The sequence below is a fragment of the Methylomonas sp. DH-1 genome, assembly GCF_046097555.1.
Lineage (GTDB): Bacteria > Pseudomonadota > Gammaproteobacteria > Methylococcales > Methylomonadaceae > Methylomonas > Methylomonas koyamae.
Genome location: NZ_CP143089.1, coordinates 1,880,919 through 1,996,261 on the forward strand (window position 1 = coordinate 1,880,919; position 115,343 = coordinate 1,996,261).

94 protein-coding genes, 1 tRNA gene and 1 pseudogene (2 of these 96 cut by a window edge) are annotated in these 115,343 nt (G+C 57.5%); 73 read left to right on the forward strand and 23 right to left on the reverse strand.

What is annotated here, in order from left to right:
* The 6 genes from VXJ35_RS08935 to VXJ35_RS08960 form a co-directional block, all read right to left on the reverse strand.
* A protein-coding gene (locus tag VXJ35_RS08935; RefSeq protein WP_064021323.1) for an efflux transporter outer membrane subunit crosses the window boundary here: on the reverse strand, positions 1-1,002 show its 5' portion. 480 nt of this gene lie to the left of the window's left edge; the window shows 1,002 of its 1,482 coding nt (coding positions 1-1,002); it begins with the start codon at positions 1,000-1,002; its stop codon lies beyond the left edge, outside the window.
* A gap of 11 nt (positions 1,003-1,013) precedes the next feature.
* Positions 1,014-4,136, reverse strand: a complete 3,123-nt coding sequence (locus VXJ35_RS08940) for an efflux RND transporter permease subunit (protein WP_064021324.1) — start codon at positions 4,134-4,136, stop codon at positions 1,014-1,016.
* The gene (locus VXJ35_RS08945) at positions 4,133-7,264 is read right to left on the reverse strand and encodes an MdtB/MuxB family multidrug efflux RND transporter permease subunit (RefSeq protein WP_064021325.1); all 3,132 of its coding nucleotides are present in this window, start codon (positions 7,262-7,264) and stop codon (positions 4,133-4,135) included. The genes VXJ35_RS08940 and VXJ35_RS08945 overlap by 4 nt, the downstream gene beginning before the upstream one ends.
* A 3-nt stretch (positions 7,265-7,267) precedes the next feature.
* Positions 7,268-8,533, reverse strand: a complete 1,266-nt coding sequence (locus tag VXJ35_RS08950) for an MdtA/MuxA family multidrug efflux RND transporter periplasmic adaptor subunit (protein ID WP_064021326.1) — start codon at positions 8,531-8,533, stop codon at positions 7,268-7,270.
* The gene (locus tag VXJ35_RS08955) at positions 8,530-9,189 is read right to left on the reverse strand and encodes a CerR family C-terminal domain-containing protein (RefSeq protein WP_064021327.1); all 660 of its coding nucleotides are present in this window, start codon (positions 9,187-9,189) and stop codon (positions 8,530-8,532) included. Before VXJ35_RS08955 ends, VXJ35_RS08950 begins: the two co-directional genes overlap by 4 nt.
* A 388-nt stretch (positions 9,190-9,577) precedes the next feature.
* On the reverse strand, positions 9,578-10,438 hold the full coding sequence (locus VXJ35_RS08960) for a PilZ domain-containing protein (protein WP_064021328.1): 861 nt from the start codon (positions 10,436-10,438) through the stop codon (positions 9,578-9,580).
* Between the two features lie 207 nt (positions 10,439-10,645).
* Between VXJ35_RS08960 and VXJ35_RS08965 the strand changes: the two genes are divergently transcribed.
* The 5 genes from VXJ35_RS08965 to VXJ35_RS08985 all read left to right on the forward strand — a co-directional run bounded on the left by VXJ35_RS08965 (position 10,646) and on the right by VXJ35_RS08985 (position 17,858).
* The gene (locus VXJ35_RS08965; RefSeq protein WP_064023443.1) at positions 10,646-11,863 is read left to right on the forward strand and encodes an MFS transporter; all 1,218 of its coding nucleotides are present in this window, start codon (positions 10,646-10,648) and stop codon (positions 11,861-11,863) included.
* A gap of 40 nt (positions 11,864-11,903) precedes the next feature.
* The gene (gene greB / locus VXJ35_RS08970; RefSeq protein WP_054759113.1) at positions 11,904-12,377 is read left to right on the forward strand and encodes a transcription elongation factor GreB; all 474 of its coding nucleotides are present in this window, start codon (positions 11,904-11,906) and stop codon (positions 12,375-12,377) included.
* Between the two features lie 58 nt (positions 12,378-12,435).
* Complete coding sequence (locus tag VXJ35_RS08975; protein ID WP_054759111.1) at positions 12,436-12,912, forward strand: peptidylprolyl isomerase; 477 nt, start codon at positions 12,436-12,438, stop codon at positions 12,910-12,912.
* A 351-nt stretch (positions 12,913-13,263) separates the two neighbouring features.
* The gene (locus VXJ35_RS08980; RefSeq protein WP_064021329.1) at positions 13,264-14,268 is read left to right on the forward strand and encodes an ABC transporter substrate-binding protein; all 1,005 of its coding nucleotides are present in this window, start codon (positions 13,264-13,266) and stop codon (positions 14,266-14,268) included.
* Positions 14,265-17,858, forward strand: a complete 3,594-nt coding sequence (locus VXJ35_RS08985; protein WP_157198127.1) for a bifunctional diguanylate cyclase/phosphodiesterase — start codon at positions 14,265-14,267, stop codon at positions 17,856-17,858. The genes VXJ35_RS08980 and VXJ35_RS08985 overlap by 4 nt, the downstream gene beginning before the upstream one ends.
* A 41-nt stretch (positions 17,859-17,899) precedes the next feature.
* Here VXJ35_RS08985 and mepA (VXJ35_RS08990) read toward each other — a convergent pair whose 3' ends face one another.
* On the reverse strand, positions 17,900-18,778 hold the full coding sequence (mepA, locus tag VXJ35_RS08990; RefSeq protein ID WP_082881079.1) for a penicillin-insensitive murein endopeptidase: 879 nt from the start codon (positions 18,776-18,778) through the stop codon (positions 17,900-17,902).
* Between the two features lie 216 nt (positions 18,779-18,994).
* Positions 18,995-20,617: a SulP family inorganic anion transporter gene (locus VXJ35_RS08995; protein ID WP_064021330.1), complete on the reverse strand. Its 1,623-nt coding sequence runs from the start codon at positions 20,615-20,617 to the stop codon at positions 18,995-18,997.
* 299 nt (positions 20,618-20,916) lie between these two features.
* Between VXJ35_RS08995 and pgaB (VXJ35_RS09000) the strand changes: the two genes are divergently transcribed.
* The 16 genes from pgaB (VXJ35_RS09000) to VXJ35_RS09075 all read left to right on the forward strand — a co-directional run bounded on the left by pgaB (VXJ35_RS09000) (position 20,917) and on the right by VXJ35_RS09075 (position 41,509).
* The gene (pgaB, locus tag VXJ35_RS09000) at positions 20,917-22,839 is read left to right on the forward strand and encodes a poly-beta-1,6-N-acetyl-D-glucosamine N-deacetylase PgaB (RefSeq protein WP_064021331.1); all 1,923 of its coding nucleotides are present in this window, start codon (positions 20,917-20,919) and stop codon (positions 22,837-22,839) included.
* A gap of 7 nt (positions 22,840-22,846) precedes the next feature.
* Positions 22,847-24,193, forward strand: a complete 1,347-nt coding sequence (gene pgaC / locus VXJ35_RS09005; RefSeq protein ID WP_082880862.1) for a poly-beta-1,6-N-acetyl-D-glucosamine synthase — start codon at positions 22,847-22,849, stop codon at positions 24,191-24,193.
* Positions 24,190-24,627, forward strand: a complete 438-nt coding sequence (gene pgaD / locus VXJ35_RS09010; RefSeq protein ID WP_064021332.1) for a poly-beta-1,6-N-acetyl-D-glucosamine biosynthesis protein PgaD — start codon at positions 24,190-24,192, stop codon at positions 24,625-24,627. The genes pgaC (VXJ35_RS09005) and pgaD (VXJ35_RS09010) overlap by 4 nt, the downstream gene beginning before the upstream one ends.
* A 78-nt stretch (positions 24,628-24,705) precedes the next feature.
* On the forward strand, positions 24,706-25,230 hold the full coding sequence (locus VXJ35_RS09015) for a glycine cleavage system protein R (protein WP_054759098.1): 525 nt from the start codon (positions 24,706-24,708) through the stop codon (positions 25,228-25,230).
* Between the two features lie 4 nt (positions 25,231-25,234).
* Positions 25,235-25,702 carry a peroxiredoxin gene (locus tag VXJ35_RS09020; RefSeq protein WP_064021333.1) on the forward strand — a complete coding sequence of 156 codons (468 nt, stop codon included), beginning with the start codon at positions 25,235-25,237 and terminating at the stop codon, positions 25,700-25,702.
* 208 nt (positions 25,703-25,910) lie between these two features.
* Positions 25,911-26,150 carry an OadG family protein gene (locus tag VXJ35_RS09025; RefSeq protein WP_054759093.1) on the forward strand — a complete coding sequence of 80 codons (240 nt, stop codon included), beginning with the start codon at positions 25,911-25,913 and terminating at the stop codon, positions 26,148-26,150.
* Between the two features lie 55 nt (positions 26,151-26,205).
* A complete protein-coding gene (gene oadA, locus VXJ35_RS09030; RefSeq protein WP_064021334.1) occupies positions 26,206-28,002 on the forward strand; it encodes a sodium-extruding oxaloacetate decarboxylase subunit alpha in 1,797 nt (598 codons plus the stop codon).
* Between the two features lie 115 nt (positions 28,003-28,117).
* A complete protein-coding gene (locus VXJ35_RS09035; protein WP_064021335.1) occupies positions 28,118-29,245 on the forward strand; it encodes a sodium ion-translocating decarboxylase subunit beta in 1,128 nt (375 codons plus the stop codon).
* A gap of 14 nt (positions 29,246-29,259) precedes the next feature.
* Positions 29,260-30,501, forward strand: coding sequence for a glycosyltransferase (locus VXJ35_RS09040; RefSeq protein WP_064021336.1), 1,242 nt, complete (start codon positions 29,260-29,262; stop codon positions 30,499-30,501).
* Entirely contained in the window at positions 30,498-31,433 is a 936-nt protein-coding gene (locus tag VXJ35_RS09045) for a glycosyltransferase family 2 protein (RefSeq protein WP_064021337.1), read from the forward strand. Before VXJ35_RS09040 ends, VXJ35_RS09045 begins: the two co-directional genes overlap by 4 nt.
* 356 nt (positions 31,434-31,789) lie before the next feature.
* Complete coding sequence (locus tag VXJ35_RS09050; RefSeq protein ID WP_064021287.1) at positions 31,790-32,743, forward strand: CoA ester lyase; 954 nt, start codon at positions 31,790-31,792, stop codon at positions 32,741-32,743.
* A 67-nt stretch (positions 32,744-32,810) separates the two neighbouring features.
* The gene (locus tag VXJ35_RS09055) at positions 32,811-33,920 is read left to right on the forward strand and encodes a ParA family protein (protein WP_197496012.1); all 1,110 of its coding nucleotides are present in this window, start codon (positions 32,811-32,813) and stop codon (positions 33,918-33,920) included.
* A 33-nt stretch (positions 33,921-33,953) separates the two neighbouring features.
* Entirely contained in the window at positions 33,954-35,135 is a 1,182-nt protein-coding gene (locus VXJ35_RS09060) for a malate--CoA ligase subunit beta (RefSeq protein WP_064021289.1), read from the forward strand.
* Positions 35,136-35,144: 9 nt separating this feature from the next.
* A complete protein-coding gene (gene sucD / locus VXJ35_RS09065) occupies positions 35,145-36,032 on the forward strand; it encodes a succinate--CoA ligase subunit alpha (RefSeq protein ID WP_064021290.1) in 888 nt (295 codons plus the stop codon).
* A gap of 126 nt (positions 36,033-36,158) precedes the next feature.
* Positions 36,159-40,376 (forward strand): DEAD/DEAH box helicase, encoded by a 4,218-nt coding sequence (locus tag VXJ35_RS09070; RefSeq protein WP_064021291.1) that lies wholly within the window; start codon positions 36,159-36,161, stop codon positions 40,374-40,376.
* A 101-nt stretch (positions 40,377-40,477) separates the two neighbouring features.
* The gene (locus tag VXJ35_RS09075; protein ID WP_064020809.1) at positions 40,478-41,509 is read left to right on the forward strand and encodes an IS5 family transposase; all 1,032 of its coding nucleotides are present in this window, start codon (positions 40,478-40,480) and stop codon (positions 41,507-41,509) included.
* 122 nt (positions 41,510-41,631) lie between these two features.
* Here VXJ35_RS09075 and VXJ35_RS09080 read toward each other — a convergent pair whose 3' ends face one another.
* Positions 41,632-41,949, reverse strand: coding sequence for a hypothetical protein (locus VXJ35_RS09080; RefSeq protein ID WP_064021292.1), 318 nt, complete (start codon positions 41,947-41,949; stop codon positions 41,632-41,634).
* 407 nt (positions 41,950-42,356) lie between these two features.
* On the opposite strand from VXJ35_RS09080, the gene VXJ35_RS09085 reads away from it, so the two are divergent.
* The 14 genes from VXJ35_RS09085 (at position 42,357) to VXJ35_RS09150 (ending at position 52,784) form a co-directional block, all read left to right on the forward strand.
* On the forward strand, positions 42,357-44,507 hold the full coding sequence (locus tag VXJ35_RS09085; RefSeq protein WP_064021293.1) for an adenosylcobalamin-dependent ribonucleoside-diphosphate reductase: 2,151 nt from the start codon (positions 42,357-42,359) through the stop codon (positions 44,505-44,507).
* A gap of 20 nt (positions 44,508-44,527) precedes the next feature.
* Positions 44,528-44,797 (forward strand): DUF4160 domain-containing protein, encoded by a 270-nt coding sequence (locus tag VXJ35_RS09090; RefSeq protein ID WP_064021294.1) that lies wholly within the window; start codon positions 44,528-44,530, stop codon positions 44,795-44,797.
* Between the two features lie 3 nt (positions 44,798-44,800).
* Positions 44,801-45,049 (forward strand): DUF2442 domain-containing protein, encoded by a 249-nt coding sequence (locus VXJ35_RS09095; RefSeq protein ID WP_064021295.1) that lies wholly within the window; start codon positions 44,801-44,803, stop codon positions 45,047-45,049.
* A gap of 62 nt (positions 45,050-45,111) precedes the next feature.
* Positions 45,112-45,795, forward strand: coding sequence for an NrdJb (locus VXJ35_RS09100; protein ID WP_054763175.1), 684 nt, complete (start codon positions 45,112-45,114; stop codon positions 45,793-45,795).
* A gap of 103 nt (positions 45,796-45,898) precedes the next feature.
* Positions 45,899-46,147, forward strand: a complete 249-nt coding sequence (locus VXJ35_RS09105) for a hypothetical protein (RefSeq protein ID WP_157198123.1) — start codon at positions 45,899-45,901, stop codon at positions 46,145-46,147.
* Complete coding sequence (locus tag VXJ35_RS09110) at positions 46,140-46,640, forward strand: hypothetical protein (protein WP_157198124.1); 501 nt, start codon at positions 46,140-46,142, stop codon at positions 46,638-46,640. Before VXJ35_RS09105 ends, VXJ35_RS09110 begins: the two co-directional genes overlap by 8 nt.
* A gap of 634 nt (positions 46,641-47,274) precedes the next feature.
* Positions 47,275-47,514 (forward strand): type II toxin-antitoxin system MqsA family antitoxin, encoded by a 240-nt coding sequence (locus VXJ35_RS09115; RefSeq protein WP_408953933.1) that lies wholly within the window; start codon positions 47,275-47,277, stop codon positions 47,512-47,514.
* Positions 47,515-48,018: 504 nt separating this feature from the next.
* Positions 48,019-48,144, forward strand: a complete 126-nt coding sequence (locus tag VXJ35_RS09120) for a YgiT-type zinc finger protein (protein ID WP_408953944.1) — start codon at positions 48,019-48,021, stop codon at positions 48,142-48,144.
* Positions 48,145-48,427: 283 nt separating this feature from the next.
* Positions 48,428-49,525, forward strand: coding sequence for an IS5 family transposase (locus VXJ35_RS09125; protein WP_064020044.1), 1,098 nt, complete (start codon positions 48,428-48,430; stop codon positions 49,523-49,525).
* Between the two features lie 74 nt (positions 49,526-49,599).
* The gene (locus VXJ35_RS09130) at positions 49,600-49,845 is read left to right on the forward strand and encodes a hypothetical protein (protein WP_157198125.1); all 246 of its coding nucleotides are present in this window, start codon (positions 49,600-49,602) and stop codon (positions 49,843-49,845) included.
* A gap of 35 nt (positions 49,846-49,880) precedes the next feature.
* Positions 49,881-50,006 carry a YgiT-type zinc finger protein gene (locus VXJ35_RS09135; RefSeq protein WP_408953944.1) on the forward strand — a complete coding sequence of 42 codons (126 nt, stop codon included), beginning with the start codon at positions 49,881-49,883 and terminating at the stop codon, positions 50,004-50,006.
* Positions 50,007-50,587: 581 nt separating this feature from the next.
* Positions 50,588-50,968, forward strand: a complete 381-nt coding sequence (locus VXJ35_RS09140) for a DUF2283 domain-containing protein (protein WP_064021297.1) — start codon at positions 50,588-50,590, stop codon at positions 50,966-50,968.
* Positions 50,969-51,199: 231 nt separating this feature from the next.
* Positions 51,200-51,706 (forward strand): DUF4410 domain-containing protein, encoded by a 507-nt coding sequence (locus VXJ35_RS09145; RefSeq protein ID WP_197496018.1) that lies wholly within the window; start codon positions 51,200-51,202, stop codon positions 51,704-51,706.
* 622 nt (positions 51,707-52,328) lie between these two features.
* On the forward strand, positions 52,329-52,784 hold the full coding sequence (locus VXJ35_RS09150; protein ID WP_064021299.1) for a YaiI/YqxD family protein: 456 nt from the start codon (positions 52,329-52,331) through the stop codon (positions 52,782-52,784).
* Here VXJ35_RS09150 and VXJ35_RS09155 read toward each other — a convergent pair.
* Positions 52,781-52,999, reverse strand: coding sequence for a hypothetical protein (locus tag VXJ35_RS09155; protein ID WP_064021300.1), 219 nt, complete (start codon positions 52,997-52,999; stop codon positions 52,781-52,783). The genes VXJ35_RS09150 and VXJ35_RS09155 overlap by 4 nt on opposite strands.
* Positions 52,996-54,363, reverse strand: a complete 1,368-nt coding sequence (locus tag VXJ35_RS09160; protein WP_064021301.1) for a type VI secretion system contractile sheath domain-containing protein — start codon at positions 54,361-54,363, stop codon at positions 52,996-52,998. Before VXJ35_RS09160 ends, VXJ35_RS09155 begins: the two co-directional genes overlap by 4 nt.
* Positions 54,364-54,517: 154 nt before the next feature.
* On the opposite strand from VXJ35_RS09160, the gene putA reads away from it, so the two are divergent.
* The 11 genes from putA to VXJ35_RS09215 all read left to right on the forward strand — a co-directional run bounded on the left by putA (position 54,518) and on the right by VXJ35_RS09215 (position 69,267).
* A complete protein-coding gene (gene putA / locus VXJ35_RS09165; protein WP_064021302.1) occupies positions 54,518-57,622 on the forward strand; it encodes a bifunctional proline dehydrogenase/L-glutamate gamma-semialdehyde dehydrogenase PutA in 3,105 nt (1,034 codons plus the stop codon).
* A 214-nt stretch (positions 57,623-57,836) separates the two neighbouring features.
* On the forward strand, positions 57,837-58,505 hold the full coding sequence (locus VXJ35_RS09170) for a biliverdin-producing heme oxygenase (protein ID WP_197496019.1): 669 nt from the start codon (positions 57,837-57,839) through the stop codon (positions 58,503-58,505).
* Positions 58,498-61,764: an EAL domain-containing protein gene (locus tag VXJ35_RS09175; protein WP_064021304.1), complete on the forward strand. Its 3,267-nt coding sequence runs from the start codon at positions 58,498-58,500 to the stop codon at positions 61,762-61,764. The genes VXJ35_RS09170 and VXJ35_RS09175 overlap by 8 nt, the downstream gene beginning before the upstream one ends.
* 202 nt (positions 61,765-61,966) lie before the next feature.
* Complete coding sequence (locus tag VXJ35_RS09180) at positions 61,967-63,052, forward strand: hypothetical protein (RefSeq protein ID WP_197496021.1); 1,086 nt, start codon at positions 61,967-61,969, stop codon at positions 63,050-63,052.
* Between the two features lies 1 nt (position 63,053).
* Positions 63,054-64,184, forward strand: a complete 1,131-nt coding sequence (locus VXJ35_RS09185) for a glutathionylspermidine synthase family protein (protein WP_064021306.1) — start codon at positions 63,054-63,056, stop codon at positions 64,182-64,184.
* A 3-nt stretch (positions 64,185-64,187) separates the two neighbouring features.
* Positions 64,188-64,604: a DUF350 domain-containing protein gene (locus VXJ35_RS09190; protein WP_064021307.1), complete on the forward strand. Its 417-nt coding sequence runs from the start codon at positions 64,188-64,190 to the stop codon at positions 64,602-64,604.
* Between the two features lie 14 nt (positions 64,605-64,618).
* The gene (gene creB, locus VXJ35_RS09195) at positions 64,619-65,299 is read left to right on the forward strand and encodes a two-component system response regulator CreB (protein WP_269454723.1); all 681 of its coding nucleotides are present in this window, start codon (positions 64,619-64,621) and stop codon (positions 65,297-65,299) included.
* The gene (gene creC / locus VXJ35_RS09200; protein ID WP_064021308.1) at positions 65,296-66,741 is read left to right on the forward strand and encodes a two-component system sensor histidine kinase CreC; all 1,446 of its coding nucleotides are present in this window, start codon (positions 65,296-65,298) and stop codon (positions 66,739-66,741) included. Before creB ends, creC begins: the two co-directional genes overlap by 4 nt.
* A gap of 256 nt (positions 66,742-66,997) precedes the next feature.
* Positions 66,998-68,320, forward strand: a complete 1,323-nt coding sequence (locus tag VXJ35_RS09205; RefSeq protein ID WP_064021309.1) for an autotransporter outer membrane beta-barrel domain-containing protein — start codon at positions 66,998-67,000, stop codon at positions 68,318-68,320.
* A 66-nt stretch (positions 68,321-68,386) separates the two neighbouring features.
* Complete coding sequence (locus tag VXJ35_RS09210; protein ID WP_064021310.1) at positions 68,387-68,743, forward strand: hypothetical protein; 357 nt, start codon at positions 68,387-68,389, stop codon at positions 68,741-68,743.
* Between the two features lie 332 nt (positions 68,744-69,075).
* Positions 69,076-69,267 (forward strand): hypothetical protein, encoded by a 192-nt coding sequence (locus tag VXJ35_RS09215; protein ID WP_064021311.1) that lies wholly within the window; start codon positions 69,076-69,078, stop codon positions 69,265-69,267.
* A gap of 85 nt (positions 69,268-69,352) precedes the next feature.
* Here the strand turns inward: VXJ35_RS09215 and VXJ35_RS09220 are convergent.
* Positions 69,353-69,679, reverse strand: a pseudogene (locus tag VXJ35_RS09220) (DUF6538 domain-containing protein); the annotation flags it as partial.
* Positions 69,680-69,805: 126 nt separating this feature from the next.
* Positions 69,806-69,896, reverse strand: a tRNA-Ser gene (locus VXJ35_RS09225).
* A gap of 76 nt (positions 69,897-69,972) precedes the next feature.
* Here VXJ35_RS09225 and VXJ35_RS09230 point away from each other — a divergent pair.
* The 5 genes from VXJ35_RS09230 to fae all read left to right on the forward strand — a co-directional run bounded on the left by VXJ35_RS09230 (position 69,973) and on the right by fae (position 74,502).
* Positions 69,973-71,073, forward strand: coding sequence for an ATP-grasp domain-containing protein (locus tag VXJ35_RS09230; protein WP_082880859.1), 1,101 nt, complete (start codon positions 69,973-69,975; stop codon positions 71,071-71,073).
* Between the two features lie 4 nt (positions 71,074-71,077).
* Entirely contained in the window at positions 71,078-72,061 is a 984-nt protein-coding gene (mch, locus tag VXJ35_RS09235) for a methenyltetrahydromethanopterin cyclohydrolase (RefSeq protein WP_064021313.1), read from the forward strand.
* A gap of 82 nt (positions 72,062-72,143) precedes the next feature.
* A complete protein-coding gene (locus VXJ35_RS09240; RefSeq protein ID WP_064021314.1) occupies positions 72,144-73,040 on the forward strand; it encodes a RimK family alpha-L-glutamate ligase in 897 nt (298 codons plus the stop codon).
* Complete coding sequence (locus tag VXJ35_RS09245; RefSeq protein WP_064021315.1) at positions 73,034-73,903, forward strand: triphosphoribosyl-dephospho-CoA synthase; 870 nt, start codon at positions 73,034-73,036, stop codon at positions 73,901-73,903. The genes VXJ35_RS09240 and VXJ35_RS09245 overlap by 7 nt, the downstream gene beginning before the upstream one ends.
* A gap of 83 nt (positions 73,904-73,986) precedes the next feature.
* Positions 73,987-74,502 carry a formaldehyde-activating enzyme gene (gene fae / locus VXJ35_RS09250; protein WP_054759134.1) on the forward strand — a complete coding sequence of 172 codons (516 nt, stop codon included), beginning with the start codon at positions 73,987-73,989 and terminating at the stop codon, positions 74,500-74,502.
* A gap of 56 nt (positions 74,503-74,558) precedes the next feature.
* Here fae and VXJ35_RS09255 read toward each other — a convergent pair whose 3' ends face one another.
* Positions 74,559-75,239, reverse strand: a complete 681-nt coding sequence (locus VXJ35_RS09255; protein WP_064021316.1) for a HisA/HisF-related TIM barrel protein — start codon at positions 75,237-75,239, stop codon at positions 74,559-74,561.
* Between the two features lie 11 nt (positions 75,240-75,250).
* On the opposite strand from VXJ35_RS09255, the gene VXJ35_RS09260 reads away from it, so the two are divergent.
* From VXJ35_RS09260 to VXJ35_RS09280, 5 genes are all read left to right on the forward strand, one after another.
* Entirely contained in the window at positions 75,251-76,243 is a 993-nt protein-coding gene (locus VXJ35_RS09260) for an ATP-grasp domain-containing protein (RefSeq protein ID WP_082880860.1), read from the forward strand.
* Positions 76,240-77,298, forward strand: coding sequence for a hydantoinase/oxoprolinase family protein (locus VXJ35_RS09265; RefSeq protein ID WP_064021317.1), 1,059 nt, complete (start codon positions 76,240-76,242; stop codon positions 77,296-77,298). Before VXJ35_RS09260 ends, VXJ35_RS09265 begins: the two co-directional genes overlap by 4 nt.
* A 76-nt stretch (positions 77,299-77,374) precedes the next feature.
* Positions 77,375-78,748, forward strand: a complete 1,374-nt coding sequence (gene pabB / locus VXJ35_RS09270; protein WP_064023442.1) for an aminodeoxychorismate synthase component I — start codon at positions 77,375-77,377, stop codon at positions 78,746-78,748.
* On the forward strand, positions 78,745-79,311 hold the full coding sequence (locus VXJ35_RS09275; protein WP_064021318.1) for a uridylate kinase: 567 nt from the start codon (positions 78,745-78,747) through the stop codon (positions 79,309-79,311). Before pabB ends, VXJ35_RS09275 begins: the two co-directional genes overlap by 4 nt.
* Positions 79,304-79,969, forward strand: coding sequence for a DUF2959 domain-containing protein (locus VXJ35_RS09280; RefSeq protein ID WP_064021319.1), 666 nt, complete (start codon positions 79,304-79,306; stop codon positions 79,967-79,969). Before VXJ35_RS09275 ends, VXJ35_RS09280 begins: the two co-directional genes overlap by 8 nt.
* Here the strand turns inward: VXJ35_RS09280 and VXJ35_RS09285 are convergent, their stop codons facing one another.
* Positions 79,970-80,404 carry a DUF6694 family lipoprotein gene (locus tag VXJ35_RS09285; RefSeq protein WP_064021320.1) on the reverse strand — a complete coding sequence of 145 codons (435 nt, stop codon included), beginning with the start codon at positions 80,402-80,404 and terminating at the stop codon, positions 79,970-79,972. It lies immediately after the preceding gene.
* A 116-nt stretch (positions 80,405-80,520) separates the two neighbouring features.
* Here VXJ35_RS09285 and VXJ35_RS09290 point away from each other — a divergent pair, with 116 nt between their 5' ends.
* Entirely contained in the window at positions 80,521-82,263 is a 1,743-nt protein-coding gene (locus VXJ35_RS09290; protein ID WP_064021321.1) for a GTPase domain-containing protein, read from the forward strand.
* Positions 82,244-83,830: a GTPase domain-containing protein gene (locus VXJ35_RS09295; protein ID WP_064021322.1), complete on the forward strand. Its 1,587-nt coding sequence runs from the start codon at positions 82,244-82,246 to the stop codon at positions 83,828-83,830. The genes VXJ35_RS09290 and VXJ35_RS09295 overlap by 20 nt, the downstream gene beginning before the upstream one ends.
* Before the next feature lie 58 nt (positions 83,831-83,888).
* On the opposite strand, the gene VXJ35_RS09300 is transcribed toward VXJ35_RS09295, so the two are convergent.
* From VXJ35_RS09300 to VXJ35_RS09325, 6 genes are all read right to left on the reverse strand, one after another.
* Positions 83,889-85,370, reverse strand: coding sequence for an efflux transporter outer membrane subunit (locus tag VXJ35_RS09300; protein WP_064021323.1), 1,482 nt, complete (start codon positions 85,368-85,370; stop codon positions 83,889-83,891).
* Between the two features lie 11 nt (positions 85,371-85,381).
* Positions 85,382-88,504, reverse strand: a complete 3,123-nt coding sequence (locus VXJ35_RS09305) for an efflux RND transporter permease subunit (protein ID WP_064021324.1) — start codon at positions 88,502-88,504, stop codon at positions 85,382-85,384.
* Positions 88,501-91,632 carry an MdtB/MuxB family multidrug efflux RND transporter permease subunit gene (locus tag VXJ35_RS09310; RefSeq protein ID WP_064021325.1) on the reverse strand — a complete coding sequence of 1,044 codons (3,132 nt, stop codon included), beginning with the start codon at positions 91,630-91,632 and terminating at the stop codon, positions 88,501-88,503. Before VXJ35_RS09310 ends, VXJ35_RS09305 begins: the two co-directional genes overlap by 4 nt.
* A gap of 3 nt (positions 91,633-91,635) precedes the next feature.
* Positions 91,636-92,901 (reverse strand): MdtA/MuxA family multidrug efflux RND transporter periplasmic adaptor subunit, encoded by a 1,266-nt coding sequence (locus tag VXJ35_RS09315; protein ID WP_064021326.1) that lies wholly within the window; start codon positions 92,899-92,901, stop codon positions 91,636-91,638.
* Positions 92,898-93,557: a CerR family C-terminal domain-containing protein gene (locus tag VXJ35_RS09320; RefSeq protein WP_064021327.1), complete on the reverse strand. Its 660-nt coding sequence runs from the start codon at positions 93,555-93,557 to the stop codon at positions 92,898-92,900. The genes VXJ35_RS09315 and VXJ35_RS09320 overlap by 4 nt, the downstream gene beginning before the upstream one ends.
* A gap of 388 nt (positions 93,558-93,945) precedes the next feature.
* Positions 93,946-94,806, reverse strand: a complete 861-nt coding sequence (locus VXJ35_RS09325) for a PilZ domain-containing protein (protein ID WP_064021328.1) — start codon at positions 94,804-94,806, stop codon at positions 93,946-93,948.
* Positions 94,807-95,013: 207 nt separating this feature from the next.
* On the opposite strand from VXJ35_RS09325, the gene VXJ35_RS09330 reads away from it, so the two are divergent.
* The 5 genes from VXJ35_RS09330 (at position 95,014) to VXJ35_RS09350 (ending at position 102,226) form a co-directional block, all read left to right on the forward strand.
* Complete coding sequence (locus VXJ35_RS09330; protein ID WP_064023443.1) at positions 95,014-96,231, forward strand: MFS transporter; 1,218 nt, start codon at positions 95,014-95,016, stop codon at positions 96,229-96,231.
* A gap of 40 nt (positions 96,232-96,271) precedes the next feature.
* On the forward strand, positions 96,272-96,745 hold the full coding sequence (gene greB / locus VXJ35_RS09335) for a transcription elongation factor GreB (RefSeq protein ID WP_054759113.1): 474 nt from the start codon (positions 96,272-96,274) through the stop codon (positions 96,743-96,745).
* 58 nt (positions 96,746-96,803) lie between these two features.
* A complete protein-coding gene (locus VXJ35_RS09340) occupies positions 96,804-97,280 on the forward strand; it encodes a peptidylprolyl isomerase (RefSeq protein ID WP_054759111.1) in 477 nt (158 codons plus the stop codon).
* A 351-nt stretch (positions 97,281-97,631) separates the two neighbouring features.
* Entirely contained in the window at positions 97,632-98,636 is a 1,005-nt protein-coding gene (locus VXJ35_RS09345; protein WP_064021329.1) for an ABC transporter substrate-binding protein, read from the forward strand.
* Positions 98,633-102,226, forward strand: a complete 3,594-nt coding sequence (locus VXJ35_RS09350; protein ID WP_157198127.1) for a bifunctional diguanylate cyclase/phosphodiesterase — start codon at positions 98,633-98,635, stop codon at positions 102,224-102,226. The genes VXJ35_RS09345 and VXJ35_RS09350 overlap by 4 nt, the downstream gene beginning before the upstream one ends.
* A 41-nt stretch (positions 102,227-102,267) precedes the next feature.
* On the opposite strand, the gene mepA (VXJ35_RS09355) is transcribed toward VXJ35_RS09350, so the two are convergent.
* A complete protein-coding gene (gene mepA / locus VXJ35_RS09355; protein WP_082881079.1) occupies positions 102,268-103,146 on the reverse strand; it encodes a penicillin-insensitive murein endopeptidase in 879 nt (292 codons plus the stop codon).
* Between the two features lie 216 nt (positions 103,147-103,362).
* Entirely contained in the window at positions 103,363-104,985 is a 1,623-nt protein-coding gene (locus tag VXJ35_RS09360) for a SulP family inorganic anion transporter (RefSeq protein WP_064021330.1), read from the reverse strand.
* 299 nt (positions 104,986-105,284) lie between these two features.
* Between VXJ35_RS09360 and pgaB (VXJ35_RS09365) the strand changes: the two genes are divergently transcribed.
* The 10 genes from pgaB (VXJ35_RS09365) to VXJ35_RS09410 form a co-directional block, all read left to right on the forward strand.
* Complete coding sequence (gene pgaB / locus VXJ35_RS09365) at positions 105,285-107,207, forward strand: poly-beta-1,6-N-acetyl-D-glucosamine N-deacetylase PgaB (protein ID WP_064021331.1); 1,923 nt, start codon at positions 105,285-105,287, stop codon at positions 107,205-107,207.
* Between the two features lie 7 nt (positions 107,208-107,214).
* Positions 107,215-108,561, forward strand: coding sequence for a poly-beta-1,6-N-acetyl-D-glucosamine synthase (pgaC, locus tag VXJ35_RS09370; protein WP_082880862.1), 1,347 nt, complete (start codon positions 107,215-107,217; stop codon positions 108,559-108,561).
* Positions 108,558-108,995 carry a poly-beta-1,6-N-acetyl-D-glucosamine biosynthesis protein PgaD gene (gene pgaD, locus VXJ35_RS09375; RefSeq protein WP_064021332.1) on the forward strand — a complete coding sequence of 146 codons (438 nt, stop codon included), beginning with the start codon at positions 108,558-108,560 and terminating at the stop codon, positions 108,993-108,995. The genes pgaC (VXJ35_RS09370) and pgaD (VXJ35_RS09375) overlap by 4 nt, the downstream gene beginning before the upstream one ends.
* Positions 108,996-109,073: 78 nt before the next feature.
* A complete protein-coding gene (locus VXJ35_RS09380; RefSeq protein ID WP_054759098.1) occupies positions 109,074-109,598 on the forward strand; it encodes a glycine cleavage system protein R in 525 nt (174 codons plus the stop codon).
* 4 nt (positions 109,599-109,602) lie between these two features.
* Entirely contained in the window at positions 109,603-110,070 is a 468-nt protein-coding gene (locus VXJ35_RS09385) for a peroxiredoxin (RefSeq protein WP_064021333.1), read from the forward strand.
* Between the two features lie 208 nt (positions 110,071-110,278).
* Entirely contained in the window at positions 110,279-110,518 is a 240-nt protein-coding gene (locus VXJ35_RS09390) for an OadG family protein (protein WP_054759093.1), read from the forward strand.
* Between the two features lie 55 nt (positions 110,519-110,573).
* Complete coding sequence (gene oadA, locus VXJ35_RS09395; RefSeq protein ID WP_064021334.1) at positions 110,574-112,370, forward strand: sodium-extruding oxaloacetate decarboxylase subunit alpha; 1,797 nt, start codon at positions 110,574-110,576, stop codon at positions 112,368-112,370.
* A gap of 115 nt (positions 112,371-112,485) precedes the next feature.
* Positions 112,486-113,613, forward strand: a complete 1,128-nt coding sequence (locus VXJ35_RS09400; RefSeq protein ID WP_064021335.1) for a sodium ion-translocating decarboxylase subunit beta — start codon at positions 112,486-112,488, stop codon at positions 113,611-113,613.
* 14 nt (positions 113,614-113,627) lie between these two features.
* Entirely contained in the window at positions 113,628-114,869 is a 1,242-nt protein-coding gene (locus VXJ35_RS09405; protein WP_064021336.1) for a glycosyltransferase, read from the forward strand.
* Positions 114,866-115,343, forward strand: the 5' portion of a protein-coding gene (locus VXJ35_RS09410) for a glycosyltransferase family 2 protein (protein WP_064021337.1). Its footprint extends 458 nt past the window's final position; only the first 478 of its 936 coding nucleotides appear in the window; the start codon lies at positions 114,866-114,868; its stop codon lies beyond the right edge, outside the window. Before VXJ35_RS09405 ends, VXJ35_RS09410 begins: the two co-directional genes overlap by 4 nt.

Sequence of the window (115,343 nt, forward strand, 5' to 3'; positions counted from 1 at the left end):
CATGGTAAACAGGTTGCCGGGGTCGCCGGACTGGAAGCCGTTGGTGCCGCCCAGGTTCAGGGTCGGATAATACGCAGCCTTGGCGACGCCGATCTGGGCGTTGGCGGCGGCGATTTGGCGTTCCGCCGCGGCGATGTCCGGGCGGCGCTCCAGCAATTCCGACGGCAGATTGACCGGAATACCGGGAGGTTGGCTGTTTAGCGGCGCCGGCGCCAATGCCAGTTCCGCCGGGGATTTGCCGATTAGGACTGCAATCGCGTGCTCGAGTTTGGCGCGTTGCACGCCCAAATCGATGGCTTGGGCGCGGACGGTTTCGAGTTGGGTTTCGGCTTGGACGACGTCGGCTTTGGCGGCGACGCCGACCGCGTAGCGGTTTTTGGTGATTTCCAGGGTCTTGGCAAACGCGGCGATGGTTTCCTCGAGCAAAGCCTTCTGCGCATCCAGCGTGCGTAATTGGAAATAGTTGTCCGCCAGCGCGGCCTGGCTGGAAAGAATCAAGCCGTGCAATGTCGCGGCGCTGGCTTGGGCGCTGTCGGTATTGGCTTCCAGTTGCCGCCGGACCTGGCCCCATAAATCCGGCTCCCAAGCGATACCGACCGCCTGGCCGAACAGGTTGCGCACCCCGGCGACGGCAACGTTTTGGCCGGTGGCGGCTTTGAAGCGGTTGAAGGTACCGGTCAAGGTTGCCACCGGCAGCAGCGACGATTGCGCCGATTGCACCAGATGCTGCGCCTGGCGGTATTGCGCCTCGGCTTGCATGACGGACTGGTTGGCGCCGGCGACTTGCTCGGCCAGACTGTTCAGCAACGGGTCGCCGTATATTTCCCACCATTTGCCGGGCAATCCGCTATCGCGCGGTTGAGCTTGTTTCCAGCCTTTGATTTCCTTGAATTCGTCGGATAGCGCTGCTTGCGGGCGGACATAATCGGGACCGACCGTGCAGGCGGCCAAAGGTAAGGTCAGCAAGCAGGCGAGCGTGGCGGAGTTTTTTGTTGAGCGCATGAAGATCAGTGTTAAACGGAGTGGGTCGCCGGGCGGGCGTTAAGGTTGTTAAAACGGCTATGCAGCCACAGTCGGAATCGGTCCAGATACAGATAAACCACCGGTGTCGTGTACAGAGTTAGCAATTGGCTGAATATCAGCCCGCCGATGATCGCGATGCCAAGCGGCTGGCGTAATTCGGCGCCGTAACCGCTGCCGAAGGCCAACGGCAGCGCGCCGAACAAGGCGGCCAACGTCGTCATCAGAATCGGCCGGAACCTGAGCAGGCAGGCCTCGAAAATCGCAGCGCGCGAATCCAGGCCGTGCTCGCGTTCGGCGTGCAAGGCAAAGTCGATCATCATGATCGCATTTTTCTTGACGATGCCGATCAACAGAATCACGCCGATCAGCGCGATGATGCTGAATTCCTTTTCGCAGGCCATCAAAGCCAGCAGCGCGCCGACGCCGGCGGAGGGCAAGGTGGACAGGATTGTCAGCGGATGCACCAGGCTTTCGTAAAGCACGCCGAGCACGATGTAAATACTGATCAAGGCCGCCAAAATCAGCCAAGGTTGGTTGCGCAGCGCTTCCTGAAACGCCTTGCCCGAGCCTTGAAAGCCGCCGGTTATCGTGGCCGGCAGGCCGATCTCGCGCAAAGCCTGCTCGATCGCGACGCTGGCGGTCGACATCGATACGCCGGGTTTCAGGTTGAACGACAACTCGCCGACCGCGAATTGGCCTTGGTGGCGCACCGTTAACGGTGTATTGGTCGGGGCAAAACTGGCCAGCGCCGACAGCGGCACTTGCTTGGGCTGGCTCGATTCGGCGGCTCCGGGTTGGCCGGGAGCGCTGATGTAAAGCTGTTTTAAAGTATCGGTAGACTGCCAATATTGCGGTGCCACTTCCATGATGACCCGGTATTGGTTTAGCGGATTGTAGATCACCGATACCTGGCGCTGGCCGAAGGCATTGTTCAGGCTGGTATCGATCAAACCCTGGCTGACACCATAGCGGGCTGCCAGATCGCGGTTTACGGTAAGACCGATCTGTTCGCCTTTGTCTTGCTGGCTGGAGTTGACATCGCTCAATTCCGGCAATTTGGCGAACGCGGCCTGGACTTTGGGGGTCCATTGCCGGAGCAGTTCCAGATCGTCGGACTGTAAGGTGTAATCGATCAGGCCGAACGACATCCGGCCGCCGATACGCAGTTCCTGGGCCGGGAACATGTGCAGATTGGCGCCCGGTATCCGGCCGGCCGCCTTGCGCAGCCTGTCCATCACAATCTCGATGCCGTCGCGCTGTTCGTGCGGTTTCAAGGTAATGAAGATCCGGGCGCTGTTCGCGCTTTGCGAGCTGCCGGCGAAACCGGCCACGTTGGCGACGGCCGGGTCTTTCAGCAGAATGTCCACGATTTGTCCGAACTGCTTCTGCAGGGTCTGGAACGAGGTGTTCTGGTCGGTCTGAATCTCGCCCAGCAGGCGGCCGCCGTCCTGGGTCGGAAAAAAACCCTTGTCGATCGCGCCATACAGATAAACGTTCAAGCCTATGGTCGCCAGCAGCAACAACAGCATGATCCGGCCGTGGCGCAGGGCCCAAGTCAAGCTGGTCAGATAAAGCCGTTGCAGCCAGTCCAAGGCCGAGCCAATCGCATGGTAGGTCCGGCCGTGCCGTTTTTCGTCCTTGCTCAGCCAGCGCGCGCACAACATCGGCGTCGTCGTCAACGACACCAGTAAAGACACCAGCACCGCGGCCGACAAGGTCACGCCGAATTCGCGAAACAGCCGGCCCGGTACGCCGCCCATCAGCAGAATCGGCAGGAATACCGCGACCAGCGACAGGCTCATCGACAATACGGTAAAACCGACTTCCTTGGCTGCCAACAAAGCGGCGCGGAACGGTGCCACACCCGCCTCGATATGGCGGTTAGTGTTCTCGACCACGACAATGGCGTCGTCGACGACGAAGCCGGTAGCAATGGTCAAGGCCATCAGCGTCAGGTTGTTGAGGCTGAATCCGCATAGATACATTACGGCACAGGAACCGAGCAGCGAAGCCGGCACCGCGACGACCGGCACCAGCGCCGAGCGCGGATTGCGCAAAAACACCAGTACCACCAGGATTACCAACACCACTGCGACGAACAGGCTGTGTTCGACTTCTGCGATAGACGCCCGAATCGACAGCGAGCGGTCGACCACCACCGACAATTCGATGTTGCTCGGCAATGCCGCCCGCAGTTGCGGCATCACGGCCAGGACCTGGTCTACGGTCTGGATCACGTTGGCCAGCGGTTGTTTGCGGATAATCAGCAATACCGACGGTTTGCCGTTATGCAGGCCGGTGTTGCGCAAATCCTCGACCGAATCGACCGCTTCGCCCAGGTCGGCGATCCGCACCGGCGCGCCGTTGCGGTAGGCCACGATCAACGGCAGATATTCCGCGGCCTTGCGGGCCTGGTCGTTGGCCTGGATTTGCCAGCGGGTAGCGGCGCTTTCCAACACGCCTTTCGGCCGGGTGACGTTGGTCTGGGTGATGGTATTGCGCACGTCTTCCAAACCGATGCCGTAATGGCTCAGCGCATTCGGGTTCAATTCGACCCGCACCGCCGGCAAGGCCGCGCCGCCGATTTGCACCTGGCCGATGCCGGGAATTTGCGAAATTTTTTGCAGCAATATCGTCGACGCCGCGTCGTACATCTGGCCGCGGCTGAAGCTGTCCGAAGTCAATGCCAGAATCAGGATCGGCGAATCCGATGGATTGTCGCGCCGATAACTGGGCCGGTTCGGCATGTTGCTGGGCAGCATGCCGGCGGCGGCGTTGATCGCGGCTTGCACGTCGCGGCAGGCGCCGTCGATGTCGCGGCTCAAGTCGAACTGCAAGGTAATCTGGGTCGAGCCTTGCGAGCTGTTGGAAGTCATTTCGGTGACGCCGGCGATCCGGCCCAATGCCCGCTCCAACGGCGTGGCGACGGTCGCGGCCATGGTTTCGGCATTGGCGCCTGGTAATTGCGCCTGCACCGATACGGTCGGAAAGTCCACTTGCGGTAGCGACGATACCGGTAAATTCAGGAACGCCAACATGCCGCACAGCGAGATTGCCACGGTCAGCAGCGTGGTCGCGACCGGACGGCGGATGAACAGGGCCGACAAATTCATCGCGATTCGCCGCCGGTTTCGGTTGCGCCGTCGCCGACAACGCCGCATGCGGTTTTGACCCGCCGCGCCAGATTATCCATTGCTAAATAAATCACCGGCGTGGTGTATAGCGTCAACAACTGGCTCAACAACAAGCCGCCGACCATCGTGATGCCCAGTGGATGGCGCAATTCCGAGCCGACGCCGTTGCCCAGCATCAACGGCAGGGCGCCGAGCAAAGCGGCCAGCGTCGTCATCAGAATCGGCCGAAACCGCAGCAAGCAGGCCTGAAAAATCGCCTGTTCCGGCGGCAGGCCTTGTTGGCGCTCGGCCTCCAATGCAAAGTCTATCATCATGATCGCGTTCTTCTTGACGATGCCGATCAGCAAAATGATGCCGATGATGCCGATGATGCCCAAATCGCCGCCGGATAGCTGTAATGCCAGCAACGCGCCGACGCCGGCCGAGGGCAGGGTAGACAAGATCGTCAGCGGGTGGATGTAACTTTCGTACAACACGCCGAGCACAATATAGACCGTGACGATGGCTGCCAGAATCAGCCACAGCGTATGTCCGAGCGAGGCGTTGAAGGCCTGCGCGGCGCCCTGGTAGGCACTGCGGATAGCCAGCGGCAATTCGACATCTTGTTTGGCGGCTTCGACCGCCGCGACCGCGTCGCCCAGAGCATAACCGGGAGCCAGATTGAACGATACGGTTGTGACCGGATACTGGTCGAGATGGTTGATCGCCAACGTGGTCGGCCGCTCGGACAGCTCGGCGATGGCCGACAGCGGCACCTGGCTACCGTTGGTCGACGGTATCCGCAATCCCTGCAAGTCTTGCGGCCCGGTTTGCTCGGCCGGATCGACTTCCAGCACCACCCGGTATTGGTTGGCTTGGGTGAAAATGGTCGAGACCAGGCGTTGGCCGTAAGCGCTGTACAAGGCGTTATCGATGGCGGCGGTACTGACGCCGAGCCGGCTGGCCGTGGCCCGGTCGATATTGACGAACACCTGTCGGCCCTGGTCCAGTACGTCGCTGGTCACCTCGGCGAACTCCGGCCGCTGCCGGAGCCGGTCGGCCAATTTGCCGGTCCAGCGGTTCAGTTCGTCCAGATCGGCACCTTCCAACGTGAATTGGTATTGGGTGCGGCTGACCCGGTTTTCCAGCGTCAAATCCTGCACCGGTTGCAGATACAAGGCAATGCCGGGCTGGCCGGCCAGGCGTTCGCGCAGCGCGGCGATGACTTTGTCCGCCGGCGGCCGTTGGCCGTGCGGTTTCAGGTTAATCAAAAACCGGCCGCTGTTCGGCGTCGGATTAATGCCGTCGACGCCGATGAACGACGACAGGCTCGCTACCGCCGGATCGGCCAGGATCGATGCGGCCAATTGTTGTTGCCGTTCGGCCAGGGCCTGAAACGATACCGTTTGCGGCGCTTCGGAAAAGCCCTGAATCAGCCCGGTATCCTGGCTTGGGAAAAATCCCTTCGGAATCCAGACATACATCGCCACGGTCAGCGCGACGGTGGCGAAGAACACCAACAAGGTCGCGGTTTGCCGGCGCATGACCCATTCCAGCGTGATGCCGTAGCCCCGAATCAAGCGGTCGAACCAACCGGTGCCGGCCTCGGTTTCGCTGTGGCCGCTGCGCAATAATTTGGCGCACATCATCGGCGTCAAGGTCAGCGACACGAGCGCCGAAATCAAAATCGCCACCGCCAACGTGATCGCAAATTCGCGAAACAGCCGGCCGACCACGTCCGACATGAACAGCAGCGGAATCAGCACGGCAACCAGCGAGAAGGTCAGCGAAATAATGGTAAAGCCGATCTGTTCCGAGCCTTTCAGCGCGGCTTTCAACGGCGGTTCGCCGCGTTCGATGTAGCGCGAGATGTTTTCGATGACGACGATGGCGTCGTCGACCACAAAGCCGGTCGCAATCGTCAAAGCCATCAACGTCAGGTTGTTGATGCTGAAGTCGGCCAGGTACATCGCGGCAAAGGTGCCGACCAAAGACAACGGCACTGCGACGCCGGGAATGATCGTGGCGGGGACGTTGCGTAAAAACAGGAAGATCACCATCACCACCAGCGCCACAGCCAGCAACAATTCGAACTGTACGTCGCGTACCGAGGCGCGGATGGTCACGGTGCGGTCGGTCAACGCCGAGACTTCGACGCCGCTCGGCAGCCCGGCCTGTAATTTCGGCAGCAGTTCTTTGATGCGGTCGACGACTTCGATCACGTTGGCGCCGGGCTGGCGCTGGATGTTGACGACCACGGCGGCATTGTCGTTGGCCCAGGCCGCCAGCCGCACGTTTTCGGCGCCGTCTATGACATTGGCGACGTCGGCCAGCTTGACCGGCGCGCCGTTTTTATAAGTGACGACCAACTCGCGGTATTCGGCCGCCGAGCGCAATTGGTCGTTGCTGTCTATCGTCGCGGCGCGGGCCGGGCCGTTGATCGAGCCTTTGGGCTGGGCGACGTTGGCGGCGGCGATTGCGGCGCGCACGTCTTCCAGGCTGATGCCGTAAGCGGCCAGGGCTTTGTGGTTGGCTTGAATCCGCACTGCCGGACGTTGGCCGCCGCTGATGCTGACCATGCCGACGCCGGGCAATTGGGCGATTTTCTGGGCGATGCGGGTATCGACCAGATCTTCTACTTTGAACAAGGGCAGCGCTTTGGAGCTGACCGCCAGCGTCATGATCGGCGTGTCGGCCGGATTGACCTTGCTGTAGATCGGCGCTTGCGGCAGGTCGCTGGGCAGGAAATTGGTCGCGGCGTTGATCGCGGCCTGCACGGTTTGTTCGGCGACGTCCAGGTCCAGATTCAGGTTGAACTGCAGCGTAATCACCGATGCGCCGCCGGAGCTGGTCGAGGTCATTTGGGTCAGCCCCGGCATTTGCCCGAACTGGCGCTCCAACGGTGCGGTGACGATGGCGGTCATTACTTCAGGACTGGCGCCGGGGTAGAGCGTGGTGACCTGTATCGTCGGATAATCGACCTGTGGCAGCGCAGACACCGGTAGCAGCCGGTAGGCCAGCACGCCGACCAGCAACAAGGCCACCATCAACAACGAGGTGGCGACCGGCCGCAGGATGAATAATTTGGACGGATTAAAGCCGGCCTTGCCGGGATCGGTGAAACTCATGGTTTATCCGCGCCGCCGGCGTTTGCCCGCTTCGCTATCGGGTGGATTGGCATTCGGCTGGGCGGCGACCGTCTGGCCGTCCCGCTCGGCAACGTCGACTTTAGCGCCGTCCTTGACCCGGTCGCTGCCGTTGACGATCAAGGCTTCGCCGGCGGCCAGCGCGTTCGGCACGGCGATTTTTTCGTCGTTGCCCGGGCCGGGTTCGATGCGGCGCAGATGGGCTACGTTTTCGCCGTCTACCAAATAGACGAAAGGGCCTTGGCCATCGTGCTGCAACGCCGCCGCCGGGATTTGGGTGACGCCGCGTAAGGTTTCCAGGTGCATTCTGACATTGACGAACTGGTTGGCGAACAGGGTTTGTTCGCGGTTATCGAACTCGGCTTTCAGTTTGATGGTGCCGGTGGCCGGATCGATCTGGTTGTCCAGCGCGATCAGTTTGCCGGCGGCCAATTTGGTCTTGCCGCTACGGTCGTAGGCTTCGATACCGATGTCCTGGCCTTGTCGATAACGTTTGGCCACTTCCGGCAGTTGGTCTTCCGGCAATGTGAAGACGACGCTGATCGGCTGCAATTGGGTAATGACGACCAGACCATTGGCGTCGCCGGCGCGGACGATATTGCCTTGGTCAACCTGGCGCAAACCGACCCGGCCGGAAATCGGTGCGGTCAATTTGGCGTAATTCAGTTGCAATTTGGCGTTGTCGACCAGCGCTTGGTCCATCTCGACGCTGCCGCGGTATTGTTTGACTACCGACTCCTGCGTCACGGTCTGTTGAGCCGCTATCGAGTCCTGTTCTAGCAGAGTTTGGTAACGGCTCTGGTCGAGCTCGGCGTTTTTCAATAGGGCTTGGTCGCGTTGCAATTGGCCTTGGACCTGTTGTAACTGCACCTGGAACGGCCGAGGGTCGATTTCGGCCAGCAGGTCGCCGGCTTTGACCAACTGGCCTTCGCTGAAGTGGACTTTTACCAGTTCGCCGTCCACCCGCGGTTTGACGGTGACGGTTTTCAGCGCGGTTACGGTACCGAGCGCGTTCAGATACACCGGAAAGTCGCCGCTACGTGCCGTTTCGACCGCGACCACCGCCGGAGCGTCGTCTTCCTGAAAAAAACGCCGGCCTTTGCCGCCTTTCTCGGCTTTTTGCTCCGGCGCGGCTTCGCCGTTATGGAAATAAATGCCGGCACCGGCCAGGCTAAGAAGCAATGGAGTTACCAGCCAAAACCAGGTTCGGCTTTTGCCGGACACCGGCGGAGTTGTCGGTTGATTCGTCATACGGAGATGCGTTTAGGTAAATTTTGCGAACGGATGGCGCTAATTCCGGCCAGCGAGAAATCGATGACATGGGCGGCAAAGGCGTCGATATCGCTCAAATCGCTGGGATAAGCGCGTTGCGGCCGGGCCTGCTGCATTTGTTTCAAGCGCAGCAATTGAAAGCATTGGCCCATGATACTGGCATGGCAATATTGCAGTTGTTGTTCGCTGGCGTTCTGACCCAGGCATTCGCGCAATAAAGCGAACATTTGCAAACGTTGCGGGTTGATTTCCTTTTCCAGGATGTCGGCTAGCAGTCGGGTAGGTTGTGCCATTTCCTTGTGAACGATGGCGAACGAATAAGACTGGGCGTCGGCCATGCGGCGGATCATCGACTCGATCCTGCCGGCTAGGCGCCGCTCCGCCGAGGCCAGGCGCGAGACGCCGCCGTCGGCCGGATAACGCGCCAATTCGTCGTTGAAAGCATGGCGCCAGGCTTCCAGATAGAGATTGCGCTTGTCGCCGAAGTGGTAATTTACCGCAGCGATATTGGCTTGCGCCTGTTCGCAGATTTCGGCAATCGTCGCTTCCTGGTAGCCTTTCTCGGCAAAGATGCGGCCAGCCGCAGTCAATAGCCGGGTGCGGGTGCGGGCTGATTTGGTTTTAAGATCGGTCATGCGCGGGGTTGTTCGTCCTTTAACAAACTGGGCAATTAAAATTGCCGATTGAAATTGGAATATTAACTTAGCATTTACCGTGCCACCGGTTGAAAGTCGTTGGTTCAAGCCGTTCGTTGCTATTAATCGGATCGGACTGTTTGAAAATCAGCAGCCGCTGCACATCGGCTGTTGCCTGCCATGCAAGCAAATATTCTGACTGAAGTGCGGCCGGAGCGTTCCGGCCGGAAGTGTAAAAACGGGTAAAACCGGGGTAGGGCCCGCTGCGATGTCGTTAAGTTAAGGCACAGAGCGGTTTGTTCAAATCCTGGAGGAGCAGGCCATGCTTGCGACCGAAGGCGTTTGATCGCAGGCGTGGCCCGCAGGCGGGGGGGATTGCCGACGCAATTTAGAACGCCAAATAAAGGTAAGCGCTCAAAGCGCCGGCGCCGATGCCGACGATTTTCAATTTGTCCAGGCCGCTTTGCTGGTCCCAGAAATACAGGCAACTGGATTTTTTGCGGGAGGCGAACAACCGCAAAGCCTGGTAGCGGCGTTTGGCGGCGGCCGGTACTTTACGGCCTATCAAGTACAACGCCACGGCACCGATACAGACGATGGTATAAAACACGATGACCTGGGTCTCGTGGGTGTCGGTGTGGAACAGATGTTCGACCACGTGATCCAGCCCCATCTCCAGATACTCGAACAACAGATGGGCCAGATGCAGCGCGATTGCCCACAGATGGTGCAGCAGTCCGAGCAGCAGCGACCAGGCCAGATCGGGCATGGCCAGCGCAGCCAAAATGGTAACGGCGGCCAGCGCGGTAATCGCCATGTTTTGCCGCCGGCGGCGTTCGACGTGGCGGTGTAGCAATGCGGCGTCGGATTCGCTCAAGTTGACGAAACGGACGCCGACGCTATGCGGGTAACGGCCGTCTTCATACGGATTGCTGGGTTTGCAATACACCACCTGGCCGCAGGTACTGACCGTGGTCATGCTCGACAACAATAATATTCTGAGTTGCAGGTAATCCCCGCTTTGCAGGCGTTCCTTGCTGGTGAACGACATGCCGTTGACGCTGATATTGGCCTGCAGCGTATCGTTTTCGATGCTGTTCGATGCCGGCAGCTCCGGGCCGGATAGCCGGCCGTTTGCCGTCGAGAATTCGCCGTAAGGCAGTACTTGGTAGAAAAGGTTGATTTGCTCGTAGATGCGCAGCGCCAGCCTGCGGTTGTTGTTCTTATTAGCAGTTGCGGTCAAGCTCATCGATGCCCTCGTTGATCTAGCGGATTAGGTTTGATAATAGCCAAAGCCGGCGATTTCTCAATCTGTCTGCCGGCAGCCCACCAGTGTACCGTAAGCCGCGTGGGCCTCTCTTTGGCGCGTTGCCGGCCGGCCTGCGGCAGCCCGAAACGCGGTAAACTTATCGGTACGCGGCAACCGCCGCATTGCGACCCTTTGCTTCGAAACTACATGCACCTGCCTGCTTATTTCAATTCCGCTTTTATCAAATTACTCGGTTTCCGCTTATTGATTGTGCTGGCCTACCAGATGATGGCTATCGTCGTGGGCTGGCATATCTACGAATTGACCCACGATGCGCTGGCCTTGGGCTTGATCGGTCTGGCCGAAGCGCTTCCGTATTTTTGCTGCGCGCTGTTCGCCGGCTATGCGGTCGACCACTATTCCCGGCGCTGGTTTGGGCTGGGCGCCTGCCTGCTGGTGGCCTTGAACGGGCTGATGCTGGTTGCCGTGGCGGAGAATTGGATCGTCAGCCGGCCGCTGGTCTGGATTTATGCCGCGGTCGGGTTGACCGGCATCGCCAGGGCTTTTATCGGCCCCAGCTACAGCGCGTTGTTCGCGTTGGTGCTGCCGCGCGAACATTACGCCCGCGCCGCCGGCATCGGTAGTTCCGCGTTTCAATTCGGCCTGGTGGCGGGGCCGGCCATCGGCGGTTTGATCGTGGCCTGGGCCGGCAAGGCGGCGGCTTACCAAACGGCGACCGGCTTGTGTCTGGTAGCCACGCTGGCGCTGTTGTCGTTGCGGGTCGAAGAGCCGGCGCCGGCGCAGAGCGCGCCGATATTCACCAGCATCGGCGAAGGCTTGCGCTTTGTGCTCGGCAATCAGATCGTACTCGGTGCGCAATCGCTGGATATGTTTGCGGTACTGTTCGGCGGGGCCGTGGCGATGCTGCCGGCCTTTATCCATGAAATTTACCACTACGGCCCGGAAGGTTTGGGTATCCTGCGCGCGGCGCCGGCAGTCGGTGCGGTGGCGATGGGCTTGTTCCTGGCCCGATGTCCGATCGACGCCCACGCCGGCCGCTGGCTACTGGCGGCCGTGGCCGGTTTCGGTTTGTGCATGATCGGCTTTGCCCTGGCGCCCGGCTTTTGGCTGGGCGGAGCCTTGCTGCTGTTGTCCGGCTTGTGCGACGGCGTGTCGGTGGTGATGCGCACGACGATTTTGCAGTTGGCGACGCCGGATGCGATGCGCGGCCGGGTGTCGGCCATCAACGGCATTTTCATCGGTTCGTCCAACGAAATCGGCGCCTTCGAATCCGGCGTCGCGGCCCGCTTGTTGGGTTTGGTGCCGTCGGTGGTATTCGGCGGTGCGATGACCTTGCTGGTCGTAGCCGGCACCGCAAAACTGGCGCCGCAATTGCGCCGTTTGCAATTGCACCAATTGCATTGACTCCAATTTTGCGACTTCCCGAAACGAGGCGGGCAAAACTATGGCAACACCTTTGATTACCCGGCAGGGTTACGAAAAATTACAACAGGAACTGGATCATCTGTGGCGGGTGGAGCGGCCGGAGGTGACCAAACTGGTGACCTGGGCTGCCAGCCTGGGCGACCGCAGCGAAAATGCCGACTACCAATATAACAAGAAGCGTTTGCGCGAGATCGACCGCCGGGTGCGCTACCTGCAAAAGCGCTTGGATACGTTGAAAGTGGTCGACTACCATCCGGACCAGGAGGGCAGGGTGTTTTTCGGCGCCTGGGTCGAGATCGAAAACGACGACGGCGAAAAGAAGCGGTTTCGCATTGCCGGCTACGACGAGATTTTCGACCGCAAGGATTATATTTCGGTCGATTCGCCGATGGCGCGGGCCTTGTTAAAAAAACAAGTGGACGACGATGCCGTGGTCAAAACCGAAGCCGGCACGTTCACCTGGTACATCAACGCGATCGAGTACCAGAAATAGCGCAATACGCGGTAAAAGGCTTTATCATGTCGGCTTTTCTAACCAGTAAAGACGCCTTATGCAAATCACAGACAAAACCGCCGTTTCCATCCATTACACCTTGACCAACGGCAGCGGCGAGCAGTTGGACAGTTCCAGAGGCGAAGCTCCGCTGGTTTACCTGCACGGCGCCGGCAATATCATCGCCGGTTTGGAAGCGGCGCTGACCGGCAAACAGGCCGGCGACAAATTCAATGTGACGATTCCCGCCGACCAGGCCTACGGCGAAGTCTCCGAAGACATGATCCAGGTTGTCTCCCGGAAAATGTTCGACGGCATGGATCTCGAGGTCGGCATGCAATTTCATGCCGATGTCAGCCACGGTCCCGGCATCATTACCATCACCGAAATCGACGGCGACGACATCACGGTCGACGGCAACCATCCTTTAGCCGGCGAAGCGTTGACTTTCGACGTCGAAGTGGTCGAGGTCCGCCCGGCCAGCGCCGACGAAATCTCCCACGGCCACATCCACGGCGCCGGTTGCCACCATTGATGGTGCGGCAACGCCGGCCTGCCCAGGCCGGCCGCCTGTCCGGGGCCGCCCGATTTGAAATCCTGCCGGTCGCCGCTAATCTTGTACCGTAACGGCCCATGGTTGCTTCAATGGCCAATGCGGCGCGCTGCGGGCTTTCCGTTAGCGTAGCTGCCCGGAGGCCGAAGCTAGTCGGTTAAGGCCTTGTATAGCACTGGCTATCGGGCATGCCGCAGCGGACCTAAGGTCGGCCGGCCGTAGTTCCAACGCCTCACTGGGAGCGGCTTATCTTAACGCCATAGCCCAGAGGTCTGCCCAACCTAAACCGGCCGGATGTTTTGCCTTTCGGAATGAATACTCGGATGTTGTTTAATGCCTACCGCTAAACGCTCACTGCCGGCAAAGCTAAGACCGTTACTGACGCTGGCCGGCTTAATCGCACTGTTTTACCTCACTGCTTTTTCCTGGGTTGCGACCGCTCCGCAACCGCTATTGCGGGTCGCCACCAACGTCTGGCCCGGTTACGAAACCTTGTACCTGGCCCGGAGTTTGGGCTTGTTCGGCTCGGCGCCGATACGCCTGGTGGAAATGACCTCAGCCAGCCAGGTTTCCCATGCTTTGCAGAATGGCGCCGTCGAAGCGGCCGCGTTAACGCTGGACGAAGCCATTGCCGCGATGCAGCAAGACGGTGTCGATTTGCGCGTGGTGCTGGTGCTGGATAGCTCCGAGGGTGCAGACACATTGCTGGCGCGGGACGGGATCGATACCGTGGCCGGTTTGCGCGGGAAGCGGATCGGGGTGGAAAACACCGCGACCGGAGCGGTGTTGCTCGATGCGGCCTTGCAAAGCGCCGGATTGGACATCGGCCAGGTCAGCATTGCACCGATGACGGTGAACGACCATTTGGCGGCCTGGCAACAAGGCGGTATCGATGCCGTGGTCACCTTCGAACCGTTTCGCAGCCGGATATTGGCGGCCGGTGCCCGCGAATTGTTCAGCAGCCGGCAAATCCCCGGCCGCATTTTAGACGTGCTGGTGGTGCGCGCCGACGTGCTGGCGGCGCATAGAGAAGCGCTGCGGAGTCTGGTCGCTGCGCATTTTGCCGCGCTCGCTTATTTTTCGGCCAACCCAAGCGATGCGGCGCAACGCATGGCGCCGCGGTTGGGCGTTGCCGCGGATCGGGTGTTGCCGTTATTCGAAGGCTTGAAATTGCCGGACCGCAGCGCCAACCGGGAGTGGCTGGCCGGCGCCGCGCCGGAGTTGACCCGGGTCGCCGCCGAGCTGGCGCAATTGATGTTGCAGCATCGCTTGATCGTGAATCCGGTCGCTACTGCTAATATCGTCGCCGCCGAATTCGTCGCGGAGCCGCAACGGTGAAGCCTATCGTTACGCTTCGTTTGAGTAGGGCGTTGCCGGCCTTGGTGATCGGCAGTTTCGGCCTGTTGTTGCTGTTTTCGCTGTTTTACCAGCATAACCGGATGTTGCTCGGCATCGAAACCGAGGCGATGGAGGATGTGCGCCGCTTGTTGGCGGACACCGAGTTGCATATCGAAACCCTGTACCGGCACGGCCAACAGGAACTGATCGCCGAACAAATCGCCGAGCTGGCGGTAGACAGCCATATCGACAGTGCCGCGTTGCTGGATGCCAGCGGTAAAGTGCTGCGGGCGACCCGTTTCGAATGGATCGGACGCAACTATGCCGAACTTTCCACCGAACCCGGCCCGGCGGAATTCGAGCGGCTCCGCGGCGAGCGCCGGGCCGCGGTCCATTTTTCCGCAGACAGACAGCGTTTGACGGCTTACCAAGCGGTGGCGATGGCCACCGATCCCGGCAGGCTGCGGCCGAACCAAATCGGCTTGCTGGTGCTGAATTACGATTTGTCGCGCAGCAAGGCGGCAAGCTGGAATTTGCTGGTGCGCTCGATGTATCCGATCTGGGGTATCGGCATTTTATTGCTGGTTGCGATGGCCTCGGCGATTTCGCTATGGATGGAGCGGCCGTTGCGGCATCTGGTCGATGTGGTGGGGCGCTTCGCCGGCGGCGATTACCGGGTACGCTCGCGGCTAGCCGGCAACAGCGAGTTGGCCATTCTAGGCGACGCTTTGAATAGGATGGCGGCCGAATTGGCCGCTACCATCGCCGAGCTGGCGGAAAGCAAGGAGAATCTGGCGGTCACGCTGTTTTCGATCGGCGATGGGGTGATCGCCACCGATGCCCAAGGCCGGGTCAATTTCATGAACGACGTGGCCCAAACATTGACCGGCTGGCACTTGGCGGACGCCGCGGGCCTGCCGTTGGAGCGGGTGTTTCACATTATCAATGCCTACAGCCGCCAGCCGACCGAAGCGCCGGTCGCCAAAGTGCTGGCGACCGGCTGCATCATGGGCCTGGCCAACCATACCGTTCTGGTCGCGAAAGGCGGCGCCGAATACCAAATCGCCGATTCGGCGGCGCCGATTCGGCGCCAGAACGGCGAAATATGCGGCGTCGTGCTGGTGTTTCGCGATGTGACCGAGGAATACGCGCTGCGCGAATCGCTGCAACAGGAGCAGGCTCTGCTGCGCAGCTTGATCGATGCGGTGCCGGACCTGATTTTCTTCAAAGACCGCGACAGCGTCTATCTCGACTGCAACAAGGCGTTCGCGCGCTACGCCGGCAAAGCCGAAGCGGAACTGCTCGGCAAGACCGATTTCGATTGTTTCGACAACGAGACCGCCGCCGGTTTTCGCCAGCACGATATACAAATCTTGCAAACCGGCCGCTCCATCGGCCACGAAGAATGGATCACTTACCCGGACGGCGAACGGGTGTTGTTGGACACGGTGAAAACGCCGTTTTTCGGGGCGGACGGCCAAGCTTCGGGGGTGGTCGGTATCAGCCGGGACGTTACCGAACGCAAACGCTTCGAGCAGCGTTTGGCCGACAGCGAGGCGCGCTACCGGGCCTTGAGCGAGTTGTTGCCGCAAATGGTCTGGACGGCGACGGCCGATGGCGCGCTGGATTACACCAACGACTGGGTCATCGAGTATTTTGGTTGCGGCGCCGAACAACTGGCCGGCGCCGGATGGCAGAAATACGTGCATCCCGAGGATTTGCCGGCGGTATCGGCATGTTGGCGGCAAGCCGTGGAATCGGCCAGTGTCTACGAAGCGGAATTGCGTTTGCGCCACCATAGCGGCCGGTATTTCTACCATCTGGCCCGCGCCGTGCCGCACCGCGACAGCCAAGGCGCAATCGCGAAGTGGTACGGTTGCAGCACCGACATTTCCGAGCGCAAGAAAGCCGAGGAGCGGCTGGAGCTATCGGCCAGGGTATTTCAGGAAGCGCACGAAGCCATCATGATTACCGGCGTCGACGGCAACATCGTCGATGTCAATCCGGCTTTTTCTACGATGACCGGTTATTCCCGGGCAGAGGCCGTCGGCCAAAATCCGCGTATGTTGGGTTCCGGCCGCCATCCCCCGGAATTTTTCGCCGAGATGTGGCAAAGCGTGCGCGAACAGGGGTATTGGCGCGGCGAAATCTGGAACCGGAAAAAGAACGGCGAACTCCACGCCGGTCTGTTGAGTATTTCGACGCTACCGGGCAGTAACGGCGACATCCGCCATTACATCGGCCTGTTTTCCGATATCACCGAGAAAAAATTATCCGAAGAACAGATTTGGCGGCAGGCCAATTTCGATGCGTTGACCGGGTTACCGAACCGGCGCATGTTTCTCGACCGTCTGGCGCGGGAGATTAGAAAAGCGCATCGCAACGGCAGCGTGCTGGCGCTGTTGTTTCTGGATTTGGATCGGTTCAAGGAAATCAACGATATTCTGGGGCATATCCAAGGCGACAGCCTGCTGCAGATTGCCGCCGAGCGTCTGGCCGGTTGCGTGCGCGACACCGATACCGTCTCCCGCCTGGGCGGCGACGAATTCACCATTATCCTGCCCGATTTGGAAAACGGCGAAAGTGCGGAACGCGTCGCCCAGAACATTTTGCGCAAAATGGCCGAACCTTTTCCGCTGAACGGCGAATTGAACTACGTCACCGCCAGCATCGGCATCACGCTGTATCCCAACGATTCCCTGGATCAGGAGCAATTGATCAAAAACGCCGACCAAGCCATGTACGCCGCCAAGGAAAGAGGGCGAAACGGCTACAGCTTTTTCACGGCGTCTATGCAGCAAACCGCGCAATTCCGGCTGGCTATGGTGACCGATTTGCGCAGTGCGCTGGCCAATTGCCAGCTCGAGGTGTATTACCAGCCGATTGTCGAATTGCCGGACGGCGCGATCAGTAAAGCCGAAGCCTTGCTGCGTTGGCGGCACCCGCAACGTGGCATGGTCAGCCCGGCCCAGTTCATCCCGCTGGCGGAAGAAAGCGGCTTGATCCACGAGATCGGCGACTGGGTGTTCCGCCAAGCGGCGCAGCAGGCCAAATTGTTGCGCGAACGTTACCGGGCCGATTTTCAGATCAGCGTGAATAAATCGCCGGTGCAATTCCGGCCGCGTTCCGACGCCGATTTCGGCTGGCTCAATTACTTGAAGAGTTTGGAGTTGGACGGCGCAGCCGTGGTGGTCGAGATTACCGAAGGCCTGCTGCTGGATGCGCAAACACTGACCAAAGCCCGCTTGCTGGATTTTCGCGACGCCGGCGTGCAAGTGGCGATCGACGATTTCGGCACCGGTTATTCGTCGCTGTCCTACATCAAAAAATTCGATATCGATTACATCAAAATCGACCGCAGCTTTATCAATAACTTAAGTCCGCAATCCCAGGACGAGGCTTTGTGCGAAGCGATCATCGTCATGGCGCACAAGTTAGGCTTGAAAGTGGTGGCCGAAGGCGTGGAGACCGCACAGCAACGCGACTGGCTGATCGCGGCCGGTTGCGATTACGCGCAGGGATACCTGTTCAACGAACCGATGGCCGGGCCGCAATTGCTGGAACTGCTGGCCGGTTCTCGCCCGGCTTAGCGGAAAGGATCCCGGATGCCCCGATCTGGCCGGTGGCAGGCTCATGGCTGCCGCAGCAAGCGTTCGCATTGTACCGGTAACGGTGGCGCCGGTTGCGGCGCGCTTTTGGCGGGTGCCTTGGCTTCGTCGGAAAACCACCAGGCCAGGCTGGCGTCGCAACCGTCTCCGGCCGGCAGCGGTTCTTGCGCTTGGCACAGGCCGTTATGCGGCGGACATTTCAAGCGGACGTGGAAATGGTCGTCGTGCTTCCACCACGGCCGGATTTTGCGCAGCCAATCGGACGCGCCGGCCGATTTGCGGTTGCACAGCTCCTGTTTGATGCTGGGGTTGACGAATATCCGGTCCACTTCCGGCTGCCGGGCCGCGGCTTCCAATATTCTGGCGTGCGCTGCGGTCCATTGCCGGCGATCGACCGCATCGGCGCGGCTGTCGACCACGGAGGGTGCATTCCAGGTTTCCCGTTCCGCCTCGCTCAAGATGCGGGTTTCGGCCGGCTGCAGCAGCAAAAACCAGATGTCGACGTCCAGGCCGGTTTGATGGCTGCGGTGTCCGCTCGGTGTCGGGCCGCCGCGGGGTTGGCCGAGATCGCCGACCAGTAAGGAACCGAGGCGTTCCCGCTCGGCCGCCAGACCAAGCTGCTGGATGAAGCCGATCAACGCCGGGTGGCCGTAATAGCGTTTGCGCGACAGGCGCATGACCTGGTAACCGGGGCCTTGCAGCGGCAGCGTCGCCGCGCCGGCAATGCAGCCGCCGTTATAGGTACCGATGCTTTGCCCGCCGTCGGCATCGGTGCTGGGGCCGGAAACCGCCGCCCATGCGGCAGCGGCTGATCCGGCTTGGGCAGGGTAAATCGGGAAGAGCAGGCCAAGGCAAAACAACACGCGGCCAAAGCGGAAGCGGAGCAAAATTGGACGTTTCATGGGCGGTATCAATACGTGGGGAATATCGTTTTCGGCGCGGTGCGGCAGCAAAGCCCCGCTGAGGCGTTTCGTTACATGATAAATCGGCCGAGATCGCCTTTGCACGGCAGCGATGGTCCGATTGTGGTCGGGATTGCCGCGCTTCGCCAGGCGACAGGCCGCTCTGGCTCGGACGACAACATCAGGTAACGTAACGTGCAGCATTTTCTGCTCGGTTCAGGCACGTTTCCGGGCCGCCAAGGCGTGCTCGCCCAGGGCTTGCAGATTTTCCAAACCGCGGATTTCGCAACGCCCGCCGCGGGCAGTGTAATCGGTGCGGTAACTATCGATGAATTCCATCACGGTGTGGTCGATCAGTTCGGCGCCGCTTAAATCGAAGATCACGGTTTTTCCGTCGCCGAGTGTCGCCAATTGGCTTTTTAAGGCCAGAAAATTGGAAAACAATGCGGAGCCGTCGACCTTGACCGTCCATTGGTCGGCGCTGTCCGCCCGCAGATGGTAAGACAGGCTGAGCATTTGGGCCAGCGGTACGCCCCGGCCCAAATGCAGCAGTATTTTTGCGCCGATCCCGATCAGCACGCCGGACAGCAGATTGCCGGCCAGGATCGCGACGATCGTGATCAGGAACAAGGCCAATTGCTCCTTGCCCAGATCCATGCTTTTGGCGAACACCTTGGGCGAGGCCAAGCGGTAACCGGTGTAGACCAACAGCGCCGCCAGCGATGCCAACGGTATCGCCGCGATCCAATGCGGGAACAGCACGACGAATAGCAACAAAAAGCCGCCGTGAAAGAAATTGGCCCAACTGCTGCGGGCGCCGGCATCGATATTGGCCGAGCTTCTGACGATTTCGGCAATCATCGGCAAGCCGCCCAGCATGCCGGACACCGCGTTGCCGACGCCTATCGCCGTCAGCTCCCGGTTCAGGTCGGAATAGCGCCGGGCCGGGTCGAGTTTGTCGACCGCCGCCGCGCTGAGCAGGCTTTCCAGGCTGCCGATCAGGCAAATGGCGATAACGCTCTCCCAGAACGGCCAACTCGCCAGTTTGCCGAAATCGGGCAATTGCAGGCTGTCGGCCAGGCCGGCCGGAATCGCGACCAGAAAATTGGCTGCGAAATCGAGTCCGGACGGCAACACGAAAGCGTATTCCAGGTGCGGACGGTCAAGTCCGAACAGTTTGCCCATCAGTACGCCGATGCCGATCACGACGATGGGAGCCGGAATGCGGCGCAACAGCGGATGCCGCAGATAAGGCCAGGCCAGCAACGTAACGATGCCGGCCAGGCCGATCAATCCGGTCGTCGGTACGAAATAGGTTAAGGTCTGCGGTAATTGCGCTATCGCCGCCGGCAAGCCGTTGCCGTGTAGCTGCAACCCGGCGATCACCGGCAATTGCTTGACGATGATGATGATGCCGATTGCGGCGAGCATGCCGTGCGCTACCGAGGCCGGAAAGAAACCGGCCAGACGGCCGGCTTTGAAATAGCCCAATACAATTTGCAGCAGGCCGGCGACGACAATCGCAGCCAGCGTATAACGGTAACCGGCCCAGGCGTCGCCGTCGCCCAAGGCTTGCACCGCATTGAATATCACGACGATCAAGCCGGCCGCCGGCCCGGTTACGGTGAGTTGGGAGCCGTTGATGCGCGACACCAGCAGGCCGCCGACGATTGCGGAAATGATGCCCGACATCGGCGGAAAACCGGAGGCCGTGGCGATGCCGAGGCACAACGGCAGCGCAATCAGAAACACGGAGAAACCGGCATAAAGGTCGCCGAGCCGTTTTTCGCCACTGGAGCCGTGTCCGGAAAGATTTGCTGGGTTAGTTCGGTTTGGCATGAGTGCTCCGGAATAGAGGGTTGCGAGCCAGCCCCGCTGCGATACGGTCCGGCGGTTGCAACCGGTCGCACCTGCGCTGGGCGGATAGTGGCGGCATGATAACCGGTTTTCGCCGAAACCAAGCCGGCTTAGCCAATCCGATTTGCCGAGTACGGCCGCTGCCGTTGCGTCGGCGGCGGCGAAAAATAAAAAACGGGCTAAAACAGACCGTTCGGGTAAAATGCGCCCTCCATTTTAGGCCCGCGCGACTCGCGCTGCCGGCCGTTTCCACTCTCAATTTCCGCTGAATTTAACTTTTAATGAACATGCGCCTTATTGCCGGGATATTTTTTGTAATCGCCTGCTGGATTGCCGGGCCGTTGCAGGCTGCCGATTCCGCGAGTTCCAGTTTTATCGTGCTGAATTACCACGATATTTTGGAGGAGGAAGAAAGGGTCCCGCCGTTCGACCGGATGGCGGTGAATAAGGAGCATCTGAACGACCATTTTGCCTGGTTGAAAAGCAACGGCTACCGCGTCATTTCGATTCAGGATTTGCTCGACGCGATGCAAGGCAAAAAGCCGTTGCCGAACAAAGCCGTCATCCTGACCTTCGACGACGGCTACCAAAGTTTTTATACCCGGGCGATGCCGCTGCTGAAAAAGTACAAATACCCGGCCACGCTGGCCGTGGTCGGCAGTTGGCTGGAACAGCATAACCACGCGGGTACTAACAAGCCGTTGATGACGCCGGCGCAGATTCGCGAGGTTGCCGCCAGCGGCCTGGTCGAAATCGCCTCGCACAGCTTTAACGCTCACCACGGCATCGTCGCCAATCCGCAGGGCAACGAACAAAGCGCGATCACGACCCGGCTTTACAGCAGCGAATACGAGGAATACGAAAAAGACGAGGAGTACCGGAAGCGGATTTTTCAGGAACTGGAGAAAAGCTCCGAGCAATTGCTGCAAATGCTGGGCAAGCGGCCGCGGGTGATGGTCTGGCCTTACGGCGAATATAACGCGATTGCGTTGGAAGCGGCGAAAAACGCCGGCATGCCGTTGACGATGGGCCTTAACGACGGCGCCAACACACTGGCCGACGCGGCGGTGATGAAGCGCATGATCATGACCGACGACCCTACTGCCGAGCGCTTTGCCACCATCGTCACCAAATTGCGCACCGGCCGCGAGTTGCGGGTGGCCCATGTCGACATGGACTATATCTACGACGAAGACGAGGAGCAAACCGAGAAAAACCTGTCCGCCGTGGTGGAGAGGATCAAGGCCAGCGGCGCCAATACCGTCTATCTGCAAGCTTTTTCCGATCCGGATGGCGACGGCAACGCCGACAAGTTGTATTTTCCTAACCGACATCTGCCGATGCGGCGGGATTTGTTCAACTACGTTTCGCTGCGGCTGAGAAAGGGCGCCGATGTCAAAGTCTACGCCTGGATGCCGATGATGGCCTACAAAGCCGATGTACCGCTGAAATGGTACGTCAAAGAATGGCGCGACGGCGAGCCGCAGTTGTCCCGCCACGTCTACACCCGTTTGTCGCCGTTCAATCCGGAGGCCCGCCAGTTCGTCGGCGAGATCTACGAGGATCTGGCGAAATCTTGCGATTTCAACGGCATCCTGTTTCACGACGACGGTATCTTGTCGGACTTCGAGGACGTGTCGCCGCTGGCGATGGAATTTACCCACAAAGTCTGGGGCTTGCCGGCCGAATTCGACGCGATTCATTCGTCCAGCGAGTTGCGCCTGCGCTGGGCCCAGTATAAAACCGAGCTGATGGGGCAGTTCACCGACTATTTGACCAATAAAGTCCGCTTTTACCGGCCTTATATCAAAACCGCACGCAATTTCTATTCGCTGCCGCTATTGAAGCCCTACAGCGAAGAATGGTACGCGCAGTCCTTGCCGACATTCTTGAAACATTACGACTACGTGGCGGTGGAAGCGATGCCGTTTATGGAGGACGCGGAGAACCCCAAGCAATGGCTGGCCGAATTGGTCGAAAAAACCGCGCAAACTCCCGGAGCCCTGGACAAAATGGTATTCGAGTTACAGGCGGTAAACTGGAAAACCCAGCAGGATATTCCGATGCCGATATTTACCGAACAGTTCCAATTGCTGAAGAAACTCGGTGCCAAGCATATCGGCTATTACCCGGATAACGTGTTTCACGACCAACCCAAGCTGGCCGAGTTGAAGAAATACTTTCCGGTAGAAATCAAGGATTAAACCGGACATGGAACAGCTACTCTCGCAACCTTGGATGCAGCATTTAATCGACTTGTGGCTGATCGGCCGGGAGCGCTTGGAAGAGGTGCCCTGGTGGCAATTGAACGAGTGGCTGTCGCGCTTCGTGTTTTATTATCCGTTGCTGATGGCTTACGTCTGGATGCTGGGCGGCATCCTCTATTACATTCGCTGGGAACGTAACCGCGGCAACGTGTTGTCGGACTTGCCGGTGCTGGCGGAATATCCGCCGGTGTCGATACTGATCCCGTGTTACAACGAGGGCGAAAACGTTCGCGAAACCATCGAATATTTGTTGCACCAGCAATATCCGAACTACGAAATTATCGCCGTCAACGACGGCAGTAAAGACAACACGCTGGAAATCCTGCACGAACTGGCCGACCGACACAGCCAAATCCGCGTCGTCAATCTGGCCAGCAACCAAGGCAAGGCGGTCGGTTTGCGCACCGCGGCACTGTTGGCGAATAGCGAGATTCTGATCGGCATCGACGGCGACGCGTTGTTGGCGCCGAACGCAACGGCGTGGATCGTCAAACATTTTCTGGAAGATCCGCATGTCGGTGCCGTGACCGGCAATCCGCGCATCCGCAACCGTTCCACGTTGCTGGGCAAGATCCAGGTCGGCGAGTTTTCCGCCATCGTCGGCATGATCAAACGCGCCCAGCGCGCTTACGGTCACGTGTTCACGATATCCGGCGTCATTGCCGGTTTCCGTAAAACCGCTTTGCACGACGTGGGTTACTGGAGCCCGGATATGGTCACCGAGGACATCGATATCAGTTGGAAAATGCAACTGGCCGGGTGGGCGATCCGTTTCGAGCCGAATGCGCTGTGCTGGGTGTTGATGCCGGAAACGCTGAACGGCTTATGGAAACAACGTAGCCGCTGGGCGCAGGGCGGGGTCGAAGTGCTGTTACGCTATTTCCGGCCGCTGTTGCGTTGGCGCTCGCGCGGCTTGTGGCCGTTGTATCTGGAATGCTGCATCAGCCTGAGCTGGGCGTTTTTAGTGGTGGCGATGTTGGCCTCGGTGCCGCTGGAATGGTTCAGTAGCGAACCGCAGGAAGCGTTGGAAGATTTATCGCCGCACTGGACCAGCATGTTGCTGTGCGTGACCTGTTTGGTGCAGTTTGCGGTCAGTCTGACGATAGACTCGGTTTACGAAAAGAAAAGCGGCGGCTCGGCCCAGCATTATTATTGGATGATCTGGTATCCGATCGTGTACTGGTTGATCAACGTCGGCACTACCATCAACGGCTGCATCAAGGCTCTGCGCAAAAAACGCGGCCAGCGCGCGGTTTGGGTGACTTTGGACAGGGGCTTGCGGCAAAAATGAAAGAAATCATTATCAACCAACCGCATTTGCAAAGCTTTCAGCAGAAATGCGGTTCGGCGTTCATGGCGCTGGTCAGTTGGCTACTGTGGCTGTATTTTTTGTGGCCGTTGTTGACATTGGCCGGCTGGCTGATGGGGCTGAAAAGCCTATCGGACGAGATTCGCTGGTTCGGCGGTTACAAGACCTTACTGGAGTTATTGGCGTTGTACGGCGAGATCGTGCTGGCGATCGCTTTGTTATGGCTGGGCTGGACTTTGTTGCTGTCTTGGCGCCATGCCGTCGTCGCCCCGAAACGCACCGCGCCGGTCACCGACCAGCAACTGGCCGTAGCGTTTAAAGTCGACTTGGCCGGATTACGTCAAGCCCGGACCGGTAAAAAATTGACGGTTCATTTCGACGAACAAGCCGGGATCACCGCCATTCGCCACGACTGAAGCGGTTGCCATTTCGCAACTGCGTTTTTAGCGCGGTTGGTGTTAAACTGAATGGAGCGTACTTAAGGACTTAGGATTATGCAACTGGCGATTACGGTGTTGGGCGAGAAGTCCAACGGTTTTCTTGGGGAAATTTTGTCGGCGTTGAGCGCCTGCCAATGTAACGTGCTGGAGCTGCGTACCTCCAATTTGACCGAGCTTACCGCCGCCTATCTGCTGATAGACGGCAATTGGAACCATATCGCCAAGCTGGAAGGCATGCTGGATGCGATTAAAATTCGCCTGGAAATCCAGATGAGCTTCCTGCGGCCGAGCCAGGAACCGCAAGCGATCGAAGGTGTGCCGTATACGCTGGAAACCATCTCCGTCGACAAGAACGACATCCTGTTTGCCGTGACCTCCTTCCTATTGGACCGGGGCATCTGTATCGAGGAAGTCTCCGCCAGCCGTCACAGCGCGGCTTTTTTCAATACTTCGGTATTTTCCACCAAATTCATCCTGTTGGTGCCGCCAGCGGTGCGGATTCTGTCTTTGCGCGAAGAGTTTCTGGATTTTTGCGACAGCTTGAATATAGACGCCATTCTCGAACCTGTTAAAAGGTGATTTCATGACAGCCATAGCCATCGGCGATACCGTTCCCGATTTCGAAGTAGCCGCTACCGGCGGTAAAGCCGTCAAGCTCAGCGATTATCGCGGCAAAAAAGTCGTGCTTTATTTTTACCCCAAAGACAATACGCCGGGCTGCACCCAGGAAGGCCAAGCCTTCCGCGACAATATCGACCGATTCGCAGCGTTGAATGTCGTGGTGTTGGGGGTATCGCGCGACAGCGTCAAAGTCCATGAAGGCTTTAAATGCAAGCAAGCGTTTCCGTTCGATTTGCTATCCGACCAGGACGAAAACCTGTGCCGTTTATTCGATGTGATCAAAATGAAGAATATGTACGGCAAACAGGTGCAAGGGATCGAACGCAGCACGTTTCTGATCGACGAGAACGGCGTTCTCGCCAAAGAATGGCGTAAGGTGCAGGTCAAAGTCCACGTAGCTGAGGTGCTGGATTTTCTGCAAGCGCTCTGACCTCGGCTGCCGGGCCTTGCAGGCCCGAGCGCCGCGATTTTTTCCGCTACGGGCGGCGGTCGCAGCCGGCTTTTTTGCCTAACGCAGGTGCTGCCGGTTTTTTACTTTTCGATACTGCGGCCTTAAACCCTTCATTCCGCTCAGGATTGTGAAGTCCTGCTTATTTGGGCGATAATGCCCAGGCTAATTAATCATTTGGACGACGATTATGAACGAAATGCTGTCTTCGGGTATTGAATTAATGCTAATCGGCATGGGGATGGTTTACGCTTTTTTGGCTATGCTGGTGGTTGCGATCAATACCATGAGCAACCTGGTCCGGCGCTATTTTCCCGAAGTCCCGTCCAAATTTCCCGAGCAGCCGGTCGTCGCCGGTAACGATAAAGCGGTGGTTGCCGCGATAACCGCCGCAGTTCTGCAATACCGCAAAAAGCATAAAAACGGATAGTTACCCACAAGGTAAGGTCTGGTACGACCCAAAAAAGTCATTAGGAGAGTAAAGAGTGGAAAAGGTAAACAAGCCCCTGGGAATTACTGAGGTGGTATTACGCGACGCCCATCAGTCAATTCTGGCGACCAGGCTGCGTATCGAAGACATGTTGCCGATTTGCGGGCAACTCGACCAGATCGGTTATTGGTCTATCGAATCCTGGGGTGGCGCGACCTTCGACGCTTGCATTCGCTATTTGGGCGAGGACCCGTGGGAAAGATTGCGCTTGCTGAAGAAAGCCATGCCCAACACGCCGCAGCAAATGCTGTTCCGCGGCCAAAATATCCTGGGTTACCGCCATTACGCCGACGACGTGGTCGACAAATTCGTCGAGCGTTGCGTGGTCAACGGTATTGACGTATTCCGAATTTTCGATGCGATGAACGATATGCGCAATATCGAAAGAGCCATCAAGGCGGTGCTGAATACCGATGCCCATGCCCAAGGTACCATTTCGTACACTACCAGCCCGGTACATACCACCAAGAAGTGGGTGGAGCAGGGCAAGCTGATTGAGGACCTGGGTGCGCATTCGATCTGCATCAAAGACATGGCCGGCTTGCTGACCCCTTACGACGCCTACGATCTGATCGGTAAATTGAAGAAGGCTGTCGCGATTCCGGTCCATCTGCATTGCCATGCCACCACCGGCTTGAGCGTTGCTACTTGTATCAAAGCCATCGAAGCCGGCGTCGATAATATCGATACCGCGATCTCTTCGTTGAGTATGACTTACGGCCACACCCCGACCGAAACCATCGTCGCGGCATTGGCCGGCCAAAAGCGCGATACCGGTCTGGATTTGGCCAGACTGGAGAAAGTCGCCGCTTATTTTCGCGAGGTGCGGAAGAAATATGCGCAGTTCGAAGGTAGCTTGAAAGGCGTGGATAGCCGGATCTTGGTATCGCAAGTACCGGGCGGAATGCTGACCAATATGGAAAGCCAATTGAAGGAGCAGGGTGCGGCCGACCGTTTCGACGCGGTACTGCAGGAAATTCCATTGGTGCGCAAAGACTTGGGCTACATCCCGCTGGTGACGCCGACGTCGCAAATTGTCGGTACCCAGGCGGTATTGAATGTTTTGGCCGGCGAGCGTTACAAAACGATCAGCAAAGAGACTGCCGGCGTGCTGCGCGGCGAGTACGGCGCAACTCCGGCACCTGTCGATAAAGAATTACAGGCGCGAGTATTGAACGGTGCCGAGCCTATCAGTTGCCGTCCGGCGGATTTGTTGGAGCCGGAAATGAGCAAATTGGTGGCCGAAGTCCAGGCCAAAGCCCAGGCCGACGGCGTCAAGCTGGCCGATAACGTTGAAGAAGACGCGCTGATCGACGGGCTGTTCGCGCAAGTGGGTTGGAAATTCATCCAAAACCGGGGCAATCCTGCCTCATTCGAGCCGGCACCGGGTCTGGAACCCGCCCCCGTTTCGGTACCGGCTGCCGTTAAAACCGCGGTCGAGGCCGAAACCTACACCGTGAATGTGGACGGCAAAAATTACCACGTCGCAATCGCGCCGGGCAACGGCGAAATAGTGGTGGAACCGTCCTCGGCATCGGAAAACGGTCCGATGCTGGCTTCGACAGCCCCCATCGTCAGCGGCAGCGGCGTGGTCGAATCGCCATTGGCCGGCGTAGTATTGAAAGTGAACGTCAACGTCGGTTCCCATCTTTCCGAAGGCGACGTCGTGTTAATCATGGAAGCGATGAAAATGGAAACCGAGATTCGGGCCAAAGTCGCCGGTATCGTCAGCGCGGTCAACGTGCGCCAAGGCGATTCAGTTGCGGTAGGCGACGTTCTGGTCACGTTGTAACCGCCTCATAGTTGGTTTGCTCCGGTTGCCCCAGCGCGGTAGCCGGATAGCCAAACTAAACTCGACCGCATGCCTTAGCCTTGTTGCCAGCCAACCCAATCGAATAAATCAAGCCATGGAAAATCTCAGACTATTGTGGGAAAGCACCGGTATTTACAACATTACCCAGCCGCAAATCATCATGATGGCGGTCGGGTTTGTGTTGTTGTATCTGGCGATCAGAAAAGGCTTCGAGCCGCTATTGTTGTTGCCTATCGGTTTCGGCGCCGTACTGAGCAATATTCCGGTTGCCGGGATGATAGACGAAGGCGGCATCCTTTATTACATGTATGGCGGCATCAAGGCCGGCGTATTTCCGTTGTTGATTTTCATGGGCGTCGGGGCGATGACCGATTTCGGGCCTATGCTGGCCAATCCGAAAACGCTGTTTCTCGGTGCAGCCGCCCAATTCGGCATCTTCGCCACGCTGTTCGGCGCGCTGGCCTTGAATGCCGTGCCGGGCATGGCGTTCAGCTTGAAAGAAGCGGCGGCGATTGCGATCATCGGCGGTGCCGACGGCCCGACCGCGATTTACGTCGCCTCCAAGCTGGCGCCCGAATTATTGGGTGCCATTGCCGTCGCTGCGTATTCTTATATGGCGCTGGTGCCACTGATCCAGCCACCGATCATGCGGGCGTTGACCAGCGAGGACGAGCGTCGCATTGAGATGCAGCAACTGCGGACAGTCGGCAAGGCCGAGAAAGTGGTATTTCCGTTGATGCTGTTGATGTTGACTGCGTTATTATTGCCATCGGCGGCGCCGCTGGTCGGTATGTTTTGCCTGGGTAACTTGATGAATGCGACCGGGGTGGTGGATCGTTTAAGCAAGACCGCGCAGAACGAGTTGATCAACATCGTCACCATATTTCTCGGGTTGTCGGTCGGATCCAAACTTAGCGCCGAGGCGTTTTTGAAAGTGCAAACCTTGGGTATTCTCGGCCTTGGTGCGGTCGCATTCGCCATCGGTACTGCCAGCGGCGTCATCATGGCTAAAATCATGAACCGGTTCAGCTCGACGCCGATCAACCCGTTAATCGGTGCGGCGGGGGTTTCCGCGGTACCGATGGCGGCTCGCGTCGCCAACAAAATCGGTCTGGAAAGCAATCCGCACAACTTCCTGTTGATGCACGCGATGGGACCGAACGTAGCCGGCGTGATCGGCTCGGCGGTAGCGGCAGGGGTGTTGTTGAGTTTGGTGCATTAGCGCCAAAACTCTGTATGAGTGCTCAGTCAGCCAAGGACCAGCCGATTAAGGTACTTTGGCTCACATCAAGTTATCCTCGCAGTAAAGACGACAGTGCATCGGTTTTCCTGCGCTATTTAGCCGAAGCATTGGTAAAACAAAAAATTAATCTGCAGATCCTTTCTCCGGATCATCCGGATGTTCAAACAACTACGCAGCCCAACGGTATAGTCCTTCACCATTTTCGCTATTTTTGGCCGCGTAAACGGCAAATGTTAGCCTACGGTTCCGGGATTTTACCCAACTTGCATGCCGCGCCATGGTTGCTATTTCAGATCCCTTTTTTCATTCTATCCATGTTTATTACTGCGGCGTGGATTATGCTGGTTCAGCAGCCATCATTGATACACGCTCACTGGATTTTTCCGCAGGGCACGGTGGCTGTAGTGTTAGGCAAATTGTTCAAAACTCCCGTGATTGTTACCGCTCATGGAGGGGATGCATTTGCGCTAAAGGGAAGTCTGCTTGGAAGCATCAAACGTTGGACAATCAAAAATTGCGAGGTGTGGACCAGCAATACAAAGGCGACAGCCGCTGCCGTTGGGTCCGATTTGCCAAAATCGCATATCATTCCGATGGGTATCGACTGCAAAAAGTTTGCCGCCGGTAACGGCAACGCGTTGCTTAATGGGCGGGATTCGCAAAAGCTAATATTATTGTTCGTCGGGCGTTTGGTTGAAAAAAAAGGTGTGGTGGATTTATTAAAAGCCTACGCCTTGCTTTCAGAGATATTACGGGAACAAACCGAGTTATGGATTATTGGCGATGGAACTGAACGTAAAAAACTCGAAACTTTGGCAATGGGCATTCAAACTGCAAATCCGATCCGTTTTTGGGGACGTATACCAAACCAGCAATTACCTGAATATTACGCTGCTGCCGATATTTTCATCGCTCCATCCATTACCGATAAGCAAGGTGACACTGAAGGTCAAGGAGTAATGCTCTTGGAAGCGATGGCAAGCCGCTTACCGATAATTACAACTAATGTGGGCGGAATTAGCTCTGTCATAGCTCATGGAGAAACTGGACTCCTGATAAATCCAGGAAAACCTAGTGAAATTGTCGCCGCCATTGAACAACTACTTAACGATAAGAAATTACGAGAGACCTTGGGCAAAAAGGCATTCAAAGCCGCACAAGATTATGACTGGCTAACAATATCTGATAAATTCATTAATTTATACGGAGAGTCAAATTCGGTACGAGACAAATGAGTTTTGAAGTTAAAGAAAGTATCGAAGCTGAGATAGCTTGCGTAATAGTTACATACAATCCAGATAGGAATATATTTTATTCCATGATTTTACAATTGTTGAAGTCGGCTGTATCAATTTATATTATTGACAATTGGCATTCCAATGATTCGACTAGTTATGTAAGGGAGTTGTCTAAGCGGTATTCTGATAAGATTAAATTGATTTGTTTGGAAAAAAACTATGGTATTGCGAAAGCGTTAAATATCGGCGTCAATCAAGCGATGGAGGATAATCATAAATATGCGCTTTTGTTAGATCAAGATAGTATTCCTCAGGATGGTTTGCTTGAGGAAGTGTTAGACGCAGCAAATATGCTTTCGAAGATTGAGCCGCAAACGGTTGCGATCGGTCCACGCTTGTATGACCCGAGATCAAATAGTTATGTCAAGTTTGCCTCGCTTAAATGGGGTGTTTGGAAAAAAGTTGGGTGTGGAAGTAACGGCGAAAATCTCATTAAATGTGAATTTCTTAATTCGTCAGGCAGTCTTATTTTTTTGAGGCACTGGGAAGCTGTAGGTCCTTTTCGCGAAGATTTTTTTATAGATCACGTGGAAACAGACTGGTATATGAGAGCCAGATATTTAGGTCTTAAATGCTATGGGTTGTGTAGTAAGCGTCATCTTATACACTATATGGGAGACAGTGTGTGTCGTTATTGGTTATTCGGCTGGATGTACATGCCGCGTAGATCCCCGGAACGCCACTATACGATAGTACGGAACGCGATTCGACTATCTAAATCAAAATATACGCCCATTTTATGGGGGGTTAATGCGGCATTAAAGATTATATTTACTTTTTTTTATTTTTCGACTTTTGATAGAGATAGGAGAAATCAAAGATGTAGTATTATAAATGGGATTCGTGATGGACTTTTGTCTGGGGATTGATGGTTGGAGTTTGGTGTCTATACAGGTTTTTATGTTATAAAAACTTAAAATCTTACCTGATTACCCATAACAGGTTGGTGAAAAACCATGTTCTGGTCACTAATTCAGATGGATCGGGCCTTTATTTAGTATAAAGATCAGCCTGTCGACACTAAATATAGACTCTATTGGTTGTAAAAAAGAGTTTTTCACCAACCTGCTAACCGCGCCACCGCTTGCCGCGGTTGCCGGAATTGTGCTGTAAACGCCCGTAAGCGTTGACTTTACTCACCCCGAAAGTAAAATGGCTGGCTATTTTTAGCCAAGAAGCGACTGCCGATTCAGCGGTCCGCTCTCAGACCTTAGGAAAACTATTCATGAGCCACACCCTCTACCAAGCCAATGCCCAACGGGTACAACGTTGCGAACTGGCAGTGCCGGGTTCCAACCCGGATATGTTCGAAAAAGCCCTGAAAAGCGGTGTGGACTACATCTTTTTGGATTTGGAAGACGCGGTTGCGCCGGACGACAAATTGCAAGCGCGCAAAAACGTGATCCAAGCCATCAACGACCTGGATTGGGAAGGCCACGGCATTACCCTGTCGGTGCGGATCAACGGCCTGGATACCCAATACATGGTGCGCGATGTGGTCGATCTGGTCGAGCAGGCCGGCAGCAAGATCAAAACCTTGCTGGTGCCTAAAGTCGGCGTTTACGGCGATGTGTATATGGTCGAGGCGATGCTGAACCAATTGGAGATGCAACAAGGCCTGAAGAACCGGATCGGCATCGAAGCCTTGATCGAGACCGCGTTGGGCATGGCCAACGTCGAAGATATCGCCAAACAGGGTTCAATCGGCGGCCGGCTGGAAGCCTTGCACTTCGGTGTGGCCGATTACGCGGCCAGCAATCGGGCCCGTACCGTCAACATCGGCGGTTTGAATCCGGATTATCCGGGCGACCAATGGCATTTCGCGATCAGCCGGATGACGGTGGCTTGCCGGGCCTACGGTTTGCGGCCGATCGACGGCCCGTTCGGCGACATCAAAGATCCTGAAGGTTACAAAGCCGGCGCCCGCCGCGCCGCCGCGCTCGGTTGCGAAGGCAAATGGGCGATTCATCCGTCGCAGATCGCGCTGGCAAACGAAGTTTTCACGCCGCCGGCCGCCGAAGTCGAAAAAGCCAAACGCATTCTGGAAGCGTTGAAAGAAGCCGCCGCCCAAGGCAAGGGCGCCGCCGCACTGGACGGCCGCCTGATCGATGCGGCTTCGGAGCGCATGGCCAATAACATCGTGCGCATGGCCGAAGCGATCGCCGCGAAAAGCAAATAACCCTTTTGTTTTAAAAAGCGATAGAACAGAACCACCATGTATCGAGCTTGATTTTATGGAGAATACAATGGGCAAGATAGTTACGTTCTTTAATCACAAAGGTGGTGTTGGTAAAACGACATTGGTACATAACTTGGCATTTATTTTGGCTGAAAGAGGATATAGAGTTCTGCTAATTGATGCAGACTCCCAAATGAATTTGACAGCAGCTATGTACGGTTTGTCGACAAGTATCGAATACTCCATGGATGATAGTTCAAAGTGGAAAGAAAACGTTCAAAAATATATTTCATTCTCTGAATATATTGGTAAAGAGGTAAATGAAACTGAATGTGGTAAGACTTTCTTTGAGAAAAAATTGATAAACGAAGAAACTGGAAAAGAAGGCGTAATAGATCTGATTTCTGGGGATATAAATCTCGCAATGATTGAGGCTAATCTTTATGGGGTGGTGACTCAAAATAATGAGTTTACAAGAAAAATACCTGGGAAATTTGAAAAGTCTATAAGAGGGCATAAAAAAAATTATGACTTTGTATTTATAGATACATCTCCAAGTGCCAATAGTATTATTAATGCCCTTATAATGCTTTCAAGCGATTTTTTTATAGCGCCAGTTTCGCCATCGTTTTTTTCGCTACAAGCGGTTGATAATTTAAGTTCCATTTTCCAAAACTGGATTGAATTACTTAAGAGTTATCAAACAACCAGAAACTTTGATGGACTTAGCTTCCAGCCAAAATTCTTAGGTCTAGTTGTTCAGATGGCGAAGCGCTTCAATAGCGGTCAGCTTAAAAATGAAGACAATACGGAATACTCGAGGTCTACCGAAAAATGGATATCTGATTTGAATAATAGTGTTCAGAAGTTTTATCAATATTCAATTCTAAGAGGTATGTCGATTTCGGAGGATGATTTTAGAGATATTTTTAAGTCTTCCGAACCTTTTGTAATTCAAAAATGCTGTGATTTTACGCCTCAACTGCGATCTATTGCAGAAAAAGCAGGAGTTCCAGTCGTTTCTTTAACACAGGCGTTATGTAGGACACATAGAGATTCTGTGCCCGTCGATATTGAAAACGAGGGCAACCAATACGCAAAGTCGTTTAAAAGTATTTCTAAGTCTTACAATGCGATAGCAGACGGACTAATAGAATTACTGGCAAAACAAGCTTAAAAATTATCAAATTAGAGAAAAACAGGAAATTTTGTGGACATTCATGAGTACCAAGCAAAACAGTTGCTGTCCGAATACGGCGTGAAAATCGCCGAGGGCGGTCTGGCTTATAGCCCGGAGGATGCGGTGCAACGGGCGCGCGAAATCGGCGGCCACGTCTGGGTGGTCAAGGCCCAGATTCACTCCGGCGCCCGCGGCAAGGCCGGCGGCATCAAGGTTTGCAAAACCCACGAAGAAGTGGCGGATGCGGCCGAAGCCCTGTTGGGCAAGCGCTTGGTCACCCACCAAACCGGACCGGCCGGCAAACAATGTTTGCGCCTGTACGTCGAAGCCGGCACCGACATTGCGAAGGAATTGTATTTCAGCTTGTTGATCGACCGTGCCCACGAAAAAATCGTTATGGTCGGCTCGGCGCAAGGCGGTATGGAAATCGAAGAATTGGCCGAAACCAATCCGGACGCGATCAAAAAAATCCATATCGAGCCGGCGGTCGGCTTGCAGGATTTCCAGGCGCGGGAAATGGCCTTCGCCTTGGGCCTGGACGCCGACCAGGTGCCGCACGCGGTTAAATTGATTCAAGGCTGCTACCGGGCCATGCGCGACCTGGACGCCAATATGGTCGAGATTAATCCTTTGGTTGTCACCGGCCACGGTGAAATCATCGCGCTGGACGCGAAAATGGGCTTCGACGACAACGCCTTGTTCCGCCGCCAAAAAATCTCCGAACTGCGCGACAAGACCCAGGAAGACCCGCGGGAAATGGCCGCGGCCGACCGCGGCTTGAGCTACGTCGGCCTGGATGGCGACATCGGTTGCATGATTAACGGTGCCGGTCTGGCGATGGCGACGATGGACATGATCAAACTGGCAGGCGGCGAGCCGGCCAACTTTTTGGATGTCGGCGGCGGCGCCTCGGCGGAGCGGACCGAAAAGGCTTTTCGCATGGTATTGCAGGACAAAAACGTCAAGGCCATGTTGGTCAATATCTTCGCCGGCATCAACCGCTGCGACTGGATCGCCGAAGGCGTGGTGCAAGCGGTGAAAAACATCGATATGAAAGTGCCGCTGGTGGTGCGCCTGTCCGGTACCAACGTCGAGTTGGGCCGCAAAATCATCGAAGACAGCGGTTTACCGATCATCACCGCCGATACGCTGGCGGAAGCCGCCGAGAAAGCCGTAGCGGCACGCAATCAAGTCGTCGCGGCCCGAGGATAAGGAAACAACATGGCAATTTTTATCGATAAATCCACTCGCATCATCGTCCAAGGCTTTACCGGCAAGATCGGTACCTTTCATGCTCAGGACATGATCAATTACGGCTCGAACGTGGTCGGCGGCATTACGCCGGGCAAGGGCGGCCAGAAACATCTGGACCGGCCGGTATTCAATACCGTCAAGGAAGCCGTCGAACAGGCCGGCGCCGAAGCCAGCATCGTGTTCGTGCCGCCGGCTTACGCGGCCGATTCGATCATGGAAGCGGCCGAAGCCGGCATCAAATACTGCGTGGCGATTACCGACGGCATCCCGACCCAGGACATGATGAAAGTCAAAATCTTTCTGAGCCGGTTTCCGAAAGAAAAGCGCATGGTGCTGACCGGCCCGAATTGCGCCGGCACCATCAGCCCCGGTAAATCGATGCTGGGGATTATGCCGGGCCACATCTACATGCCGGGTAACGTCGGCATCGTCGGCCGTTCCGGCACGCTGGGCTATGAAGCCGCCGACCAAATGAAACGCCTGGGGATAGGCGTGTCGACCTCGGTCGGTATCGGCGGCGATCCGATCAACGGCAGTTCGCACCGCGATATTTTCGAACGCTTCGAGCAGGACCCGGAAACCAAGGTGGTGATGATGATCGGCGAGATCGGCGGCCCGCAGGAAGTCGAAGCCGGCATGTTCGCCAAGGAAAACATGAGCAAACCGGTGGTCGCTTACATCGCCGGTTTGACCGCGCCGAAAGGCCGGCGCATGGGCCATGCCGGCGCGATCATTTCCGCGTCCGGCGAATCGGCGGCGGAAAAAGTCGAGATGCTGCAGCAATTCGGCGTAACGATCGCACCGACCCCGGCGGCGATGGGCGAAACCGTGGCCAAGGTTCTGGCCAAACTCTAAGCCGGTTCCGTCCTCGACAGACTAAAGCCCGTCCAGCGCGGGCTTTTTTATGCCAGTTGCCCGCTTGCGGCTTCATCAGACGCGGGCAAACTGGTACTATCGCTAGTTTTTGTTTTCCGTCGCAACATGCCATCCGCACGTTTACTAGAGCGCCTCAAAGCTTACCAATCGCTGACCGCCGACCAGCAAACCGTCATGAAGTTGTTGGCGCTGTACTACGGCTACAGTTCGCCGACCAATCTGGCCAAGTGTCTGGCTAATGTAGACATAAAAGAGGCCGGAAAAGCTCTGAAATCAGAAGCGGTGAAAAGCCGCCTGAAACCTTTGTTGAAACTCGGGCTGGTCGAGGAGAACGCCAAATCCGGCGGCAGCCGTTGTTGCCGGACGCTGGTGGAAGTCATCGCCCGGCAAATGGTCGATACCGGCGAGTTTCCGCGTTACGCCTCGGCGGTACTGGCCGCCAATCCGCCCGGTATCGGCTATTACCGTTACAGCAGCGTCGACGATTGCATTCGCGAGGCGCGCTTGCAGTTTTACCGCGGCGATTACCGCAAGGTCGACGAATGCCTGGAGGGCGGCGCCCGTTATCTGGGTAAATTGCCTGCCGCCAACGAATTGTATTTGTCCTGGTTTTTGAATCCGCTCGACAGCGTCTGGTTCAGCAAAAACCATCCGCAGTTGCTGGTCGGTTTGGCCGGATACGCCGGCTTGCACCAATTGCTCTATCTGTACGCCGATCCGAAACTCGACGAACTGCTGGCAAGTTTGATGTTTGCCGATACCGGCGAGAACCTGGATTTCCTGAATCGGGTCGGTCTGGAATTGCAACTGCTGCGCGGCGACTGGGAAGCGGTGGCGGCTCGGACGCGGGCGGCGGCCGATCCGGAATTGCAGGCCTTGGCCGCGGCATTGGCCTTTCTGCGCGGCGATTATGCCGAAGCCGTCAAGCTTTACGAGGCCGCGCTGGTGGCGCAGCGCAAACTGGCCGGCCAGCGTAACGCCTATTTTTACGGTCTGGCCGGCGTGTTTTACCCGTTGGCGATACTGAAACACAACGACGCCAAAACCCGCGCCAAACTCGGCACGCTGCTGAACCAAGCGATCAAGGGCGACGGTTACTGGATCGGCGTCTACCACGATCTGGCTTTGTTCAACCGCTTTCTGCAAGGCGAACTGCAGTTGCGCAGCCAATTGCTGGCAGCCGAACCGCCGTACAAGATCGGCGACGGTTACCGCGACAGCGGTTTGCCGGAGACTTTGCATACGCCGCCGCTGCTGTTGCACGTGTTGTCGTTGTTGATCAAATTTTGGGTTAAGGCCGACCACTTCCAGCGGGTCGAGCCGCTGACGCAAAAGCTCTACCGGCATCTGTTGGATAACGGTTACCGCTGGCCGGCCGCTGAACTGGCCAATGTATTCAAAGCCTTGGAACCGCCGCGTGCGCAACAGTGGGATTGTGGTTTTCTGCAGGGCCGCCCGGCCTTGAGCGATTTGTTCGCCAGCCGCGCCGATTGGGAGCTGGCTTTGGATGCGCTGGCGAATCTGCCTCTGGCCGACAAAAAAAATGCCGCGGCGCCGGCGATAGACAAACCCACCCGCTTGGTCTGGCTGCTGGCTTACGACGAGAACGGCCATCGGGTGCGGATCGAGCCGCGCGAGCAAAAATTGCAAGCCAAGGGCAGTTGGAGCAAGGGCAGGGCTGTGGCGTTGAAGCGGCTGGCGCAGGAGACCGACCAGTTCGATTATCTGAGCGAACAGGATTTGAAGCTGTGCGCCCACATTAAGGAATATCGCGACAGCGGTTGGTACGGCGGCTCCACCTTCTTCGATTTCGACAGCGGCATGCCCCAGGCTTTGGTCGGCCACCCGTTACTATTCTGGGCTGATACGCCCGACGCCAGAGTGGAAGTGCTGAAAGGCGACGCCGAATTGCGGGTTAAGAAACTGGACGGCGGCAAGATCAAGATCACGCTGGAGCCGCAACCCGGATACGAACAGAAATTTCATGTCGGCAAGGAAACGCCGACCCGGTTGCGGGTGGTCGAATTCAGCCCCGAACACCATAAAATCCACGGCGTGCTCGGACCGAACGGCCTGGAAGCGCCGGCTTCGGCGCAGGAACGGGTATTGCACGCCCTGACCGCCATTTCCGGCGTTTTGACGGTGCATTCCGATATCGGCGGCAGTTCCGCCAACGCCGAGCAGGTTACGGCCGACAATACCCCGCGCGTGCATTTGCTACCGCTGGGCGAGGGGCTACGGGTGGCGGTATTGATACGGCCGCTAGCCGAGGGCGGCGCCTATTACCGGCCCGGCCACGGCGGCGAGAGCGTACTGGCCGAGCTGGACGGCCGCCGGGTGCAGGCGGTACGCGATTTGGCTCTGGAAAAACAACGCGCCGCCGGCGTCTTGCAGGCCTGCCCGGCATTGGCTGCGGCCGAGCAGGACGCGGCCGGGGAATATCTGCTGGAAGACGTCGAGCAATGCCTGGAATTGCTGTTGCAACTGCAGGCACTGGCCGAAGGGCAGGCGATTCTGGAATGGCCGGAAGGCGTCAAATTCAAGGTGCTGGGTCAAGCGGCCGGGACCGGATTGAATATGCAGGTCCGGCGCGACAACGACTGGTTCAGCGTGCAGGGCGAGTTGCGGGTCGACGAGAATACTGTGGTGGAAATCCGCCAACTGCTGGGCTTGTTGGACGAACGCCAGGGCCGCTTCCTGAAGCTGAAAGACGGCCAATTTTTTGCATTGACCGAAGAATTCCGCCGCCGGCTGGAAGATTTGAGGGCTTACGCCGACTTGAGCGGCAAGAAAGTTAGATTGAATCCGTTGGCGGCGCTGACTTTGGAAGACTGGCAGGACGAGGCCGGATTTCAAGCCGACCAGCATTGGCAGAACCAATTGCAGCGCCTGAAACAGTCGCGCGACTACCAGCCGCAACTGCCGTCGACCTTCCAGGCCGAGCTACGCGACTACCAGATGGCCGGCTTTCGCTGGTTGGCGCGGCTGGCGCATTGGGGCGTCGGCGCCTGTCTGGCCGACGACATGGGCCTGGGCAAGACCGTGCAAGGCTTGGCATTGCTGTTGGCGCGGGCACCGGACGGGCCGAGCCTGATCGTCGCCCCGACCTCGGTCTGTATGAATTGGGAAAACGAGGCGCGGCGTTTCGCGCCGACCTTGAACCCGCAAATTCTGGCCGGCGGCGACCGCCAAGGTTTGCTGGACAACCTGGGGCCTTACGATTTGCTGATATGCAGTTACGGCTTGCTGCAGCAGGAGACGGTGGCCGAGATGCTGGCCAAGATTCGGTTCCAAACCGCGATTCTGGACGAGGCGCAATGGATCAAGAACATCGCCACCCGCCGCTCGCAAGGGGCGATGAATTTGCAGGCCGATTTCAGGCTGATCATGACCGGCACGCCGCTGGAAAACCATTTGGGCGAGCTGTGGAATCTGTTCCGTTTCATCAATCCGGGCTTGTTGGGATCGCTGGAGCAATTCAACCGCCAATTCGCCGGGCCGATCGAACGCGACGCCAATCCCGAAGCCCGCTATCGGTTGAAAAAGTTGATCCAACCCTTCATCCTGCGCCGTACCAAGACCCAGGTGCTACAGGAATTGCCGCCGCGCACCGAGATTCCGGTTTACGTCGAGCTCAGCGCGGAAGAAATGGCGTTTTACGAAGCGTTGCGCCGGGAAAGTCTGGAAGCGTTGGCCAGCGCCGAAGCGCCGGCCGGGCAAAAGCAATTGCAGATTTTAGCCGCGATCAGCAAATTGCGCCGCAGTTGCTGCAACACCCGCCTAGTCAATTCCGGCGTGGCTTTGCCCAGTAGCAAGTTGGCCGCTTTCGGCGATATCGTCGACGAGCTGTTGGACAACAAGCACAAAGCGCTGGTGTTCAGCCAGTTCGTCGACCATCTGCAATTGATTAAAGAATACGTCGAACAACGCGGCATCGCTTACCAATATCTGGACGGCAGCACGCCGGCCAAGGAGCGCCAGCAGCGGGTCGACGCCTTCCAGCGCGGCGACGGCGAATTGTTTTTGATCAGTCTGAAGGCCGGCGGCGTCGGCTTGAATCTGACCGCTGCCGATTACGTGATCCATATGGACCCATGGTGGAATCCGGCCGTGGAAGACCAGGCTTCCGACCGCGCCCACCGCATGGGCCAACAGCGGCCGGTGACGATCTACCGGATGATCGCCAAGCAGACCATCGAGGAAAAAATCGTTGCGCTGCATGGCCACAAGCGCGATCTGGCCGATAGCCTGCTGGACGGCGCCGACGTCAGCGGCAAAGTGTCGGCGGACGAACTGCTGAGTTTGATGAAGGGCGACGCCTAACGCAAAAATCCGGCCGCGGCCGGATTTTGCTGAAGGGAACCTCTAAAAATTGCGCCCGGCGAGTAAAATGAGTCGGAGCTAAAGACCTTTGGAGAGCAGAGATGACGGTGGCACAAGACGACCTTTTCGGTTCCCTGTTTGAACATCGTGATCGTCGGATCGATCGGCTGGGCAATCCGTTGTTGGAATTGGACGCGCAAGTGGATTGGGAAGCGTTCCGTCCGTTGCTGGATCAAGTCCATCACAAAGTCCGCAAATCGTCTGCCGGGCGTAAGCCTTGGGATGGGGTGTTGATGTTCAAAGCGTTGGTCATCGCTAGTCTCTACAATCTGAGCGATGAGCAACTGGAGTTCCAAATCGAAGACCGGCGCAGTTTCCAGCGATTTATTGGGTTGTCGGATGCCAAGCACGCGCCGGATCGCAACAGTTTCTGGCTGTTTCGTGAGTCACTCAAAGAACTGAAACTCACCGAGACGTTATTCAACGAATTCAACCGGCAATTGGATCGCGCCGGCCTGATCGCCCGCAAGGGCCAACTGATTGACGCCAGCTTCGTCAAGGCGCCGGTGCAGCGTAATACGCCGGACGAAAACGCCCGGATTAAAGCCGGCGAAACCGTCGAGGACTGGTCGGCCTCCAAACGCAGTCAGAAGGATACCGATGCGCGCTGGACCAAGAAAGGCGACAAGAGCTATTACGGGTACAAGAATCACGTCAACGTTGATAATGCCCACAAGCTGGTGCGCAAATACACGGTCACCGATGCCAGCGTCCACGACTCCCAAGCCCTGAACGGCTTGCTTGATAGCGGCAACACCAGCCGGGATGTGTGGGCCGACAGTGCCTATCGTTCCGAAGCGGTGGAAGAACTGTTAAAAGTCCAAGGCTACCGCAGCCGGATTCACCGCAAAGGGGTGCGCGGCAAACCGCTGACTGACCGGGAAAAACAAGGCAACAGTACCCGCTCCAAAACCCGTTGCCGGGTCGAGCACGTGTTTGCCTGGATGGCGCAATGGGGCGGTAAGGCGATCCGTTGCATTGGCCTAGCCCGCGCCGAAGTACGTATCGGCTTCATGAATCTGGTGTACAACATGCGACGTTTTTGCGCCATTCGCAGGGTAGCTGCGTCTTGATGCCGCCCATCGGAGCTGAAAAGGCTTCGAGTTGAAGGTAGTCCGCTTGGAAATGCCAGCTTTCGAGCACGTTTTACGCCCCGAATCTGATTAATCGTGGATTTTTAGAGGCTCCCTGAAGTTTATTGCCCGCGCAGATTGTGTTTTTTGCGGGCGATGTTGCGGCTGGCCTTGTTTTGCTGGTGGTTCAACCGGGCGCGTTCCGCCGGCGTCACCACGCCGTCGGCCTGGGCTGCGTTTTCCTGGCGTTCGATCCGCATTTGCTGGCGTTCCAGGCGGTTGGCTTCGCGCCGGGTCAATTCGCCGGATTCGATACCTTGTTCTATGCGTTGTTCTTGGATTTCCTGGCGGCGGTCGACGCGGGGCATGTCGACGTCGGCCCAGGCGGTTTGGCAAAGCGTCGTAACGGCCAGCAAGCCGAATTTGGTAAAAGTATTCATTTGTGCCTCTTCGAGAAAATAGGTATCCCACCGCCGCAGCTACCGCAGGGTGGCCGTCCGGCCCGTTAGAACTACACAGCCGGTAGCGGCATTTTAGCCGGATTTATTAACCCCGCCTTAACTCGCGGCCGGCCGTGGCTGCCGCTAATCGTCGCCTTGCGAATTAACACTCGCTGCTAAGCCGTTGAGTTAAAAAAACAAGTGCTTAAATAGCGAGTCGCTAGTAAAAAATCCTGCTTTCAACACAACATATTGTGTTAATATTTTTCGAAAGCACTATATCCAGTATGTGGCCGCACGGGGCATTTTATGCCGCAACGCTTGCCGCATCGAACTTTCCGGCGTGCCGGCCCAGCCGGTAACGCCGTTCCGTAAACCTACTCAATCCATAAAAAGGGAAGCCACGAATGACCGCAAAACTTCATGTTGTGACGCCAAACGATACCGACATTCCGCTACAAAGCGCTTCGCTGGACATCTGGGACAGCAAGTACCGTTTGAAGACCAAAGACGGCCGCGCCATCGACGAAACCATCGACGATACCTACAAGCGGGTCGCCAAGGCCTTGTCCAGCGTGGAGAAAACCAAAGCCCTGCAAGAAAAACATTACAAAGAATTTCTGTGGGCCTTGCGCAAGGGCGTGATTCCGGCCGGCCGCATCGTTTCCAACGCCGGCGCGCTGGAACACAAACCGGCCACGTCGACCATTAACTGCACCGTATCCGGCATCATCGAAGACTCGATGGACGACATTCTGCGCAAGGTCCACGAAGCCGGCCTGACCTTGAAAGCCGGCTGCGGCATCGGTTACGAATTCTCGACCCTACGCCCGCGCGACGCCTACGTCTCCGGCGCCGGCGCCTATACCTCCGGCCCGCTGTCGTTCATGGATATTTACGACAAGATGTGCTTCACCGTCTCGTCCGCCGGCGGCCGCCGCGGCGCGCAAATGGCCACCTTCGACGTGGCCCATCCGGACGTGGTGGATTTCATCCGCGCCAAACGCGAAGACGGCCGTCTGCGCCAGTTCAACCTGTCGTTGCTGATTACCAGCGAATTCGTCGAAGCGGTGAAAAGCAACGGCCAATGGCCGCTGTCGTTCCCTATCACCGAGCGCGAAGCCAACGCCGATCAACTGGATTTGACCGACAGCAGCAAGATTATCTGGCGCGATCTGCCCAACAAAAAAGGCTACGTCGTCAACGGCGACGGCCTGGTGGCTTGCCGCATCACTAAAGTCATGCCGGCCCGCCGCTTGTGGGACATCATCATGTCCTCGACCTACGATTATGCCGAACCCGGCTTCATCCTGATCGACAAAGTCAACGAGATGAACAACAACTGGTTCTGCGAGCACATCCGCGCCACCAACCCCTGCGGCGAGCAGCCGCTGCCGCCTTACGGTTCCTGCCTGTTGGGCTCGATCAACCTGACCCGCTTCGTGCATCAACCTTTCGGCAAGGAAGCGGCGTTCGATTGGGACGATTACCGCAAGACCATCCGCATCTTCACCCGCATGCTGGACAACGTCGTGGAAATCAACGGTTTACCGCTGGAAAAACAACGCGACGAAATCGTCGGCAAACGCCGCCACGGCATGGGCTATCTGGGCTTGGGCTCGACCATTACGATGCTGGGCATGAAATACGGCGACGAGGCGTCGCTGGCGTTTACCGAGCAAGTCACCAAAGAACTGGCTTTGGAAGGCTGGCGCACCGGCCTGGAGCTGGCCAAGGAAAAAGGCCCGGCGCCGATCATGGAGCAGATGTTCGAAGTCACCGGCGAAATGCTGCACAAACGCCCGGAAATGAAAACAGACGGCTACAAACTCGGCGACCAAGTGCCGGGCCGGGTATTGCACGCCAAGTACAGCCGCTACATGCAGAAAGTCGCGCAGGAAGAGCCGGAATTGGTGGCGGAACTGGCCGAAGTGGGTTGCCGCTTTACCCACCACAGCTCAATCGCGCCGACCGGCACGATTTCCTTGTCGCTGGCCAACAACGCCAGCAACGGCATCGAACCCAGCTTTGCCCACCATTATTCGCGCAACGTAATCCGCGAGGGCAAAAAGTCCAAGGAAAAGATCGACGTGTTTTCCTTCGAACTACTGGCCTACCGCCATCTGGTCAACCCGGACGCAATGCCGTATAGCGACGATCCCAAGCAAAAACTGCCGGATTACTTCATCGCCGCCGATGATATTTCACCGAAGCAGCACGTCGACATCCAGGCCGCCGCCCAACGCTGGATCGACTCCTCGATTTCCAAAACCGCCAACGTGCCGACCGACTACCCGTACGAAGACTTCAAGTCGATCTACGAATACGCCTACGAGCAAGGCCTGAAAGGCTGCACCACCTTCCGTTTCAATCCGGAAGTGTTTCAGGGCGTATTGGTCAAGGAATCCGATTTGGAAAACACCACCTACCAGTTCACGCTGGAAGACGGCCACGTCGTCGAATTCAAAGGCAACGAAGAAGTGGAATACGACGGCGAAATCCACACCGCCGCCAACTTGTTCGACGCGTTGAAGGAAGGCTATTACGGCAAGTTTTGATTTGCCTTGGGAGAAACGCCATGCCAGCAATTTCAATGTTTTACGGGATCATCGTCTACATGTATTTTCTGGATAACAAACAGCACAAGCTGCCGCATATCCACGCCAAATACCAAGGCTATGAAGTCGTGGTTGCGATTCCCGAAGGCGAAGTTTTGGAAGGCGAGATACCTAACGCCCAAATGAAACTGCTGCAAGCCTGGATAGAATTGCATAAGGACGAATTGATTGCCGACTGGCAATTGGCGGTAACCGGCGAACAACCCTACAAAATCGAGCCGTTGAGGTAAGCCATGAATCCGAGAGTCAAATCGGTACAAGCCAGCGACGATTACTCGTTAATGCTTGAATTCACCGACGGTAGCCGGGGCGTTTACGACTGCAAACCGTTGTTGGATTTCGGCGTATTCAAGGAGCTGAGCGACAGGCAGTATTTCAAACGCGCCGAAGTCATTGACGGCACGGTGGTTTGGCCGCATGAGCAAGATATCTGTCCGGATACGCTGTACCTTGATTCGGTAAAACTGGTAAACGCCTCTTAGTTTTTAAAGAACATTTACGGCTCGTTACCTTGGCGAGCCGACAACCTTTTTAGGCAAACGACATGACCCTACACAAAATCAACAAAAAAATCGTCGGCTACAAAGTGCTGAGCAAAGACAACGCCGAAGCCGCACCGCAGGCGGAACAAGAAAAACCTTCGCTGGAATCGATGCACGAAAACGTCGAGCGGCCGGAAGTCTTGCTGGGCTCGACCTACAAAATCAAAACCCCGCAGTCTGAGCACGCCTTGTACATCACGATCAACGACATGATCCTGAACCAAGGCACCGCCCACGAGGAACGCCGGCCCTACGAAATCTTCATCAACAGCAAAAACATGGAGCATTTCCAGTGGGTATTGGCCTTGACCCGGGTCATCTCGGCGGTGTTCCGTAAAGGCGGCGACGCCACCTTTTTGGTGGAAGAAATGAAAGCGGTATTCGACCCGCGCGGCGGCTATTTCAAGAAAGGCGGCGTGTTCATGCCTTCATTGGTGGCGGAAATCGGTTCGGCCATCGAATCGCACATGAAGCATATCGGCATGATCAAATCGGAAAAAATGACCGACCACCAAAAACAGTTTTTGGCCGAAAAACGCCGCGAATTCGAAGCCGCCCACGGCGAGTCGGATGCGCAGGCGTTTCCGGAAAAGGCCGTGTTGTGCGTGAAGTGTTCGACTAAGGCGATGGTGTTGATGGATGGGTGTATGACTTGTTTGAATTGTGGGGAGTCGAAATGTGGTTGATTTTGTAGGGCGGATGCCGTCAATTTGGCAGAACCTCTGAGAGTTTCGCCTCACGTGTTATTTCGTATAGTTTAAATATAAAAATGGCAATAAAGGGTAGCAAATGACAATTTCGCATTCATTATTTATTAAATATGGGCTACAGCATAATCCGACCGAATATGAAATAGTAAAATGGCTGGAATTAACGCAAAAGCTGATTAATTCTGGGGCATCAAAAGAAGAAGCTGGACAGCAGGCAGCAAAAATAATATTTAGGGACTTTAATTCTGTCGTATATTGCTCGGAAGCAGATACTATTGAGGCATTACTTGCGGCAGCCAGAAACAGACATCCAGATGGCAATGGCTAATTTCACTGAAGACGAAATAAAAGTATTGATTCCTATAATCACCTTTATTTTAGGATTTATTGTTTCTCGATTTACCATGAGCAAAAAGGAGAGAAAGGATTATGAATCTTCTCTTTTTGCTACTTCGATTAAGTTATTGGAAGAACAGGACAAAGCTTTTAATGAATTTAGTGAGTCTTTGTTTTCGTATGCGAATAAAAAAGAAGCGCCAAACCTGAATGATTTTTTTTCAATAGCGACAAAAGGACAGCTATATTTTTCAAAGCTTAGCATGTCTTGTGATGCAATTATTTCGGGAAAGTTAGACAAGGATTCAGTTAAAAATACCTTTACACCAAAGGTAAAGGAATGTGTTGAACGTTCTCTGCCAGATTTTTACGACACTTTAAAGAGAATTTCAATAGCGAATAAGCTTGAATATAATGGTGAACTTAGAAAAGAAAACTACGAAAGCTTATACGTAGTATATGAAAAATACTGTATTCAGGAATAGCTCGGTAGCCGGGTAGGGTGGGCACGGTTTTTGTGCCCACGCGGAATTTAAAATTTACATGGATATTGTTTCGCTACCGCGAAACCCAATTTAACGCCGGTTCGCGGACCGGCAGCCGCGATACTTTCTTTTGCGTGGCCAAAAGAAAGTCAGGTAGGGTGGGCACGGTTTTTGTGCCCACGCGGAATTTAAAACTTACATGGATATTGTTTCGCTAACGCGATGCTTGATTTAACGCCGGTTCGCGGACCGGCAACCGCGATACTTTCTTTTGCGTGGCCAAAAGAAAGTATCCAAAGAAAAGGCCACCCCGATGCCGCTTATATCCTGCGCGCCGAAGGGTTTGAGCGGGGTTTTCGGAAGGGCTGTCCTAGCCCTCCGAAAACGCGCGGCATCCCTGCCGCGCCCCTGCCGGGCTGATCCGCTCAAACCCTCCGGTGCTCGGCGCGGCATAGGGGATTTGGTATGCGCTTCGCGCGAAAAGGTGTGGCCGCTTACGCGGCCTTTTTTTCTTTCTGGTTCCCACGTGCTACGTGGGAACCCTCGGCTTGGCCGCGCTGCGGTGCAATTCGCCGTAGCGCGGCGAATCTGAATTACCACGCAGCGCGTGGTAACTAGGAAAATTAATTCGTTTATGAAAACGCCGATGATGTGTGTGATTTGCAAATTGGGCATGATGACAGATGATTTCGCCAGCATTACATTCGAATTTGGCGGAACAGTTTTGGTATTCAAAAAGGTTCCTGCGAAAGTCTGTAATAACTGTGGAGAAGAATATTTTGAAGATAATATCTTTGCTTCGCTTCTCGAACAGGCTCGCTCACCGATGAGCCAATCGTCGCAATTTCAAATACGGCGCTTTTTACAAAATTAATAGGCGGGCATTGGGGTAGGGTGGGCACGGTTTTTGTGCCCACGCGGAATTTAAAATTTACATGGATATTGTTTCGCTACCGCGAAGCCCAATTTAACACCGGTTCGCGGACCGGCGGCCGCGATACTTTCTTTTGCGTGGCCAAAAGAAAGTATCCAAAGAAAAGGCCACCCCGATACCGCTTATATCCTGCGCGCCGAAGGGTTTGAGCGGGGTTTTCGGAAGGGCTGTCCTAGCCCTCCGAAAACGCGCGGCATCCCTGCCGCGCCCCTGCCGGGCTGATCCGCCCAAACCCTCCGGTGCTCGGCGCGGCATAAGGGGATTTGGTATGCGCTTCGCGCAAAAAGGTGTGGCCGCGTTGCGGCCCGTTCTGGTTCCCACGTGCTACGTGGGAACCCTCGGCTTGCCCGCGCTGCGGTGCAATTCACCGCAGCGCGGCGAATCTGAATTACCACGCAGCGCGTGGTAACTAGGAAAATTAATTCGTTTATGAAAACGCCGATGATGTGTGTGATTTGCAAATTGGGAATGATGACAGATGATTTCGCCAGCATTACATTTGAATTTGGCGAAACAGTTTTGGTATTCAAAAAGGTTCCTGCGAAAGTCTGTAATAACTGTGGAGAATAATATTTTGAAGATAATATCTTTGCTTCGCTTCTCGAACAGGCTCGCTCACCGATGAGCCAATCGTCGCAATTTCAAATACGGCGCTTTTTACAAAATGAATAGGCGGGCATTGGGGTAGGGTGGGCACGGTTTTTGTGCCCACGCGGAATTTAAAACTTACAGGGATATTGTTTCGCTATCGCGAAGCCTAACAGGCTGGTGAAAAACTCGAAAAGCCAAGTAGGCTAAGGCATAGATGAGCCGCCAACTGTTAAAATAGGCTACCTAAATTTGGAGCCTTTCAATGCGCGGACACGATGCCATTCAAAGTAGCTGGTTCAGCTACGTTAGCCTGGAAGAACGTATTCCCAAACAGCATCCGTTGCGTCGTTTACGTCTACTCGTCGATGGCGTATTGACCTCTATGAATGCCGTCTTTGCCGAGCGTTACTCGCACACTGGCCGCCCGTCGATTGCGCCCGAAAAACTGCTGCGCGCCTTGCTGTTGCAAGTGCTGTACACCGTTCGTAGCGAACGCCAGTTGATGGAACAGCTGGACTACAACCTGCTGTTTCGCTGGTTTGTCGGTCTGGGCATCGACGATGCTGTCTGGGAACGCAGCGTGTTCAGCGCCAACCGCGAACGGCTGCTGTCCGAAGCGCTGAGTCGCGAATTTTTTGAGCGGGTACTGGCCATAGCCGAATGGCAAAACCTGGTGTCCGACGAACACTTCAGTGTCGACGGCAGCCTCATTGAAGCCTGGGCCTCGCACAAAAGCTTCGTTAAGAAAGACGGCAGCGGCCCGGACAAACCCGCCGGCCGCAATCCCGAGGTCGACTTCAGCGGCGAAAAGCGCAGCAACGCCACCCACCAAAGCACGACAGACCCGGAAGCGCGGCTCTACAAGAAAGGCGAATACACCGAGGCCAAACTGCGTTACATCACCCATGCCTTGTCCGAGAATCGCAACGGCCTGATTGTCGATGTCGAAACCACTCAAGCCACCGGCACCGCCGAAATCGAAGCCGCGCAAACAATGATCAAACGCCGTGTGCCCAAAGGCGGTAGCGTCGGTGCCGACAAAGGCTATGACCAACCGGCGTTCGTCAACAAACTCAAGGCGCAAGACATCAAAGCCCATGTGGCCCGGAAAAAGACCGGCAGTGCCGTCGATGGCCGCACCGCGCGCGGCAAAGGTTACGCCCAAAGCCTCAAGCGCCGCAAAATCGTCGAAGAAGCCTTTGGCTGGGTCAAAACGGTCGGCGGCCTGCGCAAAACCCGTCACATCGGCTTAGCCAAAGTCGCTGGCCAAGCCTTGTTTTGCTTCGCCGCCTACAACCTGACGCGCTTGCTCAACCTATTGGTGTTCACGCCGAAACCGGCGTGGAGTGCGCCCACCTAGGGTGAAGTACGCCTGAAAACCGTCCACAGACGGCTTCAGGCGAATAAAAAGCCCTTGAAACAGGGGCAAAACGCTTGAAACTCGATGTCATGACCGATTTCAACACGAAAAAATCACGGCAACCGTGGGTAAGGGGAAATATCAGTGGGTTTTTCACCAGCCTGATAAGGGGATTTGGTATGCGCTTCGCGCAAAAAGGTGTGGCCGCGTTGCGGCCCGTTCTGGTTCCCACGTGCTACGTGGGAACCCTCGGCTTGCCCGCGCTGCGGTGCAATTCACCGCAGCGCGGCGAATCTGAATTACCACGCAGCGCGTGGTAACTAGGAAAATTAATTCGTTTATGAAAACGCCGATGATGTGTGTGATTTGCAAATTGGGCATGATGACAGATGATTTCGCCAGCATTACATTTGAATTTGGCGAAACAGTTTTGGTATTCAAAAAGGTTCCTGCGAAAGTCTGTAATAACTGTGGAGAATAATATTTTGAAGATAATATCTTTGCTTCGCTTCTCGAACAGGCTCGCTCACCGATGAGCCAATCGTCGCAATTTCAAATACGGCGCTTTTTACAAAATGAATAGGCGGGCATTGGGGTAGGGTGGGCACGGTTTTTGTGCCCACGCGGAATTTAAAACTTACAGGGATATTGTTTCGCTATCGCGAAGCCTAATTGTACGCCGGTTCGCGGACCGGCAACCGCGATACTTTCTTTTGGTTGGCCAAAAGAAAGTATCCAAAGAAAAGGCCACCCCGATGCCGCTTTGATCCTGCGCGCCGGAGGGTTTGAGCGGGGTTTTTTTCTGGTTCCCACGTGCTACGTGGGAACCCTCGGCTTGCCCGCGCTGCGGCGAATCTGAATTACCACGCAGCGCGTGGGGACCAGAAAATTAGGAAATCTAAGGCATTTGACTGGTAACCAAGCTCCGGCTTGGTTACCTGATCTTGGAAGCTCCTGCTTCTCGATTAAATTAACGAAAGCTGGAGCTTTCAAGATAAAGTTCCCAAACTGGAGTTTGGGAAGCAGGAAACCGGGAAAACACGTCGGCTGGTGACGAATCTAATGAAATTAAATTATGACCCGGAGACGGATTCGCTATATATCCATTTGCGGGATATACCGTCGGTTGATTTCCTTGAAATTTCGGATGGACTTATATTGGATTTTGATGCCGACGGAGTTGCCGTGGGCATCGATATACAGCATGCCGGTAAGATGGCGGATATAAATTTTCTGACGACGATGAATATTCCATACCATCAAAAAAATAGGCATGTTTTCTGGTTCCCACGTGCTACGTGGGAACCCTCGGCTTGGCCGCGCTGCGTGGTTACTAGGAAAAAGAAAAGGCACCCCGATGTCGCTTTGACCCTGCCCGCCGAAGGGTTTGAGCGTGGGATTCGGAAGGGCTGTCCTAGCCCTCCGGTGCTCGGCGCGGCATAGGGGAGAAAACCAACCTCTTGATGTATATGTCAGCATTCCCCGCAGATACTGATTAGCCTCAGCGTAATCGGACGCATATACAGACTGGTGTAACGTTGTTTTAATGGTTTGCTATCGGCGGCCTGATTTAGCGCCGGTTTTATCGTGTCGCCCCTGGAACGATTCAATTAACGGCTCGCAATTGGGCAATGCAATCTATTCCGATCTTGTTTAAAGAAAACTGAGGTAAATGTGAAAATATTATCTTTGATTCTATCTGTGTTGATTTTAACGGCCTGTTCAACTCACCAATTGAAAACGACTGCGTCTGAAACTGTTTCGAGTTATGGCAAGGATATTAAACTCAATGTCACCGGCGCAAATCCTGAGATTGTCGATAAACTTACGCGTTATATCCAGGCTTCACTTCTAACCGAAGGATTTAATGTCGTTACCGACGAGAATGCCACGCACCTGGATGTAGTGATTTCGGCGTTCGATCCGGGAAATGCCGCCTTACGTTTGACGATAGGCTTCGGCGCGGGGCGGGGATCTTTGGTGTACAACGCCAAATATACGAAGAACGGCAAGCTGTTGGTCGATTACGATGGCGCCGAGCGGTTTACCGGCTTGGAAATTGCGCCCGGAACCAAATACGAGACTTTCCGAAATTTTGGAGGCGAGGAAACGTCGACGCTCATTTTGCTAGAAGAAGCGTCAAAACATATCGTTGAACAGGCGACAGTAAACGGAAAATAAACATATTTTCGATCGTCTCCCGGTGCCTCGGAAGGTCCAGTATATGCGGGTTATGGGCCTGATCGCCGCAGCGCGGCTCGGTCGGGGTTACCACGCGGCGCGTGGTAACCAGGAAAACCCTCCGGTGCTCGGCGAGGCATAGGGGGGAACCAACCATTTTTCTGGTTCCCACATGCTACGTGGGAACCCACGGCTTGCCCGCGTTGCGGTGCAGAAAATTAGGGAATCTAAGGCATTTCCGGTATCCGCTGACGACTTTTAAGCTGCCGCGGGGTTTCCTCCCGTTATTCCGCCCCGAGCATCGCAGATTTTGACGAGATTAGCCCGAAGGGGCGATGCACGGATGCACCGCGTTTTCCGCAGGGGCTGGGAAGCCCCTTCGGAAAACCCTCGGCAAAATCGAGAAGCGCAGGATTAAGGCGGAATGCCGGGGCGCCTTTTCTTTGGATACTTTCTTTTGGTCGAAAATTGCTCCTGCATTTTCGGCATTCGCTACATCCCTGTAGCTTGCAAAACAAAAGAAAGTATCTCGGCTGTCGGGCCGAGACCCGACTTCAAATAAACCCGTCGCGACAGCGACACCATTAAACCAAACAGCAATAAACGAACACTCCTACTCACCATGCAAATCTGGATCGACGCCGACGCCTGCCCCAAGGCAATCAAAGACATTCTGTTTCGGGCAGCGGAACGTTGCCAATTGACGACGACGCTGGTGGCGAACCAATCCTTGCCGCTGCCGCCGTCGCGTTACATTCGGATGCTGCGGGTCGGCGGCGGTTTCGATGTGGCGGATAACGAGATCGTGCAGCGCATGTCGGCCGGCGATTTGGTGGTGACCGGCGATATTCCGCTGGCGGCGCAGGTCATCGCCAAGGGTGGGTACGTCATCGATACTCGCGGCGAAGCGTACAGCCGGGACAATATCGGCGAGCGGCTGGCGATGCGGGATTTCATGGACGGCCTGCGCTCCAGCGGCGTCGACACCGGCGGCCCGGCGGCGTTGAGTTCGCGCGATGTGCAGAACTTCGCTAACCAATTGGATCGCTTCCTGGCCCGTCATGCCGGCTTGAGCTAAATCGCCCGGGCGATATGCGTGGCCGGCGTATTGGTTGCCCCGGTCAAAAGGCGCGATTCGAGCCGGCAGCGGTCGGCGCCAGGGAATGGCGATTTGGTGCGGCGCTGCAGGCCGGTTCCGCCGGCATGGGGGCGCCACGGCCCGGCGACGGTGTTGCGCGACAACCGATCCGGCACCAGCGCCAGCGCAACGAATTCAAGCGCAGTAAAGTTCAAACCAAGGTCGCTGCATCCAACAATTTTACGCCCCGCCGCTGGCGGAAACTGACCACCGGCATCAGGCCGCGATCCCATAATTGGTGGGCCTGCTTTTCGTTCAATACCACTTCCGTTGCCGCTTGCAACACGCTTTCGCCATCCTGCGGATAACTGAACGCCGGCACGTCGCCGAAAAAACCGGTGGATTCGTCGACGGTTTGCTCGGCTTTGACCAGGAAACGGGCGGCGAGAAAGGCGGGGTTGCTCCACAGCAATTCGGCCGGATCGGGCGGGACACCGCATTCTTCGAAATCCAACCCTTGCAGCGGATCGCGCTTGGCGCCGTAAGGCAGGCGTTGCAGTATGCCGGGATAGGCCAGCATCAAACGCTCGCCGCCGACTTCGGCGCAGATTTCCGGCCATTGTTGGCCGGTTGCGGAGGCCGGATCTAGCAGGTTCGCCGCCAGTTCGTGGCCGGCCGCCGTTATAAAGCGGGCGTGGCAAGCGGCGGCCAATGCGCTGCAATAGCGCAGGGTGGGACGGTCTTGGCCGTCGGCGTTGAAGGTGTAATCGCCCAGCAGCAGCACTTGCCGGCCAGCGTCGGCGGTTTGCATATGCGCGGCCAGTTTTTGTTTCAGCGTGTCCGGTTCGTTTTGCGCGGCCTGGGCCAGTTCCTGCTGGCTCAGATCGAGTAAAAACCATTGCTGGGCGTCGGCGCCTTCCTCGTTCAACAGGTCGCGCAGGGCCAGCCATAACGCCTCCAACCCTCGAAAGTCCGGGCTGCGCAGTAGCGTGGCGATAAATTGCGAGATGGTGGCATCGACCACTGCGGCCAGTGCTTGGTGTTCGGCGCTGACCGACTTTGCCACGTGCGGCGCGACCATGTCGCGTATCAACCGCTCCACCGAATCGGTAGCGGGCGACGTAGCTTCCGGCCGCTTGCCCAGCAGGCGTTCCAACATGTCTTCCTGGCTTTCGCCGGCCGGTTCGGCCGGGACCGGCGCCGGAGCTGAGGCCGGAAAGAAGGCGCGGATTTTGGCTGCGGCCTGTTCGGCGTTATGCGGGTTATGCAAATCCCGTTTCAATTGTTGCAGGTCGGCCAACAACTTGATTTTCCCGATCCAGGCGTCCGGGTGGAAATCTTCGATGGCTTCGAATGCCAATGCCGAACCGGGGCCGAGTTCGATGCTAGGCGCGATTTGCCGCATCACCTGTGCGAAGTTGTCGACGTCGATTTTGCGAATCGGCCGTTGCGGCCAAGCCAGTTCGTGGCGGCCGGAGAAACTGCCCAGTACATAAACCCGGTAACCTTCGCCGCCGGAGCTTTTGCGCTGTGCGCCACGGGTCTGAAACCCCATCGTGAAATCGATTCCGCCGGCCATAAGCTCTCCTGGTCAAATTAAGGTTGTCCGGCAAAAGTAGCAGACCGGCCGCGATCCAACAAGCTACGGCCGTGCGGCCGATTGACAAAGCATGCCGGGCCGGAGTGTCATAGCGGGCAGATTACGACTCGATCGGGCAACAGCGGAGGCGGCGATGCCGGCGGAACACGAACTGGACAGACTGAGGGCAGGGATAGTCCGAGCCTATACCCGGCCGGAGGCCGAGGCAGTGGCGGCGCTGCGCGCCGGGTTGGCCGATTACGGCCCGCAGCAGGTTAGCGCCCAGGCCGAAGATCTGATCGCAGCGATTCGCGGGCGGCGGGGCGGGGCGGATTTGTTTCAGGGTTTTCTGCAGGAATACGGCCTGAACAGTGCTGAAGGGTTGCAATTGATGGGTTTGGCCGAAGCGCTGCTGCGCATCCCCGATCCGGCCACGCAAAACCGGTTTTTGCAGGACAAATTGGCCGGCGGCGATTGGCTGCGCCACCTGGGACATAGCGAATCCTGGCTGGTCAACCTCGCCAGTGGCGCCTTGGCGCTCGGCGGCGGCATAGAGCGCTGGCTGCGGCACGCCGATTCCGACCCGTTCGCGGCGCTGCTGGAGCGCTTGGGCGAACCCCTGATCCGCAGTGCGGTCGGCCAAGCCATGCGCATCCTGGCCGAGCAGTTCGTCATTGCCGAGGACATCGCCAGTGCCTTGGCGCGGGCCGGGCGTAGCCCGCACTACCGCTATTCGTTCGACATGCTCGGCGAGGCGGCGCTGACCCTGGAAGACGCCGAGCGCTATTACGCCAGCTACGCCGCCGCCATTGCCGCGTTGGCCGTGGCGGCCGGCGCCGGGTTGTTCGAAAATCCGGGCATCTCGGTCAAATTGTCGGCCTTGTATCCGCGTTACGAGGTATTGCAACAGCGGCATGCGGTGGCGGCGATAGTCGACAAGTTGTCGAATCTGGCCAGACTGGCCAAAGCCGCCAATATCCAACTGACGGTCGATGCCGAGGAAGCCGAACGCCTGGAAATGTCGCTGGATATTTTCGCGGCGGCGTTTACCGATCCGGCATTCGCCGATTGGCCGGGCTTGGGGCTGGCGGTGCAAGCCTACCAAAAACGGGCGCCGGCCGTGATCGAGTGGCTGGCGGCGTTGGCGCAAAGCGGCGGCCGCAGGATTCCCATCCGCCTGGTGAAAGGCGCTTATTGGGATAGCGAAATCAAACGTGCCCAAGAGAACGGTTGGCAGGATTATCCGGTGTTCACCCGCAAAGCCGCGACCGATTTGTCGTATCTGGCTTGCGCTCGAGCGATTCTGGCGTGCCCGGACTGTTTTTACGGCCAGTTCGCTACCCATAACGCCCATAGCGTGCTCGCCGTCCAAGCCATGGCCGGCGCCGATCATCCCGGTTACGAGTTTCAACGCTTGCACGGCATGGGCCAGGCACTGTACGACACCTTGCTCGACTCGGGCCGGCCCGAGTTGGTTTGCCGGGTGTACGCGCCGGTCGGCGCTCATCGCGATTTGTTGCCTTATTTGGTGCGGCGATTGTTGGAAAACGGTGCCAACAGTTCCTTCGTCAACCAAATCGAAAATCCGCAGATAGCCGCCGGCCAACTGGCGCAAGATCCGGCCGTGCAGCTCGATGCTGCCGCCGGCGCGGAATTGGCGCCGCCGCCGGAGTTGTTCTCGCCGCAACGGCGAAATTCGGCCGGCACCAATCTCAGCGATCCGTCCGTGTTGCAGCATCTGCGCCGCGAACTGGACGAATATGCCGGCAAACTCTGGCAGGCCTCGCCGCTGGTCGATGGCAAACGCCTGCGCGGCGAAGGCCGGCCGGTTTACAGTCCGTACCACCGGCGCTTGGCGGTCGGCCAGGTATTGGCAAGCGGCGCGGCCGAGATCGATGCCGCGCTGCAAACCGCGGAATCGGCGTTTGCGGCCTGGTGCTTGCAACCGGTGGTTAAGCGTGCCGCCTGTCTGCAAACGGCCGCGGATTTATTCGAACGCAACCGCGCCGAGTTGCTGGCTTTATGTATCCGCGAAGGCGGCCGCACCGTGAGCGATGCCTTGGCCGAGTTGCGCGAGGCGGTGGATTTGTGCCGCTATTACGCCGCCAACGCCTTGACGTTGTTCGGCCGGCCGCAGGCCTTGCCCGGCCCGACCGGCGAGGACAATCGGCTGGGTTACCGCGGCCGCGGCGTGTTCGTCTGCATCAGCCCGTGGAATTTTCCGCTGGCGATTTTCGTCGGCCAAATCGCCGCCGCGTTGTTGGCCGGTAATAGCGTGATCGCCAAGCCGGCCGAGCAAACCGCGCTGACGGCGATGGCGGCGGTCAGGCTGTTGCACCGGGCCGGCGTGCCGAAGCCGGTGTTGCAATTGTTGCCGGGCGACGGTGCCGGCATCGGCGCCCGGTTGTTGAGCGATCCGCGCGTGGCCGGCGTCGCGTTTACCGGCTCGGTGGCAACCGCCAATCTGATCAACCGGCAATTGAGCCAACGCCCTGGGCCGATTGCGACGCTGATCGCCGAGACCGGCGGCCAGAACGCGATGTTGGCGGACAGTTCCGCCCACACCGAACAATTGGTACGCGATGCGCTGCAATCGGCCTTCAATAGCGCCGGCCAGCGTTGCTCGGCGCTGCGGGTGTTGTTTTTGCCGGAGGAGACCTGCGATGCGGTGATCGAGCGCTTGATCGGGGCGATGCGCTTGCTGCGGGTCGGCTCGCCGTGGGATTTCGATACCGATGTCGGCCCTATCGTCGACGATAGCGCCTTGGCCGCGTTGCACGCCCATCTGAGGCGCATCGCCGAAGTCGGCAAGCTGCTGTACCAAACGCCGTTGCCGGCCGCTTGCGCGAACGGCTGCTTTTTTCCGCCGAGCTTGGTGCGGATTCCCGGTTTGGCGGTGCTGGAGGGCGAAGTGTTCGGGCCGATCTTGCACGTCGTCAGCTATCGCACCGGCGAGCTGGAGCAGGCGGTCGAGGCGATCAATGCCAGCGGCTACGGCCTGACGCTGGGCCTGCACACCCGGCTCGAGTCGACGGTGCAGTATGTCGCGCGCCATGCCCGGGTCGGCAATTTGTACGTCAACCGCAACATGATAGGCGCGGTGGTCGGCGTGCAGCCGTTCGGCGGGCTGGGTCTGTCCGGCACCGGCCCGAAAGCCGGCGGCCCCAACTATCTGTTGCGGTTTGCAGTCGAGCAAACCGTCAGCATCAATACCGCCGCTATCGGTGGCAATCCCGGTTTGTTGCAAGGCCGGGCCTGACGCCGATGCTGGCCGGCAGCGCGAAATTTCGTAACCGAACGGAATGCGGGCGACGTTTTTGCTTTACGAATCAAGCCGGAATCTGCCAAAACCATGCCGGCGACAAGCACTGCGCCGGCGGCGGGGTGCGGCGCTGCGGCTGCTTGGGATGGTGTACGGGCAAACCAGTGGTATATTTTCCAGCGAATTCCGCTTATTCGCTAATCAGGCATGCATGGAAATTACCCTAACCAACCCGCCACCAGCGGCCACCGGCCAAGTCAGCCTGCGCGCATTGCTGCGCAATGCCACCCAGGCTCAGCACGAGCGGCTCAACCGGCATGCGTTACTGACTGGATTGTTGCAACCGGGCTATTCGTTGGCAGACTACCGGCTGCTGTTACAGACGCTGTACCGGCTATACAGCGCATTGGAACCCAGGCTGGCCGAATTTGCCGCCGGGCCGGTTGCCGGTTTCGATTATGCGGCCCGAGCCAAGCTGGCCTGGTTGCAGGCGGATTTGGATTATTTCGGCATCGATCCGGCCGCGCTGGAATCGTCTGCGCCGCCGCTCGCCGTGCCGGCCATCGCCAGCCTGGGCGACTACGTCGGGGTGCTTTACGTGGTCGAAGGCTCGACTTTGGGCGGCCAACTGATAAGCAAACGCCTGCAGCAATACTTGGGATTGACGCCGAACGGCGGAGCCCGGTTCTATTGCGGTTACGGCGAGGCTAGCGCCGCCAGGTGGCGGGATTATCTGGCGTTTGCCGAAGCGATTGCCGCCGACGTCGAACAAAGCAAAGCCGCCGAGATTGCCGCCAACCGCACGTTCGCGTTGTTCGAGGCCGAGCTAGACCGTGCCGTGGTGCGTGGCTCGCCGGCGGGGAACGGTGGCAATGGTTAGCTATACCCCGGAACAGTTGCAGCAGGCGCTGCAAAAATGCGAATCCGAACCCATCCACCAGATCGGCCAAATCCAGCCGCACGGCGCTTTGCTGGTGGTTACCACGGATGCGGCAGCGCGGGTGGTCCAGGCCAGCGCCAATTTGAGCCGGTTTTTGCCGTGCGCCGCCGAACACGCCTTGGGCCGGCCGTTCGCCGAACTGTGCGGCGCCAAGGCGGCCGAGCAATTGCAGAGCTTGGCCGCGACCGCGCACAGCCGCAACACTGCCAGCGGCAAGCTCGCCGTCGCCAGTGACTGTTCGTCGGCGGAACTGCAAGCCCACGTCTACCTCAGCAACGGCGGCATCGCCGTCGAATTGATGGCGGAGCAGGCGGACAACCAGGAAACGCGCCTGGCGGAGCTGTTGCTGCAGATGCAGGATGCGTTGCTGCAAATCGGTACCGACCGCGAATATCTGCACTATTTCGACCAGGTGGCGATCCTGGTCCGGACTTTGTGCGGTTACGACAGCGTGATGATTTACCGCTTCGATTCGGAGTGGAACGGCGAGGTGATCAGCCAAAGCCGGATCGAAACCGCGCCTTCCTATTTGGGTCTGCACTTTCCGGCCAGCGACATTCCCGCTCAGGCGCGGCGTTTGTTCGCATTGAATCCGGTGCGGGTCGTGGCGGATATCGAGGCGGAACCGGTGCCGCTGCTGCCGGCCGTCAACCCGTTGGCGGGCGAGCCGTTGGATATGGCTTATTCGGCGCTGCGCTGCCTGTCGCCGATTCATATCCAATATCTGCGCAACATCGGCGTGCGCGCCTCGATGGTGGTTTCTCTGTTGCAGAACGGCCGGCTTTGGGGGCTGATTGCCTGCCACCACCATGCTCCCAAACCGGTTTCCATCAGCGAACGCGAGGCGGTGACGTTTATCAGCCGCATGACTTCGGCCAAGCTGTCGGCGATTGAAGCGGTGGACCAGCACAGCCACGTCACCAGCGCCAACCATTTGGTCGGCGAATTGCTGAACTACATCTTTACCAGCCAGGAAGAGACGATTTTGCAGCGGCTGTTGCCGGAGCTGATGCAATTGCTGCACGCCGACGGTGTCATCGCCTTGGTGGAAGGCAAGCGCCACAGCCACGGCCTGACGCCAACGGCGGCGCAATTGGAAGCCCTGTTGCCTTGGCTGAGCGGCCAGGCCTGCGCCAATTCGTTCAGTTGCGAGCATTTGGCGAAGTATTTCCCGCCGGCGGCGGACTACCCGGATACGGCGGCCGGCGTGCTGTGTACGCCGCTGTCCGCCGGCTTGAGAAACGGTATCGTCTGGTTTCGGGCGGAAAAACCGCGCACGGTACATTGGGCCGGACGCGCCGAGAAAGGCTTGGTCGAGGACGAAGCCGGCGGCTATCGGCTGACGCCGCGGCAGTCGTTCGAAATTTGGAGCGAATTATGGCGCGGCCGCAGCGCGCCGTGGAGTCCCGTCGAATTGGGCGTGGCGAATATGCTGGCGGTCACGCTGCCCGAAGGCTTGGCCCAGAAAAGCCGCCTGGAGCAGGCATTGAAGCAACAAAGCGCGTTGGATGCCGAGTTGCGGATTGCGGCGACGGCGTTCGAATCTCAGGAAGGTATCGTGGTACTCGATTCCGCGCGCACTATCTTGCGGGTGAATCGGGCTTTTTCCCGAATTACCGGCTACGCGGCCGAGTTTGCCGTCGGCAAAAGTTTGCGCGAGTTGGAATTGGATAACCGGCAAATCGCCGATTACACAGCGATGTGGAATGCCGTCGGCGTCAGCGGTGCCTGGGAAGGCGAAATCACGATCCAAGCCGCCGGCGGCCGCCTATTTCCGATCCATCTGGCCATCTCCGCGGTAACCGACCAGCAGGGGAATCTGAAAAATTATGTGGCCAGTTTCATCGACATCAGCTCGTTGAAAGCCGCCGCCGCAGAAATCGAACGCCTGGCGTTTTACGACGCGCTGACCGGACTAGCGAACCGGCGGCTGTTGCAGGACCGCTTGAAGCATGCTTTGGCGATCAGCGCCCGCAGCGGCCGGCCCGGCGCCTTGTTGTTTATCGATCTCGACAATTTCAAGCTGTTGAACGACACGCTGGGCCACGATATGGGCGATTTACTGCTGCAACACGTGGCGGGCCGGCTGTCGGCCTGCGTGCGCGAGGGCGACACTGTGGCCCGTCTGGGCGGCGACGAGTTTATCGTCATGTTGACCGAATTGGGCGACGAAAAGCACGAGGGCTTGGCGCAGACCGAGAGCGTGGCCAACAAAATTCTGGCGACGCTGGCCAAGCCCTACTTGCTAAACGAACATGAATACCGGAACTCGCCCAGCATCGGTGCGGTGTTGTTCCGCGAGCACGAATTCGATATCGAGACCCTGTTGAAACAGGCCGATATCGCGATGTACCAAGCCAAAAAGGCCGGCAAAAACACCGTGCGTTTCTTCGATCCGCAAATGCAGGCCAACATCAACGCCCGGATGCAATTGGAAGCCGACCTGCACCGGGCCTTGGCCGAGAACCGTTTTGTGTTGCATTACCAAGCGCAAGTCGGGAAAAACCGGGAAGTATTCGGTGCCGAAGTGTTGATTCGTTGCCGGCATCCCGAATCCGGTTTGATTGCACCTAAGGATTTCATCGCGTTGGCGGAGGAAATCGGTTTAATCACGCCGATCGGCCAATGGGTGCTGGAAACCGCCTGCCGGCAGCTAAAAAAATGGGAAGCGTCCTCGAAGACCCGGCATTTGCACTTGGCCGTGAACGTCAGCCCCAGGCAATTTCGCAAAGCCGACTTCGTCGACAGCGTGGTGCGCATACTCCGCGAAACCGGCATAGATCCCAGCCAGTTGAAATTGGAGCTGACCGAAAGCCTGGTATTGGACGATATCGAGGACACTGTCGTCAAAATGCAGGCGCTGCGAGGTATCGGCGTGCGTTTTTCGATGGACGATTTCGGTACCGGTAATTCGTCGTTGTCGAATTTGCGCAAACTGCCGATCGCGCAATTGAAGATCGACCGGAGTTTCGTCAGGGATATTTTGGACGATCCGGACGACACCGTGATCGTACAAACCATCATCGCGATGGCGAAAAACTTGGGGATGGACGTCATCGCCGAAGGCGTCGAAACCGAGGTCCAGCGCGCCTTTCTGGAAATGCACGGTTGCGACGCGTTTCAGGGCTATTTATTCGGCAAGCCGGTGCCGATAGCCGATTTCGAAGCGATGTTAAACCGCGGACTGCCCCAGGCGTAGGCCGGGCTGCGGCCGCGGTTGGCGGCGGTATTGCCGACAAATTAGGATCTAGCAACTATGCTTACTCGACTTCGTTAACCCCCTGCCAGCCATGCCGTCGCCGTCTTTCAATAAAAAACTGACCGTCACTTATAGCTTTTGGAAAAAGTTGTTGTTTTTGTGTTTGGGTTTGCCGGCTGCCTTAGTGTTTGTTTGGGCGGGTGTGAGCAGTAACTTCTATTTGTTGGAAGTTACTGTTGTAGTGTTCGGCGCGTATATTTTTCGACAGGTTGCCGAGACTCTGGGCACTCGCTCGGTTACGTTCTTCCCCGACAAGATTCTCAAGAATGGCTGGTTCGGTGCAACCGCAATTCCGACCCACGCTCTGGTCCTAAAAGTAAACAAACAAGACGGTGTCGAATCTCTGCAGTTTTTTCACGGCACCGAGAAAAATAGCCGCGAATCTATTTCGGTTGCGGGTTGGTGTCTGTCGGAAGAGCACCGGCTGTGGCTGGATTCCTACCGCCGTAAGGTCTACCGGATCGGCGATTTTTCGCGGGCGCCGAGCAATAACAGCGCGGCCTGCGTCGAGTTCGAAAAAGCGGTGGCGAGCTTTCGTTTCATTACCATTTTGACGATCTTGTACTTGTTGATCTACGTCGTCTGCGCCACCTACCTGTCCTGGCATTACCCGGTCTTCAACGGTTATGCGCCGACGGCCTTGGTCTGGCCGATTCGGGTATTGTTCGTCGCGGCAGCGTTGGCCGCGTATCCGCTGTTGCGCCTGCAAGCCCGGCTGCCGCTGGCCGAGCGTAATTACAGTCAGCGCGTGCAGCGCGGCCATCGCCAAGCCTTGCGTTCTGCGTTGCTGGCAAACGGCGTGGCTTGGCTGGGTTTGCCGCTGTGTCTGTTGTGCGGCAACAAACTGGATTTTTACATGATGCTGTTGGTCGGCGGCGTCTACCACCGCGATTTCTATCCGCGGCTGTCGGATTGGGAGCAGTTGTTGCAAGTGGCACCGGCAAACCCGGCCGCTGCGCCGATTCCGCGCCGCTCATTGCAAGTATCGCTGGCCTTGCTCGGCGGCCTGTCGCTGGCCGGGTATGCCGGGCAGCCGGCCGACTTCCGCATCCGCCAGGATTGCACCGACGCCAACGCCAATCCGGCCGAATGCGATAACAGCCATAGCGGCGGCCACGGCGGCGGTTCCGGGTCGAGTTACTGCGGCGGCAGCGACGACGGCCACAGCGGCACCCGCCGCGGCGGTTTCGGCTCGTTCGGCGGTTCGCACGGCTTCTTCGGCGGCTGACGTGCAACGCCTGGTACGGCAAACGCGCGCCGATTGGCGGCAACGGCTGGAAGCGGTGGGTATGGATTTCCACACCATCGACGGCGCCGTGTATTGGGACGAATCGGCCTGCTACCGCTTTAACCGCAGCCAAATCGACGTGCTGGACGACGCCACCGCCGAGTTGCATAGACTGTGTCTGCACGCCGTCGCCGAGGTGATCCGCCGCGACTGGTTCGACCGCCTGCGGATTCCGCGTTGGGCGGTGCCGTATCTGACGGCGTCGTGGGAGCGGGGCGAGCCAAGTTTGTACGGCCGCTTCGATCTAGCCTGGGACGGCAGCGGACACCCGAAAATGCTGGAATACAATGCCGACACGCCGACCGCGTTGCCGGAAGCGGCGGTCGTACAATGGTTTTGGCTGGCCGATTGCCAGCCCGGTGCCGATCAGTTCAATTCGATCCACGAGAAATTGATCGCCTTTTGGCAACGCTATCGGCAACACCATGCCGAGGTTTATTTTGCCGGTGTCGCCGACAGCGCCGAGGATGCCGGCAACGTGTTTTATTTGATGGATACTGCGCTGCAGGCCGGCATTCGCCCGCATTGGCTGGCGATCGACGACATCGGCTGGCAGGCGGCCGCGCAACAATTCGTCGATTTGCAAAATCGGCCGATCCGGGCCTTGTTCAAACTGTATCCGTGGGAATGGCTGCTGCGCGAGGAATTCGGGCCGTATCTTCCCAAAGCCCAGCTCAGCCTGCTGGAACCGGCCTGGAAGCAAATTCTCAGCAATAAAGGCATTCTGCCGATCTTGTGGGAATTGTTCGAAGGCCACCCCAATTTGTTGCCGGCCAGTTTCGCCGATAAGCCGTTGCTCGGCGATTACGTGCGCAAGCCGCTGTATTCGCGGGAAGGCGCCAACATCGAAATCCGCCGCGGCGCCCATGTCGTCGAATCGGCCGGCCTTTACGGCGACGACGGTTATATCTACCAGCGTTATACGCCGTTGCCCAATTTCGCCGGCAATTACCCGGTGATCGGCTCCTGGGTCGTCGGCGGAGAGCCGGCCGGCATCGGCATCCGCGAGGACAAAACCGAAATCACCGGCAACAATAGCCGCTTCGTACCGCATTTTTTCGTCGAGGATTGATCTATGCCCACCATCGATTTGGCCGAGTTAGCGGCCGCAGCCAACGGCTTCGTGTTGCATTTTTTGGCGGCCGTCGCGCTCAGCGTATTGTTCGGTTTCTGCTATTTGCACATCACGCCCTATGCCGAGTTCAAACTGATCCGGGAAGGCAAGACCGCTCCGGCGCTGGCCTTCAGCGGCGCCTTGCTCGGGTTTGCGCTGGCGCTGGCCGGCGCCATCGCTAACAGCGTGTCGTTTGCCGATATGTTGATCTGGGCCGGTGTGGCTTTTTTCGTGCAAACTTTGGTGTTCGTCGGCGTGCGTCTGGCTTTTGCCGACTTATGCGAACGTATCGCCGCCGACGAGACCGGGCCGGCCGTGCTGTTGGCCGGCATTGCGCTGGCCGCGGGCTTGCTGAATGCGGCCTGCATGAGTTATTGAGCGCCGAGAGCTTGGTGAGCAAGCGCATTCTGATCGTCGAAGACGAGCCGGCAATCGCCGATACCTTGATTTATGCGTTGCAACAGAGCGGCTACCAGGCCGAGCATGCCGGCTTGCTGCAAACCGCGTTGGCGCGGCTGCAGAGCGAAACCTTTGCGTTGGCGATCCTGGACGTCGGATTGCCGGATGGTTCCGGCTTCGAATTGTGCCGGCAATTGCGGCGCTTCTCGCAGATCCCGGTGATGTTTCTAACGGCGCACGGCGACGAGATCGACCGCATCGTCGGCTTGGAAATCGGCGCCGACGATTACGTGACCAAGCCGTTCAGCCCGCGCGAAGTGGCGGCGCGGGTCGCGGCGATACTGCGCCGATTGCAGCCGGCTTTGCCCACGGCCGTCGCCGGTACCGGCGGCGATTTCGAGCTGGACGGCGGGGCAGGGCGCATCCGCTATCGCGGCCGTTTGCTGGAGCTGACCCGTTACGAATATCTGCTGCTCAAGCTGCTGATCGAGCACCCGGAGCGCATCTTCTCCCGCGAGCAATTGTTGGAACGGGTGTGGCGCGATCCGGGCGACGTGTTCGACCGCACCGTCGATACCCATATCAAAACCCTGCGCGCCAAACTTCGCGCCATTGCCGACGCCGATCCGATCCGGACCCACCGCGGCTTGGGCTACAGCCTGGAAAGCCGATGAGGTTATCGCTACGCCTGTTTCTGGGCTATTTCTTTTTGGTGGCCGCGACCGGGCAATTGGTGTTGCTGTTGGTCGTCAAACAAATCAGCCCCGGCGTCAGAATGGCGCTGGAAGCCAGCCTGGTCGACACCGCCAATCTGCTGGCCGAGTTGGCCGCGCCCGAGTTGGCGCGCGGGAACATCGCCGACGGCCAGTTCGCCGATGCGGTAAGGCGCTATAGCAAGCGGCCGGTGTCGGCGACGATATTCGGCTTTCCGAAACAAAGTCTGGATTACCGGGTTTACGTCACCGACGCGACCGGTATCGTCCGCTTCGACTCGGCCGGAACCGCAGTCGGCGAAAATTACTCGCGCTGGAACGACGTCTATCTGACCCTGCAAGGCCGCTATGGCGCGCGCTCCAGCCAGGCCGACCCGGACGATAAACGCAGTTCGACCATGCATGTCGCGGCGCCGGTACGCGACGGCGAAAAATTGATCGGCGTCGTTACCGTCGCTTATCCGACCGCATTGCTGCAACCCATCGTCGAAGCCGGCAAGTCGGCGGTGCAGCGTGGCGCGTTCTGGCTGTTCGGCGGCGCGCTGCTGTTCGGCGCGATATTCAATTGGCGGCTGACCCGCGCCATCGAATTACTGGTGGCCTATGCCCGCACGGTAACCTCCGGCGGCAAGGCAACGCCGCCGAAACTGCACAGCGTCGAACTGGCGACGCTGGCACAGACGCTGGAAACCATGCGCCGCGAGCTGGAAGGCAAGCAATACGTCGAGCGTTACGTGCAAACCCTGACCCACGAAATGAAGAGTCCGTTGGCGGCGATCCGCGGTGCGGCGGAATTGCTGGAAGAACCGTTGCCGGACGCCGACCGGCTGCGGTTTGCCGGTAATGCCCGCGAGCAGGCCGAGCGGCTGGACCAACTGATAGAACGTTTGTTGGGCCTGGCGGCAGTGGAGCAACGCCAGCACTTGGCCGAACCCAGAGTTTTGGATTTGGCCGGCTTGGTAACCGCGGTCGCGGCCGAAAAAGCTGCGGCGTTGGCGCAGAAGGCCTTAAGTTTTGCTTTCGATTTGTCCGGCGAGTTGCCGGTGTGGGGCGAGGAATTCCTATTGAGGCAAGCTGTGTCCAATTTGCTGGATAACGCAATTGCGTTTGCGCCGGCCGAATCGGCCATCGAGATCCGCGGTTGGAGCGAGAACCAGCAGGCAAGGCTGCGCATCCGCGACCACGGTCCCGGCATCCCGGCTTACGCATTGGCGCGACTGTTCGAGCGTTTTTACTCGCTGCCGCGGCCGGATACCGGCCGCAAAAGCACCGGGCTGGGCTTGGCCTTCGTCCGCGAAGTTGCCGCGTTACACGGCGGCGAAATCCAGGTCGCTAACGCCGAGGGCGGCGGCGCGGCGGCCGATTTAAGTTTGCCGCTGACGCTAAGGCCCTTGCATGTCTGAGGCGTAGCGAAACGGTAAGCGGCATTTAAGCGCAGCACCAGGCAGGAGCAGGCTGGTCCGGCGTTGGCCGGCAAGCTGGGCAACTTACTGAACCGGTCGCGACGTTTGCGGCCCGGCAGGCCGGCCTTTGGCGGGCGGGTGGGGTTTTGTAATAAGTTATGTGATTCATATCACATAATTCTGTATTATTTGCGCAAAAAACGGCGCAGCAATTGTTACAGCGGGTACAGACAACAGCCCAACCTACCAACTCACGATGAATCATTGCACTACCACACGCAAGCCGGCAGCCGCTTATCCAAACTGCGGCTCCGCAGCCATTCGCCAACCGCGCTTGTTGGTTGCGGCCGGCTTAGTGGTCGCGGCGACTTCCGATGCTGCGGCACAGTCTTTGGATCAACAGATTCGCGCACTGTTGGCAAAAGACGGCAACCAGCGCGGCTGTGCCCAGTTGGTCGGCGATTCGCCGCGTCAAGCCGGTAGCGTGCAGCCCTCGAATTTCGGGCCGCAATTGGCCAGCCTCTGCGGCAGTATTCCGGCAGGCAATCCGCCGCCGGTAGGCGGAGCGCCGGGCGGCGGCGCGGCGAACAATTCCGCGGCCGGCGCGGCCTTTTCCGCCCTCGGCCAGGCCGACCAGGTCGTGAAAAAGCGGCGCGGGCATGCCGATTCCGACTTAGGAACTGCAAAGGGCGGCGGTTCCGGCGACTGGGCGTTGTTGCCCGGTTTGAATCTGTTCTTCAACGCCGATTACCGCGAATTGGACCGGCGCCAAACCGAATTGGAGCGGGGCTATGCCTCCAACGAAGCCGGCTTCAGCCTGGGTATCGATGCCATGCCGGTCGATTGGGCCGTGGCCGGATTGGCCGTCAACTATTCGCATTGGCACGGCGACCAGTTCAACGGCGGCGGTTTCGATACCGATTCCTACGGCCCGACCTTGTTCGCTTCGTTGTTTCCTTGGCAAGGCTTTTTCGCCGATTTGTCGTTTCAATACCTGCGCAAAGACGGCAGTAACGCCAATCGCCGCGACTACCTGCGCGAAGACAACACCAATTTCGGCGGCGCTATCAGCGGCACGCCCGGCGCCGACCAATTCGAAGGCAATCTGTCCACCGGTTACGATTTCACGTTAGGCGGTTTGACGTTGGGGCCGCGCGGCACGCTCCGCTACCGGCACGCGGCAATGGACGCCTACAGCGAGCAGGGCAGCTCCGGCCTGGAGCTGCGTTATCTGGCGGACCGCTTGACTTCGGTACAATCCAGCGTCGGCGCCCAGGCGTCTTACGCCATCAGCACCTCGTGGGGGGTATTGGTGCCGCAGGTCAACGCCGATTGGACTCACGAATACGACAACGGTCAGCGCACGGTTTACGTGCAATTCGCGCAAGACTACCGAGCGCTGCCGACCACGTTCGGCTTTCAAACCGACCGGCCCGACCGGGATTTTTTCCATGTCGGCGGCGGCCTGGTGGCGGTGATGGCCGACGGTTGGCAGGCTTACGCCAATTTCGAGGCTTTGTTGGGCCACGCTTATTTCGACAATTACATCGGCACTATCGGCGTCCGCTTGGGGTTGTAAGCAAACGCGGCAGAGGCTTTGTAACAGGCGGCAAGCTTGCCTAATTTTGACCGGGGGGAGAGAACGGTGGCACAGAAAATTATTGCAGTGGCGCTGAATCAAGACGGCACGATAGCCGCGTATGCCGGCAGAGCGGCGACGTGGCAGGTCTATGCCGCCGACGAATCCGGCGCGGAATTGGTCTGGACGCTGGATTTGACCGAATTCGGCAGTCTGCACGAATGGCACGTGCGCGGCGATGGTAACCGCCACCCGCTGCACTATGGATGCGGCGGCGTGATTCGCCGCTTGGCCGAGCGTAATACCGAACTGGTCACCACCAGCGAAACCTGGCCGCAACAAGTCATAGCGACCGATCTGGCCGGAAAACTCGCCGCAGGTCTACCGCACGACGAACAGCAATGCCTGAAAGGCCATCATTGACCCGCCGGTAGTCGCAGCTACGGAAATGTAGGCTTGTCGCCGCGTGGCGATCAGGTCGCTTATTCAGCGTTGCCGTGGCCTCGGTTGGCGGTATTTCTCGGTCCCGGAAACCCCAATCCTGCAAGAGCATGGTAGCCAACTCCGATGCGCCAGACTCGACAGTGGCAGTTAAGCTATCCCGCTCCGGCGTGGTTCGGATAATACACTTGCCTCCAGTACTGTTTTATTAATTAAAACAATAAATTGAATATATCGCGTATTGTAGATTTTTAATGCGCCGATATAGTGAAAGCGTGTTTTCGTTGCGACCGGCAAACGGTCTGGGAGGCCAAATGAAAATCGCTAATGCAGGAAATTTCGGTTTAACGATCGCAGCGCTAGCACTGGCCGGCTTGGCAGGGGTGCTGCCGATCGATTTCGTGGTGCCGGCGGTATTATTCGCGTCATTGGTGCGCGGTAGCGTCGCATTAATCGAAAAAGCCATCGACGGCGCCGGTCACGCCAAGGAACTCGACCGGCACTGATTCAAATACGGTTCCGCTGGGCGAACCGCCGTTTCTAAGCGGTTCGCCGAATACGTTGGGCTTTTTTTGTCAGGGTAGGGCAAATTCAACCCCGTGAACTGCGTTCGAGGCCGCTGGTTGGCCGTTTAGGACACGACCGTTCCGGTTCGGAGCTCGAACGTCGGTGCAAAAATAACCGGTTCGCTGTTGTTGACCGTTTTAGCGCTTGCAAGCGCGGACAATGTGCCCCCGATGAGTTCAGGGCGGCAAAACGCCTGTGTTTTTCCGGTTTTAGATCATGCAAAAGCGTTTTGAAGTCAGCTGCGAGCAGTAGTGCTCTGCGTTCTGCTTCATTGCTGTTTTGGGTTCTAAGGCTTTGGATGATTTCGCGAGATTTGACCAATTCGCGAAGTTTGGCGGGAACACTAAGACGAAAATAAAAGACGTCTTATCAGATAGGGGACTTTTGCCATAATGGCAGCCTCTTCGTAGCAAAACGCTGTTTTTTGAGGCTATAAACGAAAAAAGCCTTTGAAAAATCAAAGGCTTTTTTGAAATATGGCGGAGAGCTAGGGATTCGAACCCCAGGAGGGGTATAAGCCCTCAACGGTTTTCAAGACCGCCGCTTTCGACCGCTCAGCCAGCTCTCCAATAGCCGTGTATTATTTCAGAAAGTTTTTCCGGAATCTAGTATTTTTTTACGCTTGATTCGGGCGATCTGAAGGTATGCGTACTCCTGTTTTTTCTAAGTATTTGTTAGTTATTGCAAAATCAGCCAGAATGCTGGCGCGGATGTGTGTCGATATCGGCTACGATGTCGTGGCAATCGATTGTTATGCTGATGCCGACACCCGGCAAGTGGCTAGGCAGGTCTTTAAAGTCGAATCGTTAGACTGGGCTGATGTTAGCCCAGCGCTGCTGGCGGTTCGGCAATCCGGTACCGTCTACGGCATTCTGTACGGCAGCGGCCTCGAAGCTTTTCCGGAAACGCTGCAGTATCTGCAATTTCACTCGCGCCTCTTCGGAAATTCCGCGGAGGTTTTTCGGAAAGTTCAGGATAAGCCCTATTTTTTCGGGTTGATGGCGGAACTAGGCGTCGCGCATCCGCCGGTAAGCTTTGTTGCGTCGTATCCCGGTGACGGCTGGATTTTCAAGCCCTGCCGCAGCGAAGGTGGTGTGGGTATAGGCCGCGACAGGGCTGCGGCCGGCGTCGATGGATACTGGCAGCGTTTTGTCGACGGCCAAGCAATGTCGGTTTTGTTTATGTCGTTTGTCGATCGAGTCGAGGTGATCGGATTCAACCGCCAATGGTGTGCCGCACCTGGCCCCGCAGGCCATTTCCTGTTCGGCGGCATAGCCAGCCATGCCGAGCTACCGGCGGCTGTCCGCAGCCAACTTACCGATGCGGTCAACAAACTTTCGGCAGCTTACCAATTACGTGGACTGAACACGCTGGATTTTATGGCCGCCGCCAGTGGCGCGTACGTATTGGAAATTAACCCGCGTATTTCGGCCAGTGCCCAGCTCTATGGTCGCGAGTTGTTGCTAAGGCATTTGGCGGCGTTTGGCGGGACGGAAGTTTCCGTTACGAAAATCTCCAGAGAGCCGGTGGCGTATCAGATTGTTTATGCTGCAAAAAACCTGGAAATCGATGCGGATGTGGATTGGCCGGATTGGGTCGTGGATCGGCCGGTCGCGGGCTCGATTGTTGGCGTGGGCCAGCCGATATGCAGTATTATTGCCGGCGGAAAAAATTCACGGCAGGTCGCCGAGCAGTTGCTGCAACGGCAGGCCATCGTTCAAACCCTTTTGAAATTAGGTTGTTAAATTCATGCAATATCAGGCGAGCGTCAACAAACTTTCACAACCCTTGGTGCAGGAGCTGTTGGATAACGCTGACAAATTAAGGTTGGGCGTCGAGAAACTCGACAACGGCTGTACCATCATCGACGCTGGCATTAAAGTACCCGGCGGTTTGGAAGCGGGCCGCATCATTACCGAAATCTGCATGGGCGGCATGGGTACTGCGACCATCTCGCAAAGTAATTATACCGAGAGTTGGCCGCTGACCATCAATGTTCATGCCACCAACCCGGTGTTGTCGTGCCTGGGTAGTCAATACGCCGGCTGGAGCCTGTCGCACGGCAAATATTATGCATTGGGTTCCGGCCCGGCGCGAGCGATGGCGACCAAGCTTAAGGACGGTGCTGTTGAGCCGGTGGAAGAGTTGTACAAAGAGTTAGAGTACCGCGATAGTGCGGAACGGACCGTATTGGTCATCGAGAACGATGCCGTGCCGCCGGTGGAAATCGTCGAGAAAGTCGCGGCCGCTTGCGGCGTGGCCCCGGATAAGCTGACCATCATAGTTACGCCGACCAGCAGTTTGGCCGGCGGCGTGCAAGTCGTAGGACGGGTTTTGGAAGTGGCGATGCATAAAGCGCACGCCTTGCATTTTCCGTTGGAAAACATCGTCGACGGTTCCGGCAGCGCGCCGATTTGTCCGCCGCATCCCAATTTCGTCAAGGCGATGGGCCGGACCAACGATGCGATTTTGTTTGCCGGGCAGGTGCATTTGTTCGTCAAAGGCGACGACGCGGCCGCCGAGAAACTGGCCAAGGAATTGCCGAGTTCAACTTCCAAAGACTACGGCAAGCCGTTTGCCGATATCTTCAAAGCTTACGAATACGATTTCTTCAAAATCGATGCGATGCTGTTCAGCCCGGCCGTGGTCATCGTCACTGCCGTAGAATCCGGAAAAAGTTTTCGGGCCGGCAAGCTGGACAATACATTGCTGAATCAATCGTTCGGCGCCTAAACGTCTTCGACTTTCCCTCGCGGCGGCGGGTATTGCTTGGCAAAACCCGCCGCCGCGCCGCTAATTTTTTGCTTATTTTCCATTGCGCCGAATTGTAATATTTACCGACGACCCGGGCTGGCACGGCAAGCAGTTGTGCTTGGCTTTTGCCGCGCGCGGTTTCACAGCCGAATACGCTTCGCTGACCGGTTGCCGCTTACAACTGGATAATTACGATCTGCCGGTATTGGTTCCCGGTTTCGAGGATCGTTTGCCGGCCGCGGCTTTTGTTCGCGGCGTGCCGGGCGGATCGCTGGAAGAAGTGGTGTTTTATCTGGATGTACTGCACACGCTGAAACTGCTCGGTGTACCGGTATACAACGACGCCGGCGCTATCGAGCGTAGCGTAGACAAAGGTATGACCAGTTTCTTGTTGCAGCGGGCCGGTTTAGCGACGGCTGCAACCTGGGTATTACGAGACCGCGAGCAAGCTTTGGCAATCGCAGAACGCGAGTTGCAGCAGGGCAATTATTTGATCAGCAAGCCGTTGTTCGGCTCGCAAGGCGAAGGCATTCGCCGGATCGAAAAGTCCACCGATTTGTTATGGCTGACCGGTAGCCGCGGCATTTACTATCTGCAACGCTTTATCGAATGCGATGGCGACGGCTATTCCGACGTTCGTGTATTCGTCGTGAACGGCAAAGCGGTAGCTGCGATGCGGCGGCGCGGGATTTCCTGGCTAAACAACGTTGCCCGCGGCGCCAGTTGCGAGGCTATCGCCATGGAGGCCGAATTGGTCGAGTTGGCCGTGGCGGCCGCCGACGCCTTGCGCATGGACTATGCCGGCGTCGATTTGATCAAAGATCGGCATGGCAATTACCGAATCATCGAAGTCAACAGCGTTCCGGCTTGGAAGGGCTTGCAAGGGGTTTGCCAGGCCAATGTCGCTCAGTGGTTGGTGGCCGACCTATTGCAGCGTTATTTGGGCGAGTTATGCTGAAGCGGCAGCAGTTGATCGAGGCTTATCGCCAAGCCTGCGAAATCGAATTGCAGGCATTCAAACCGGGCAATGTCAGTATTTACAGTCCGGCCCACGACATGACGGTCGAGGATTTCCGGCTCAGTGCGCAGGTCAGCAGCGAACCCATTACCGATCCCGAATTCGGTTTGGGCGAAAAAATTTATTACGCCGTCAAAGCGACTAGAGAAGCGGTCGGGTGCAATACCAATCTCGGCATCGTGCTGCTGTGCGCACCGTTGCTTCACGCCGCAGCGAATGCGCGGCCGGGCGAGTCCTGGCGTCAGGCTCTCGATCGGGTTTTGGAGACCACTACCCAGCAGGATGCCGAATGGGTATTCGAGGCCATTGTTTTGGCCGCGCCGGCCGGGCTCGGCGAGTCCGAGCAACACGACGTTCAGCAAAAAGCCGCGGTCACTTTAACCGAAGCGATGCGTTTTGCCGCGGACAAAGACCGGATTGCCTTGCAATACGCAAACCATTTTAAAGACATTTTTGATTTTGCAGTTTTACGATATAATCGTGCTTTCGTTTTGTCTGGCGATTCTGGTTGGGCGGCGCTAGCGGTTTTTGCTGCGATGTTGGCCCGCTACTCCGATAGCCATATCGAACGGAAGTATGGAAAGCGGTATTCAGAGTGGATCAGGGTGGAGATGGAATCGCTCGATCGGGCGATGCAGCTCACCGTTGAGCCTGAAGAGCTTTTTCCGGTGCTTTACGGACTGGACAAAGCTTTTAAGGCACAAAGAATCAATCCGGGTACGACAGCTGATATGACTGTAGCGACAGTACTGGTGGTGCTTCTGGAACAGCTTATCGGCCAACAACAGGCCGGTGAGTTATAGAGGGAACTTCGAAGAAACTATATTTTGGGACATTATTGTGTCTATTTTTTGGTTCAATCTTATCTTTAGGGGATAAATTTAAAATGGCAAAAATTACAAACATGCGCGTAGGCGAATCTTTGGTTGGTGACGGCAACGAAATTGCCCATATCGACCTGATCTTGGGCCCACGTGGTTCAGCGGCGGAAACCGCGTTTGCAAATGCTTTGACCAACAACAAAGACGGTTTCTCTACTCTGTTGGCTGTGGTTGCACCTAACCTGTTGGTTAAACCGGCTACCATCCTGTTCAACAAAGTAACCATCAAAGGTTCAAAACAAGCCGTTCAAATGTTCGGACCAGCGCAACGCGCTGTTGCTCAAGCAGTTGCCGATTCCGTTGAAGACGGCACCATTCCTGCCGACGAAGCTGACGACTTGTTCGTTTCCGTGGGTGTTTTCATCCACTGGTTGGCTGAAGACGACGCGAAAATCGAAGAATTCAACTACAAAGCAACCAAAGAAGCTATCGCTCGCGCTGTAGCCGGCACTCCAACTGCTAAAGAAGTATTGGCTGCCAGAAAAGACGCTAAACACCCGTTCGCTGCTAACAAAGTTTAATTTTTTAGTATCGAAGGCTGTACAAAATACCCCGGCTAGCCGGGGTATTTTTTTGCCTAAAATTTGCTTAACGCCGATGCGCCGATGTTGCCGTTGTGCAAGGCGCTGGCTACCAACACGCCGGACAGGCCGGCGGTTGCCAGCCGCTGCAAATCGGCGATGTTGCGCACGCCGCCGGCGGCAATCCACCGGGTATGCGGACTGCGACCGCGAAGCGAAGCGAGTCCGGCGAAGTCCGGGCCGCGGCCGGCACCAACCATGTCCAGCGTCATGGCGATGACGGTATCCGGCCAGTATTGCGGCAGTTCCAGCCAAGCCGGATTACCTAAAGCCCGATTGTTTTTAAAATCCAGCGATAGTATCGCCGCCGAATCGCTTAAATCGTATGGTTCTGAACCGGTCTCGGTGCCGATAACCGTCTTCAGATTATCCGGCTGGTCCCGGCTCGAGTTCGGGTAGCGCAACCCGCTATCGACCCAAAAATCGAGGGCCGGATAGCGGCGGACTAACGGTTCGATGATATGCCGGTGGCTGCCGTCGCGCTCGATCGCATTCAAATCGGCGATGTAAAACGCCGAAAACGGATGCAACGCCAACAAGGCGGAAACCACCGCTTCGATCGAACTGTCGCTAACGATGCGGGAGTGCAGGTCTATCGGCAGGTAACGGCTGCGGTCCCCGCCGCTGGCGTGAACCACCCGGCCGTCCTTTAAATCAATGACTGGAATAATTTGCATGGAGTGAGCGGGTGAAACAACTGACCATTCTGGTATTCGAATATATAAGCGGCGGCGGTATGGCCGGCGAGGCTTTACCTGCATCCTTGCTGGCCGAAGGCCGGATGATGTTACAGGCTTTGTTGGGCGAACTGAAGCGGATTCCGCAACTGCGGTTACGGGTCCTCTTGGACCAACGCTGCGATTTAGCTATCGATTCGGAGCATGCCGAGTTGGTCCGAATCGGTGCCGGCCAGGATATCATGGCTCTGCTGCCTGAGCTGTTGGCGCAAGCCGACCTGTTTTGGCCGATCGCCCCGGAAACCGGCGGCATCTTGAGCCGGTTGGCGCAAATGGCGCAGGCCGCCGGTATCGAAACCTTGTTATCGGACGTAGCGACGCTGGCGCTGTGCGGCGACAAGTTGGCGACCTACCGCCATCTTACCGCGCACGCGATCCCGGCGGTGGAGACCTACCCGGCCGAGAAATGTCCGGATTTTCCTGGGCGGACGGTGGTAAAAATCCGGGATGGCGCCGGTTGCCAGGATACTCGGGTAGTGGCAGCGGGCGCTTTGCCGGCCGCGGTTGCGGATTTGGATCAGCCGGAACACTATGTGGTCCAGCCGTTCGTGGCGGGCCGAGCGATCAGCCTGTCGGCCTTATTCAAAAACGGCAAGGGTTATTTCTTGACCTGTAATCAGCAACAAATCGTTTTGGCGGGGCAGCGATTCAGTTTGCACGGATGCTTGGTCAACATTCACCAACAGCGCGAAGCCGATTATCGCCATCTGGTCGGCCGGATTGCTGAGGCCTTGCCGGGCTTATGGGGCTACGCCGGTATCGATCTAATCGAAACCGGCGAATCTGCCGCGTTGGTGCTGGAAATCAATCCGCGCCTGACCAGCTCCTATGTCGGCATCGGCCAGGCCACCGGCATCAATGTCGCCGAGCAGGTGTTACGGCTCAGGCAGGGCGAGCCGATAGCGGTTCCGTCCCGGCAACAATGCGTGGAGGTAACCATATGAAGCACACGGCAGCTTATCCGATTGCCGGTTGGGATGTTGGCGGCGCCCACCTGAAGCTGGCGCTATTGAATGCCGCCGGCGACATCGTCAGCGTCGGTCAGGCGGCGTGCCCGCTGTGGAAGGGCATCGATTACTTGCATCGCGCGATAGCCGAACTAACCGCCAACCTGGATTTGAGCGCCTGCCGGCATGCGTTGACCATGACCGGCGAACTGGTCGATTGTTTTACCAGCCGGGAGCAGGGCGTCGCGGCGATTATCGACGCGATGTGTCGCCATTACGGCGCTGACCGGATCGATGTCTTCGCCGGTTTGCGCGGTTTTTTAGCGGCCGGGCGGGTGGCTGCGGCGGATTGTATGGACATCGCCTCCGCCAATTGGTTGGCCAGCGTGATGCTGGCGGCCCAACGCATACCGGATGCGTTGTTCGTCGATATCGGCAGCACCACGACCGATTTATTGTTGATCGAGCAATCCCAGCCCTGCGTAGCAGGCTATACCGATTACCAGCGCCTGGTGTCCGGTGAGCTGGTCTATACCGGCGTGGTTAGAACGCCGGTAATGGCGATTACTCAACAGGCCGAGTTCAATGGCCGGCACATGGGTTTAATGGCCGAACTGTTCGCCACAACGGCCGATGTCTATCGGCTGACCGGTGACTTGAACGACGCCCACGATCAGGCCGATACCGCCGACGGTGCGGAAAAAACGGCGCTTGCCAGCGCCCGGCGTTTGTCCCGTTTGACCGGTTACGAATTTGACGCTGCCGATTGGCCGCTGTGGCTGGCATTTGCTGCCCACCTTAAACAATGCCAGCAGCAACAACTTGTCGAGGCTTGCCGAAGGCGGCTGCAAGCCGCGGCGCGGCCGCAACGCTGCATCATGCTCGGTGCCGGTGTCGGCCGCTTCCTGGTCAAACAGATCGCCGCCGAGTTAGGCTTGATTTACCGGGATTTCGCCGATTTACTGCCGACGGCAGGCGGGGGCGGCCAGATCGATGCCGGCGATTGTGCGCCGGCCGCCGCAGTGGCCTATCTGGCCGGCCGGTTTGGTTAAAGCCGGCGGCTGGTATAAAATCTGACGGTGTTCAATCACGTCCTTGCCGGCCAAGCCGGCCCTGCATCCCCGTTTAATGCTTCTAGCCAAACCCACTAAACATCCGCTGCCGTATTTTCCGGACAGCGCGCAATTATTCGCTCCGATTGCCCATCTGCCGTGGGCGGTGTTCCTGGATAGCGCGCAACCCCATAGCCGCCAGGACCGTTACGATATTCTGGCTTACGCGCCGGTCGCCACCTTGCAAACCTACGGCAACACCACCCGGATCGAGCGCGACGGCCGGGTCGTCGAGAGCGGCGCCGATCCGTTCGAGTTGTTGAAGCAACACTTGGGCGCAAGCTTGCCGGCCATCGAAGGCTTGCCGTTTTGCGGCGGTGCGATCGGCTATTTCGGCTACGATCTGGCGCGGCGCATCGAAAAATTGCCGGCGATTGCCGAAGATGCCGAGCAAATCGCCGAAATGGCCGTCGGCATTTACCGCTGGGCCGTGGTGGTCGATCATCAGCAACAACAAAGCTGGCTGGTCGGATACGATCTGGCGGATGCGCTGCAGCAGCGCCTGGTTGCCGAATTCAGCCAACTAGCGCCGCCGGCGCCGGCCGAAGCTTTTCGAGTGTTGCAGGCGCCGGCCGCCAACATGGACAAGCACGGATACGCGGCGGCATTCGGCAAAATCAAAAATTATTTGAAAGAAGGCGATTGTTACCAGATCAATCTGACGCAGCGTTTCAGCAGTGCCTGCACCGGCGACCCCTGGCAAGCTTACGCGGTGTTGCGGCGGATCAATGCCGCTCCGTTCAGCGCCTATCTAAATCTGCCGGACGTGCAGGTATTGAGTTCGTCGCCCGAACGATTTTTGAAAGTGACCGACGGTGCGGTCGAGACCAAGCCGATCAAAGGTACTCGCCCGCGCCGGGCCGATCCGGAACAGGACCAGGCTCAGATCGAGGATTTGGTGGCCAGCGCCAAGGATAGGGCGGAAAACGTCATGATCGTCGATTTGTTGCGCAACGACTTGGGCAAGTGTTGCCGCAAAGGTTCGGTGTGGGTGCCGAATTTGTTTGCGGTGGAAAGCTACGCCACCGTGCACCATTTGGTCAGTACCGTCACCGGCCAGTTGGCGGCCGGCCAGCATGCGTTGGATTTGTTGCGCAGTTGTTTTCCGGGCGGCTCGATTACCGGTGCGCCGAAAATCCGGGCCATGGAAATCATCGAGGAATTGGAGCCGCACCGGCGCGGCATCTATTGCGGCGCGATCGGTTACGTCGGCTTCGACGGCAATATGGACACCAACATCGCGATCCGGACGCTGGTGCACAACCGCGGCAGCATCCGCTTTTGGGCCGGCGGCGGCATCGTCAACGATTCGGTGCTGGACGCGGAATACCAGGAATGCTTCGATAAAGCGGCGGCACTGTTGCAGGTGTTGGCGCAATTCGGGACATGATTCGCGTCGTCAAACTGGGCGGCAGTTTGTTGGAAACCGCCGCGTTGCCGCTGTGTTTGGCGGCCGCGATGCGATTGCCGGGACTGACTGTGATCGTGCCCGGCGGCGGCCCGTTTGCCGATCAGGTGCGGACGGCGCAGCGCCGATATCGTTTCGGCGAGGTTGCCGCACACCGTATGGCGCTGCTGGCCATGCAGCAAATGGCCGAATTGATGCGCGGACTGTGTCCCGAACTGGAAATCGTATCCGGTGCCGAATCGGTGGCAGCCGCAGCGGTTTCCGCCAAAACGCTGGTTTGGGTGCCGCAAATCGCCGAATTGGACGCGGCCGGGATTCCGGCTAGTTGGGATATCACCTCGGATAGTCTGGCCGCTTGGCTGGCCGGGCGCATCGCCGCCGACGCGTTGGTCGTGGTCAAGTCGGCGCCGATTACCGCCGGCACCGCTTGGCCGGAATTGCAGCGGCAGGGCATCCTCGACCCGGCTTTTGCCCGCTTCGCTAACGCCGCATTCTTTAAGATTACCGTAGTCAATAAAGACGAATTCCCGTTTCGCCATGATTAGTTTCCTGAAAGCCATTCTGAACCGGCGCTTGCGCAAAGCCTATTACCAGAGCCGGGAATCCCTGCTCGGCCACCACAAACGCGACATCGTCGTGATGCAGGTCGACCAGGCTTGCCACAGTCTGAAAGACAGCCGCGACCAATTCGTCGAAGCGTTGGATAAATTCAAAACCCTGGTGCACTTGCCGGAGAGCTCGTTGGAACAACGCTACCAGCAATTGAAGCGGCGCTACGATTTATGCCGCAGTAAAGCCGACGCCGTCAGCCAGAAGATACAAGCGGTGGAGGAGGTCAGCGAGGCCTTGTTCGCCGAATGGGAAACGGAACTGGATTTATACAGCAACCGGGCATTACGGGCCCGCAGCCAGCAACAGTTGAAAAAATCCCGCCAGCAATATGCCCGTTTACTCAAGGCGCTGCAAACCGCGGAAAACCGCATGGTGCCGGTGTTGGCGGCGTTTCAGGACCAGGTTTTGTTTCTGAAGCACAACCTCAATGCCCACGCCATCGCGGCGTTGCGGCACGAGTTTGTCGAGATTGGCGTGGATATTTCGAAGTTGATCGAGGTGATGGAGAAAACCATTACCGAGGCCAGCCAGTTTGTTGCGGTCCTCGCGGACCAGAAGCAACTGCCGGCCCCGGTGGCCGTGCGCAAATAATTACATCGCGTGCATTTTGTAATCGACCCGCGCCGGCGGATTCTTGTCACGGGCGTCCGGCGTTTTCTTGCGGTTCTGGTCGATGCGTTCTTGCGAATATTGGGTAATCATTTGGTCCCAAGAGGTGTACTGGGAGTACTCTTTATTGCCGGAAGCCTTACGTTTGGCGAACAACTCCTTACCGGTTTCTATCAACTGCTCGGGAGTTTTGCCGTCGATCGCGTCCAGGAACTCCTGGTTACTGCGGATCTCGTCGCGCAAGGTCCAGAACGACACTTCGAACTCGATGCGCTGGTCCAGCGGCAATTTCTCCTTGATGTGGCTGATCGACCTATTGACGGTTTTCATGCTGCTGCCGTTGATCTGGTTGCTTTTGTTGCAACCGGCCATCACCGAACACAGCAATAAAACCAATACCGTTGACGCTTTTTTCATACTGCAGCCCCCCAGTGGCTAAATAAACAAACCCGATTTTTTGTATTTATAATGGTTGTAATGCGGGTCACCCAACAAACCAAATTACTCGGTAATTAAAAACACAAGCTTACCACATGCTGGAATTTATCCAACTTCTCAAACAGCGTTACGAAATTGTGCTACAGCAGTTGGACCGAAAAAATTCCCGCTTTACGGAATACCAGCAACGCATAGAACAACTACTTCACGCCGAGGCGTTTATCCGCAAGGGCCAATTGCTGCAAAACCAGCCGGCCTTGCCGTTGCAGATTGCCGTGATCGGTCCGACTCAAGCCGGCAAAAGCTCGGTAGTCAATCTGCTATTGAACAGCGCGAGCGCCGGGGTCAGCCCGCTGGCCGGCTATACTGTGCATGCCCAGGGTTTTTGCCATCGGGTACCGATTGAAGATTGCGCCGGCCTGCAGCAGTATTTCGGCCGCTTCCAGCAGTTGCAACGCGATGGGTTGCGGCCGGGACGCTACGATTGCTATTCGCTGAGCCCGGCCGCAGCCGATTCCGGCCTGCTGCCGGACTGCGTGTTGTGGGATACCCCGGATTTCGATTCGATCGATTCGGCCGATTACCGGGAAGGTGTGGTGCGTACGATAGCTTTGGCCGATGCCGTGATTTTGGTGGTCAGCAAGGAAAAATACGCCGACCAATCGGTGTGGGACTTGATGAAATTTATCGAAGCCTACCGCCAGCCGACCCTGGTTTGCGTCAACAAACTCAGCGAAGGCAGCGAGGCCGTGATTCTGGATTCGTTGCGCGACAAATGGCGGCAAACCCGCAGCGACCCGCCGCCGCCGATGGTGGCGCTGCTGTTCCAGAAAGCGCCGGCGCAACCGCAATGGCCGGTTCAGGCCTCTCGGCTTGTCGCCGAATTGGCGAAAAAAGCGCAGCGCAGCAAGCATGCCGACAAGCAGCAACAGCTTATCGGCCGTTACTGGCTGCCGTGGCTGGAGCCGGTGTTCAGCGAACACCATGCTCAACGTCATTGGCAAACCCTGGTCGACCAATGCCTGGCCGATGCCTTGCGCGACTACCGGCGCGACTACCTGAACCATCCCCACCATTACGAAACCTTCCAGAATGCGTTGTTGAATCTGCTGACGCTATTGGAAATTCCCGGCCTGGCGCGGATATTAGGTAAAACCCGGCGAGCGATGACCTGGCCGTTTCGCAAGATGATGGATTGGAGCAACGCCAAATCCGCCGCCAATCCCAGTCATGAACTGGCGGTATTGCAGCAGTTGGGCGAGCACTTGTTGATTCAGCTTGCCGACCGGGTGTTGGAGAAAACCGAAACCGAACCGGCGGACAGTTATTGGTGGCGGGAAAACGCGATGGCTTTGCGCCAGCGCCGCGGCGAAATTCTGTTGGCCTACCAACGCGCCGTCGACAGCTACCACCAGGATTTCCAGCAGGATGTCGAAGCGGCCGCGCAACGCCTGTACCGTAAATTACAGGACCAGCCGTTGGTTCTGAACAGCCTGCGCGCGACCAGAGCCACCACCGACGCCGGGGCGATGCTGCTGGCGATTCAGGCCGGCGGCATCGGTGTACAAGATCTGGTGATTACGCCGTTGATCTTGACCATCACGTCGTTGCTGGCGGAAAGCGCTATCGGCAGTTACATGCACCGGGTCGAAGCCGAATTGAAACAGCACCAATTCGCCACCGTGAACAACGCCTTGTTCGACGGCTGTCTGAAACAGCGCTTGTACCAATTGCCGCTGGCCGTACACAGCCAGACCCGCTTCAACATTTCCGAACAACAATGCCACGCCGCGGAACTGGCTTTGAAAGAGAAGAAACATGGCTTACGCATACTCTGAGCTGTTGGCCGCAGCCCAACAATGGGCGGCAAGTGCCGCTGCGGCAGGCCGGTTGAGCGCCGAGCAGGCTGCATTGTTGCAGAATCTGGAGCCGGCCGCAGCCGGTGCGCTATTTAATGCCGAGGCCTGCCGGGACGGCGCGCCTTTGATCGTTGCTTTCATGGGCGGTACCGGCGTCGGCAAAAGCAGTTTGTTAAACCGGCTGGCCGGCCAAGCCATCGCCAGAGCCGGCATCGAACGGCCGACCTCGCGCGAAGTCACGCTGTACCACCATAGCAGCCTGGGTGTCGATAAATTGCCGGAGGGTTTGCCGCTGGACAGCATCAAAATCAGCCGGCACAACGACGAGCGCAACAGCCATATCGTCTGGATCGACATGCCGGATTTCGATAGCGTCGAACTCGGCAACCAGCGCCTGGTGCTGGAATGGCTGCCGCATATCGACGTGCTGTTGTACGTGGTCAGCCCGGAGCGTTACCGCGACAACAAAGCGTGGCAGTTGCTGCTGGCGGAAGGCGCCAAACACGCCTGGCTGTTCGTCATGAACCAATGGGACCGCGGTCTGCCGGTGCAATACGACGACTTCAGGCAGCAACTGGCCAAGGCCGGTTTCGCCGATCCGTTGATTTTCCGCACCAGTTGCAGCGAACCGCACGGCGACGAGTTCGGCCTGTTGCTGGAGCAATTGCGGCAATTGTCCGGCCGGCATAACGTGGCCCAGTTGGAACGCCGCAATCGGCAACTGCGTCGGCGGCGCTTGCAACAAACTCTGCAACACCTGGCTACCGAACTCGGCGGCCGCGATTTTCAGGCGTTACAGGCCAACCTCGACGCGCAGTGGCAGCAAGCCGAAACCCAATTGCAAACCGGTTTGGCCTGGGCCATGCAACAACTGGCCAAATTCTGGGCCGATAACTTGGGCGATAAGGCCGAGATTGCGCTGTGGGACGCTTGGGCGCAAAACCGGCTGGACGACATGCTCGACGAACTGGTGCTGCAGGCGGCGCAAGCCGGATTGCCGACCAAGCCGTTGAAGGCCGCTCTGCAAAGCATTCGCGAGCAGGCCGGCAAGACCTTGGCCGCACAGACCGAACTGGCCGGGCGCCAGGCGATGTTGCATCCCGGTAACGGCACGCAACGTTTCCTCTTGAAATTGACCGCAGCCGCCGAAACCGTGCTGCCGCTGGCGGCGATGGGTGCGGTCGGCTACCAGGTTTTTTCCGGCTACTACCACAGCACAGCCGAGCACAGCGCCTATCTCGGTACCGACTTTGCCGTGCACAGCGTACTGTTGATCGGCTTGAGCTGGCTGATCCCGTTTTTCCTGCATAAAAAAATCCAGCCGTCGTTGTACAAGGCTGGATTGAAAGGTTTGCGCCAAGGCTTGCAACACGCTTTGGCCGCGGTGTTCGCAGAGATAAAGCAAGTATTGGTCTCGGAACAGCAGCGTAACGAAGAGTTGTGCGCCGAGTTACAGGCGCTGGTCGCGCGTTGCGCGGCGGAGCCGGAAACGGCGATCGACAAGCAGAGCTTGTTGGGCAGGGTATTGTTGGCCGATGCCGGCTGACGGGATTAACACCGCCGCCGCATCGAATCCGTTATCGCGGCTCAAGTCGCCAAGCCGCTTATTCCACCAACGGCAGAATCAAATAATCGGTCCACTTCCGCTCGCCGCCGGCCTGGTCCGCCGTCGGCAGCAGGGTTTCGTTCCAGCCGCCGCCCAACGCTTTGACCAGTTGCACCGAAGCCGACAGGCGTTGTCCCAATAACTGCACCGCGGTTTGCTGGTTGGCCAGCGCGGCGGTTTGCGCGGTCATCACGTTCAGATAGCTGACCGTGCCGGCTTGGTACTGGTTGTTGGTTAGAGCCAGGGCTTGTTTGGCGTTGGCGACCGCCTTGTCCTGGACTTGGGTTTCCTGTTCCAAAATGCGCAACGCCGCCAAATTGTCCTCCACTTCCTGGAAGCCGGTCAGTACGGTCTGCCGGTACGCGGCGACGCTGGCATCGTAGGCGTCGATGGCTTGTTTGTACTGGGCGTTCTTGGCGCCGCCGTCGAAAAGGGTCAAGGCCAGGCCGGCCGGGCCCAGCGACCAATAGCGGCGGGCCATGGTAAACAGGTTGCCGGGGTCGCCGGACTGGAAGCCGTTGGTGCCGCCCAGGTTCAGGGTCGGATAATACGCAGCCTTGGCGACGCCGATCTGGGCGTTGGCGGCGGCGATTTGGCGTTCCGCCGCGGCGATGTCCGGGCGGCGCTCCAGCAATTCCGACGGCAGATTGACCGGAATACCGGGAGGTTGGCTGTTTAGCGGCGCCGGCGCCAATGCCAGTTCCGCCGGGGATTTGCCGATTAGGACTGCAATCGCGTGCTCGAGTTTGGCGCGTTGCACGCCCAAATCGATGGCTTGGGCGCGGACGGTTTCGAGTTGGGTTTCGGCTTGGACGACGTCGGCTTTGGCGGCGACGCCGACCGCGTAGCGGTTTTTGGTGATTTCCAGGGTCTTGGCAAACGCGGCGATGGTTTCCTCGAGCAAAGCCTTCTGCGCATCCAGCGTGCGTAATTGGAAATAGTTGTCCGCCAGCGCGGCCTGGCTGGAAAGAATCAAGCCGTGCAATGTCGCGGCGCTGGCTTGGGCGCTGTCGGTATTGGCTTCCAGTTGCCGCCGGACCTGGCCCCATAAATCCGGCTCCCAAGCGATACCGACCGCCTGGCCGAACAGGTTGCGCACCCCGGCGACGGCAACGTTTTGGCCGGTGGCGGCTTTGAAGCGGTTGAAGGTACCGGTCAAGGTTGCCACCGGCAGCAGCGACGATTGCGCCGATTGCACCAGATGCTGCGCCTGGCGGTATTGCGCCTCGGCTTGCATGACGGACTGGTTGGCGCCGGCGACTTGCTCGGCCAGACTGTTCAGCAACGGGTCGCCGTATATTTCCCACCATTTGCCGGGCAATCCGCTATCGCGCGGTTGAGCTTGTTTCCAGCCTTTGATTTCCTTGAATTCGTCGGATAGCGCTGCTTGCGGGCGGACATAATCGGGACCGACCGTGCAGGCGGCCAAAGGTAAGGTCAGCAAGCAGGCGAGCGTGGCGGAGTTTTTTGTTGAGCGCATGAAGATCAGTGTTAAACGGAGTGGGTCGCCGGGCGGGCGTTAAGGTTGTTAAAACGGCTATGCAGCCACAGTCGGAATCGGTCCAGATACAGATAAACCACCGGTGTCGTGTACAGAGTTAGCAATTGGCTGAATATCAGCCCGCCGATGATCGCGATGCCAAGCGGCTGGCGTAATTCGGCGCCGTAACCGCTGCCGAAGGCCAACGGCAGCGCGCCGAACAAGGCGGCCAACGTCGTCATCAGAATCGGCCGGAACCTGAGCAGGCAGGCCTCGAAAATCGCAGCGCGCGAATCCAGGCCGTGCTCGCGTTCGGCGTGCAAGGCAAAGTCGATCATCATGATCGCATTTTTCTTGACGATGCCGATCAACAGAATCACGCCGATCAGCGCGATGATGCTGAATTCCTTTTCGCAGGCCATCAAAGCCAGCAGCGCGCCGACGCCGGCGGAGGGCAAGGTGGACAGGATTGTCAGCGGATGCACCAGGCTTTCGTAAAGCACGCCGAGCACGATGTAAATACTGATCAAGGCCGCCAAAATCAGCCAAGGTTGGTTGCGCAGCGCTTCCTGAAACGCCTTGCCCGAGCCTTGAAAGCCGCCGGTTATCGTGGCCGGCAGGCCGATCTCGCGCAAAGCCTGCTCGATCGCGACGCTGGCGGTCGACATCGATACGCCGGGTTTCAGGTTGAACGACAACTCGCCGACCGCGAATTGGCCTTGGTGGCGCACCGTTAACGGTGTATTGGTCGGGGCAAAACTGGCCAGCGCCGACAGCGGCACTTGCTTGGGCTGGCTCGATTCGGCGGCTCCGGGTTGGCCGGGAGCGCTGATGTAAAGCTGTTTTAAAGTATCGGTAGACTGCCAATATTGCGGTGCCACTTCCATGATGACCCGGTATTGGTTTAGCGGATTGTAGATCACCGATACCTGGCGCTGGCCGAAGGCATTGTTCAGGCTGGTATCGATCAAACCCTGGCTGACACCATAGCGGGCTGCCAGATCGCGGTTTACGGTAAGACCGATCTGTTCGCCTTTGTCTTGCTGGCTGGAGTTGACATCGCTCAATTCCGGCAATTTGGCGAACGCGGCCTGGACTTTGGGGGTCCATTGCCGGAGCAGTTCCAGATCGTCGGACTGTAAGGTGTAATCGATCAGGCCGAACGACATCCGGCCGCCGATACGCAGTTCCTGGGCCGGGAACATGTGCAGATTGGCGCCCGGTATCCGGCCGGCCGCCTTGCGCAGCCTGTCCATCACAATCTCGATGCCGTCGCGCTGTTCGTGCGGTTTCAAGGTAATGAAGATCCGGGCGCTGTTCGCGCTTTGCGAGCTGCCGGCGAAACCGGCCACGTTGGCGACGGCCGGGTCTTTCAGCAGAATGTCCACGATTTGTCCGAACTGCTTCTGCAGGGTCTGGAACGAGGTGTTCTGGTCGGTCTGAATCTCGCCCAGCAGGCGGCCGCCGTCCTGGGTCGGAAAAAAACCCTTGTCGATCGCGCCATACAGATAAACGTTCAAGCCTATGGTCGCCAGCAGCAACAACAGCATGATCCGGCCGTGGCGCAGGGCCCAAGTCAAGCTGGTCAGATAAAGCCGTTGCAGCCAGTCCAAGGCCGAGCCAATCGCATGGTAGGTCCGGCCGTGCCGTTTTTCGTCCTTGCTCAGCCAGCGCGCGCACAACATCGGCGTCGTCGTCAACGACACCAGTAAAGACACCAGCACCGCGGCCGACAAGGTCACGCCGAATTCGCGAAACAGCCGGCCCGGTACGCCGCCCATCAGCAGAATCGGCAGGAATACCGCGACCAGCGACAGGCTCATCGACAATACGGTAAAACCGACTTCCTTGGCTGCCAACAAAGCGGCGCGGAACGGTGCCACACCCGCCTCGATATGGCGGTTAGTGTTCTCGACCACGACAATGGCGTCGTCGACGACGAAGCCGGTAGCAATGGTCAAGGCCATCAGCGTCAGGTTGTTGAGGCTGAATCCGCATAGATACATTACGGCACAGGAACCGAGCAGCGAAGCCGGCACCGCGACGACCGGCACCAGCGCCGAGCGCGGATTGCGCAAAAACACCAGTACCACCAGGATTACCAACACCACTGCGACGAACAGGCTGTGTTCGACTTCTGCGATAGACGCCCGAATCGACAGCGAGCGGTCGACCACCACCGACAATTCGATGTTGCTCGGCAATGCCGCCCGCAGTTGCGGCATCACGGCCAGGACCTGGTCTACGGTCTGGATCACGTTGGCCAGCGGTTGTTTGCGGATAATCAGCAATACCGACGGTTTGCCGTTATGCAGGCCGGTGTTGCGCAAATCCTCGACCGAATCGACCGCTTCGCCCAGGTCGGCGATCCGCACCGGCGCGCCGTTGCGGTAGGCCACGATCAACGGCAGATATTCCGCGGCCTTGCGGGCCTGGTCGTTGGCCTGGATTTGCCAGCGGGTAGCGGCGCTTTCCAACACGCCTTTCGGCCGGGTGACGTTGGTCTGGGTGATGGTATTGCGCACGTCTTCCAAACCGATGCCGTAATGGCTCAGCGCATTCGGGTTCAATTCGACCCGCACCGCCGGCAAGGCCGCGCCGCCGATTTGCACCTGGCCGATGCCGGGAATTTGCGAAATTTTTTGCAGCAATATCGTCGACGCCGCGTCGTACATCTGGCCGCGGCTGAAGCTGTCCGAAGTCAATGCCAGAATCAGGATCGGCGAATCCGATGGATTGTCGCGCCGATAACTGGGCCGGTTCGGCATGTTGCTGGGCAGCATGCCGGCGGCGGCGTTGATCGCGGCTTGCACGTCGCGGCAGGCGCCGTCGATGTCGCGGCTCAAGTCGAACTGCAAGGTAATCTGGGTCGAGCCTTGCGAGCTGTTGGAAGTCATTTCGGTGACGCCGGCGATCCGGCCCAATGCCCGCTCCAACGGCGTGGCGACGGTCGCGGCCATGGTTTCGGCATTGGCGCCTGGTAATTGCGCCTGCACCGATACGGTCGGAAAGTCCACTTGCGGTAGCGACGATACCGGTAAATTCAGGAACGCCAACATGCCGCACAGCGAGATTGCCACGGTCAGCAGCGTGGTCGCGACCGGACGGCGGATGAACAGGGCCGACAAATTCATCGCGATTCGCCGCCGGTTTCGGTTGCGCCGTCGCCGACAACGCCGCATGCGGTTTTGACCCGCCGCGCCAGATTATCCATTGCTAAATAAATCACCGGCGTGGTGTATAGCGTCAACAACTGGCTCAACAACAAGCCGCCGACCATCGTGATGCCCAGTGGATGGCGCAATTCCGAGCCGACGCCGTTGCCCAGCATCAACGGCAGGGCGCCGAGCAAAGCGGCCAGCGTCGTCATCAGAATCGGCCGAAACCGCAGCAAGCAGGCCTGAAAAATCGCCTGTTCCGGCGGCAGGCCTTGTTGGCGCTCGGCCTCCAATGCAAAGTCTATCATCATGATCGCGTTCTTCTTGACGATGCCGATCAGCAAAATGATGCCGATGATGCCGATGATGCCCAAATCGCCGCCGGATAGCTGTAATGCCAGCAACGCGCCGACGCCGGCCGAGGGCAGGGTAGACAAGATCGTCAGCGGGTGGATGTAACTTTCGTACAACACGCCGAGCACAATATAGACCGTGACGATGGCTGCCAGAATCAGCCACAGCGTATGTCCGAGCGAGGCGTTGAAGGCCTGCGCGGCGCCCTGGTAGGCACTGCGGATAGCCAGCGGCAATTCGACATCTTGTTTGGCGGCTTCGACCGCCGCGACCGCGTCGCCCAGAGCATAACCGGGAGCCAGATTGAACGATACGGTTGTGACCGGATACTGGTCGAGATGGTTGATCGCCAACGTGGTCGGCCGCTCGGACAGCTCGGCGATGGCCGACAGCGGCACCTGGCTACCGTTGGTCGACGGTATCCGCAATCCCTGCAAGTCTTGCGGCCCGGTTTGCTCGGCCGGATCGACTTCCAGCACCACCCGGTATTGGTTGGCTTGGGTGAAAATGGTCGAGACCAGGCGTTGGCCGTAAGCGCTGTACAAGGCGTTATCGATGGCGGCGGTACTGACGCCGAGCCGGCTGGCCGTGGCCCGGTCGATATTGACGAACACCTGTCGGCCCTGGTCCAGTACGTCGCTGGTCACCTCGGCGAACTCCGGCCGCTGCCGGAGCCGGTCGGCCAATTTGCCGGTCCAGCGGTTCAGTTCGTCCAGATCGGCACCTTCCAACGTGAATTGGTATTGGGTGCGGCTGACCCGGTTTTCCAGCGTCAAATCCTGCACCGGTTGCAGATACAAGGCAATGCCGGGCTGGCCGGCCAGGCGTTCGCGCAGCGCGGCGATGACTTTGTCCGCCGGCGGCCGTTGGCCGTGCGGTTTCAGGTTAATCAAAAACCGGCCGCTGTTCGGCGTCGGATTAATGCCGTCGACGCCGATGAACGACGACAGGCTCGCTACCGCCGGATCGGCCAGGATCGATGCGGCCAATTGTTGTTGCCGTTCGGCCAGGGCCTGAAACGATACCGTTTGCGGCGCTTCGGAAAAGCCCTGAATCAGCCCGGTATCCTGGCTTGGGAAAAATCCCTTCGGAATCCAGACATACATCGCCACGGTCAGCGCGACGGTGGCGAAGAACACCAACAAGGTCGCGGTTTGCCGGCGCATGACCCATTCCAGCGTGATGCCGTAGCCCCGAATCAAGCGGTCGAACCAACCGGTGCCGGCCTCGGTTTCGCTGTGGCCGCTGCGCAATAATTTGGCGCACATCATCGGCGTCAAGGTCAGCGACACGAGCGCCGAAATCAAAATCGCCACCGCCAACGTGATCGCAAATTCGCGAAACAGCCGGCCGACCACGTCCGACATGAACAGCAGCGGAATCAGCACGGCAACCAGCGAGAAGGTCAGCGAAATAATGGTAAAGCCGATCTGTTCCGAGCCTTTCAGCGCGGCTTTCAACGGCGGTTCGCCGCGTTCGATGTAGCGCGAGATGTTTTCGATGACGACGATGGCGTCGTCGACCACAAAGCCGGTCGCAATCGTCAAAGCCATCAACGTCAGGTTGTTGATGCTGAAGTCGGCCAGGTACATCGCGGCAAAGGTGCCGACCAAAGACAACGGCACTGCGACGCCGGGAATGATCGTGGCGGGGACGTTGCGTAAAAACAGGAAGATCACCATCACCACCAGCGCCACAGCCAGCAACAATTCGAACTGTACGTCGCGTACCGAGGCGCGGATGGTCACGGTGCGGTCGGTCAACGCCGAGACTTCGACGCCGCTCGGCAGCCCGGCCTGTAATTTCGGCAGCAGTTCTTTGATGCGGTCGACGACTTCGATCACGTTGGCGCCGGGCTGGCGCTGGATGTTGACGACCACGGCGGCATTGTCGTTGGCCCAGGCCGCCAGCCGCACGTTTTCGGCGCCGTCTATGACATTGGCGACGTCGGCCAGCTTGACCGGCGCGCCGTTTTTATAAGTGACGACCAACTCGCGGTATTCGGCCGCCGAGCGCAATTGGTCGTTGCTGTCTATCGTCGCGGCGCGGGCCGGGCCGTTGATCGAGCCTTTGGGCTGGGCGACGTTGGCGGCGGCGATTGCGGCGCGCACGTCTTCCAGGCTGATGCCGTAAGCGGCCAGGGCTTTGTGGTTGGCTTGAATCCGCACTGCCGGACGTTGGCCGCCGCTGATGCTGACCATGCCGACGCCGGGCAATTGGGCGATTTTCTGGGCGATGCGGGTATCGACCAGATCTTCTACTTTGAACAAGGGCAGCGCTTTGGAGCTGACCGCCAGCGTCATGATCGGCGTGTCGGCCGGATTGACCTTGCTGTAGATCGGCGCTTGCGGCAGGTCGCTGGGCAGGAAATTGGTCGCGGCGTTGATCGCGGCCTGCACGGTTTGTTCGGCGACGTCCAGGTCCAGATTCAGGTTGAACTGCAGCGTAATCACCGATGCGCCGCCGGAGCTGGTCGAGGTCATTTGGGTCAGCCCCGGCATTTGCCCGAACTGGCGCTCCAACGGTGCGGTGACGATGGCGGTCATTACTTCAGGACTGGCGCCGGGGTAGAGCGTGGTGACCTGTATCGTCGGATAATCGACCTGTGGCAGCGCAGACACCGGTAGCAGCCGGTAGGCCAGCACGCCGACCAGCAACAAGGCCACCATCAACAACGAGGTGGCGACCGGCCGCAGGATGAATAATTTGGACGGATTAAAGCCGGCCTTGCCGGGATCGGTGAAACTCATGGTTTATCCGCGCCGCCGGCGTTTGCCCGCTTCGCTATCGGGTGGATTGGCATTCGGCTGGGCGGCGACCGTCTGGCCGTCCCGCTCGGCAACGTCGACTTTAGCGCCGTCCTTGACCCGGTCGCTGCCGTTGACGATCAAGGCTTCGCCGGCGGCCAGCGCGTTCGGCACGGCGATTTTTTCGTCGTTGCCCGGGCCGGGTTCGATGCGGCGCAGATGGGCTACGTTTTCGCCGTCTACCAAATAGACGAAAGGGCCTTGGCCATCGTGCTGCAACGCCGCCGCCGGGATTTGGGTGACGCCGCGTAAGGTTTCCAGGTGCATTCTGACATTGACGAACTGGTTGGCGAACAGGGTTTGTTCGCGGTTATCGAACTCGGCTTTCAGTTTGATGGTGCCGGTGGCCGGATCGATCTGGTTGTCCAGCGCGATCAGTTTGCCGGCGGCCAATTTGGTCTTGCCGCTACGGTCGTAGGCTTCGATACCGATGTCCTGGCCTTGTCGATAACGTTTGGCCACTTCCGGCAGTTGGTCTTCCGGCAATGTGAAGACGACGCTGATCGGCTGCAATTGGGTAATGACGACCAGACCATTGGCGTCGCCGGCGCGGACGATATTGCCTTGGTCAACCTGGCGCAAACCGACCCGGCCGGAAATCGGTGCGGTCAATTTGGCGTAATTCAGTTGCAATTTGGCGTTGTCGACCAGCGCTTGGTCCATCTCGACGCTGCCGCGGTATTGTTTGACTACCGACTCCTGCGTCACGGTCTGTTGAGCCGCTATCGAGTCCTGTTCTAGCAGAGTTTGGTAACGGCTCTGGTCGAGCTCGGCGTTTTTCAATAGGGCTTGGTCGCGTTGCAATTGGCCTTGGACCTGTTGTAACTGCACCTGGAACGGCCGAGGGTCGATTTCGGCCAGCAGGTCGCCGGCTTTGACCAACTGGCCTTCGCTGAAGTGGACTTTTACCAGTTCGCCGTCCACCCGCGGTTTGACGGTGACGGTTTTCAGCGCGGTTACGGTACCGAGCGCGTTCAGATACACCGGAAAGTCGCCGCTACGTGCCGTTTCGACCGCGACCACCGCCGGAGCGTCGTCTTCCTGAAAAAAACGCCGGCCTTTGCCGCCTTTCTCGGCTTTTTGCTCCGGCGCGGCTTCGCCGTTATGGAAATAAATGCCGGCACCGGCCAGGCTAAGAAGCAATGGAGTTACCAGCCAAAACCAGGTTCGGCTTTTGCCGGACACCGGCGGAGTTGTCGGTTGATTCGTCATACGGAGATGCGTTTAGGTAAATTTTGCGAACGGATGGCGCTAATTCCGGCCAGCGAGAAATCGATGACATGGGCGGCAAAGGCGTCGATATCGCTCAAATCGCTGGGATAAGCGCGTTGCGGCCGGGCCTGCTGCATTTGTTTCAAGCGCAGCAATTGAAAGCATTGGCCCATGATACTGGCATGGCAATATTGCAGTTGTTGTTCGCTGGCGTTCTGACCCAGGCATTCGCGCAATAAAGCGAACATTTGCAAACGTTGCGGGTTGATTTCCTTTTCCAGGATGTCGGCTAGCAGTCGGGTAGGTTGTGCCATTTCCTTGTGAACGATGGCGAACGAATAAGACTGGGCGTCGGCCATGCGGCGGATCATCGACTCGATCCTGCCGGCTAGGCGCCGCTCCGCCGAGGCCAGGCGCGAGACGCCGCCGTCGGCCGGATAACGCGCCAATTCGTCGTTGAAAGCATGGCGCCAGGCTTCCAGATAGAGATTGCGCTTGTCGCCGAAGTGGTAATTTACCGCAGCGATATTGGCTTGCGCCTGTTCGCAGATTTCGGCAATCGTCGCTTCCTGGTAGCCTTTCTCGGCAAAGATGCGGCCAGCCGCAGTCAATAGCCGGGTGCGGGTGCGGGCTGATTTGGTTTTAAGATCGGTCATGCGCGGGGTTGTTCGTCCTTTAACAAACTGGGCAATTAAAATTGCCGATTGAAATTGGAATATTAACTTAGCATTTACCGTGCCACCGGTTGAAAGTCGTTGGTTCAAGCCGTTCGTTGCTATTAATCGGATCGGACTGTTTGAAAATCAGCAGCCGCTGCACATCGGCTGTTGCCTGCCATGCAAGCAAATATTCTGACTGAAGTGCGGCCGGAGCGTTCCGGCCGGAAGTGTAAAAACGGGTAAAACCGGGGTAGGGCCCGCTGCGATGTCGTTAAGTTAAGGCACAGAGCGGTTTGTTCAAATCCTGGAGGAGCAGGCCATGCTTGCGACCGAAGGCGTTTGATCGCAGGCGTGGCCCGCAGGCGGGGGGGATTGCCGACGCAATTTAGAACGCCAAATAAAGGTAAGCGCTCAAAGCGCCGGCGCCGATGCCGACGATTTTCAATTTGTCCAGGCCGCTTTGCTGGTCCCAGAAATACAGGCAACTGGATTTTTTGCGGGAGGCGAACAACCGCAAAGCCTGGTAGCGGCGTTTGGCGGCGGCCGGTACTTTACGGCCTATCAAGTACAACGCCACGGCACCGATACAGACGATGGTATAAAACACGATGACCTGGGTCTCGTGGGTGTCGGTGTGGAACAGATGTTCGACCACGTGATCCAGCCCCATCTCCAGATACTCGAACAACAGATGGGCCAGATGCAGCGCGATTGCCCACAGATGGTGCAGCAGTCCGAGCAGCAGCGACCAGGCCAGATCGGGCATGGCCAGCGCAGCCAAAATGGTAACGGCGGCCAGCGCGGTAATCGCCATGTTTTGCCGCCGGCGGCGTTCGACGTGGCGGTGTAGCAATGCGGCGTCGGATTCGCTCAAGTTGACGAAACGGACGCCGACGCTATGCGGGTAACGGCCGTCTTCATACGGATTGCTGGGTTTGCAATACACCACCTGGCCGCAGGTACTGACCGTGGTCATGCTCGACAACAATAATATTCTGAGTTGCAGGTAATCCCCGCTTTGCAGGCGTTCCTTGCTGGTGAACGACATGCCGTTGACGCTGATATTGGCCTGCAGCGTATCGTTTTCGATGCTGTTCGATGCCGGCAGCTCCGGGCCGGATAGCCGGCCGTTTGCCGTCGAGAATTCGCCGTAAGGCAGTACTTGGTAGAAAAGGTTGATTTGCTCGTAGATGCGCAGCGCCAGCCTGCGGTTGTTGTTCTTATTAGCAGTTGCGGTCAAGCTCATCGATGCCCTCGTTGATCTAGCGGATTAGGTTTGATAATAGCCAAAGCCGGCGATTTCTCAATCTGTCTGCCGGCAGCCCACCAGTGTACCGTAAGCCGCGTGGGCCTCTCTTTGGCGCGTTGCCGGCCGGCCTGCGGCAGCCCGAAACGCGGTAAACTTATCGGTACGCGGCAACCGCCGCATTGCGACCCTTTGCTTCGAAACTACATGCACCTGCCTGCTTATTTCAATTCCGCTTTTATCAAATTACTCGGTTTCCGCTTATTGATTGTGCTGGCCTACCAGATGATGGCTATCGTCGTGGGCTGGCATATCTACGAATTGACCCACGATGCGCTGGCCTTGGGCTTGATCGGTCTGGCCGAAGCGCTTCCGTATTTTTGCTGCGCGCTGTTCGCCGGCTATGCGGTCGACCACTATTCCCGGCGCTGGTTTGGGCTGGGCGCCTGCCTGCTGGTGGCCTTGAACGGGCTGATGCTGGTTGCCGTGGCGGAGAATTGGATCGTCAGCCGGCCGCTGGTCTGGATTTATGCCGCGGTCGGGTTGACCGGCATCGCCAGGGCTTTTATCGGCCCCAGCTACAGCGCGTTGTTCGCGTTGGTGCTGCCGCGCGAACATTACGCCCGCGCCGCCGGCATCGGTAGTTCCGCGTTTCAATTCGGCCTGGTGGCGGGGCCGGCCATCGGCGGTTTGATCGTGGCCTGGGCCGGCAAGGCGGCGGCTTACCAAACGGCGACCGGCTTGTGTCTGGTAGCCACGCTGGCGCTGTTGTCGTTGCGGGTCGAAGAGCCGGCGCCGGCGCAGAGCGCGCCGATATTCACCAGCATCGGCGAAGGCTTGCGCTTTGTGCTCGGCAATCAGATCGTACTCGGTGCGCAATCGCTGGATATGTTTGCGGTACTGTTCGGCGGGGCCGTGGCGATGCTGCCGGCCTTTATCCATGAAATTTACCACTACGGCCCGGAAGGTTTGGGTATCCTGCGCGCGGCGCCGGCAGTCGGTGCGGTGGCGATGGGCTTGTTCCTGGCCCGATGTCCGATCGACGCCCACGCCGGCCGCTGGCTACTGGCGGCCGTGGCCGGTTTCGGTTTGTGCATGATCGGCTTTGCCCTGGCGCCCGGCTTTTGGCTGGGCGGAGCCTTGCTGCTGTTGTCCGGCTTGTGCGACGGCGTGTCGGTGGTGATGCGCACGACGATTTTGCAGTTGGCGACGCCGGATGCGATGCGCGGCCGGGTGTCGGCCATCAACGGCATTTTCATCGGTTCGTCCAACGAAATCGGCGCCTTCGAATCCGGCGTCGCGGCCCGCTTGTTGGGTTTGGTGCCGTCGGTGGTATTCGGCGGTGCGATGACCTTGCTGGTCGTAGCCGGCACCGCAAAACTGGCGCCGCAATTGCGCCGTTTGCAATTGCACCAATTGCATTGACTCCAATTTTGCGACTTCCCGAAACGAGGCGGGCAAAACTATGGCAACACCTTTGATTACCCGGCAGGGTTACGAAAAATTACAACAGGAACTGGATCATCTGTGGCGGGTGGAGCGGCCGGAGGTGACCAAACTGGTGACCTGGGCTGCCAGCCTGGGCGACCGCAGCGAAAATGCCGACTACCAATATAACAAGAAGCGTTTGCGCGAGATCGACCGCCGGGTGCGCTACCTGCAAAAGCGCTTGGATACGTTGAAAGTGGTCGACTACCATCCGGACCAGGAGGGCAGGGTGTTTTTCGGCGCCTGGGTCGAGATCGAAAACGACGACGGCGAAAAGAAGCGGTTTCGCATTGCCGGCTACGACGAGATTTTCGACCGCAAGGATTATATTTCGGTCGATTCGCCGATGGCGCGGGCCTTGTTAAAAAAACAAGTGGACGACGATGCCGTGGTCAAAACCGAAGCCGGCACGTTCACCTGGTACATCAACGCGATCGAGTACCAGAAATAGCGCAATACGCGGTAAAAGGCTTTATCATGTCGGCTTTTCTAACCAGTAAAGACGCCTTATGCAAATCACAGACAAAACCGCCGTTTCCATCCATTACACCTTGACCAACGGCAGCGGCGAGCAGTTGGACAGTTCCAGAGGCGAAGCTCCGCTGGTTTACCTGCACGGCGCCGGCAATATCATCGCCGGTTTGGAAGCGGCGCTGACCGGCAAACAGGCCGGCGACAAATTCAATGTGACGATTCCCGCCGACCAGGCCTACGGCGAAGTCTCCGAAGACATGATCCAGGTTGTCTCCCGGAAAATGTTCGACGGCATGGATCTCGAGGTCGGCATGCAATTTCATGCCGATGTCAGCCACGGTCCCGGCATCATTACCATCACCGAAATCGACGGCGACGACATCACGGTCGACGGCAACCATCCTTTAGCCGGCGAAGCGTTGACTTTCGACGTCGAAGTGGTCGAGGTCCGCCCGGCCAGCGCCGACGAAATCTCCCACGGCCACATCCACGGCGCCGGTTGCCACCATTGATGGTGCGGCAACGCCGGCCTGCCCAGGCCGGCCGCCTGTCCGGGGCCGCCCGATTTGAAATCCTGCCGGTCGCCGCTAATCTTGTACCGTAACGGCCCATGGTTGCTTCAATGGCCAATGCGGCGCGCTGCGGGCTTTCCGTTAGCGTAGCTGCCCGGAGGCCGAAGCTAGTCGGTTAAGGCCTTGTATAGCACTGGCTATCGGGCATGCCGCAGCGGACCTAAGGTCGGCCGGCCGTAGTTCCAACGCCTCACTGGGAGCGGCTTATCTTAACGCCATAGCCCAGAGGTCTGCCCAACCTAAACCGGCCGGATGTTTTGCCTTTCGGAATGAATACTCGGATGTTGTTTAATGCCTACCGCTAAACGCTCACTGCCGGCAAAGCTAAGACCGTTACTGACGCTGGCCGGCTTAATCGCACTGTTTTACCTCACTGCTTTTTCCTGGGTTGCGACCGCTCCGCAACCGCTATTGCGGGTCGCCACCAACGTCTGGCCCGGTTACGAAACCTTGTACCTGGCCCGGAGTTTGGGCTTGTTCGGCTCGGCGCCGATACGCCTGGTGGAAATGACCTCAGCCAGCCAGGTTTCCCATGCTTTGCAGAATGGCGCCGTCGAAGCGGCCGCGTTAACGCTGGACGAAGCCATTGCCGCGATGCAGCAAGACGGTGTCGATTTGCGCGTGGTGCTGGTGCTGGATAGCTCCGAGGGTGCAGACACATTGCTGGCGCGGGACGGGATCGATACCGTGGCCGGTTTGCGCGGGAAGCGGATCGGGGTGGAAAACACCGCGACCGGAGCGGTGTTGCTCGATGCGGCCTTGCAAAGCGCCGGATTGGACATCGGCCAGGTCAGCATTGCACCGATGACGGTGAACGACCATTTGGCGGCCTGGCAACAAGGCGGTATCGATGCCGTGGTCACCTTCGAACCGTTTCGCAGCCGGATATTGGCGGCCGGTGCCCGCGAATTGTTCAGCAGCCGGCAAATCCCCGGCCGCATTTTAGACGTGCTGGTGGTGCGCGCCGACGTGCTGGCGGCGCATAGAGAAGCGCTGCGGAGTCTGGTCGCTGCGCATTTTGCCGCGCTCGCTTATTTTTCGGCCAACCCAAGCGATGCGGCGCAACGCATGGCGCCGCGGTTGGGCGTTGCCGCGGATCGGGTGTTGCCGTTATTCGAAGGCTTGAAATTGCCGGACCGCAGCGCCAACCGGGAGTGGCTGGCCGGCGCCGCGCCGGAGTTGACCCGGGTCGCCGCCGAGCTGGCGCAATTGATGTTGCAGCATCGCTTGATCGTGAATCCGGTCGCTACTGCTAATATCGTCGCCGCCGAATTCGTCGCGGAGCCGCAACGGTGAAGCCTATCGTTACGCTTCGTTTGAGTAGGGCGTTGCCGGCCTTGGTGATCGGCAGTTTCGGCCTGTTGTTGCTGTTTTCGCTGTTTTACCAGCATAACCGGATGTTGCTCGGCATCGAAACCGAGGCGATGGAGGATGTGCGCCGCTTGTTGGCGGACACCGAGTTGCATATCGAAACCCTGTACCGGCACGGCCAACAGGAACTGATCGCCGAACAAATCGCCGAGCTGGCGGTAGACAGCCATATCGACAGTGCCGCGTTGCTGGATGCCAGCGGTAAAGTGCTGCGGGCGACCCGTTTCGAATGGATCGGACGCAACTATGCCGAACTTTCCACCGAACCCGGCCCGGCGGAATTCGAGCGGCTCCGCGGCGAGCGCCGGGCCGCGGTCCATTTTTCCGCAGACAGACAGCGTTTGACGGCTTACCAAGCGGTGGCGATGGCCACCGATCCCGGCAGGCTGCGGCCGAACCAAATCGGCTTGCTGGTGCTGAATTACGATTTGTCGCGCAGCAAGGCGGCAAGCTGGAATTTGCTGGTGCGCTCGATGTATCCGATCTGGGGTATCGGCATTTTATTGCTGGTTGCGATGGCCTCGGCGATTTCGCTATGGATGGAGCGGCCGTTGCGGCATCTGGTCGATGTGGTGGGGCGCTTCGCCGGCGGCGATTACCGGGTACGCTCGCGGCTAGCCGGCAACAGCGAGTTGGCCATTCTAGGCGACGCTTTGAATAGGATGGCGGCCGAATTGGCCGCTACCATCGCCGAGCTGGCGGAAAGCAAGGAGAATCTGGCGGTCACGCTGTTTTCGATCGGCGATGGGGTGATCGCCACCGATGCCCAAGGCCGGGTCAATTTCATGAACGACGTGGCCCAAACATTGACCGGCTGGCACTTGGCGGACGCCGCGGGCCTGCCGTTGGAGCGGGTGTTTCACATTATCAATGCCTACAGCCGCCAGCCGACCGAAGCGCCGGTCGCCAAAGTGCTGGCGACCGGCTGCATCATGGGCCTGGCCAACCATACCGTTCTGGTCGCGAAAGGCGGCGCCGAATACCAAATCGCCGATTCGGCGGCGCCGATTCGGCGCCAGAACGGCGAAATATGCGGCGTCGTGCTGGTGTTTCGCGATGTGACCGAGGAATACGCGCTGCGCGAATCGCTGCAACAGGAGCAGGCTCTGCTGCGCAGCTTGATCGATGCGGTGCCGGACCTGATTTTCTTCAAAGACCGCGACAGCGTCTATCTCGACTGCAACAAGGCGTTCGCGCGCTACGCCGGCAAAGCCGAAGCGGAACTGCTCGGCAAGACCGATTTCGATTGTTTCGACAACGAGACCGCCGCCGGTTTTCGCCAGCACGATATACAAATCTTGCAAACCGGCCGCTCCATCGGCCACGAAGAATGGATCACTTACCCGGACGGCGAACGGGTGTTGTTGGACACGGTGAAAACGCCGTTTTTCGGGGCGGACGGCCAAGCTTCGGGGGTGGTCGGTATCAGCCGGGACGTTACCGAACGCAAACGCTTCGAGCAGCGTTTGGCCGACAGCGAGGCGCGCTACCGGGCCTTGAGCGAGTTGTTGCCGCAAATGGTCTGGACGGCGACGGCCGATGGCGCGCTGGATTACACCAACGACTGGGTCATCGAGTATTTTGGTTGCGGCGCCGAACAACTGGCCGGCGCCGGATGGCAGAAATACGTGCATCCCGAGGATTTGCCGGCGGTATCGGCATGTTGGCGGCAAGCCGTGGAATCGGCCAGTGTCTACGAAGCGGAATTGCGTTTGCGCCACCATAGCGGCCGGTATTTCTACCATCTGGCCCGCGCCGTGCCGCACCGCGACAGCCAAGGCGCAATCGCGAAGTGGTACGGTTGCAGCACCGACATTTCCGAGCGCAAGAAAGCCGAGGAGCGGCTGGAGCTATCGGCCAGGGTATTTCAGGAAGCGCACGAAGCCATCATGATTACCGGCGTCGACGGCAACATCGTCGATGTCAATCCGGCTTTTTCTACGATGACCGGTTATTCCCGGGCAGAGGCCGTCGGCCAAAATCCGCGTATGTTGGGTTCCGGCCGCCATCCCCCGGAATTTTTCGCCGAGATGTGGCAAAGCGTGCGCGAACAGGGGTATTGGCGCGGCGAAATCTGGAACCGGAAAAAGAACGGCGAACTCCACGCCGGTCTGTTGAGTATTTCGACGCTACCGGGCAGTAACGGCGACATCCGCCATTACATCGGCCTGTTTTCCGATATCACCGAGAAAAAATTATCCGAAGAACAGATTTGGCGGCAGGCCAATTTCGATGCGTTGACCGGGTTACCGAACCGGCGCATGTTTCTCGACCGTCTGGCGCGGGAGATTAGAAAAGCGCATCGCAACGGCAGCGTGCTGGCGCTGTTGTTTCTGGATTTGGATCGGTTCAAGGAAATCAACGATATTCTGGGGCATATCCAAGGCGACAGCCTGCTGCAGATTGCCGCCGAGCGTCTGGCCGGTTGCGTGCGCGACACCGATACCGTCTCCCGCCTGGGCGGCGACGAATTCACCATTATCCTGCCCGATTTGGAAAACGGCGAAAGTGCGGAACGCGTCGCCCAGAACATTTTGCGCAAAATGGCCGAACCTTTTCCGCTGAACGGCGAATTGAACTACGTCACCGCCAGCATCGGCATCACGCTGTATCCCAACGATTCCCTGGATCAGGAGCAATTGATCAAAAACGCCGACCAAGCCATGTACGCCGCCAAGGAAAGAGGGCGAAACGGCTACAGCTTTTTCACGGCGTCTATGCAGCAAACCGCGCAATTCCGGCTGGCTATGGTGACCGATTTGCGCAGTGCGCTGGCCAATTGCCAGCTCGAGGTGTATTACCAGCCGATTGTCGAATTGCCGGACGGCGCGATCAGTAAAGCCGAAGCCTTGCTGCGTTGGCGGCACCCGCAACGTGGCATGGTCAGCCCGGCCCAGTTCATCCCGCTGGCGGAAGAAAGCGGCTTGATCCACGAGATCGGCGACTGGGTGTTCCGCCAAGCGGCGCAGCAGGCCAAATTGTTGCGCGAACGTTACCGGGCCGATTTTCAGATCAGCGTGAATAAATCGCCGGTGCAATTCCGGCCGCGTTCCGACGCCGATTTCGGCTGGCTCAATTACTTGAAGAGTTTGGAGTTGGACGGCGCAGCCGTGGTGGTCGAGATTACCGAAGGCCTGCTGCTGGATGCGCAAACACTGACCAAAGCCCGCTTGCTGGATTTTCGCGACGCCGGCGTGCAAGTGGCGATCGACGATTTCGGCACCGGTTATTCGTCGCTGTCCTACATCAAAAAATTCGATATCGATTACATCAAAATCGACCGCAGCTTTATCAATAACTTAAGTCCGCAATCCCAGGACGAGGCTTTGTGCGAAGCGATCATCGTCATGGCGCACAAGTTAGGCTTGAAAGTGGTGGCCGAAGGCGTGGAGACCGCACAGCAACGCGACTGGCTGATCGCGGCCGGTTGCGATTACGCGCAGGGATACCTGTTCAACGAACCGATGGCCGGGCCGCAATTGCTGGAACTGCTGGCCGGTTCTCGCCCGGCTTAGCGGAAAGGATCCCGGATGCCCCGATCTGGCCGGTGGCAGGCTCATGGCTGCCGCAGCAAGCGTTCGCATTGTACCGGTAACGGTGGCGCCGGTTGCGGCGCGCTTTTGGCGGGTGCCTTGGCTTCGTCGGAAAACCACCAGGCCAGGCTGGCGTCGCAACCGTCTCCGGCCGGCAGCGGTTCTTGCGCTTGGCACAGGCCGTTATGCGGCGGACATTTCAAGCGGACGTGGAAATGGTCGTCGTGCTTCCACCACGGCCGGATTTTGCGCAGCCAATCGGACGCGCCGGCCGATTTGCGGTTGCACAGCTCCTGTTTGATGCTGGGGTTGACGAATATCCGGTCCACTTCCGGCTGCCGGGCCGCGGCTTCCAATATTCTGGCGTGCGCTGCGGTCCATTGCCGGCGATCGACCGCATCGGCGCGGCTGTCGACCACGGAGGGTGCATTCCAGGTTTCCCGTTCCGCCTCGCTCAAGATGCGGGTTTCGGCCGGCTGCAGCAGCAAAAACCAGATGTCGACGTCCAGGCCGGTTTGATGGCTGCGGTGTCCGCTCGGTGTCGGGCCGCCGCGGGGTTGGCCGAGATCGCCGACCAGTAAGGAACCGAGGCGTTCCCGCTCGGCCGCCAGACCAAGCTGCTGGATGAAGCCGATCAACGCCGGGTGGCCGTAATAGCGTTTGCGCGACAGGCGCATGACCTGGTAACCGGGGCCTTGCAGCGGCAGCGTCGCCGCGCCGGCAATGCAGCCGCCGTTATAGGTACCGATGCTTTGCCCGCCGTCGGCATCGGTGCTGGGGCCGGAAACCGCCGCCCATGCGGCAGCGGCTGATCCGGCTTGGGCAGGGTAAATCGGGAAGAGCAGGCCAAGGCAAAACAACACGCGGCCAAAGCGGAAGCGGAGCAAAATTGGACGTTTCATGGGCGGTATCAATACGTGGGGAATATCGTTTTCGGCGCGGTGCGGCAGCAAAGCCCCGCTGAGGCGTTTCGTTACATGATAAATCGGCCGAGATCGCCTTTGCACGGCAGCGATGGTCCGATTGTGGTCGGGATTGCCGCGCTTCGCCAGGCGACAGGCCGCTCTGGCTCGGACGACAACATCAGGTAACGTAACGTGCAGCATTTTCTGCTCGGTTCAGGCACGTTTCCGGGCCGCCAAGGCGTGCTCGCCCAGGGCTTGCAGATTTTCCAAACCGCGGATTTCGCAACGCCCGCCGCGGGCAGTGTAATCGGTGCGGTAACTATCGATGAATTCCATCACGGTGTGGTCGATCAGTTCGGCGCCGCTTAAATCGAAGATCACGGTTTTTCCGTCGCCGAGTGTCGCCAATTGGCTTTTTAAGGCCAGAAAATTGGAAAACAATGCGGAGCCGTCGACCTTGACCGTCCATTGGTCGGCGCTGTCCGCCCGCAGATGGTAAGACAGGCTGAGCATTTGGGCCAGCGGTACGCCCCGGCCCAAATGCAGCAGTATTTTTGCGCCGATCCCGATCAGCACGCCGGACAGCAGATTGCCGGCCAGGATCGCGACGATCGTGATCAGGAACAAGGCCAATTGCTCCTTGCCCAGATCCATGCTTTTGGCGAACACCTTGGGCGAGGCCAAGCGGTAACCGGTGTAGACCAACAGCGCCGCCAGCGATGCCAACGGTATCGCCGCGATCCAATGCGGGAACAGCACGACGAATAGCAACAAAAAGCCGCCGTGAAAGAAATTGGCCCAACTGCTGCGGGCGCCGGCATCGATATTGGCCGAGCTTCTGACGATTTCGGCAATCATCGGCAAGCCGCCCAGCATGCCGGACACCGCGTTGCCGACGCCTATCGCCGTCAGCTCCCGGTTCAGGTCGGAATAGCGCCGGGCCGGGTCGAGTTTGTCGACCGCCGCCGCGCTGAGCAGGCTTTCCAGGCTGCCGATCAGGCAAATGGCGATAACGCTCTCCCAGAACGGCCAACTCGCCAGTTTGCCGAAATCGGGCAATTGCAGGCTGTCGGCCAGGCCGGCCGGAATCGCGACCAGAAAATTGGCTGCGAAATCGAGTCCGGACGGCAACACGAAAGCGTATTCCAGGTGCGGACGGTCAAGTCCGAACAGTTTGCCCATCAGTACGCCGATGCCGATCACGACGATGGGAGCCGGAATGCGGCGCAACAGCGGATGCCGCAGATAAGGCCAGGCCAGCAACGTAACGATGCCGGCCAGGCCGATCAATCCGGTCGTCGGTACGAAATAGGTTAAGGTCTGCGGTAATTGCGCTATCGCCGCCGGCAAGCCGTTGCCGTGTAGCTGCAACCCGGCGATCACCGGCAATTGCTTGACGATGATGATGATGCCGATTGCGGCGAGCATGCCGTGCGCTACCGAGGCCGGAAAGAAACCGGCCAGACGGCCGGCTTTGAAATAGCCCAATACAATTTGCAGCAGGCCGGCGACGACAATCGCAGCCAGCGTATAACGGTAACCGGCCCAGGCGTCGCCGTCGCCCAAGGCTTGCACCGCATTGAATATCACGACGATCAAGCCGGCCGCCGGCCCGGTTACGGTGAGTTGGGAGCCGTTGATGCGCGACACCAGCAGGCCGCCGACGATTGCGGAAATGATGCCCGACATCGGCGGAAAACCGGAGGCCGTGGCGATGCCGAGGCACAACGGCAGCGCAATCAGAAACACGGAGAAACCGGCATAAAGGTCGCCGAGCCGTTTTTCGCCACTGGAGCCGTGTCCGGAAAGATTTGCTGGGTTAGTTCGGTTTGGCATGAGTGCTCCGGAATAGAGGGTTGCGAGCCAGCCCCGCTGCGATACGGTCCGGCGGTTGCAACCGGTCGCACCTGCGCTGGGCGGATAGTGGCGGCATGATAACCGGTTTTCGCCGAAACCAAGCCGGCTTAGCCAATCCGATTTGCCGAGTACGGCCGCTGCCGTTGCGTCGGCGGCGGCGAAAAATAAAAAACGGGCTAAAACAGACCGTTCGGGTAAAATGCGCCCTCCATTTTAGGCCCGCGCGACTCGCGCTGCCGGCCGTTTCCACTCTCAATTTCCGCTGAATTTAACTTTTAATGAACATGCGCCTTATTGCCGGGATATTTTTTGTAATCGCCTGCTGGATTGCCGGGCCGTTGCAGGCTGCCGATTCCGCGAGTTCCAGTTTTATCGTGCTGAATTACCACGATATTTTGGAGGAGGAAGAAAGGGTCCCGCCGTTCGACCGGATGGCGGTGAATAAGGAGCATCTGAACGACCATTTTGCCTGGTTGAAAAGCAACGGCTACCGCGTCATTTCGATTCAGGATTTGCTCGACGCGATGCAAGGCAAAAAGCCGTTGCCGAACAAAGCCGTCATCCTGACCTTCGACGACGGCTACCAAAGTTTTTATACCCGGGCGATGCCGCTGCTGAAAAAGTACAAATACCCGGCCACGCTGGCCGTGGTCGGCAGTTGGCTGGAACAGCATAACCACGCGGGTACTAACAAGCCGTTGATGACGCCGGCGCAGATTCGCGAGGTTGCCGCCAGCGGCCTGGTCGAAATCGCCTCGCACAGCTTTAACGCTCACCACGGCATCGTCGCCAATCCGCAGGGCAACGAACAAAGCGCGATCACGACCCGGCTTTACAGCAGCGAATACGAGGAATACGAAAAAGACGAGGAGTACCGGAAGCGGATTTTTCAGGAACTGGAGAAAAGCTCCGAGCAATTGCTGCAAATGCTGGGCAAGCGGCCGCGGGTGATGGTCTGGCCTTACGGCGAATATAACGCGATTGCGTTGGAAGCGGCGAAAAACGCCGGCATGCCGTTGACGATGGGCCTTAACGACGGCGCCAACACACTGGCCGACGCGGCGGTGATGAAGCGCATGATCATGACCGACGACCCTACTGCCGAGCGCTTTGCCACCATCGTCACCAAATTGCGCACCGGCCGCGAGTTGCGGGTGGCCCATGTCGACATGGACTATATCTACGACGAAGACGAGGAGCAAACCGAGAAAAACCTGTCCGCCGTGGTGGAGAGGATCAAGGCCAGCGGCGCCAATACCGTCTATCTGCAAGCTTTTTCCGATCCGGATGGCGACGGCAACGCCGACAAGTTGTATTTTCCTAACCGACATCTGCCGATGCGGCGGGATTTGTTCAACTACGTTTCGCTGCGGCTGAGAAAGGGCGCCGATGTCAAAGTCTACGCCTGGATGCCGATGATGGCCTACAAAGCCGATGTACCGCTGAAATGGTACGTCAAAGAATGGCGCGACGGCGAGCCGCAGTTGTCCCGCCACGTCTACACCCGTTTGTCGCCGTTCAATCCGGAGGCCCGCCAGTTCGTCGGCGAGATCTACGAGGATCTGGCGAAATCTTGCGATTTCAACGGCATCCTGTTTCACGACGACGGTATCTTGTCGGACTTCGAGGACGTGTCGCCGCTGGCGATGGAATTTACCCACAAAGTCTGGGGCTTGCCGGCCGAATTCGACGCGATTCATTCGTCCAGCGAGTTGCGCCTGCGCTGGGCCCAGTATAAAACCGAGCTGATGGGGCAGTTCACCGACTATTTGACCAATAAAGTCCGCTTTTACCGGCCTTATATCAAAACCGCACGCAATTTCTATTCGCTGCCGCTATTGAAGCCCTACAGCGAAGAATGGTACGCGCAGTCCTTGCCGACATTCTTGAAACATTACGACTACGTGGCGGTGGAAGCGATGCCGTTTATGGAGGACGCGGAGAACCCCAAGCAATGGCTGGCCGAATTGGTCGAAAAAACCGCGCAAACTCCCGGAGCCCTGGACAAAATGGTATTCGAGTTACAGGCGGTAAACTGGAAAACCCAGCAGGATATTCCGATGCCGATATTTACCGAACAGTTCCAATTGCTGAAGAAACTCGGTGCCAAGCATATCGGCTATTACCCGGATAACGTGTTTCACGACCAACCCAAGCTGGCCGAGTTGAAGAAATACTTTCCGGTAGAAATCAAGGATTAAACCGGACATGGAACAGCTACTCTCGCAACCTTGGATGCAGCATTTAATCGACTTGTGGCTGATCGGCCGGGAGCGCTTGGAAGAGGTGCCCTGGTGGCAATTGAACGAGTGGCTGTCGCGCTTCGTGTTTTATTATCCGTTGCTGATGGCTTACGTCTGGATGCTGGGCGGCATCCTCTATTACATTCGCTGGGAACGTAACCGCGGCAACGTGTTGTCGGACTTGCCGGTGCTGGCGGAATATCCGCCGGTGTCGATACTGATCCCGTGTTACAACGAGGGCGAAAACGTTCGCGAAACCATCGAATATTTGTTGCACCAGCAATATCCGAACTACGAAATTATCGCCGTCAACGACGGCAGTAAAGACAACACGCTGGAAATCCTGCACGAACTGGCCGACCGACACAGCCAAATCCGCGTCGTCAATCTGGCCAGCAACCAAGGCAAGGCGGTCGGTTTGCGCACCGCGGCACTGTTGGCGAATAGCGAGATTCTGATCGGCATCGACGGCGACGCGTTGTTGGCGCCGAACGCAACGGCGTGGATCGTCAAACATTTTCTGGAAGATCCGCATGTCGGTGCCGTGACCGGCAATCCGCGCATCCGCAACCGTTCCACGTTGCTGGGCAAGATCCAGGTCGGCGAGTTTTCCGCCATCGTCGGCATGATCAAACGCGCCCAGCGCGCTTACGGTCACGTGTTCACGATATCCGGCGTCATTGCCGGTTTCCGTAAAACCGCTTTGCACGACGTGGGTTACTGGAGCCCGGATATGGTCACCGAGGACATCGATATCAGTTGGAAAATGCAACTGGCCGGGTGGGCGATCCGTTTCGAGCCGAATGCGCTGTGCTGGGTGTTGATGCCGGAAACGCTGAACGGCTTATGGAAACAACGTAGCCGCTGGGCGCAGGGCGGGGTCGAAGTGCTGTTACGCTATTTCCGGCCGCTGTTGCGTTGGCGCTCGCGCGGCTTGTGGCCGTTGTATCTGGAATGCTGCATCAGCCTGAGCTGGGCGTTTTTAGTGGTGGCGATGTTGGCCTCGGTGCCGCTGGAATGGTTCAGTAGCGAACCGCAGGAAGCGTTGGAAGATTTATCGCCGCACTGGACCAGCATGTTGCTGTGCGTGACCTGTTTGGTGCAGTTTGCGGTCAGTCTGACGATAGACTCGGTTTACGAAAAGAAAAGCGGCGGCTCGGCCCAGCATTATTATTGGATGATCTGGTATCCGATCGTGTACTGGTTGATCAACGTCGGCACTACCATCAACGGCTGCATCAAGGCTCTGCGCAAAAAACGCGGCCAGCGCGCGGTTTGGGTGACTTTGGACAGGGGCTTGCGGCAAAAATGAAAGAAATCATTATCAACCAACCGCATTTGCAAAGCTTTCAGCAGAAATGCGGTTCGGCGTTCATGGCGCTGGTCAGTTGGCTACTGTGGCTGTATTTTTTGTGGCCGTTGTTGACATTGGCCGGCTGGCTGATGGGGCTGAAAAGCCTATCGGACGAGATTCGCTGGTTCGGCGGTTACAAGACCTTACTGGAGTTATTGGCGTTGTACGGCGAGATCGTGCTGGCGATCGCTTTGTTATGGCTGGGCTGGACTTTGTTGCTGTCTTGGCGCCATGCCGTCGTCGCCCCGAAACGCACCGCGCCGGTCACCGACCAGCAACTGGCCGTAGCGTTTAAAGTCGACTTGGCCGGATTACGTCAAGCCCGGACCGGTAAAAAATTGACGGTTCATTTCGACGAACAAGCCGGGATCACCGCCATTCGCCACGACTGAAGCGGTTGCCATTTCGCAACTGCGTTTTTAGCGCGGTTGGTGTTAAACTGAATGGAGCGTACTTAAGGACTTAGGATTATGCAACTGGCGATTACGGTGTTGGGCGAGAAGTCCAACGGTTTTCTTGGGGAAATTTTGTCGGCGTTGAGCGCCTGCCAATGTAACGTGCTGGAGCTGCGTACCTCCAATTTGACCGAGCTTACCGCCGCCTATCTGCTGATAGACGGCAATTGGAACCATATCGCCAAGCTGGAAGGCATGCTGGATGCGATTAAAATTCGCCTGGAAATCCAGATGAGCTTCCTGCGGCCGAGCCAGGAACCGCAAGCGATCGAAGGTGTGCCGTATACGCTGGAAACCATCTCCGTCGACAAGAACGACATCCTGTTTGCCGTGACCTCCTTCCTATTGGACCGGGGCATCTGTATCGAGGAAGTCTCCGCCAGCCGTCACAGCGCGGCTTTTTTCAATACTTCGGTATTTTCCACCAAATTCATCCTGTTGGTGCCGCCAGCGGTGCGGATTCTGTCTTTGCGCGAAGAGTTTCTGGATTTTTGCGACAGCTTGAATATAGACGCCATTCTCGAACCTGTTAAAAGGTGATTTCATGACAGCCATAGCCATCGGCGATACCGTTCCCGATTTCGAAGTAGCCGCTACCGGCGGTAAAGCCGTCAAGCTCAGCGATTATCGCGGCAAAAAAGTCGTGCTTTATTTTTACCCCAAAGACAATACGCCGGGCTGCACCCAGGAAGGCCAAGCCTTCCGCGACAATATCGACCGATTCGCAGCGTTGAATGTCGTGGTGTTGGGGGTATCGCGCGACAGCGTCAAAGTCCATGAAGGCTTTAAATGCAAGCAAGCGTTTCCGTTCGATTTGCTATCCGACCAGGACGAAAACCTGTGCCGTTTATTCGATGTGATCAAAATGAAGAATATGTACGGCAAACAGGTGCAAGGGATCGAACGCAGCACGTTTCTGATCGACGAGAACGGCGTTCTCGCCAAAGAATGGCGTAAGGTGCAGGTCAAAGTCCACGTAGCTGAGGTGCTGGATTTTCTGCAAGCGCTCTGACCTCGGCTGCCGGGCCTTGCAGGCCCGAGCGCCGCGATTTTTTCCGCTACGGGCGGCGGTCGCAGCCGGCTTTTTTGCCTAACGCAGGTGCTGCCGGTTTTTTACTTTTCGATACTGCGGCCTTAAACCCTTCATTCCGCTCAGGATTGTGAAGTCCTGCTTATTTGGGCGATAATGCCCAGGCTAATTAATCATTTGGACGACGATTATGAACGAAATGCTGTCTTCGGGTATTGAATTAATGCTAATCGGCATGGGGATGGTTTACGCTTTTTTGGCTATGCTGGTGGTTGCGATCAATACCATGAGCAACCTGGTCCGGCGCTATTTTCCCGAAGTCCCGTCCAAATTTCCCGAGCAGCCGGTCGTCGCCGGTAACGATAAAGCGGTGGTTGCCGCGATAACCGCCGCAGTTCTGCAATACCGCAAAAAGCATAAAAACGGATAGTTACCCACAAGGTAAGGTCTGGTACGACCCAAAAAAGTCATTAGGAGAGTAAAGAGTGGAAAAGGTAAACAAGCCCCTGGGAATTACTGAGGTGGTATTACGCGACGCCCATCAGTCAATTCTGGCGACCAGGCTGCGTATCGAAGACATGTTGCCGATTTGCGGGCAACTCGACCAGATCGGTTATTGGTCTATCGAATCCTGGGGTGGCGCGACCTTCGACGCTTGCATTCGCTATTTGGGCGAGGACCCGTGGGAAAGATTGCGCTTGCTGAAGAAAGCCATGCCCAACACGCCGCAGCAAATGCTGTTCCGCGGCCAAAATATCCTGGGTTACCGCCATTACGCCGACGACGTGGTCGACAAATTCGTCGAGCGTTGCGTGGTCAACGGTATTGACGTATTCCGAATTTTCGATGCGATGAACGATATGCGCAATATCGAAAGAGCCATCAAGGCGGTGCTGAATACCGATGCCCATGCCCAAGGTACCATTTCGTACACTACCAGCCCGGTACATACCACCAAGAAGTGGGTGGAGCAGGGCAAGCTGATTGAGGACCTGGGTGCGCATTCGATCTGCATCAAAGACATGGCCGGCTTGCTGACCCCTTACGACGCCTACGATCTGATCGGTAAATTGAAGAAGGCTGTCGCGATTCCGGTCCATCTGCATTGCCATGCCACCACCGGCTTGAGCGTTGCTACTTGTATCAAAGCCATCGAAGCCGGCGTCGATAATATCGATACCGCGATCTCTTCGTTGAGTATGACTTACGGCCACACCCCGACCGAAACCATCGTCGCGGCATTGGCCGGCCAAAAGCGCGATACCGGTCTGGATTTGGCCAGACTGGAGAAAGTCGCCGCTTATTTTCGCGAGGTGCGGAAGAAATATGCGCAGTTCGAAGGTAGCTTGAAAGGCGTGGATAGCCGGATCTTGGTATCGCAAGTACCGGGCGGAATGCTGACCAATATGGAAAGCCAATTGAAGGAGCAGGGTGCGGCCGACCGTTTCGACGCGGTACTGCAGGAAATTCCATTGGTGCGCAAAGACTTGGGCTACATCCCGCTGGTGACGCCGACGTCGCAAATTGTCGGTACCCAGGCGGTATTGAATGTTTTGGCCGGCGAGCGTTACAAAACGATCAGCAAAGAGACTGCCGGCGTGCTGCGCGGCGAGTACGGCGCAACTCCGGCACCTGTCGATAAAGAATTACAGGCGCGAGTATTGAACGGTGCCGAGCCTATCAGTTGCCGTCCGGCGGATTTGTTGGAGCCGGAAATGAGCAAATTGGTGGCCGAAGTCCAGGCCAAAGCCCAGGCCGACGGCGTCAAGCTGGCCGATAACGTTGAAGAAGACGCGCTGATCGACGGGCTGTTCGCGCAAGTGGGTTGGAAATTCATCCAAAACCGGGGCAATCCTGCCTCATTCGAGCCGGCACCGGGTCTGGAACCCGCCCCCGTTTCGGTACCGGCTGCCGTTAAAACCGCGGTCGAGGCCGAAACCTACACCGTGAATGTGGACGGCAAAAATTACCACGTCGCAATCGCGCCGGGCAACGGCGAAATAGTGGTGGAACCGTCCTCGGCATCGGAAAACGGTCCGATGCTGGCTTCGACAGCCCCCATCGTCAGCGGCAGCGGCGTGGTCGAATCGCCATTGGCCGGCGTAGTATTGAAAGTGAACGTCAACGTCGGTTCCCATCTTTCCGAAGGCGACGTCGTGTTAATCATGGAAGCGATGAAAATGGAAACCGAGATTCGGGCCAAAGTCGCCGGTATCGTCAGCGCGGTCAACGTGCGCCAAGGCGATTCAGTTGCGGTAGGCGACGTTCTGGTCACGTTGTAACCGCCTCATAGTTGGTTTGCTCCGGTTGCCCCAGCGCGGTAGCCGGATAGCCAAACTAAACTCGACCGCATGCCTTAGCCTTGTTGCCAGCCAACCCAATCGAATAAATCAAGCCATGGAAAATCTCAGACTATTGTGGGAAAGCACCGGTATTTACAACATTACCCAGCCGCAAATCATCATGATGGCGGTCGGGTTTGTGTTGTTGTATCTGGCGATCAGAAAAGGCTTCGAGCCGCTATTGTTGTTGCCTATCGGTTTCGGCGCCGTACTGAGCAATATTCCGGTTGCCGGGATGATAGACGAAGGCGGCATCCTTTATTACATGTATGGCGGCATCAAGGCCGGCGTATTTCCGTTGTTGATTTTCATGGGCGTCGGGGCGATGACCGATTTCGGGCCTATGCTGGCCAATCCGAAAACGCTGTTTCTCGGTGCAGCCGCCCAATTCGGCATCTTCGCCACGCTGTTCGGCGCGCTGGCCTTGAATGCCGTGCCGGGCATGGCGTTCAGCTTGAAAGAAGCGGCGGCGATTGCGATCATCGGCGGTGCCGACGGCCCGACCGCGATTTACGTCGCCTCCAAGCTGGCGCCCGAATTATTGGGTGCCATTGCCGTCGCTGCGTATTCTTATATGGCGCTGGTGCCACTGATCCAGCCACCGATCATGCGGGCGTTGACCAGCGAGGACGAGCGTCGCATTGAGATGCAGCAACTGCGGACAGTCGGCAAGGCCGAGAAAGTGGTATTTCCGTTGATGCTGTTGATGTTGACTGCGTTATTATTGCCATCGGCGGCGCCGCTGGTCGGTATGTTTTGCCTGGGTAACTTGATGAATGCGACCGGGGTGGTGGATCGTTTAAGCAAGACCGCGCAGAACGAGTTGATCAACATCGTCACCATATTTCTCGGGTTGTCGGTCGGATCCAAACTTAGCGCCGAGGCGTTTTTGAAAGTGCAAACCTTGGGTATTCTCGGCCTTGGTGCGGTCGCATTCGCCATCGGTACTGCCAGCGGCGTCATCATGGCTAAAATCATGAACCGGTTCAGCTCGACGCCGATCAACCCGTTAATCGGTGCGGCGGGGGTTTCCGCGGTACCGATGGCGGCTCGCGTCGCCAACAAAATCGGTCTGGAAAGCAATCCGCACAACTTCCTGTTGATGCACGCGATGGGACCGAACGTAGCCGGCGTGATCGGCTCGGCGGTAGCGGCAGGGGTGTTGTTGAGTTTGGTGCATTAGCGCCAAAACTCTGTATGAGTGCTCAGTCAGCCAAGGACCAGCCGATTAAGGTACTTTGGCTCACATCAAGTTATCCTCGCAGTAAAGACGACAGTGCATCGGTTTTCCTGCGCTATTTAGCCGAAGCATTGGTAAAACAAAAAATTAATCTGCAGATCCTTTCTCCGGATCATCCGGATGTTCAAACAACTACGCAGCCCAACGGTATAGTCCTTCACCATTTTCGCTATTTTTGGCCGCGTAAACGGCAAATGTTAGCCTACGGTTCCGGGATTTTACCCAACTTGCATGCCGCGCCATGGTTGCTATTTCAGATCCCTTTTTTCATTCTATCCATGTTTATTACTGCGGCGTGGATTATGCTGGTTCAGCAGCCATCATTGATACACGCTCACTGGATTTTTCCGCAGGGCACGGTGGCTGTAGTGTTAGGCAAATTGTTCAAAACTCCCGTGATTGTTACCGCTCATGGAGGGGATGCATTTGCGCTAAAGGGAAGTCTGCTTGGAAGCATCAAACGTTGGACAATCAAAAATTGCGAGGTGTGGACCAGCAATACAAAGGCGACAGCCGCTGCCGTTGGGTCCGATTTGCCAAAATCGCATATCATTCCGATGGGTATCGACTGCAAAAAGTTTGCCGCCGGTAACGGCAACGCGTTGCTTAATGGGCGGGATTCGCAAAAGCTAATATTATTGTTCGTCGGGCGTTTGGTTGAAAAAAAAGGTGTGGTGGATTTATTAAAAGCCTACGCCTTGCTTTCAGAGATATTACGGGAACAAACCGAGTTATGGATTATTGGCGATGGAACTGAACGTAAAAAACTCGAAACTTTGGCAATGGGCATTCAAACTGCAAATCCGATCCGTTTTTGGGGACGTATACCAAACCAGCAATTACCTGAATATTACGCTGCTGCCGATATTTTCATCGCTCCATCCATTACCGATAAGCAAGGTGACACTGAAGGTCAAGGAGTAATGCTCTTGGAAGCGATGGCAAGCCGCTTACCGATAATTACAACTAATGTGGGCGGAATTAGCTCTGTCATAGCTCATGGAGAAACTGGACTCCTGATAAATCCAGGAAAACCTAGTGAAATTGTCGCCGCCATTGAACAACTACTTAACGATAAGAAATTACGAGAGACCTTGGGCAAAAAGGCATTCAAAGCCGCACAAGATTATGACTGGCTAACAATATCTGATAAATTCATTAATTTATACGGAGAGTCAAATTCGGTACGAGACAAATGAGTTTTGAAGTTAAAGAAAGTATCGAAGCTGAGATAGCTTGCGTAATAGTTACATACAATCCAGATAGGAATATATTTTATTCCATGATTTTACAATTGTTGAAGTCGGCTGTATCAATTTATATTATTGACAATTGGCATTCCAATGATTCGACTAGTTATGTAAGGGAGTTGTCTAAGCGGTATTCTGATAAGATTAAATTGATTTGTTTGGAAAAAAACTATGGTATTGCGAAAGCGTTAAATATCGGCGTCAATCAAGCGATGGAGGATAATCATAAATATGCGCTTTTGTTAGATCAAGATAGTATTCCTCAGGATGGTTTGCTTGAGGAAGTGTTAGACGCAGCAAATATGCTTTCGAAGATTGAGCCGCAAACGGTTGCGATCGGTCCACGCTTGTATGACCCGAGATCAAATAGTTATGTCAAGTTTGCCTCGCTTAAATGGGGTGTTTGGAAAAAAGTTGGGTGTG

Coding starts and splice junctions, on each gene's coding strand:
- VXJ35_RS09205 (WP_064021309.1), top strand. CDS start 66,998: ATGAATCATTGCACTACCACACGCAAGCCGGCAGCCGCTTATCCAAAC.
- VXJ35_RS09230 (WP_082880859.1), top strand. CDS start 69,973: ATGCGTACTCCTGTTTTTTCTAAGTATTTGTTAGTTATTGCAAAATCA.
- VXJ35_RS09330 (WP_064023443.1), top strand. CDS start 95,014: ATGCACCTGCCTGCTTATTTCAATTCCGCTTTTATCAAATTACTCGGT.
- VXJ35_RS09300 (WP_064021323.1), bottom strand. CDS start 85,370: ATGCGCTCAACAAAAAACTCCGCCACGCTCGCCTGCTTGCTGACCTTA.
- pabB (WP_064023442.1), top strand. CDS start 77,375: ATGCTTCTAGCCAAACCCACTAAACATCCGCTGCCGTATTTTCCGGAC.
- VXJ35_RS08965 (WP_064023443.1), top strand. CDS start 10,646: ATGCACCTGCCTGCTTATTTCAATTCCGCTTTTATCAAATTACTCGGT.
- VXJ35_RS08975 (WP_054759111.1), top strand. CDS start 12,436: ATGCAAATCACAGACAAAACCGCCGTTTCCATCCATTACACCTTGACC.
- VXJ35_RS09345 (WP_064021329.1), top strand. CDS start 97,632: ATGCCTACCGCTAAACGCTCACTGCCGGCAAAGCTAAGACCGTTACTG.
- VXJ35_RS08955 (WP_064021327.1), bottom strand. CDS start 9,189: ATGACCGATCTTAAAACCAAATCAGCCCGCACCCGCACCCGGCTATTG.
- VXJ35_RS09385 (WP_064021333.1), top strand. CDS start 109,603: ATGACAGCCATAGCCATCGGCGATACCGTTCCCGATTTCGAAGTAGCC.
- VXJ35_RS09120 (WP_408953944.1), top strand. CDS start 48,019: ATGTGTGTGATTTGCAAATTGGGAATGATGACAGATGATTTCGCCAGC.
- creC (WP_064021308.1), top strand. CDS start 65,296: ATGAGGTTATCGCTACGCCTGTTTCTGGGCTATTTCTTTTTGGTGGCC.
- VXJ35_RS08995 (WP_064021330.1), bottom strand. CDS start 20,617: ATGCCAAACCGAACTAACCCAGCAAATCTTTCCGGACACGGCTCCAGT.
- pgaD (WP_064021332.1), top strand. CDS start 108,558: ATGAAAGAAATCATTATCAACCAACCGCATTTGCAAAGCTTTCAGCAG.
- VXJ35_RS09290 (WP_064021321.1), top strand. CDS start 80,521: ATGCTGGAATTTATCCAACTTCTCAAACAGCGTTACGAAATTGTGCTA.
- VXJ35_RS08950 (WP_064021326.1), bottom strand. CDS start 8,533: ATGACGAATCAACCGACAACTCCGCCGGTGTCCGGCAAAAGCCGAACC.
- greB (WP_054759113.1), top strand. CDS start 96,272: ATGGCAACACCTTTGATTACCCGGCAGGGTTACGAAAAATTACAACAG.
- VXJ35_RS09075 (WP_064020809.1), top strand. CDS start 40,478: ATGACGGTGGCACAAGACGACCTTTTCGGTTCCCTGTTTGAACATCGT.
- pgaC (WP_082880862.1), top strand. CDS start 107,215: ATGGAACAGCTACTCTCGCAACCTTGGATGCAGCATTTAATCGACTTG.
- mepA (WP_082881079.1), bottom strand. CDS start 103,146: ATGAAACGTCCAATTTTGCTCCGCTTCCGCTTTGGCCGCGTGTTGTTT.
- VXJ35_RS09275 (WP_064021318.1), top strand. CDS start 78,745: ATGATTCGCGTCGTCAAACTGGGCGGCAGTTTGTTGGAAACCGCCGCG.
- VXJ35_RS09255 (WP_064021316.1), bottom strand. CDS start 75,239: ATGCAAATTATTCCAGTCATTGATTTAAAGGACGGCCGGGTGGTTCAC.
- greB (WP_054759113.1), top strand. CDS start 11,904: ATGGCAACACCTTTGATTACCCGGCAGGGTTACGAAAAATTACAACAG.
- VXJ35_RS09140 (WP_064021297.1), top strand. CDS start 50,588: ATGAAATTAAATTATGACCCGGAGACGGATTCGCTATATATCCATTTG.
- VXJ35_RS09125 (WP_064020044.1), top strand. CDS start 48,428: ATGCGCGGACACGATGCCATTCAAAGTAGCTGGTTCAGCTACGTTAGC.
- VXJ35_RS09405 (WP_064021336.1), top strand. CDS start 113,628: ATGAGTGCTCAGTCAGCCAAGGACCAGCCGATTAAGGTACTTTGGCTC.
- VXJ35_RS09160 (WP_064021301.1), bottom strand. CDS start 54,363: ATGGCCGGCGGAATCGATTTCACGATGGGGTTTCAGACCCGTGGCGCA.
- pgaC (WP_082880862.1), top strand. CDS start 22,847: ATGGAACAGCTACTCTCGCAACCTTGGATGCAGCATTTAATCGACTTG.
- VXJ35_RS08940 (WP_064021324.1), bottom strand. CDS start 4,136: ATGAATTTGTCGGCCCTGTTCATCCGCCGTCCGGTCGCGACCACGCTG.
- VXJ35_RS09015 (WP_054759098.1), top strand. CDS start 24,706: ATGCAACTGGCGATTACGGTGTTGGGCGAGAAGTCCAACGGTTTTCTT.
- fae (WP_054759134.1), top strand. CDS start 73,987: ATGGCAAAAATTACAAACATGCGCGTAGGCGAATCTTTGGTTGGTGAC.
- sucD (WP_064021290.1), top strand. CDS start 35,145: ATGGCAATTTTTATCGATAAATCCACTCGCATCATCGTCCAAGGCTTT.
- VXJ35_RS09045 (WP_064021337.1), top strand. CDS start 30,498: ATGAGTTTTGAAGTTAAAGAAAGTATCGAAGCTGAGATAGCTTGCGTA.
- VXJ35_RS09360 (WP_064021330.1), bottom strand. CDS start 104,985: ATGCCAAACCGAACTAACCCAGCAAATCTTTCCGGACACGGCTCCAGT.
- VXJ35_RS09115 (WP_408953933.1), top strand. CDS start 47,275: ATGAAAACGCCGATGATGTGTGTGATTTGCAAATTGGGCATGATGACA.
- VXJ35_RS09325 (WP_064021328.1), bottom strand. CDS start 94,806: ATGAGCTTGACCGCAACTGCTAATAAGAACAACAACCGCAGGCTGGCG.
- VXJ35_RS09175 (WP_064021304.1), top strand. CDS start 58,498: ATGGTTAGCTATACCCCGGAACAGTTGCAGCAGGCGCTGCAAAAATGC.
- VXJ35_RS08945 (WP_064021325.1), bottom strand. CDS start 7,264: ATGAGTTTCACCGATCCCGGCAAGGCCGGCTTTAATCCGTCCAAATTA.
- VXJ35_RS09020 (WP_064021333.1), top strand. CDS start 25,235: ATGACAGCCATAGCCATCGGCGATACCGTTCCCGATTTCGAAGTAGCC.
- VXJ35_RS09110 (WP_157198124.1), top strand. CDS start 46,140: ATGGCTAATTTCACTGAAGACGAAATAAAAGTATTGATTCCTATAATC.
- VXJ35_RS09245 (WP_064021315.1), top strand. CDS start 73,034: ATGCTGAAGCGGCAGCAGTTGATCGAGGCTTATCGCCAAGCCTGCGAA.
- VXJ35_RS09215 (WP_064021311.1), top strand. CDS start 69,076: ATGAAAATCGCTAATGCAGGAAATTTCGGTTTAACGATCGCAGCGCTA.
- VXJ35_RS09305 (WP_064021324.1), bottom strand. CDS start 88,504: ATGAATTTGTCGGCCCTGTTCATCCGCCGTCCGGTCGCGACCACGCTG.
- VXJ35_RS09095 (WP_064021295.1), top strand. CDS start 44,801: ATGAATCCGAGAGTCAAATCGGTACAAGCCAGCGACGATTACTCGTTA.
- VXJ35_RS09100 (WP_054763175.1), top strand. CDS start 45,112: ATGACCCTACACAAAATCAACAAAAAAATCGTCGGCTACAAAGTGCTG.
- VXJ35_RS09090 (WP_064021294.1), top strand. CDS start 44,528: ATGCCAGCAATTTCAATGTTTTACGGGATCATCGTCTACATGTATTTT.
- VXJ35_RS09315 (WP_064021326.1), bottom strand. CDS start 92,901: ATGACGAATCAACCGACAACTCCGCCGGTGTCCGGCAAAAGCCGAACC.
- VXJ35_RS09105 (WP_157198123.1), top strand. CDS start 45,899: ATGACAATTTCGCATTCATTATTTATTAAATATGGGCTACAGCATAAT.
- VXJ35_RS09400 (WP_064021335.1), top strand. CDS start 112,486: ATGGAAAATCTCAGACTATTGTGGGAAAGCACCGGTATTTACAACATT.
- VXJ35_RS09190 (WP_064021307.1), top strand. CDS start 64,188: ATGCCCACCATCGATTTGGCCGAGTTAGCGGCCGCAGCCAACGGCTTC.
- VXJ35_RS09285 (WP_064021320.1), bottom strand. CDS start 80,404: ATGAAAAAAGCGTCAACGGTATTGGTTTTATTGCTGTGTTCGGTGATG.
- VXJ35_RS09035 (WP_064021335.1), top strand. CDS start 28,118: ATGGAAAATCTCAGACTATTGTGGGAAAGCACCGGTATTTACAACATT.
- VXJ35_RS09150 (WP_064021299.1), top strand. CDS start 52,329: ATGCAAATCTGGATCGACGCCGACGCCTGCCCCAAGGCAATCAAAGAC.
- pgaB (WP_064021331.1), top strand. CDS start 105,285: ATGAACATGCGCCTTATTGCCGGGATATTTTTTGTAATCGCCTGCTGG.
- mch (WP_064021313.1), top strand. CDS start 71,078: ATGCAATATCAGGCGAGCGTCAACAAACTTTCACAACCCTTGGTGCAG.
- VXJ35_RS09320 (WP_064021327.1), bottom strand. CDS start 93,557: ATGACCGATCTTAAAACCAAATCAGCCCGCACCCGCACCCGGCTATTG.
- putA (WP_064021302.1), top strand. CDS start 54,518: ATGCCGGCGGAACACGAACTGGACAGACTGAGGGCAGGGATAGTCCGA.
- pgaB (WP_064021331.1), top strand. CDS start 20,917: ATGAACATGCGCCTTATTGCCGGGATATTTTTTGTAATCGCCTGCTGG.
- VXJ35_RS09070 (WP_064021291.1), top strand. CDS start 36,159: ATGCCATCCGCACGTTTACTAGAGCGCCTCAAAGCTTACCAATCGCTG.
- VXJ35_RS09055 (WP_197496012.1), top strand. CDS start 32,811: ATGGGCAAGATAGTTACGTTCTTTAATCACAAAGGTGGTGTTGGTAAA.
- VXJ35_RS09050 (WP_064021287.1), top strand. CDS start 31,790: ATGAGCCACACCCTCTACCAAGCCAATGCCCAACGGGTACAACGTTGC.
- VXJ35_RS09310 (WP_064021325.1), bottom strand. CDS start 91,632: ATGAGTTTCACCGATCCCGGCAAGGCCGGCTTTAATCCGTCCAAATTA.
- pgaD (WP_064021332.1), top strand. CDS start 24,190: ATGAAAGAAATCATTATCAACCAACCGCATTTGCAAAGCTTTCAGCAG.
- VXJ35_RS08980 (WP_064021329.1), top strand. CDS start 13,264: ATGCCTACCGCTAAACGCTCACTGCCGGCAAAGCTAAGACCGTTACTG.
- VXJ35_RS09380 (WP_054759098.1), top strand. CDS start 109,074: ATGCAACTGGCGATTACGGTGTTGGGCGAGAAGTCCAACGGTTTTCTT.
- VXJ35_RS09170 (WP_197496019.1), top strand. CDS start 57,837: ATGGAAATTACCCTAACCAACCCGCCACCAGCGGCCACCGGCCAAGTC.
- VXJ35_RS09135 (WP_408953944.1), top strand. CDS start 49,881: ATGTGTGTGATTTGCAAATTGGGCATGATGACAGATGATTTCGCCAGC.
- VXJ35_RS09295 (WP_064021322.1), top strand. CDS start 82,244: ATGGCTTACGCATACTCTGAGCTGTTGGCCGCAGCCCAACAATGGGCG.
- VXJ35_RS09280 (WP_064021319.1), top strand. CDS start 79,304: ATGATTAGTTTCCTGAAAGCCATTCTGAACCGGCGCTTGCGCAAAGCC.
- VXJ35_RS09265 (WP_064021317.1), top strand. CDS start 76,240: ATGAAGCACACGGCAGCTTATCCGATTGCCGGTTGGGATGTTGGCGGC.
- VXJ35_RS09390 (WP_054759093.1), top strand. CDS start 110,279: ATGAACGAAATGCTGTCTTCGGGTATTGAATTAATGCTAATCGGCATG.
- VXJ35_RS09025 (WP_054759093.1), top strand. CDS start 25,911: ATGAACGAAATGCTGTCTTCGGGTATTGAATTAATGCTAATCGGCATG.
- VXJ35_RS09085 (WP_064021293.1), top strand. CDS start 42,357: ATGACCGCAAAACTTCATGTTGTGACGCCAAACGATACCGACATTCCG.
- VXJ35_RS09040 (WP_064021336.1), top strand. CDS start 29,260: ATGAGTGCTCAGTCAGCCAAGGACCAGCCGATTAAGGTACTTTGGCTC.
- mepA (WP_082881079.1), bottom strand. CDS start 18,778: ATGAAACGTCCAATTTTGCTCCGCTTCCGCTTTGGCCGCGTGTTGTTT.
- VXJ35_RS09080 (WP_064021292.1), bottom strand. CDS start 41,949: ATGAATACTTTTACCAAATTCGGCTTGCTGGCCGTTACGACGCTTTGC.
- VXJ35_RS09340 (WP_054759111.1), top strand. CDS start 96,804: ATGCAAATCACAGACAAAACCGCCGTTTCCATCCATTACACCTTGACC.
- VXJ35_RS08960 (WP_064021328.1), bottom strand. CDS start 10,438: ATGAGCTTGACCGCAACTGCTAATAAGAACAACAACCGCAGGCTGGCG.